General features: G+C 69.7%; 95 protein-coding genes, 1 tRNA gene and 3 pseudogenes (2 of these 99 cut by a window edge). 29 read left to right on the top strand and 70 right to left on the bottom strand.

Annotated elements, in window-relative coordinates; all coding sequences use genetic code 11:
- From ACW5DW_RS09420 to ACW5DW_RS09395, 6 genes are all read right to left on the bottom strand, one after another.
- Nucleotides 1-59: the 5' portion of an SIMPL domain-containing protein gene (locus tag ACW5DW_RS09420; protein ID WP_457018579.1), read on the bottom strand. It extends 736 nt beyond the left edge of the window; the window shows 59 of its 795 coding nt (coding positions 1-59); the start codon lies at nt 57-59; its stop codon lies off the left edge, out of view.
- A gap of 36 nt (nt 60-95) precedes the next feature.
- Nucleotides 96-1571 (bottom strand): anthranilate synthase component I, encoded by a 1476-nt coding sequence (gene trpE, locus ACW5DW_RS09415; RefSeq protein ID WP_457018578.1) that lies wholly within the window; start codon nt 1569-1571, stop codon nt 96-98.
- A 108-nt stretch (nt 1572-1679) separates the two neighbouring features.
- On the bottom strand, nt 1680-2651 hold the full coding sequence (gene yegS / locus ACW5DW_RS09410; protein WP_457018576.1) for a lipid kinase YegS: 972 nt from the start codon (nt 2649-2651) through the stop codon (nt 1680-1682).
- Nucleotides 2652-2912: 261 nt separating this feature from the next.
- The gene (rraA, locus tag ACW5DW_RS09405; RefSeq protein WP_457018574.1) at nt 2913-3386 is read right to left on the bottom strand and encodes a ribonuclease E activity regulator RraA; all 474 of its coding nucleotides are present in this window, start codon (nt 3384-3386) and stop codon (nt 2913-2915) included.
- The gene (gene rpe / locus ACW5DW_RS09400) at nt 3383-4057 is read right to left on the bottom strand and encodes a ribulose-phosphate 3-epimerase (RefSeq protein WP_457018572.1); all 675 of its coding nucleotides are present in this window, start codon (nt 4055-4057) and stop codon (nt 3383-3385) included. Before rpe ends, rraA begins: the two co-directional genes overlap by 4 nt.
- A gap of 70 nt (nt 4058-4127) precedes the next feature.
- A complete protein-coding gene (locus ACW5DW_RS09395) occupies nt 4128-4460 on the bottom strand; it encodes a DnaJ domain-containing protein (RefSeq protein WP_457018570.1) in 333 nt (110 codons plus the stop codon).
- Nucleotides 4461-4538: 78 nt separating this feature from the next.
- On the opposite strand from ACW5DW_RS09395, the gene ACW5DW_RS09390 reads away from it, so the two are divergent.
- Complete coding sequence (locus ACW5DW_RS09390) at nt 4539-5435, top strand: phosphoribosylaminoimidazolesuccinocarboxamide synthase (protein ID WP_457018569.1); 897 nt, start codon at nt 4539-4541, stop codon at nt 5433-5435.
- Nucleotides 5436-5450: 15 nt separating this feature from the next.
- On the opposite strand, the gene ACW5DW_RS09385 is transcribed toward ACW5DW_RS09390, so the two are convergent.
- The 8 genes from ACW5DW_RS09385 to ACW5DW_RS09350 all read right to left on the bottom strand — a co-directional run bounded on the left by ACW5DW_RS09385 (nt 5451) and on the right by ACW5DW_RS09350 (nt 11632).
- Nucleotides 5451-7574: a peptidase domain-containing ABC transporter gene (locus tag ACW5DW_RS09385; protein WP_457018568.1), complete on the bottom strand. Its 2124-nt coding sequence runs from the start codon at nt 7572-7574 to the stop codon at nt 5451-5453.
- Nucleotides 7575-8034: 460 nt separating this feature from the next.
- Nucleotides 8035-8205, bottom strand: coding sequence for a hypothetical protein (locus tag ACW5DW_RS09380; protein WP_457018567.1), 171 nt, complete (start codon nt 8203-8205; stop codon nt 8035-8037).
- A 19-nt stretch (nt 8206-8224) separates the two neighbouring features.
- The gene (locus ACW5DW_RS09375) at nt 8225-8380 is read right to left on the bottom strand and encodes a class IIb bacteriocin, lactobin A/cerein 7B family (protein ID WP_457018566.1); all 156 of its coding nucleotides are present in this window, start codon (nt 8378-8380) and stop codon (nt 8225-8227) included.
- Nucleotides 8381-8457: 77 nt separating this feature from the next.
- Entirely contained in the window at nt 8458-8637 is a 180-nt protein-coding gene (locus ACW5DW_RS09370; RefSeq protein WP_457018565.1) for a hypothetical protein, read from the bottom strand.
- Nucleotides 8638-8654: 17 nt separating this feature from the next.
- Nucleotides 8655-8864 (bottom strand): hypothetical protein, encoded by a 210-nt coding sequence (locus ACW5DW_RS09365; protein ID WP_457018564.1) that lies wholly within the window; start codon nt 8862-8864, stop codon nt 8655-8657.
- Between the two features lies 1 nt (nt 8865).
- Nucleotides 8866-9999 (bottom strand): MvdC/MvdD family ATP grasp protein, encoded by a 1134-nt coding sequence (locus ACW5DW_RS09360; protein WP_457018563.1) that lies wholly within the window; start codon nt 9997-9999, stop codon nt 8866-8868.
- A 141-nt stretch (nt 10000-10140) separates the two neighbouring features.
- The gene (locus tag ACW5DW_RS09355) at nt 10141-10302 is read right to left on the bottom strand and encodes a hypothetical protein (protein WP_457018562.1); all 162 of its coding nucleotides are present in this window, start codon (nt 10300-10302) and stop codon (nt 10141-10143) included.
- A 67-nt stretch (nt 10303-10369) separates the two neighbouring features.
- Nucleotides 10370-11632 (bottom strand): HlyD family secretion protein, encoded by a 1263-nt coding sequence (locus tag ACW5DW_RS09350; protein WP_457018561.1) that lies wholly within the window; start codon nt 11630-11632, stop codon nt 10370-10372.
- A gap of 382 nt (nt 11633-12014) precedes the next feature.
- Here ACW5DW_RS09350 and ACW5DW_RS09345 point away from each other — a divergent pair, with 382 nt between their 5' ends.
- The 3 genes from ACW5DW_RS09345 to ACW5DW_RS09335 all read left to right on the top strand — a co-directional run bounded on the left by ACW5DW_RS09345 (nt 12015) and on the right by ACW5DW_RS09335 (nt 13887).
- Nucleotides 12015-12383, top strand: coding sequence for a helix-turn-helix transcriptional regulator (locus ACW5DW_RS09345; RefSeq protein ID WP_457018560.1), 369 nt, complete (start codon nt 12015-12017; stop codon nt 12381-12383).
- Nucleotides 12384-12473: 90 nt separating this feature from the next.
- Nucleotides 12474-12971: an Mpo1 family 2-hydroxy fatty acid dioxygenase gene (locus tag ACW5DW_RS09340; RefSeq protein ID WP_457018559.1), complete on the top strand. Its 498-nt coding sequence runs from the start codon at nt 12474-12476 to the stop codon at nt 12969-12971.
- 4 nt (nt 12972-12975) lie between these two features.
- On the top strand, nt 12976-13887 hold the full coding sequence (locus ACW5DW_RS09335; protein WP_457018558.1) for a DMT family transporter: 912 nt from the start codon (nt 12976-12978) through the stop codon (nt 13885-13887).
- Here the strand turns inward: ACW5DW_RS09335 and ACW5DW_RS09330 are convergent.
- Entirely contained in the window at nt 13871-14788 is a 918-nt protein-coding gene (locus ACW5DW_RS09330; RefSeq protein WP_457018557.1) for an NAD-dependent epimerase/dehydratase family protein, read from the bottom strand. The two genes, ACW5DW_RS09335 and ACW5DW_RS09330, sit on opposite strands and share 17 nt — an antisense overlap.
- A 203-nt stretch (nt 14789-14991) precedes the next feature.
- On the opposite strand from ACW5DW_RS09330, the gene ACW5DW_RS09325 reads away from it, so the two are divergent.
- The 6 genes from ACW5DW_RS09325 to mnhG are packed head-to-tail and all read left to right on the top strand — an operon-like array spanning nt 14992 to nt 20877.
- Complete coding sequence (locus tag ACW5DW_RS09325) at nt 14992-17775, top strand: monovalent cation/H+ antiporter subunit A (protein ID WP_457018556.1); 2784 nt, start codon at nt 14992-14994, stop codon at nt 17773-17775.
- Nucleotides 17775-18164 carry a Na+/H+ antiporter subunit C gene (locus ACW5DW_RS09320; protein WP_457018555.1) on the top strand — a complete coding sequence of 130 codons (390 nt, stop codon included), beginning with the start codon at nt 17775-17777 and terminating at the stop codon, nt 18162-18164. The genes ACW5DW_RS09325 and ACW5DW_RS09320 overlap by 1 nt, the downstream gene beginning before the upstream one ends.
- A complete protein-coding gene (locus ACW5DW_RS09315; RefSeq protein WP_457018554.1) occupies nt 18164-19699 on the top strand; it encodes a monovalent cation/H+ antiporter subunit D in 1536 nt (511 codons plus the stop codon). Before ACW5DW_RS09320 ends, ACW5DW_RS09315 begins: the two co-directional genes overlap by 1 nt.
- A gap of 10 nt (nt 19700-19709) precedes the next feature.
- The gene (locus ACW5DW_RS09310; RefSeq protein ID WP_457018553.1) at nt 19710-20198 is read left to right on the top strand and encodes a Na+/H+ antiporter subunit E; all 489 of its coding nucleotides are present in this window, start codon (nt 19710-19712) and stop codon (nt 20196-20198) included.
- On the top strand, nt 20195-20473 hold the full coding sequence (locus tag ACW5DW_RS09305; RefSeq protein ID WP_457018552.1) for a K+/H+ antiporter subunit F: 279 nt from the start codon (nt 20195-20197) through the stop codon (nt 20471-20473). Before ACW5DW_RS09310 ends, ACW5DW_RS09305 begins: the two co-directional genes overlap by 4 nt.
- On the top strand, nt 20470-20877 hold the full coding sequence (gene mnhG / locus ACW5DW_RS09300; protein WP_457018551.1) for a monovalent cation/H(+) antiporter subunit G: 408 nt from the start codon (nt 20470-20472) through the stop codon (nt 20875-20877). The genes ACW5DW_RS09305 and mnhG overlap by 4 nt, the downstream gene beginning before the upstream one ends.
- 245 nt (nt 20878-21122) lie before the next feature.
- Here mnhG and ACW5DW_RS09295 read toward each other — a convergent pair whose 3' ends face one another.
- The 4 genes from ACW5DW_RS09295 to hppD form a co-directional block, all read right to left on the bottom strand.
- Nucleotides 21123-22067 carry a sodium:calcium antiporter gene (locus tag ACW5DW_RS09295; protein WP_457018855.1) on the bottom strand — a complete coding sequence of 315 codons (945 nt, stop codon included), beginning with the start codon at nt 22065-22067 and terminating at the stop codon, nt 21123-21125.
- A 54-nt stretch (nt 22068-22121) separates the two neighbouring features.
- A complete protein-coding gene (locus ACW5DW_RS09290) occupies nt 22122-22781 on the bottom strand; it encodes a hypothetical protein (RefSeq protein ID WP_457018550.1) in 660 nt (219 codons plus the stop codon).
- Nucleotides 22782-22871: 90 nt separating this feature from the next.
- Entirely contained in the window at nt 22872-24149 is a 1278-nt protein-coding gene (gene hmgA, locus ACW5DW_RS09285) for a homogentisate 1,2-dioxygenase (protein WP_457018854.1), read from the bottom strand.
- 180 nt (nt 24150-24329) lie between these two features.
- Nucleotides 24330-25442: a 4-hydroxyphenylpyruvate dioxygenase gene (hppD, locus tag ACW5DW_RS09280; RefSeq protein ID WP_457018549.1), complete on the bottom strand. Its 1113-nt coding sequence runs from the start codon at nt 25440-25442 to the stop codon at nt 24330-24332.
- 95 nt (nt 25443-25537) lie between these two features.
- On the opposite strand from hppD, the gene ACW5DW_RS09275 reads away from it, so the two are divergent.
- Nucleotides 25538-26017, top strand: coding sequence for a MarR family winged helix-turn-helix transcriptional regulator (locus tag ACW5DW_RS09275; RefSeq protein ID WP_457018548.1), 480 nt, complete (start codon nt 25538-25540; stop codon nt 26015-26017).
- Between the two features lie 40 nt (nt 26018-26057).
- On the opposite strand, the gene ACW5DW_RS09270 is transcribed toward ACW5DW_RS09275, so the two are convergent.
- From ACW5DW_RS09270 to ACW5DW_RS09255, 4 genes are all read right to left on the bottom strand, one after another.
- Nucleotides 26058-27635, bottom strand: coding sequence for a peptide MFS transporter (locus tag ACW5DW_RS09270; protein ID WP_457018547.1), 1578 nt, complete (start codon nt 27633-27635; stop codon nt 26058-26060).
- Nucleotides 27636-27939: 304 nt separating this feature from the next.
- Nucleotides 27940-29529, bottom strand: coding sequence for an AbgT family transporter (locus tag ACW5DW_RS09265; RefSeq protein WP_457018546.1), 1590 nt, complete (start codon nt 29527-29529; stop codon nt 27940-27942).
- A gap of 76 nt (nt 29530-29605) precedes the next feature.
- Nucleotides 29606-30259, bottom strand: coding sequence for an energy-coupling factor ABC transporter permease (locus tag ACW5DW_RS09260; RefSeq protein WP_457018545.1), 654 nt, complete (start codon nt 30257-30259; stop codon nt 29606-29608).
- Between the two features lie 12 nt (nt 30260-30271).
- Entirely contained in the window at nt 30272-31132 is an 861-nt protein-coding gene (locus tag ACW5DW_RS09255; RefSeq protein WP_457018544.1) for a tryptophan 2,3-dioxygenase, read from the bottom strand.
- A gap of 124 nt (nt 31133-31256) precedes the next feature.
- Here ACW5DW_RS09255 and ACW5DW_RS09250 point away from each other — a divergent pair, with 124 nt between their 5' ends.
- The 6 genes from ACW5DW_RS09250 (at nt 31257) to ACW5DW_RS09225 (ending at nt 39623) form a co-directional block, all read left to right on the top strand.
- A complete protein-coding gene (locus ACW5DW_RS09250; protein WP_457018543.1) occupies nt 31257-34829 on the top strand; it encodes a Calx-beta domain-containing protein in 3573 nt (1190 codons plus the stop codon).
- 227 nt (nt 34830-35056) lie between these two features.
- Entirely contained in the window at nt 35057-36136 is a 1080-nt protein-coding gene (gene pdhA, locus ACW5DW_RS09245; RefSeq protein WP_457018542.1) for a pyruvate dehydrogenase (acetyl-transferring) E1 component subunit alpha, read from the top strand.
- Entirely contained in the window at nt 36133-37164 is a 1032-nt protein-coding gene (locus ACW5DW_RS09240; RefSeq protein ID WP_457018541.1) for an alpha-ketoacid dehydrogenase subunit beta, read from the top strand. Before pdhA ends, ACW5DW_RS09240 begins: the two co-directional genes overlap by 4 nt.
- A 105-nt stretch (nt 37165-37269) precedes the next feature.
- Nucleotides 37270-38775, top strand: a complete 1506-nt coding sequence (locus ACW5DW_RS09235; RefSeq protein WP_457018540.1) for a dihydrolipoamide acetyltransferase family protein — start codon at nt 37270-37272, stop codon at nt 38773-38775.
- A gap of 49 nt (nt 38776-38824) precedes the next feature.
- Complete coding sequence (locus ACW5DW_RS09230) at nt 38825-39208, top strand: VOC family protein (RefSeq protein ID WP_457018539.1); 384 nt, start codon at nt 38825-38827, stop codon at nt 39206-39208.
- A gap of 31 nt (nt 39209-39239) precedes the next feature.
- Entirely contained in the window at nt 39240-39623 is a 384-nt protein-coding gene (locus ACW5DW_RS09225) for a VOC family protein (RefSeq protein ID WP_457018538.1), read from the top strand.
- Between the two features lie 18 nt (nt 39624-39641).
- Here the strand turns inward: ACW5DW_RS09225 and ACW5DW_RS09220 are convergent, their stop codons facing one another.
- Genes ACW5DW_RS09220 through ACW5DW_RS09205 form a run of 4 tightly spaced genes read right to left on the bottom strand, consistent with a single transcriptional unit; the run spans nt 39642 to nt 43934 of the window.
- Nucleotides 39642-41306: a M28 family metallopeptidase gene (locus tag ACW5DW_RS09220; protein WP_457018537.1), complete on the bottom strand. Its 1665-nt coding sequence runs from the start codon at nt 41304-41306 to the stop codon at nt 39642-39644.
- Between the two features lie 26 nt (nt 41307-41332).
- Entirely contained in the window at nt 41333-42277 is a 945-nt protein-coding gene (locus ACW5DW_RS09215) for an MBL fold metallo-hydrolase (protein ID WP_457018536.1), read from the bottom strand.
- Between the two features lie 11 nt (nt 42278-42288).
- Nucleotides 42289-42600 (bottom strand): hypothetical protein, encoded by a 312-nt coding sequence (locus ACW5DW_RS09210; RefSeq protein ID WP_457018535.1) that lies wholly within the window; start codon nt 42598-42600, stop codon nt 42289-42291.
- On the bottom strand, nt 42597-43934 hold the full coding sequence (locus ACW5DW_RS09205) for a tryptophan--tRNA ligase (RefSeq protein WP_457018534.1): 1338 nt from the start codon (nt 43932-43934) through the stop codon (nt 42597-42599). Before ACW5DW_RS09205 ends, ACW5DW_RS09210 begins: the two co-directional genes overlap by 4 nt.
- Before the next feature lie 120 nt (nt 43935-44054).
- Between ACW5DW_RS09205 and ACW5DW_RS09200 the strand changes: the two genes are divergently transcribed.
- Nucleotides 44055-44837, top strand: a complete 783-nt coding sequence (locus tag ACW5DW_RS09200) for a hypothetical protein (protein ID WP_457018533.1) — start codon at nt 44055-44057, stop codon at nt 44835-44837.
- Between the two features lie 226 nt (nt 44838-45063).
- Here the strand turns inward: ACW5DW_RS09200 and ACW5DW_RS09195 are convergent, their stop codons facing one another.
- From ACW5DW_RS09195 to birA, 7 genes are all read right to left on the bottom strand, one after another.
- Nucleotides 45064-45264: a CsbD family protein gene (locus ACW5DW_RS09195; protein ID WP_457018532.1), complete on the bottom strand. Its 201-nt coding sequence runs from the start codon at nt 45262-45264 to the stop codon at nt 45064-45066.
- A gap of 201 nt (nt 45265-45465) precedes the next feature.
- On the bottom strand, nt 45466-45621 hold the full coding sequence (locus ACW5DW_RS09190; protein WP_457018531.1) for an entericidin A/B family lipoprotein: 156 nt from the start codon (nt 45619-45621) through the stop codon (nt 45466-45468).
- Between the two features lie 145 nt (nt 45622-45766).
- Nucleotides 45767-46690, bottom strand: a complete 924-nt coding sequence (gene rocF, locus ACW5DW_RS09185; RefSeq protein WP_457018530.1) for an arginase — start codon at nt 46688-46690, stop codon at nt 45767-45769.
- 198 nt (nt 46691-46888) lie between these two features.
- Nucleotides 46889-46964: transfer RNA gene (locus ACW5DW_RS09180), tRNA-Thr, on the bottom strand.
- Nucleotides 46965-47004: 40 nt separating this feature from the next.
- Complete coding sequence (locus ACW5DW_RS09175) at nt 47005-47727, bottom strand: SPOR domain-containing protein (protein ID WP_457018529.1); 723 nt, start codon at nt 47725-47727, stop codon at nt 47005-47007.
- A 9-nt stretch (nt 47728-47736) separates the two neighbouring features.
- Entirely contained in the window at nt 47737-48477 is a 741-nt protein-coding gene (locus tag ACW5DW_RS09170) for a type III pantothenate kinase (protein ID WP_457018528.1), read from the bottom strand.
- Nucleotides 48474-49466, bottom strand: a complete 993-nt coding sequence (birA, locus tag ACW5DW_RS09165; RefSeq protein WP_457018527.1) for a bifunctional biotin--[acetyl-CoA-carboxylase] ligase/biotin operon repressor BirA — start codon at nt 49464-49466, stop codon at nt 48474-48476. Before birA ends, ACW5DW_RS09170 begins: the two co-directional genes overlap by 4 nt.
- A gap of 175 nt (nt 49467-49641) precedes the next feature.
- Between birA and ACW5DW_RS09160 the strand changes: the two genes are divergently transcribed.
- Nucleotides 49642-49911, top strand: a complete 270-nt coding sequence (locus ACW5DW_RS09160; protein ID WP_457018526.1) for a hypothetical protein — start codon at nt 49642-49644, stop codon at nt 49909-49911.
- Nucleotides 49912-49936: 25 nt separating this feature from the next.
- The gene (locus tag ACW5DW_RS09155) at nt 49937-50677 is read left to right on the top strand and encodes a M90 family metallopeptidase (RefSeq protein WP_457018853.1); all 741 of its coding nucleotides are present in this window, start codon (nt 49937-49939) and stop codon (nt 50675-50677) included.
- A gap of 112 nt (nt 50678-50789) precedes the next feature.
- On the opposite strand, the gene ACW5DW_RS09150 is transcribed toward ACW5DW_RS09155, so the two are convergent.
- The 5 genes from ACW5DW_RS09150 to dusA all read right to left on the bottom strand — a co-directional run bounded on the left by ACW5DW_RS09150 (nt 50790) and on the right by dusA (nt 55491).
- The gene (locus ACW5DW_RS09150; RefSeq protein ID WP_457018525.1) at nt 50790-52211 is read right to left on the bottom strand and encodes an ATP-binding protein; all 1422 of its coding nucleotides are present in this window, start codon (nt 52209-52211) and stop codon (nt 50790-50792) included.
- A gap of 103 nt (nt 52212-52314) precedes the next feature.
- The gene (locus ACW5DW_RS09145; protein WP_298579641.1) at nt 52315-53001 is read right to left on the bottom strand and encodes a response regulator transcription factor; all 687 of its coding nucleotides are present in this window, start codon (nt 52999-53001) and stop codon (nt 52315-52317) included.
- A gap of 65 nt (nt 53002-53066) precedes the next feature.
- The gene (locus tag ACW5DW_RS09140) at nt 53067-53366 is read right to left on the bottom strand and encodes a hypothetical protein (RefSeq protein WP_457018524.1); all 300 of its coding nucleotides are present in this window, start codon (nt 53364-53366) and stop codon (nt 53067-53069) included.
- 176 nt (nt 53367-53542) lie between these two features.
- Complete coding sequence (locus ACW5DW_RS09135; protein WP_457018523.1) at nt 53543-54481, bottom strand: arginine deiminase-related protein; 939 nt, start codon at nt 54479-54481, stop codon at nt 53543-53545.
- Nucleotides 54478-55491, bottom strand: coding sequence for a tRNA dihydrouridine(20/20a) synthase DusA (gene dusA / locus ACW5DW_RS09130; RefSeq protein ID WP_457018522.1), 1014 nt, complete (start codon nt 55489-55491; stop codon nt 54478-54480). Before dusA ends, ACW5DW_RS09135 begins: the two co-directional genes overlap by 4 nt.
- A 200-nt stretch (nt 55492-55691) precedes the next feature.
- Between dusA and ACW5DW_RS09125 the strand changes: the two genes are divergently transcribed.
- The 3 genes from ACW5DW_RS09125 to ACW5DW_RS09115 all read left to right on the top strand — a co-directional run bounded on the left by ACW5DW_RS09125 (nt 55692) and on the right by ACW5DW_RS09115 (nt 58250).
- Nucleotides 55692-55985 (top strand): type II toxin-antitoxin system RelE/ParE family toxin, encoded by a 294-nt coding sequence (locus ACW5DW_RS09125; protein ID WP_457018852.1) that lies wholly within the window; start codon nt 55692-55694, stop codon nt 55983-55985.
- Nucleotides 55986-55987: 2 nt separating this feature from the next.
- Entirely contained in the window at nt 55988-56275 is a 288-nt protein-coding gene (locus ACW5DW_RS09120; RefSeq protein ID WP_457018521.1) for a helix-turn-helix domain-containing protein, read from the top strand.
- 289 nt (nt 56276-56564) lie between these two features.
- Nucleotides 56565-58250, top strand: coding sequence for an MFS transporter (locus tag ACW5DW_RS09115; RefSeq protein WP_457018520.1), 1686 nt, complete (start codon nt 56565-56567; stop codon nt 58248-58250).
- Nucleotides 58251-58273: 23 nt separating this feature from the next.
- On the opposite strand, the pseudogene ACW5DW_RS09110 reads toward ACW5DW_RS09115, so the two are convergent.
- Nucleotides 58274-58521: pseudogene (locus tag ACW5DW_RS09110) on the bottom strand (ComF family protein); the annotation flags it as partial.
- 189 nt (nt 58522-58710) lie between these two features.
- Between ACW5DW_RS09110 and ACW5DW_RS09105 the strand changes: the two are divergent.
- Nucleotides 58711-59924, top strand: a pseudogene (locus ACW5DW_RS09105) (IS4 family transposase).
- A 180-nt stretch (nt 59925-60104) separates the two neighbouring features.
- Here ACW5DW_RS09105 and ACW5DW_RS09100 read toward each other — a convergent pair.
- Together ACW5DW_RS09100 and ACW5DW_RS09095 are read right to left on the bottom strand one after the other, a co-directional pair.
- Nucleotides 60105-61064 carry an acetyl-CoA carboxylase carboxyltransferase subunit alpha gene (locus ACW5DW_RS09100; RefSeq protein ID WP_457018519.1) on the bottom strand — a complete coding sequence of 320 codons (960 nt, stop codon included), beginning with the start codon at nt 61062-61064 and terminating at the stop codon, nt 60105-60107.
- Nucleotides 61065-61094: 30 nt separating this feature from the next.
- Nucleotides 61095-62498: pseudogene (locus ACW5DW_RS09095) on the bottom strand (helix-hairpin-helix domain-containing protein); the annotation flags it as partial.
- Nucleotides 62499-62558: 60 nt separating this feature from the next.
- On the opposite strand from ACW5DW_RS09095, the gene ACW5DW_RS09090 reads away from it, so the two are divergent.
- Nucleotides 62559-63281, top strand: a complete 723-nt coding sequence (locus ACW5DW_RS09090; RefSeq protein WP_457018518.1) for an MBL fold metallo-hydrolase — start codon at nt 62559-62561, stop codon at nt 63279-63281.
- A complete protein-coding gene (locus tag ACW5DW_RS09085) occupies nt 63278-64498 on the top strand; it encodes an MFS transporter (RefSeq protein WP_457018517.1) in 1221 nt (406 codons plus the stop codon). Before ACW5DW_RS09090 ends, ACW5DW_RS09085 begins: the two co-directional genes overlap by 4 nt.
- 111 nt (nt 64499-64609) lie before the next feature.
- Here ACW5DW_RS09085 and ACW5DW_RS09080 read toward each other — a convergent pair whose 3' ends face one another.
- Entirely contained in the window at nt 64610-67225 is a 2616-nt protein-coding gene (locus ACW5DW_RS09080; RefSeq protein WP_457018516.1) for an outer membrane protein assembly factor BamB family protein, read from the bottom strand.
- A gap of 167 nt (nt 67226-67392) precedes the next feature.
- Complete coding sequence (locus ACW5DW_RS09075) at nt 67393-68142, bottom strand: SIMPL domain-containing protein (RefSeq protein WP_457018515.1); 750 nt, start codon at nt 68140-68142, stop codon at nt 67393-67395.
- 49 nt (nt 68143-68191) lie between these two features.
- On the opposite strand from ACW5DW_RS09075, the gene ACW5DW_RS09070 reads away from it, so the two are divergent.
- The 3 genes from ACW5DW_RS09070 to ACW5DW_RS09060 all read left to right on the top strand — a co-directional run bounded on the left by ACW5DW_RS09070 (nt 68192) and on the right by ACW5DW_RS09060 (nt 70390).
- A complete protein-coding gene (locus ACW5DW_RS09070; protein ID WP_457018514.1) occupies nt 68192-68731 on the top strand; it encodes an SDR family oxidoreductase in 540 nt (179 codons plus the stop codon).
- A gap of 94 nt (nt 68732-68825) precedes the next feature.
- On the top strand, nt 68826-69773 hold the full coding sequence (locus ACW5DW_RS09065) for an aldo/keto reductase (protein WP_457018513.1): 948 nt from the start codon (nt 68826-68828) through the stop codon (nt 69771-69773).
- 86 nt (nt 69774-69859) lie between these two features.
- The gene (locus ACW5DW_RS09060; RefSeq protein ID WP_457018512.1) at nt 69860-70390 is read left to right on the top strand and encodes a cytochrome b; all 531 of its coding nucleotides are present in this window, start codon (nt 69860-69862) and stop codon (nt 70388-70390) included.
- A 254-nt stretch (nt 70391-70644) separates the two neighbouring features.
- Here the strand turns inward: ACW5DW_RS09060 and tssA are convergent, their stop codons facing one another.
- The 26 genes from tssA to tssC all read right to left on the bottom strand — a co-directional run.
- On the bottom strand, nt 70645-71685 hold the full coding sequence (tssA, locus tag ACW5DW_RS09055; protein WP_457018511.1) for a type VI secretion system protein TssA: 1041 nt from the start codon (nt 71683-71685) through the stop codon (nt 70645-70647).
- A 37-nt stretch (nt 71686-71722) separates the two neighbouring features.
- Nucleotides 71723-80647, bottom strand: a complete 8925-nt coding sequence (locus ACW5DW_RS09050; protein WP_457018510.1) for a two-partner secretion domain-containing protein — start codon at nt 80645-80647, stop codon at nt 71723-71725.
- A gap of 10 nt (nt 80648-80657) precedes the next feature.
- Nucleotides 80658-82409: a ShlB/FhaC/HecB family hemolysin secretion/activation protein gene (locus ACW5DW_RS09045; protein ID WP_457018851.1), complete on the bottom strand. Its 1752-nt coding sequence runs from the start codon at nt 82407-82409 to the stop codon at nt 80658-80660.
- 34 nt (nt 82410-82443) lie between these two features.
- Nucleotides 82444-82770 (bottom strand): hypothetical protein, encoded by a 327-nt coding sequence (locus ACW5DW_RS09040; RefSeq protein WP_457018509.1) that lies wholly within the window; start codon nt 82768-82770, stop codon nt 82444-82446.
- Nucleotides 82767-86345: a protein kinase domain-containing protein gene (locus ACW5DW_RS09035; protein WP_457018508.1), complete on the bottom strand. Its 3579-nt coding sequence runs from the start codon at nt 86343-86345 to the stop codon at nt 82767-82769. The genes ACW5DW_RS09040 and ACW5DW_RS09035 overlap by 4 nt, the downstream gene beginning before the upstream one ends.
- Nucleotides 86342-87073: a PP2C family protein-serine/threonine phosphatase gene (locus tag ACW5DW_RS09030; RefSeq protein WP_457018507.1), complete on the bottom strand. Its 732-nt coding sequence runs from the start codon at nt 87071-87073 to the stop codon at nt 86342-86344. The genes ACW5DW_RS09035 and ACW5DW_RS09030 overlap by 4 nt, the downstream gene beginning before the upstream one ends.
- Nucleotides 87073-87765, bottom strand: coding sequence for a type VI secretion system-associated protein TagF (gene tagF, locus ACW5DW_RS09025; protein WP_457018506.1), 693 nt, complete (start codon nt 87763-87765; stop codon nt 87073-87075). Before tagF ends, ACW5DW_RS09030 begins: the two co-directional genes overlap by 1 nt.
- Nucleotides 87762-91283 (bottom strand): type VI secretion system membrane subunit TssM, encoded by a 3522-nt coding sequence (gene tssM / locus ACW5DW_RS09020; RefSeq protein WP_457018505.1) that lies wholly within the window; start codon nt 91281-91283, stop codon nt 87762-87764. Before tssM ends, tagF begins: the two co-directional genes overlap by 4 nt.
- A gap of 3 nt (nt 91284-91286) precedes the next feature.
- Nucleotides 91287-92582, bottom strand: coding sequence for a type IVB secretion system protein IcmH/DotU (gene icmH, locus ACW5DW_RS09015; protein WP_457018504.1), 1296 nt, complete (start codon nt 92580-92582; stop codon nt 91287-91289).
- Between the two features lie 4 nt (nt 92583-92586).
- Nucleotides 92587-93924, bottom strand: a complete 1338-nt coding sequence (tssK, locus tag ACW5DW_RS09010) for a type VI secretion system baseplate subunit TssK (RefSeq protein WP_457018503.1) — start codon at nt 93922-93924, stop codon at nt 92587-92589.
- 150 nt (nt 93925-94074) lie between these two features.
- Complete coding sequence (gene tagH / locus ACW5DW_RS09005) at nt 94075-95421, bottom strand: type VI secretion system-associated FHA domain protein TagH (RefSeq protein WP_457018502.1); 1347 nt, start codon at nt 95419-95421, stop codon at nt 94075-94077.
- The gene (locus tag ACW5DW_RS09000) at nt 95418-95993 is read right to left on the bottom strand and encodes a DUF6931 family protein (RefSeq protein ID WP_457018501.1); all 576 of its coding nucleotides are present in this window, start codon (nt 95991-95993) and stop codon (nt 95418-95420) included. Before ACW5DW_RS09000 ends, tagH begins: the two co-directional genes overlap by 4 nt.
- Nucleotides 95994-96000: 7 nt before the next feature.
- Nucleotides 96001-98040: a type VI secretion system Vgr family protein gene (locus ACW5DW_RS08995; RefSeq protein WP_457018499.1), complete on the bottom strand. Its 2040-nt coding sequence runs from the start codon at nt 98038-98040 to the stop codon at nt 96001-96003.
- Nucleotides 98041-98212: 172 nt separating this feature from the next.
- On the bottom strand, nt 98213-99580 hold the full coding sequence (locus tag ACW5DW_RS08990; protein WP_457018498.1) for a tetratricopeptide repeat protein: 1368 nt from the start codon (nt 99578-99580) through the stop codon (nt 98213-98215).
- Nucleotides 99580-99867 (bottom strand): PAAR domain-containing protein, encoded by a 288-nt coding sequence (locus ACW5DW_RS08985; protein WP_457018497.1) that lies wholly within the window; start codon nt 99865-99867, stop codon nt 99580-99582. The genes ACW5DW_RS08990 and ACW5DW_RS08985 overlap by 1 nt, the downstream gene beginning before the upstream one ends.
- Before the next feature lie 94 nt (nt 99868-99961).
- The gene (locus tag ACW5DW_RS08980; protein WP_457018496.1) at nt 99962-100558 is read right to left on the bottom strand and encodes an ECF-type sigma factor; all 597 of its coding nucleotides are present in this window, start codon (nt 100556-100558) and stop codon (nt 99962-99964) included.
- A gap of 67 nt (nt 100559-100625) precedes the next feature.
- The gene (locus ACW5DW_RS08975) at nt 100626-103439 is read right to left on the bottom strand and encodes a protein kinase domain-containing protein (protein ID WP_457018495.1); all 2814 of its coding nucleotides are present in this window, start codon (nt 103437-103439) and stop codon (nt 100626-100628) included.
- Nucleotides 103440-103957: 518 nt separating this feature from the next.
- Entirely contained in the window at nt 103958-105040 is a 1083-nt protein-coding gene (locus ACW5DW_RS08970) for a hypothetical protein (RefSeq protein ID WP_457018494.1), read from the bottom strand.
- 245 nt (nt 105041-105285) lie between these two features.
- Nucleotides 105286-106347: a hypothetical protein gene (locus ACW5DW_RS08965; RefSeq protein WP_457018493.1), complete on the bottom strand. Its 1062-nt coding sequence runs from the start codon at nt 106345-106347 to the stop codon at nt 105286-105288.
- Nucleotides 106348-106448: 101 nt separating this feature from the next.
- The gene (tssH, locus tag ACW5DW_RS08960; protein WP_457018492.1) at nt 106449-109193 is read right to left on the bottom strand and encodes a type VI secretion system ATPase TssH; all 2745 of its coding nucleotides are present in this window, start codon (nt 109191-109193) and stop codon (nt 106449-106451) included.
- A gap of 12 nt (nt 109194-109205) precedes the next feature.
- Nucleotides 109206-110273, bottom strand: coding sequence for a type VI secretion system baseplate subunit TssG (gene tssG, locus ACW5DW_RS08955; RefSeq protein WP_457018491.1), 1068 nt, complete (start codon nt 110271-110273; stop codon nt 109206-109208).
- Nucleotides 110237-112120, bottom strand: coding sequence for a type VI secretion system baseplate subunit TssF (gene tssF, locus ACW5DW_RS08950; protein ID WP_457018490.1), 1884 nt, complete (start codon nt 112118-112120; stop codon nt 110237-110239). Before tssF ends, tssG begins: the two co-directional genes overlap by 37 nt.
- Nucleotides 112121-112123: 3 nt before the next feature.
- Nucleotides 112124-112627 carry a type VI secretion system baseplate subunit TssE gene (gene tssE / locus ACW5DW_RS08945; protein ID WP_457018489.1) on the bottom strand — a complete coding sequence of 168 codons (504 nt, stop codon included), beginning with the start codon at nt 112625-112627 and terminating at the stop codon, nt 112124-112126.
- An 8-nt stretch (nt 112628-112635) separates the two neighbouring features.
- Nucleotides 112636-113472: a type VI secretion system accessory protein TagJ gene (locus tag ACW5DW_RS08940; protein WP_457018488.1), complete on the bottom strand. Its 837-nt coding sequence runs from the start codon at nt 113470-113472 to the stop codon at nt 112636-112638.
- Between the two features lie 9 nt (nt 113473-113481).
- Nucleotides 113482-113982, bottom strand: a complete 501-nt coding sequence (locus ACW5DW_RS08935) for an Hcp family type VI secretion system effector (RefSeq protein ID WP_457018487.1) — start codon at nt 113980-113982, stop codon at nt 113482-113484.
- A 97-nt stretch (nt 113983-114079) separates the two neighbouring features.
- Nucleotides 114080-115343: the 3' portion of a type VI secretion system contractile sheath large subunit gene (tssC, locus tag ACW5DW_RS08930; protein WP_457018486.1), read on the bottom strand. It continues 236 nt past the right edge of the window; only the last 1264 of its 1500 coding nucleotides appear in the window; its start codon lies off the right edge, out of view; the stop codon is at nt 114080-114082.

Below are 115343 nucleotides of genomic sequence, written 5' to 3'. Positions count from 1 at the left end.
GCCCACGCCGGTTGCGCCAGCAGCAGGAGGACGAGGAAGGCGATGCGCATGGCTATCATGTCGAGATTCTTCCGGTGGATGTTCGTGCCGCGCGGCTACAGCCCTTTCGCCGCCTGCGCCACCGCGCGGAACAGCGCGCGGCCCTTGCTCATGGTTTCGTCCCACTCCTTCTGCGGATCGGAATCGAACACGATGCCTGCGCCAGCCTGCACGTGCAGGCGGCCGTCCTGGATGACCGCGGTGCGGATGGCGATGGCGGTGTCGGCGTCGCCGTGCCAGCCGATGTAGCCGATCGCGCCGGCGTAGACGTTGCGCTTGACCGGCTCGAGCTCGCGGATGATCTCCAGCGCGCGGACCTTGGGCGCGCCGCTGACGGTCCCGGCGGGGAACGTGGCGCGCAGCACGTCGGCGTAGCTCAAGCCCTCCTTCAGCCGGCCGGTGACCTCGCTGACGATGTGCATCACGTGGCTGTAGCGTTCGATCACGAAGCGCTCGCCGACCTCGACGCTGCCGGGCGTGGACACGTGGCCGACGTCGTTGCGGCCCAGGTCGATCAGCATCAGGTGCTCGGCGCGCTCCTTGGGGTCGGCCAGCAGCTCGGCTTCCAGCGCCAGGTCCTCCTCGTGCGTTGCGCCGCGCGGACGCGTGCCGGCGATCGGACGCACGGTCACCTCGCCGGCCTGCAGGCGCACCAGGATCTCCGGCGACGAGCCCACCACCTGGGTGTCGCCGACGTCGAGGAAGTACATGTACGGCGAGGGGTTCATCGCCCGCAGCGCACGGTACACATCCACCGGGCGGGCGTTGAAGGGCACGCTCATGCGCTGCGACAGCACCACCTGGAAGGCGTCCCCGGCGGCGATGTAGTCCTTGGCCCGCGCAACCGCGTCGAGGAAGCCCTCGCGGGTGAAGCCGGACTCGAAGTGGGCTTCGTCCAGCGCTTCCGGGCGCAGCGTTTCCGGATAGCCGGCGCCACCGTGGCGCAGCCGGTGCGCCAGCGCGTCGAGCCGGCGGCTGGCGCGCGCAAAGGCCTGCGGCGCGCGCGGATCGGCATGCACCACCAGGTACAGCCGCCCCTTGAGGTTGTCGAACACCGCCACTTCCTCGCTCAGCATCAGCAGGATGTCGGGCGTGTCGAGCTCGTCGGGGTTCGGGTTGGCGCGCAGGCGCGGCTCGATGTATTCGATGCACTCGAAGCCGAACCAGCCGACCAGCCCGCCGCTGAAACCGGGCAGGCCCGGCAGCCGCGGCACGGAGTGTTCGGCGCGCAGGCGCTCGACCTCGGCGAACGGATCTTCGACCTCGCGCGTTTCGACCGCTTCGCCGTGCTCGCTGACGGTCAGCGTGTGGCCGCGGAAGCTGAACACGCGCGTGGCCGGCAGCCCGATGATCGAATAGCGGCCAAAGCGTTCGCCGCCCTCGACCGATTCGAACAGGTAGGTGTACGGGCCGTCGGCAAGCTTGAGGTAGACCGACAGCGGCGTGTCGAGGTCGGACAGGACCTCGCGCACGACGGGGATGCGGGTATGGCCTTCAGCGGCCGATTGCTGGAATTCTTCTTGCGAGGTCACGCGACATTTCCCAGGGATGCGGGCGGGCGGTTGCGACGGCGGCAGGCCACCATCGCCAGCCTTCGCCGGCAGCAAGGAAATGTGGGAATGCGGTCGCGCCCATGGCGGTCAATGTAGCGGCTTTGCGGCCGTTTTCACAGACGGCGCAGCTGGTTGCGATCGCAACGGACTGTCCGGCGGCAGGTGCATGCGCACCCGGCCCGGCACGCAGTCGATGCGGAAGCAGGTGGACTCGACCGGCTCGCCGTCGAGGTTGAGCGCCAGCGGCGCCTCGGCGACGATTTCGATCCACGGCAGGCGCGCGCGCGTGGCCACGCGTTCCAGCGCCGCGACCTTGCCCTCGCTGATCACCGCGCCCAGCGTCGCGGCGATCTCGCCGGACAGTTCCGGTATCACGGTGAGGTCCAGCAATCCGTCGTCGACCACCGCATCCGGGCACAGTGCCTGGCCGCCGCCCGCCTGGCGTCCGTTGCCCACGCCCACTGCGATGAACTCGCCTTCCCACGCGAAGCCCGGCCCGCGCAGCGTCGCCCGGCTGGGCTCGATCCGGCCGAGCTTCGACAGCCCGGTCAGCAGGTAGGCCAGGCCACCCAGCAGTTTCTTCATGCCTTCCGGCGTTTCCACGGTGACCTGCGTTCCAAAGCCGCCGCTGACCATGTTGGCTGCCCAGTGCACCACGCCGCCCGCGTCCAGGCGCAGCAGGTCGACGGGCCGCGCCAGCTGCGCCGAGATCAGTTCGAGTGCCGGCAGCGGTTGGTCCGGAATGCCGCCGGCCGTGGCGAAATCGTTGGCAGTGCCCATCGGCACCAGGCCCAGCGACGGCAGCGCGTCGGCAGCCACGTCGCCATGGGCAAGCGCGGTCGCGACCTCGCTCAGGGTGCCGTCGCCGCCTGCCGCGACGATCGTGGAGGCACCGTCCTCGGTCGCCTCGGCGACATGGCGCGCGGCATCGCCATCCTCCCAGGTCACGCGCACGTCAATGTGCGTGCCGCGTTCGCGCATCGCCTGCACGGCGGCGCGCAATGGGTCGTCGCCGGCGGATTTGCCGTTGATGATCAGGCACCAGCGAGGAGTGGTCATGGACGGTGGGACAGGTCGGGGACGCTGGTGTAGCACGCGCACGTGCGCAGCGCTTCACGCGACCGCGACGCAGCGCGGGGACATGCCGGCGCGGTGGAGTCACGCTGCACTTGTCATCTTCGCGTCATGCACGACGCGCAGCATCGGAGGCCATAGCAGGGAAGGCGGGCGGGGGCTGGATTGCCCTCATGTCTCCGGCGACGGACCTGCCGCAGACAGGCGGGTCCGTCGCCAGGAAGGCCGCGGACCCGGTTGCCGCGATCAGCCCGGTGCCGAATCCATCAGCACCACGCCGTCCTCGTCCGCAGCCAGCCACTGCCCCGGCGCGATCACCAGTCCGCCGAACGCCACCAGCACGTCGCGCAATCCCTGGCCAAGCTTGTCGGTCTTGCGCGGGCACGTCGCCAGGGCCTTGACCCCGAGATCGAGCACGCCGATCGCCGCGCTGTCGCGGATCGCGCCATGCACCAGCACCCCGCTCCAGCCGCTGGCCACCGCCTTTTCCGCCAGCATGTCGCCCAGCATCGCCCGGCGCAGCGAGCCGCCGCCGTCGATCACCAGTACGCGCCCATCGCCGGGTTCGGCCACCGCCTTGCGCACCAGCGAGTTGTCCTCCAGCGCCTTGACCGTGCTGACCAGCCCGGCGAACGCGGTGCGGCCGCCGTAGTCGCGCAGCGGCAACTCCAGCACGCGGGCCCGGTCTTCGTACTGGTCGCACAGGTCGCAGGTGTTCATGCGGTGGCCCTGTCGATCTCCGAACGCATCTGCGCGATCACCGCTGCATAGTCGGGCTTGCCGAAGATCGCGCTGCCGGCGACGAAGGTGTCCGCGCCGGCGGCGGCGATCTGGCCGATGTTGTCGGGCTTCACGCCGCCGTCGATTTCCAGCCGGATCGGCCTGCCCGTGGCGTCGATGCGCTCGCGCACCCTGCGCAGCTTCTCCAGCGTCGAGGGAATGAAGGCCTGGCCGCCGAAGCCCGGGTTGACCGACATCAGCAGCACCAGGTCGAGCTCCTCAAGCACGTAGTCGAGCACGTCCACCGGCGTGCCTGGATTGAGCACGATCCCGGCCTGGCAACCTTCGGCCCTGATCAGCTGGATGGTGCGGTGCACGTGCCTGGAGGCCTCCGGATGGAAGCTGATCAGGCTGGCGCCGGCCTTCGCGAAATCCGGCACGAGGCGGTCGACTGGCTCGACCATCAGGTGCACGTCGATCGGCGCGGTCACGCCGTGGCTGCGCAGCGCCTCGCACACCAGCGGGCCGATGGTGAGGTTGGGCACGTAGTGGTTGTCCATCACGTCGAAGTGCACCCAGTCGGCGCCCGCGGCGAGGACCTTGTCGACCTCCTCGCCAAGCTTGGCGAAATTGGCCGAGAGGATGGACGGAGCGATCACGGGTGCTTGCATCGATGTCATTCCGTACGAAGTGAGGAATCTGCTGTCTTGCCCCGGGCGATTCCCAGCCGCGGAGGGCCAGCTAACGGCGGCGCTGCGCCATGATGCGGTCGTAGGCGGCGTTGATCTCGCGCGCCTTCTTCTCGGCCTGCTCGCGCAGCTCCGGCGCGGCGCCTGCCACCTTGTCGGGGTGGTATTGCGACATCAGGCGACGGTAGGCCTGGTCGATTTCAGCCTCGGTGGCCTCGCTCGACAGGCCCAGGGCGCGGTACGCCGTGCCGCCTCCGCCACCCGACGCGATCCAGCCCGCATCGAAGGCATGGCCGATCAGCAATCCGATCAGGCCGCCGCCGGGATGGCGCAGCAGCAGCCAGCCGGCGATGAAGCCCAGCAGTTTTCCGTACCAGCGGTTCATGGGGGCAGTGTAGCGTCCGCCGTGCACCCCCGGCGGAAATCGCACTACACTTGCCGGCCCGCCCGAAGGCTGCTCTCCTTGGCGACGACCCTGCTGCAAAGCGAACTGCCCGGTCTTGGCCTGCGCCACCGCGGCAAGGTGCGCGACGTGTTCGACCTGGGCGACGACCGGCTGCTGATCGTGGCCACCGACCGCCTCAGCGCGTTCGACGTGGTCCTGCCCGACCCGATTCCCGGCAAGGGCGAGATGCTCTGCCAGATCAGCAATTTCTGGTTCGAACAGACCGCGGCGCTCGTGCCCAACCACCTCACCGGCATCGACGTGGCCACGGTGCTGCCCGATGGGGTGGATCCGGCGCTGTACGCACGGCGTGCGGTGGTGACCAAGAAACTGCGGCCGGTGCCGATCGAAGCAATCGCGCGTGGCTACATCATCGGCAGCGGCTGGAAGGACTACCAGCGCACTGGCCGCGTGAGCGGCATCCGCCTCCCCGACGGCCTGCGCCAGGCCGAAAAACTCTCAGAGCCGATCTTCACCCCGTCGACCAAGGCCGCGGTCGGCGACCACGACGAGAACATCGACTTCGACACCGCGGTCAAGCTGGCCGGCGCCGATCTGGCCGAACAGGTGCGCGACGCCACCCTGCGCCTGTACCGCCACGCCTGCGAATACGCTGCCCAGCGCGGCATCCTGCTGGCCGACACCAAGTTCGAGTTCGGCACCGACGCCGACGGCCGCCTGTACGTGATGGACGAGATGCTCACCCCGGACTCGTCACGCTACTGGCCCGCCGACGAGTACGAAGTCGGCTCCAGCCCGCCCAGCTACGACAAGCAGATCGTGCGCGACTACCTGGAAACGCTGGACTGGGACAAGACCGCCCCGGGACCGAGGCTGCCACCCGAAGTGATCGAGCGCACCCGCGCCAGGTACGCCGAAGCACTGCAGAAGCTGGCGGGGATTTCGGTCGACTGAGGGCCAGCCACGGCCTCAGCCAGCCTCCACGTCCTCGGGGGCCTGCGCCGCGCTTTGCGCCTGCGCAACCTCCTGCGCCCGCATTTCGTGGACGATGCGGCCACCCTGCACCACCAGCACGCGGTCCACGCTGGCGATGGTTTCCGGGCGATGGGCCACGATCACCTTGGTGAGCGACAGCTGCTTCACCGCTTCGTTCACCGCGCGCTCGTTCGTCACGTCCAGGTGGCTGGTGGCTTCGTCCAGGAACAGCAGCTTGGGATTGCGGTAGAGCGCCCGCGCCAGGATCACCCGCTGCTTCTGCCCGCCCGAAAGCGAGCTGCCCATGTCGCCGATCAGGCTGTGGTAGCCCATCGGCATGGCGGCGATCTCCTCGTGTACCGCCGCCAGCCGCGCAGCAGCCTCGATCCGGGCCTGGTCATGGTCGGGATCGAAAAACGAGATGTTGTCGGCGACGCTGCCGGCAAACAGCTGGTCGTCCTGCATCACCGCGCCGACGATGGTCCGCACGTTGCGCGGCCCGGTCTTGCGCAGGTCCTGGCCACCGATCCTGATCGTCCCCGAGGTCGGCGCCAGCAGGCCGAGCATCAGCTTGACCAGGGTGGTCTTGCCGCAGCCCGAGCTGCCCACCAGCGCCACGGATTCCCCGGGCTCGACGCTGAAGCTGCAGTCTTTCAGCACCCAGGGCTCGCCGTCGGCGTAGCGGAACGACAGGTTCTCCACCTCGATGCGGGTGTCGGTTGGCGGCAGCGATTCGACGGGCCCATCCACTTCGTCGGGCGGCGTCAACACGATGTCGGACAGGCGCTCGCCGTGCAGCCGGAGCATCCTGAACTCGACCCACTTGTCGATCAGGGCCGACATGCGTCCGGCAAACTGGTCCTTGTAGGCCAGGTAGGCGATCAGCATGCCAACCGAGAATACGTTCTGCAGCGCCAGCACGGCGCCGATCCAGATCACCGCGATCCGCTCGATCCCGAACACGAACTGGCTGGCGCTGTTGAATCCGAGTCCCATTTGCGCCAACCGCACTTCCTGGTTGACCGTGTCGACCATCAGGTTGTCGTAGGTCGAGCGCCGACCGGCTTCCTCTCCCGCGACCTTCAGGCTCTGCATTCCGCGCAGCGACTCGAGCAGATGCGTCTGCTGCTTTGCAGCGGCGACCAGCTGCCGCTCGGTCCCGTCGCGGACGGGGCGATAGGCGAGCCAGCGGATCCCGAGGTAGAGCGCGACCGCCAGCAGCGTGACCAGGGCAAGCTTCCAGCTGTAGACCAGCATCAGCGCGAGGGTGACCACGGCCATCAGGCCGTCAATGATGGCCTCGACAAAGCTGGTGGTGAGGGTGCGCTGGATCGCCTGCACGGACGACATGCGCGAGGTCACGTCGCCCAGGTGCCGCTTCTCGAAGAAATCCAATGGCAGCCGAAGAAGATGGGCGAACACGTTGCCCATCCACTGCAGGCCGAGCCGCGAGGACAGGTAGACCACCGACCAGCCGCGCAGCAACCCGATCGCAACCTGCAGCAACAGCGCCAGCCCGAACCCCAGGCCGAGCACAGCCAACAGGTCGCGGTCGGCGGAGACCAGCACCTGGTCCACCACCCACTGCATGTAGAACGGTGCCAGCACCACGAAGATCTGCAGCGCCACCGACAGCAGCAGGATCTGCCCCAGCGCGCGCCAGAGTCCGCGCACCGGGCCGGTCAGCTGCCGGATCGACACCGCGGGCGCGGCCTTCTGCGGCCGGAACTCGTGACCCGGCGTGAGTTCGAGCGCCACCCCGGTGAAGTGGTCGGACACCTCGGACAGCGGCAGCCGCCGCTCCCCCGAAGCCGGATCGAGGATCGTCACGCCCGAGCGCCCGACCTTGGCCAGCACCACGAAGTGATTGAGGTCCCAGTGCAGGATGCAGGGCAGCTTGAGCTTGCCCAGGTCCTCCATGTCCAACCGCAGAGGACGCGTCTGGAATCCCAGCTGCTGCGCGATATGGATCAGCTGGCTGAGCTTGGCGCCTTTGAGCGAGAGCGAGAAGCGGCGTCGCAGCTCGGGGAGACCGATATGCAGGTCATGCGCGTCGGCGACCATCGCAAGGGAGGCAAGCCCGCATTCTGCGGCTTCTGATTGCAGGATCGACTTCAAGAAACCCTCTTCTGACTCTGATCAATCAACAACCATGGGTCGCGTCATGCGCAACCCATCTGCCGCGCAATATCAGGCCAAAGGACACGAGATCCTCCCGTATCGAAAGACTCTCGACAGGGGAACGGTGACCGAACCAAGAGAATCATTCTCACCCTCGGCAGCCTTGAACCACGCCACACTGACAGCCCATGGCGCCCAACCTACGCAGGTCTTCTCTTGGCCAGATGGAAGAGGCAGGCGCCTATGATCGCCATTGCGATAGGCTTGATGATGGTTGCCAAAGACACGACCTGCCCTTTCCAGAAGGACTCATATGCTGCGTCGAAGGCGAAATACGACGCCAGCAAGATGAACCCCAGTGCCAGAACACGATAAGCACCCGATGATTTCACGCCTACCCCCAAGGTGATAGCGCCCTTGGCGGACCAAGGGCGCTCGCTGTCTCTTGACGAAAAGGTCAATAGGCCAGCTGGTACGCCCACGTCTGAGGCGGAGATGTCAGGAAGTTCCAGGCAGATTCCACTGCGTTGGCTGCTTCAGCGACAGCAGACCCCACTGCATTGCCGACATCGTGGGCCAAAGATCCACCGTCAACGAGTTCGATTTCGTTCAATTCAAGAGTTCTCATCATCTTCTCCTTGGCGATCCTAGTTGCGCGCTTCGCTGTAGCCTTCGGCAAAGCCTTGGCCGAACTCATATGCGATGTTCGCCGCCTCGTAGAGCAGCACGGCAGCCGCAAGAATTGCCAAAGGGCCCGCTCCGCCCTGAACGGATTCGATCTCGTTACGTTGCAGATCACGCATACATTTCTCCATTTTATGAGTGCCATCCCGGCACCCTTGGGATCCGGGAATCCTCCCGGAAAACTGGTCGTTCCCTGTCAGATCAACCCACTTGCGACACGGAAATCATCATTTCCGATACAGCCGGTGCCTGCGTCAGCCTGGGGGCTTGTCTGGCCGTCATCGCCCGGACTCGTCACGGCACCGCTGACGATTTCTGTCTCCTCTACGGCCAGGGTGCGTCCGAGCACGCGTTCGCCATTCTTCTCTTCTGCCATCTCTCGATCCCCTGCGGTCACGGAATCTCCACACTCTGAAAGGGCCGCTGCCCCGGCGCCCTGTCGTCATAGATCAACAGGCCCGAGAACTGGCCGTTGTCCAGATCCCAGGAGCTGACCGGGTTGTGGTAGTTGTCCCAGCCACCGGTGACCTTGTCCTGCTCGGCCACCGCGAGCGACCTGCCCAGGATCCGCTGCTGCGGACCTGCCTCATTGCGCTTTTCCAATTCACACCTCATGTGTTGATGGGTTGGACGTCTTTTCCACTACCGACCGACGGCCGATATCGCCCCTGTCATAGAGCGACACGTCGTCGGCCATCACGACCTGGAATTCTTCCGAGGCCAGGACATCGGCCAGGGCGGCATTGCGACCACCCCCGGCAGATCTGAATCGCGGATCGCGCGACTCGAGAAAGTCGCAGAACAGGGACATCACCGGGAGGTCCGGACACCACAATTCGAGGAAGGCGAACTGGCCGACGGGGTTCACCTCGAGGAAGATCCAGTGACCGGCTTCATCGACGATGAAATCGAAGGCGCCTGCCACGATCCCCAGCTCGCGCATCATCGCCAGGCACAGGTCCGACACGCTCGCAGGCAGGTCGATGCGTTCGGCGTTCGGACTGCACGTGGTCTGGTGGCGGCGCCAGTCGTACTCGCCGTACTCCATCGCGTTCGAGTCGATCTTCACTGCGATACAGGTGTCGCCGAAGAACTGCGCACGCACCTCGAAGCTCTTCTTCACCAGCGCCTGGTAGATGCCCGGGCAGGCGCGCAGCAGCTCGTCGGACGGCAGATCCTCCGGCGACACGGGCGTGGTGTACGTGCCGTGCACCTTGCCTTCGACCAGCCAGGACGCGCCCCGCATCGGCTTGTAGACGACGCGGTGACCGGCCACGAAGTCCCGCACATCGGACGGCACGTTGGAGATCAGCGTCGCCGGGATCGTCAGCCCCAGCGTCCTTGCCAGGCGCAACTGCAGGACCTTGTTGCTCGCGGTGTCCTGCGAAGCGATCGGGTTCACCCAGAACGCATCGCGCGGCGCAAATGCGAAGCCCCGATAGAGCTCGCTGCACTCGTTGTATGCATATTCCCGGTCGGAGTCGTGCACCAGCGACGGCACGCGGATCGGGCGCGGCCTCCGGTACCACACGGCGGTCACCTCAGCGACATCGACCACCCCGTCCTGCCGTGCCCACCGCAGGGACGTTTCACCCTCCATGCCGGCGCGGAACGAGATCGTTTCCCGCTCGGGGAACGCCATGCCGATGCAGCGCGCAACGGCGTGTCCACGCGCACGCAGCATGCAGGCCGCCGCGATGGCATGAAGGTCGCATGGCTCGGTATGGATCAGGATCATCGGAGACTGTCTGGTCAAGGAAACATGGATGCCGAGGCTGCGCTTGCAGGTCCGTCGCGCAAAGTCGCCGCGCCGCAGGGCGCCACCGCAGGGGCAATGCCGGCGGCAGCCACCGGCATTGCAATCAGAGCCGGCCACCGGTCAGCGTTGCAGAATCCGGCCTTCACGTTCGAGCATGTCGCGCAGTTGCTCGATCATTCGCTCCGTCTCGCTGCTCGGCCATGACGGAATAGAGCCCGGCGGCAACGATGGCATCACGCCGCCGCTGACGGCTTCCATTTCCATGCTGTTCAACTCACGCATCTGTTTCTCCTTTGCCTGCCGCCGTGCGGCGTCTTGTTCCGGAACCTTGCCTGCCCCGGCTCGCCGGTCAGGCGCCCACTCGGCCCTTGAGCGAATACAGGGGTTCGAAGATCCATTCGATCAGGCGGCGCCGCTCACCCATGATGTCGGCGTCGACCAACATGCCCGGCTTCAACGCCTCGTCATTGCCGTATGCAGTCACGGCCTGCCGCGCCAGCGTGACCGTGATGCGGTAGAGCGGCTCGCTGGCCTGCGCGTTGCCCAGCAGCGCACCGAGTTCGCCCGAGTTCAAGGCGCTGCGACTGATCCGCGCGACTTCACCTTCGTGATGCCCGAACTTCTGGTACGGATAGGCCTGGTAGCGCAGCAGCACGCGGTCTCCCGGCTCGATGAAACCGATCGCCCGGCTCGGGACAAGCAGCTCGGCCTCGAGACCCTCGTCGCCCGGTAGCACGCTGAGCAGGCTCTGGCCGGCCTGCACCGCCTGCCCCTGCTTGACCAGCTGCGACGAGACCACGCCATCGACGGGCGCGGTCACCGCCAGCGCGCCGCGTGTCTGCGTCTCGAGCTGCTCCTGCTCAAGCAGAGCGAGGTCGCGCACATGGCCGGCCTCGTTCGCGCGTGTCTGGCCGGGCAGCTCGCGCAGCGCATGCTGCAGCTGGGCGATGGTGCGGCGCGCACTGATGGCTTGCCGCTCGAGGCCTTGCATCTCGCCGCGCCACGACAGCGCGTTCGATTCCTGCTGGTTGATCTGCAGCAGGCTCACGTAGCGCTCGTCCTCGAGCTGCCGCAGGCGCTGCAGGGTCTCGTCGGCGATGCGGATCTGTTCGCGGCGCGTGTCGATCTCGGCCTCGATCTGTGTCAACTCACTGCGTGCCACCGCAAGTTGCGCGCGGAACCCGGATGCCTGCACGCCAAGCAGTTCGCGCTGCGCGTCCTGCCCGTCGGCCAGGCCTTCGAGACGACGCTCAAGGCGCTGTTCGAGCGCCGCGAGGGTGTCGCCGCCGGCGACGGTCGCACGCGGCACGGTGACGACCGCCAGCCGCTGACCCTCGCGCACCCTGGTGCCCTCTGCCACGTCCAGTGTCGATACGACGCCGGTCGACGGCGCGAGCACGCTTGCAAGTCCCTTGGCCGACACCAGCTGGCCCGTCACCGTCGAGCGGCGCGTGTACGTGCCAAGCGTCAGGAACAGCGCAACCACCAGGCCGGATACGACCGCAGCGAGAGTCAGCATCCACAGCCGTGTCGGCTGCGCCAGCGAAATTCCCCCGAGCCAACCTGCGCGCTTGGCATCAAGCGCTTCCTTCCGGAACAAGTCCCCCGACATCCAAGCCCATCCCCCTATGACTGAGCCAACAGTCGCCGCCGGGTATGACGAAGGCAAGCACCGGCACAGGCGCGTCGATGTCAGCATCGCTGACGCAGGAGGGTTGCGATGCGCGATTGCGCGGATGCTGCGCAAGGCTGTCAGCGCAACGCGGCAACTTGCGTCAATTTCGATGACCCGTCAGACGTGGTGGCGGCCTTCACACGAAAGACGAAGCAACGGAGCAAGGGGCGAACCGACACTCGCCAGCGACGGCTGCGAGCGCAACCAGGTTCGAGCGGTTGCGCCAGTATTGGTGAACAGTCAACATTGATGACGTTCGGCGGAGAGTCGAGCGTTCTTCAGGGAACTGTTATGGACACGACAGGGGAGTTGCCGCGGGATGAGGCTGTGCACCAGGATCCGGACCGCGCGACGTCGCGCCACTCTTTCACAGGCCGAACTGGCCAACAGCCTGGGCGTTAGCCGGACGGCGGTCGCCAACTGGGAGAGCGACAAGGTGCGCTCCTGTCCCTCGGGCGAGCGGATCGCGGAGATCGCGGTGCTGGCCGGCGTGTCGTGGGAATGGCTGGCCACCGGCCGCGGCCCTGCGGCGGTGTCGACGGAGGCGGTGCCCGCGGTGGACGCGGATTTCGTCGACTGTCCGATCGAGCGGACGCTGCTGGCCGGGTTCCGCGCCGGCAACGAACCGATCCGGCGTGCGCTGTTGACCATCGCCGAGGCCCAGCTGCCATCCCGCGGCAGGCCATAGGACCACCGGCAGCTGCCCGGGGGTCTGCGTGAACCAGGTGCCCGCGCTATGCTGGGCGACACTGCCGACAAGCCTCGCAAGGGAGCGTTCATGAGCGCGATCAACGGTGAATCCGACCGCCCCATCGACCGCTGGTTCGACAGCTATTCGGGCGACCACCGCAACCACGCCAACCAGTGGATCCACGTGTTCGCGGTGCCGCTGATCCTGTGGAGCGTGATCGCGCTGCTGTGGTGCATCCCGGTGCCGGCCGAAAGCGGGTTCCGCTCCGGGCTGTGGGCAGGGCTGGCCTGCTTCGCTGCCTGGATGTTCTATTTCCGCGCCTCGCGCCCGATCGGCTTCGGCATGCTCGCGGTGTTCGTGGCGATGCTGTGGCTGAGCTTCTGGATCGAGCGCATGCAGGGCACCCGCTTTCTGCTGTGGCTGGCGGTGGGCGTGTTCGTGGTGGCGTGGATCGCGCAGTTCGTCGGCCACAGCAAGCTGCTGGAAGGCAGGAAGCCGAGCTTCTTCACCGACCTGCGCTACCTGCTGATCGGCCCGGCCTGGGTGCTGTCGAAGCTGTATCGCCGGCTCGGCCTGCGCTGGTGACCCCATGACCGCCGGCGCCGGTCTGCGCGGGCGCGACCTGGCGCTGGCGCTGCTGATCTGCCTGTGCTGGGCGTTCAATTTCCTGACCTCGGCGCACGCGCTGCAGGAGATTCCGCCATTCCTGTTCACCGCGCTGCGCATGGCCATCGTGGTGCTGTTGCTGGGCGCGTTCATGCGTCCGCCGCCGCGCTCGCAGTGGCCGCGGCTGGCCGGGATCGCGCTGTTCACAGGCGTACTGCACTTCGGTACCAGCTTCCTGGCGCTCAAGCTGGCCGGCAACCTGTCATCGCCCGCCATCGTCACCCAGACCTATGTGCCGATGGCGATGCTGCTGGCGTGGTGGTGGCTGGGGGAGCGTTTCGCCTGGCGCACGGCGCTGGGCATCACCCTGAGTTTTGCCGGGGTGCTGGTGCTGGGCTTCGATCCGATGGTGCTCGACCAGCCGCTGGCGCTGGTGGTGATGCTGTTCTCGTCGCTGATGGTGGCGATCGGCACGGTGCTGATGCGGCGACTGAGCGGCGTGGGCGTGGTCGACCAGCAGGGCTGGACCGCGGCGCTGAGCCTGCTGCCGCTGCTGGCGATCAGCGCGGTGTTCGAGCCGGACGGGTTCGCGGCGCTGCGCGAGGCCACGTGGGTGGGCTGGGGTGGCGCGCTGTACGCGGCGGTGTTTGCGTCCGTGCTCGGGCACGGGCTGTTTTTCTGGCTGGTGCAGCGCCATCCGGTGGCGCAGGTGACGCCCTACCTGCTGCTCACCCCGGTGTTCGCGGTGCTGCTGGGCATCGTGTTCTGGGGCGATCGGCCGGGGCCTGCGCTGTGGATCGGCGGGGCGATGGTGCTGGGCGGGGTATTGGTGATCGCCATCCGCACCCTGCAAAAGGCGCGGCCGCCGGTGGCCGAAGTCACGCCGGAGGTGTGAACATCGCGGCGGTCGGGGCGAAGGCGCGCGGCGCGTAGCCGAAGTCGCGCCGTGCCGGGCCGTCATCGAAGGCCAGGTCCTCGCGCATCCGCGCCAGCGCCGCATCGCCGAAGCCCGACGCCATCCCGGCCAGCCGCGCCGGCGCCAGCAGCATGCGGAACAGCGGCGGCGGCAGGGTCCACAGGCGCGGCCGCTCCGGCAGCGAGGCCAGCACCCGCGCCACCATGTCGCGATAGGCCATGGTTTCGCCGCCGGGCAGGGCGTAGGCGTGGCCGTGCGTGGTCGCGACGTCGAGGCAGGCGATGGCGGCGGCGGCAAGATCGTCCACGTGCACCGGCTGGCGCAGCCCGCAGGCATCGCGCGGCAGGGCGAAGCCGTGCAGGCGGCGGGCGAGCGCGGCGATCCGGGTGAGGGTGGCATCGCGGCCGGCGCCGTAGACCAGGGTCGGGCGCAGCACGGTGGCGTGCGCGTCGCGGGCCGCGGCGGCCGCGAACAGGGTCTCCTCCGCCGCACGCAGCCGTGCCGCCACGTCGCGTTCGGCGGCGTCGGCCGAGTCGCGCTTGACCTCGACGCTGGTGGAACCGAATGCGATCACGCGCCTGCAGTCGGGCGCGACCCGCGCCAACCACTGTGCAAAACCATCGAGCGGTCCGCAGCTGAGGATCACGTCGACCGCCGGCGGCAGCGGGCCCGTTGCCGCCAGCTCGCCCACCTGCCAGCGCACGCCGGGAAGCGCGGGTTGCGCCTCCCGCGACAGTGCCAGCACCACCCAGCCTGCTTCTGACAATCGCCTCAGCAGCGGCCGGCCGATCTGGCCGCTGCCGCCGAAGACCAGCGCCACCGGCGGGCGCGCGGCGCCGGCTTCCGGGAATTGCGATGCATGCGGGGCATGGTCGGCCATGCGGGAAGGATACGGCCCGAATGCAGCGGAGGTCGGCAACGCGACCCCGGCCGCAGCAGCGGTCACGGCCGGATGTACGCTCGCCGCCGCCGCGGCGCCCGCGCGCGCCGGTCAGCGGCCGACGGCCGCGAACCGTCGGTTAAACTCGGCGGCCGACCCGCGGCGCCAGGCCGTGCGGTCCTCCCGCTTTCACCGGACCCTGGATGCTGCTGTTCCTCCTCGCCCTGCCTTTTGCGGCGGCGCTGGCCATTGCCCTGGCCCGCGGCGCCTCGCGCCGGACCGTCGCCTGGCTGGCGGCGGCCGCACCGCTGCTGGGCCTGGGCGTGCTGGCCTGGCTGACGCCGACGGTGATGGATGGTGCGCCCCTGCAGTCGAGTCTGGGCTGGCTGCCGGAGGGCGGGCTGGCGCTGTCGCTGCACCTGGACGGCCTGGCCTGGATGTTCGCCGGCCTGGTGCTGGGCATTGGCGCGCTGATCGTGCTGTACGCGCACTACTACCTGGCCGAGGAGGACAGCGCCTCGCGCTTCTTCGGTTACCTGATGCTGTTCATGGGCGCCATGCTGGGCGTGGTGCTGGCGCACAACATGCTGCTGCTGGTGGTGTTCTGGGAGCTGACCAGCATCAGCTCGTTCCTGCTGATCGGCTTCTGGACCGGCCGCCAGGATGCCCGCCAGGGCGCGCGCATGGCGCTGACCATCACCGGCATGGGCGGGCTCGCGCTGCTGGGCGGCGTGCTGCTGATCGGCCGGGTCACCGGCAGCTACGAGCTGGACGTGGTGCTGGCCTCGGGCGATGCGATCCGCGCCAGCACGCTGTACCCGGCGATCCTGGCGCTGGTGCTGGCCGGCGTGTTCACCAAGAGCGCGCAGTTCCCGCTGCACTTCTGGCTGCCGCAGGCGATGGCGGCGCCGACGCCGGTGTCGGCCTACCTGCACTCGGCGACGATGGTGAAGGCCGGCGTGTTCCTGCTGGCACGGCTGCATCCGGCGCTGGCCGGCACCGACCTGTTCTTCTACGTGGTCTCGAGCGTCGGCGCGATCACCCTGCTGGTCGGCGCCTGGTACGCGATCTTCCAGCATGACCTCAAGGGCCTGCTGGCGTATTCCACCATCTCGCACCTGGGCCTGATCACCCTGCTGTTCGGCCTGTCCACGCCGATGGCGGTGGTGGCCGGCGTGTTCCACATCATCAACCACGCCACGTTCAAGGCCTCGCTGTTCATGGCCGCGGGCATCATCGACCACGAATGCGGCACCCGCGACCTGCGCCGGCTGGGCAACCTGCGCAGGTACATGCCGTATACCGCGGCCCTTGCGATCGTGGCCTCGCTGGCGATGGCGGGCATCCCGCTGCTCAACGGCTTCCTGTCCAAGGAGATGTTCTTCGCCGAGGCATTGCAGGCCGGCGAGCGCAATATCTTCCGCATCGCGATCAGCATCGCCGCACTGCTGTACGGCGTGTTCGGCGTGGCCTACAGCCTGCGCTTCGTGCACGACGCCTTCTTCGGGCGCGGCCCGCGTGCGCTGCCGCTGGAGCCCCACGAACCGCCGGTGTGGATGCAGGTGCCAGTCGCGATCCTGGTGGCGCTGTGCCTGGCGGTCGGCATCCTGCCCGCGCTGGTGATCGGACCGGTGTTGAAGACCGCCGTGGCCGGCACGCTCGGCACGGCCGCGCCGGAGTTCTCGCTGGCGGTGTGGCACGGCTGGAACCTGCCGCTGGCGATGAGCATCGCCGGTGTACTGGGCGGCCTGCTGTTCTACTTCGCGCTGCGCCGGCTGTTCACGGTGCACGACGCACTGCTGCGCACCTGGGGGCGGCACCTGTACCACGTCAATGTCGAGAAGCTGTTCAACGCCGCCTGGCGCTTCACCGGGCGGGTGGCGGCCGGCGGCATCCGCCGCAGCCTGTTCTGGATGATCGTGGTGGTGCTGGTGGTCGGCGCGACGCCCTTCGTCGGCAAGGAGGCCGCGCTGTTGGTCGACCTGCCCGGGCCGCAGCCGATGCCGTTGCTGGGCTGGATCCTGTGGGCGGTGCTGGTGGTTTCGACCCTGGCCATCGTGTCCTGGCACGGCAAGCGCCTGACCGCGCTGATCGTGATCGGCGCGGTCGGCCTGATGGTCAGCGTCGCCTTCGCGATGCTGTCGGCGCCCGATCTGGCACTCACCCAGCTGCTGGTGGAGATGGTGACCGTCGGGCTGATGATGATGGCGCTCAACTACCTGCCCAAGCAGTCGAAGCAGGCGCGCACGCCGTTCCGGCGCTGGCGCGATGCGCTGATCTCGGCGGTGGCCGGCATCGGCTGCGCGGGGCTGGCCTACGCGATGCTGGTCCGCGATCCGGGCGACACGGTCTCGGCCGAGATGCTGGCCCGCGCGCTGCCGGAAGCCTACGGCTCCAACGTGGTCAACGTGATCCTGGTCGACTTCCGCGGCTTCGATACCTTCGGCGAGATCACCGTGTTCGCGGTGGCCGCGCTGGTGGTGCACGCGATGCTGCGCTGGGCGCGACTGCGGCCGGACGAAATCATGCCCGGCCCGCCGGTGCAGCTGCCGATCCCGGCCGATCTCACCCAGCTGCTGTTCCCGCTGGCGCTCACCGTGTCGATCTATCTGTTCCTGCGCGGCCACAACGCGCCCGGCGGCGGCTTCATCGCCGGCCTGGCGATCGCGGTGCCGGTGCTGATCAAGTACGTGCTGCAGGGCGCGCGCGCGGTCGAGTCGACCTTCGGCTTCGACTACGTGCGCGGCATCTCGCTGGGCCTGCTGCTGGCCGCGGCCGGGGGGCTGGGCTCGCTGCTGTTCGGGCTGCCGTTCCTGACCAGCGGCCACATCGAACCGGTGCTGCCGCTGATCGGCAAGCTGCCGCTGGCCAGCGCGCTGGTGTTCGACACCGGCGTGTACGTGGTGGTGTTTGCCGGCGCGCTGCTGATCCTTTCGACGATGGGCACGGTGCGGCGGCGCACCCTGGCGGCCGAGGAGGCAGGCTGATGGAATTCGCGATGGCCAGCGCTATCGGCGTGCTGGTCGCGTCCGGGGTGTACCTGCTGCTGCGGGCCCGCACCTTCGACGTGATCCTGGGGCTGACCCTGCTGTCGTATGCCACCAACCTGCTGATCTTCTCGGCCGGGCGGCTGGTGACCGGCAAGCCGCCGGTGCTGCGGGCGGCGGTCGAGGCGATCCCCGAGTACTACACCGACCCGCTGCCGCAGGCGCTGGTGCTGACCGCGATCGTGATTGCCTTCGCGATGACCGCGGTGGTGGTGGTGGTGGCGATGCGCAACCACGCCGACCTGCGCAGCGACCACGTCGACGGACGCGAGCCGGAACAGGCGCCGCCTCCGGGCGATGCCGACGGCGAGCGGAGCCGCCGCGCATGATGCAGCACCTGGTCCTGGCGCCGATCCTGCTGCCGCTGGTCTCGGGCGCGATCCTGCTGCTGTTCGAGCGCCGCCACGACGTGCGCGTGCTGCGCACCGGCGCGTGGGTCGGCATGGCGCTGCTGCTGGCGGCGTCGCTGGCGCTGCTGGCGCAGGCCGACGAAGGCCGCATCCAGGTCTACCTGATGGGCGACTGGCCCGCGCGGCTGGGCATCGTGCTGATGCTCGACCGGCTCAGCGCGCTGATGGTGCTCACCACCACGCTGCTGGCAATCCCGGCGCTGATGTACGCCTGCGCCGGCTGGGACCGGCGCGCCCTGCACTTCCACGCGCTGTTCCAGATCCAGCTGGCCGGGCTCAACGGCGCGTTCCTGACCGGCGACATCTTCAACCTGTTCGTGTTCTTCGAGGTGATGCTGATCGCCTCCTACGGTCTGCTGCTGTCGGGCGCGCGCGGCGAGCGCATTGCCGCGGGCATGCACTACGCGGTGTTCAACATCGCCGCATCGACCCTGTTCCTGATCGCGCTGGGCCTGATCTACGGCCTGCTGGGTACGCTCAACATGGCCGAGCTGGCGGTGCGCGTGGCTGAAGTCGCGCCCGAGGACGCGGCGCTGGTGCGGGTCGCGCTGGGCCTGCTGCTGGTGGTGTTCTGCGCCAAGGCCGCACTGCTGCCGATGTACCTGTGGCTGCCCGACGCCTACGCGCGCGCGCCGGCGGCGGTGGCCGCGCTGTTCGTGATCATGACCAAGGTCGGCCTGTACGCGCTGCTGCGCGTGAGCTCGCTGATGTTCGGCGAGGGCACCGGCCCGCTGGCCGGGTTCGGGCAGGAACCACTGCTGGTGCTGGGCATGGCGACGATGCTGCTCGGCAGCCTTGGCGTGGTCGGCGCGCTGCGCCTGCGCATCGGCGCTGCCTACCTGGTGCTGATGTCGTCGGGCACGCTGTTCGTGGCGTTCTCGCTGGCGCAACCGGGCACGATCGCAGCCGGCCTGTACTACCTGCCGCACAGCTGCTTCGCGGCGGCGGCGATGTTCCTGATCGCGCACATCGTGCAGCGCGAGCGCGGCCGCGCAGGCGATCGCGTGCTGCCCACCGCGCCGCCGATGCCGCGCCTGACCGGATTGCTGTACATGGTGGCCGCACTGTCGCTGATCGGCCTGCCGCCGCTGTCGGGCTTCATCGGCAAGTTCATGATGCTGGGCGCGGTGCCGGCCGACGAGACGGGCTGGGTCTACACGACGGTGCTGGGCAGCAGCCTGCTGGCGCTGATCGGGCTCAGCCGCACCGGCACGCGCCTGTTCTGGCGCACCGGCGAGGACGAGCCCGCGCGCCCCGCCGCGCCGTCCGACATGCCCAAGGTGGGCGCGCTGGAGATCGGTGCGACCGTGCTGCTGCTGGGCTATGGCGTGGTGATGGGGCTGGCGCCGGCGCCGGTCATGCGCTACACCACGGCCGCGGCCGAGCAGCTGCTGTCGCCGGCCGACTACGTGCGCGAAGTGCGCGCCACCACGCCGCAGGTGCGCGCGCCATGAGGAGCCGGAGATGCTGAGCCGCATATTCCCGTCGATCCCGCAGAGCGTCACCGTGTTCGCGTTCTGGTGGCTGATGGCCGAGCGCACCAGCGCGGGCACGCTGCTGATGGCGGCCATCCTGGCGTGGCTGATGCCGCAGATCGCCGCGCGCCTGGAGCGCGAGTTCGCACGCATGGGCGAGGCCTGGATCCTGATCCCGCTTGGCCTGCAGCTGCTGTGGGACGTGCTGGTGGCCAACGTCACGGTGGCCCGACAGGTGTTGGGGCCGGAGGCGCGGCTGAAGCCGGGCTTCATCTGGATCCCGCTGGAGCTGACCAACATCCACGGCATCTCCGCCCTGACTAGCGTGATCACGCTGACGCCGGGCACGCTGACCGCCGCACTCTCCAACGACCGCAAGCACCTGCTGGTGCACTGCCTGCACGTGGAGGACCCGCAGCAGATGATCGACGAGATCAAGCAACGCTACGAAGCGCCACTGCGCCGGATCTTCCCATGATCGACCTGATGAACATGGTGATCGGCGGCGGCATGGTCGTGGTGGGCCTGGCGATGCTGCTGGCGCTGTGGCGGCTGGTGCGCGGGCCGACCGCGCCCGACCGCATCCTCGCGCTGGACACGCTGTACGTGGCCACCATCGCCGAGGTGGTGCTGCTGGGCATGCTCGACGAGACCGAGGTCTACTTCGAGATCGCGTTGATCATCGCGATGCTCGGCTTCTTCGGCACCGTGGTGCTGAGCAAGTACGTGATCCGCCGGGACATCGTCGAATGAGGCTCACGATCGACATCCTGACCCTGGTGCTGCTGGGCGTGGGCTGCTTCTTCGTGTTCCTGGGCAGCTTCGCCCTGGTCAAGCTGACCAGCTTCTTCCACCGCATCCACGGCCCGACCAAGGCCAGCACCCTGGGCGTGGGCTGCATCCTGGCCGCCTCGGTGCTGCATCGTTCGATACACGGCACCGGCCTGCATCCACGCGAACTGCTGATCACGGTGTTCCTGTTCCTGACCGCGCCGGTGGCCGCGCACCTGATGTCGCGCGCGGCGCTGTCGCTGATGGACAAGCGCCCCGAGGCGCCGTCGACCAGCACCGAGCCCGAGGGCCACATCCGCGACGATGCCGACGAACGCGCCGAGCAGAAGGCGCGCGAGCTGGAGGAAGGCCGCGACGACGGCTGAGGGCGTACCGGCCCGGTAACGCAGGTCACGCGTGTCTCCGGCCGCCTCGTCCCTGCCTGTCATTTCGACCGCAGGGAGAAATCTGTTTTCCACCCGGGACGTCAGGCAGTGCTCGTGCTGCCAGATCGCCATGCAACCGCCCGAGATTGACCGGCTTCGCCGTTGTAAAGCGCCTCTCCCTTCGGTCGAAATGACAAAAGTAGCGGTCGACGACGACGCGTGCTTCAGGCGCCCAGCCCAGCGCCTCAGGTCATCGCCAGTTCGAACCCCACCCACGCCGCGAACGCCAGCAGCAACACCGCGCCCTCGGCGCGGCTGACCTGCAGGGTGCCGCGCAGCATGGGCAGCAGCAGCGCGGCGAACACCAGCGCCGCCGGCAGCTCGAAACGCAGGAACGAGGCCGGCACGGGCACGTCGCGCACCAGGGCCATACCGCCGACCACGAGCAGCAGGTTGACCAGGCTCGAGCCGATCACGTGGCCGGCGACGAGGTCGCCCTGGCCGCGTCGCGCCGCCGCGATCGCGGCAGCCACTTCGGGCAGCGCCGTGCCGATCGCGACCGGCAGCAGGCCGACCAGCAGCGAGTCCATGCCCAGCAGCGGACGCATGTCCAGCGCGCCCTGCACCACCCACTTCGCGCCGAACCACAGCAGGGCGATCGCGATCACCAGGCGCACCAGGTTGAACGCAGGCGGCGTGCGCGTTTCGGCGAAGCCGGCGAATTCGGCGCGCAGCTCGGGCTGGCGCCGGCCGAAGTACCAGGCAAAACCCAGCACCGCCACGAACGCGGCGACCAGCACCGCCCCATCCAGGCGCGTGAGGTAGCCGTCCTGGCCCAGCAGGATCGTCGCCAGGGTTGCCACCACCAGGCACACCAGCGGCGAGGGCAGCGCCTTCCAGCGGATCACCAGCGGCGCGCACAGCGCGGCCGCGCCCAGGGTCAATCCGAAGTTGACGATGTTGCTGCCGATCGCATTGCCCAGCGCGAGCGCGTGGTCGCCAATGGCCATCGCGCGCAGGTTGACCGCGAGCTCCGGCACCGAAGTCGCGAAGGCCACCAGCAGCAGCCCCGTGGTGAACGGCGAGATGCCCGTGCGCCGCGCCAGGCCGAGCGAGGCCTTGACCAGCGAATCGCCACCCAGCGCCAGCAGGGCGATGCCTGCCGCGAAGTAGAACAGCGCACCGGCCATCGTCACGTCCCCCGCCTGCGAAGTGCCGCGATTATGCCGGAGCCGCGGTTACGGTCACGAACAGCCTTCGACATAGTCCACCTGCGGCGGCACGCCTACGCGCCACTCGTCCACGCGACCGGCGGCATCGAGTTCCAGCACGAGCACGCCGTCGCCGCCGTCGGGCGCGGACACGCGCAGCACCTTGCCCTCGGGGTCGTACTTGTGGGGCTGCTCCTCCACGCGCCCCTCGTACAGCGCGCGCACCTCGTCGCCGCTCATGCCGAGCTTGGCGCCACCGGGCGCGGTGACGCCGGCGTCGCGCACGTCCACGCGCACGAAGCGGTCGCCCTCGATCATGAAGGCGGTACGGTAACCCTCGCTGCCGAGCGGCTGCGGGATCAGGTAGTGGCAGCCGCCGGGCTCGGCCGGTTGCGCATCGCCAAGGTCGCCGCCCCAGGCCTGGCGCACGGCTTCGGCGCTGGCGCCGAACTGCGCCGGGCCGAAGCCGGCGAATCCGATCGTGCCTTCGGCCGGTGCGTCGACGCGCAGCGAGCCGGAGGCCTGGCCGCCTGCGGATGCGGGCAAGCCGCTCGACGCGTCAGCGGGCGCCGACGGCGCAGGTGCCGGTATGGCGTCGACGGTGGGCGGAGCGGTGTCGGCATCGTCGCGCTGGCTGCCGCAGGCGACAAGTGCCGCCACGGCAAGAGCCAGCAAGGGGGCCTGCAGGCGCATGGAACCTCCGGGATCGGTGCGGAGGCGCGAGCATGTCATGGGGGGCGTGAGCGCGACGGTGACGAGGCTCGACAGTGCGCGCCGAGCCCCTCAGCCCGGCGGCGAGAAGTGCTTGCCCAGCCCCGCCCAGCAGGCCTGGTAATCGCGCTGCCGGTGCGCCGCGCCGCTCGCCTGGCGGGTGGGCTTGAGCACGCCGCGCGTCTCGAACATGAAGGCCATCGTGCCTTCGATCACGTCCGGCTTCGACAGGTCCGCGGTCGAGGCCTTGTCGAAGGTGGCCGCGTCCGGTCCGTGCCCGGTCATGCAGTTGTGCAGCGAGCAGCCGCCCGGCGCGAAGCCCTCGGCCTTGGCGTCGTACACGCCATGGATCAGGCCCATGAACTCGCTGGCCACGTTGCGGTGGAACCATGGCGGGCGGAACGTGTCCTGCTGCACCAGCCAGCGCGGCGGGAAGATCGCGAAGTCCAGGTTGCCCACGCCAGGCGTGTCGGTCGGCGCGGTCAGCACCAGGAAGATGCTCGGATCGGGATGGTCAAAGCTGATCGAGCCGATCGCGTTGAAGCGCCGCAGGTCGTACTTGTAGGGCGCGTAGTTGCCGTGCCAGCCGACCACGTCCAGCGGCGAATGGCCGATCGGCGCGTGCCACAGGTGGCCGTTGAACTTGGCGATCAGCTCGAAGCCGCCCTCGAGGTCCTCCCAGGCCGCCACCGGCGTCAGGAAGTCGCGCGGGTTGGCCAGGCCATTGGAACCGATCGGCCCCAGGTCCGGCAGGCGCAACAGGGCGCCGAAATTCTCGCAGACATAGCCGCGCGAGGGCCCGTCAGGCAGCTCGACGCGGAAGCGCACGCCGCGCGGGACCACCGCGATCTCCTGTGGCTCCAGGTCGATCACGCCCAGCTCGGTGATGATGTGCAGCCGGCCCTGCTGCGGCACGATCACCAGCTCTCCATCGGCGCTGTAGAAGTAGCGTCCGCGCATCGCGGTGTTGGCCGCGTACAGGTGGATACCGACGCCCGCGTGCGCATCGCTGCCGCCGTTGCCGGCGACGGTGTACAGGCCTTCGACGAAATCGGTCGGCGCCTCGGGCATCGGCAGCGGGTTCCAGCGCATCTGGTCCGGCGACACCGGTGCCTCGCCGAAGCGGTCGTGGAAACGCGGCTGCGCGAACGGCTCGAAGCGCCCGTGCATCGCCGCCGGCCGGATCCGGTACAGCCAGCTGCGCCGGTTGCTGCCGCGCGGCGCGGTGAACGCGCTGCCGGTCAGCTGCTCGGCATACAGCCCGTGCGCCACCTTCTGCGGCGAATTGCGCCCCACCGGCAGGGTGCCCGCGATCGCCTCGGTCGCGAATTCGTTGCCAAAGCCCGACATGTATCCGTCCACGGTGTCTCCCGGAAACACAGAACGCGTCACTCGGCCGCGAGTTGAACCTGATGATGCGGCCAGAAAAATCCTTTTGCCTCGGATTCACGCGGATGACGCGGATCGGGCAAGGATCGCCGTGAACAGCCTGCCCTATCCGTGTGAATCCGCGTCATCCGCGGCAAAGCCCTACAGCACCCCGCGCTTCATCTGGTCGCGCTCGATGCTCTCGAACAGCGCCTGGAAGTTGCCCTCGCCGAAGCCTTCGTTGCCCTTGCGCTGGATGATCTCGAAGAAGATCGGGCCCAGTGCGTTGGTGGTGAAGATCTGCAGCAGCTTGCGCTGTTTGGTTTCCGGGTCGGCATCGATCAGGATCGCGTTGCGACGCAGCCGCGCCACGTCCTCGCCGTGCTCGGGAATGCGCTGGTCGATCACATCGAAATAGCTGTCCGGCGTATCGAGGAACTCGACGCCCTGCGCACGCATCCGCTCCACCGTCTCGTAGATGTCGTCGGTGAAGCAGGCGATGTGCTGGATGCCCTCGCCCTGGTAGGTGTCGAGGTATTCGTTGATCTGGCTCTTGGGATCGCTCGACTCGTTGAGCGGGATGCGCACCATGCCATCGGGTGCGGTCATCGCCTTGGACAACAGACCGGTCTTGGCGCCCTTGATGTCGAAATAGCGGATCTCGCGGAAGTTGAACAGCCGCTCGTAGTAGTCCGACCACTTCGCCATGTTCCCCTGGTAGAGGTTGTGGGTGAGGTGGTCGATGAAGGTCAGGCCGAAGCCCTCGGGCATCAGTTCCGCGTCGGGCAGGATCTCGTAGTCCGGGTCGTGGATGGTGCCGCGCTCATCGTAGCGGTCGACCAGGTACAGCATGCAGCCGCCGATGCCCTTGATCACCGGCGCGGCCACGGCCTTGCTGATCTCGTCGGCGGCATCGAACTCCTCGGCGCCGTTCTTCAGCGCCTGCACGCGCACCCACTCGGCGAGCTTGCTGAAGCGGATCGCGAAGCCGCAGGCGCTGGGGCCGTGCTTCGCGGCAAAGCGCGCGGCGAAGGAATCGGGATCCTCGTTGATCAGGAAGGTGCAGTTGCCCTGCCGGTAGGTGGTGATCGGGCGGGTACGGTGGCGCGCGACCTGGACGAAGCCGAGCTTGCGGAAGTAGTCGTGCAGTTGCCCGGCCTGGCCGGCGGGCGCGGCATACTCGACGAACTCGAAGCCATCAATGCCCATCGGGTTCTCGAACGTGGTCACCTGCATGCCCGGCTGGACCGGGGCGGTTTGTGACTGCGTTGTCATTGTGATAATCCTCTCTGGGGGGAGGGCACTGGGCCTGTGTGTCGGTCGCCCATCTTACAGTTTCAGGCGCAACCAACAGCAAGGTGCAGTGCATCATGTCCGACGCAGCAATCTCACAGGAACATGCGATCCTCGATCTGGAGCGCTTCCTGCCCTACCGTCTCAGCGTGCTGTCCAACCGGGTCAGCAACGCGATCTCCAGCGAATACCACCGCCGCTTCGGCCTAGCGATCACCGAATGGCGGGTCATGGCCGTGCTTGGCCGCTACCCCGGGCTGTCCGCACGCGAGGTGACCGAGCGCACCGCGATGGACAAGGTCGCGGTCAGCCGCGCGGTCGCGCGCCTGCTCGAGCGCGAACTGCTCAAGCGCGACATCCACGGCGACGACCGCCGCCGCTCGGTGCTGACGCTCTCGGAGGCCGGCTATTCGGTGTACGACGAGGTCGCGCCGATGACCCTGACCTGCGAGCGCCACCTGCTCGAGCCGCTGTCGGAAGACGAGCGCGCGACGCTGTCGCGGCTGATCGACAAGCTCGCCGGCGACGGCATGGACGAGATGCTGCGCCACATCTGAGCGCAGTCCGGGCGGCGCGCCTGAGCGCGCCACCCCGTCCTCAGGGCCGGGTTTCCTTGCCGATGTCCACGCCCGCGGCCGCCGGTTCGGCGAGTTCCGCCTGCCCGGCCAGTTCGCTGTCGTCGCACAGGGTGTCCAGGTGCATCAGCCTGCGGATCAGCGGCGCGATGAACAGCATGGCCACGCCCACTCCGACCGCCAGCCAGCCGACGTTGGAGTAGACCTCCAGCACCTTCTCCGGGCCCGCGCCCTCGCCGCCAGTGGCGGCCGAGATCAGGCCCGCGGCGAAGTTGCCGGTGGCCGAGGCGAAGAACCAGGTGCCCATGATCAGGCTGGCCATGTGCGCCGGCGTCAGCCGGTTCATCGCCGACAGGCCGACCGGCGACAGGCACAGCTCGCCGAGGGTGTGGATCAGGTAGATCACGAAGATGAAGATCACCGGGGTCGCGCCCACGGTCGACGCATTGGCGCCGGCGACCAGGGCCAGGAAGCCCGCGCCCACCAGCACCACGCCGATGGCGAACTTGGCCGGCGTGGACGGCTCGAGGCCACGCCTGGCCAATGCCAGCCACATCATCGCGAACAGCGGCGCGAGGCAGACGATGTAGATCGAGTTGAGCGACTGGAACATCGAGGCCGGGACTTCCCAGCCGAGGATGTTGCGGTCGACCGAGCGGTCGGTGAACAGGTTCAGCGACGCGCCGGCCTGCTCGAACAGCGCCCAGAACAGGATCGAGCCGATGATCAGGTACATCGCGGCGAAGATCCGGTTGCGCTCCTCGCGCTGCATCGAGAACACCGCCTTGTAGAGCACGTAGCAGACCAGGATCAGGCCGGCGCCACCCAGCAGGAAGCCGACCAGCTTCTGGTGCTGGATCATCCACCACACCAGGCCCACGGTCAGGAAGCTGAGGACGTAGAGCAGCCACTCGAAGCGGATGCCGAACAGCGGCGCCGCAAGCCGCTGCGGATCACGCGGCTCGCCGCGCCCCATCAGCATCGGCTTGCCAATGATGAACACCACCAGGCCCAGCAGCATGCCGACGCCGGCGGCGCCGAAGCCGTACTTCCAGCCGTAGGTCTGGCCCAGGTAGCCGGCGATCAGCGAACCGAGCATCGCGCCCAGGTTGATGCCCATGTAGAAGATCGTGTACGCCGGGTCGCGCCGGATGTCGGTGCGCGGGTACAGCTGGCCGACCATCACCGAGATGTTGGCCTTGAGGAAGCCCGAGCCGACGATGATGAACGACAGCGCCAGCCAGAAGATGTTGATCTCGGCCGCGCCCTGGCCACCGGTGCCTTCGAACGCCATCAGGAAATGGCCGAAGGTCAGCAGCACCGCACCGAACAGCACCGCCTTGCGTTGCCCCAGGTAGCGGTCGGCGAGATAACCGCCCACCACCGGCGCGATATACACCAGCGCGGTATAGGCACCGTAGATCACCGAGGCCTCGCCGTCGGAGAACATCCAGTGCTGGACGAGGTAGAAGATCAGCAGCGCGCGCATGCCGTAGTAGGAAAAGCGCTCCCACATCTCGGCGAAGAACAGGACGAACAGGCCTCGCGGGTGGCCGAGGATGGTCTTGCCCGCCTCGACGGCATGCGGATTGGTGGACACGGAAGGCGACTCCTGGGAAGGAAGGACCACGGCGCCTGGCGGCGGCCGCGAGGCGCGTAACTTAGCCCGCCGGGCCCTGCGATGGAAAGCCGCGGGCGGCGACCATTCCATTTGAAGTCCGGATCACCCGAGTCCGGAACTGCGCCGATCTGGAGCCGATCTCCGGCCATCCGACCCTGCACAGACGCGTTCGGGCGCGATCCCCGCGCAATCCGGGGGCGACGCACACGCCGGGCGCCAAGCGGCCGCAGCGGCGGCGGCGCGCCCGCAGCGGCCAGCCATCGACGGCGCCTGATGCGACGGGTCAGCCGGCCGGATACCCGTAGCTGGCACCGATCCCCAGCGGCACGCCCAGGCCCCAGAACGCCAGCAGCAGGGCCGTCCACAGCACCGACAGCGCCAGCGAGTACGGCAGCATCAGCGAGGCCAGGGTGCCGATGCCGGCCGAGGTCACGTAGCGCTGGCAGAACACCACGATCAGCGGGAAGTACGGCATCAGCGGGGTGATGATCGTGGTCATCGAGTCGCCGACGCGGTACGCGGCCTGGGTGAGGTCGGGCGAGACCCCCAGCTGCATCATCAGCGGCACCATGATCGGCGCCAGCAGCGCCCACTTGGCCGAGGCCGAACCGATGAACAGGTTGACCACGCCGGTCATCACGATCAGGCCGATGATCGTCGCCCACATCGGCAGGCCCATCGACTCGAGCAGTTCGGCGCCCTCCACCGCCATCAGCGTGCCCAGGCCCGACCCGTTGAAACCGGCCAGGAACTGCGCGATGAAGAAGGCGATGACGATGTAGTACGCCATGCCGGCCATGGACTTGCTCATCGCCGCGATGATGTCGCGGTGGCTCTTGACGGTGCCGGCGACGTAGCCGTAGACGACGCCGGGCAGCAGGAACAGGATGAAGATCAGCGCCACGATCGACTGCATCACCGGCGCCTGCGCGACCAGCAGCGCGTTGCCGCCAGCGGCCACCGCGGGCGTGTCGGCCGGCGCGCGCCAGGGCGAGGTTTCGGGCCACAGGCTCAGCGCGAACAGCGCCAGCGCGGCCAGCATCGCCAGCGTCGCCCACAGCAGCCCGCGGCGCTCGGCGTCGGTGAGCGGCGCCATCGTCGGCAGCTCCTTCGTGTCGCCGTCGACTGGGGTGCGCGCCAGCCGCGGTTCGATGACGCGGTCGGTGACGAACCAGCCGATGGCGATGATCAGCGCGCTCGAGACAGTGGTGAAAATCCAGTTGTTGAGCGGGTTCACGATCAGCGCCGGGTCGATGATGCGCCCGGCCTCCTGGGTGAAGCTCGCCAGCAGCGGATCCAGCGACGAGGGCACCAGCAGCGTCGCCGAAAACCCGCCCGATACGCCGCAGAACGCGGCTGCGATGCCGGCCAGCGGATGCCGCCCGGCGGCGTAGAAGATCACCCCGCCCAGCGGGATCACCAGCACGTAGCCCGCATCGACCGCGACGTGGCTCAGCACCGCCACCGCCACCAGGGCCGGGGTCAACAGCGCCTTGGGCGTGATCGACAGCATCCGCCGCAGCGCGGCGTTGATGTAGCCGGTGTGCTCGGCCACGCCAAGGCCCAGCATCGCGGTCAGCACCACGCCCAGCGGCGCGAAGGCCATGAACACGCGGTAGAGGTTGGCCATGAACGCGACCAGCGAATCGCCCGACAGCAGGTTGACGATGCGGATCGGCTCACCGGTCGCCGGATGCAGCGCGCTGAACTCCACGCCCGACAGCAGCCACGACAGCGCCCACACCAGCAGCATCAGGATCAGGAACAGCGCGGCCGGGTCGGGAAGCCGGTTGCCGACGCGCTCGACGCTGTCGAGGATGCGCGATGAGATGCCGCGGCTGGGCGGGGCGGGTTCGGGGCGCTGATCACTCATCAGGCGGGATCCAGTGGCAGGCGAGGCGGCAGATGCTAGTGCATCCGGCCGGCGCGCGCGCCCGCGCCCGGGCCAGCTACATCCGCTGCTCCGGCCACAGGTAGGCGCGATCGTCGAAGCTGCGGCACCAGTGCGGGCGATAGACCACCACCAGCACCATCACCCCGCCGGCGAAGAAGGCTTCGGCGAACATCAGCATCGGCGTGGCCACCAGGTAGGCCTCCAGCGCACGACCGCCCAGCCACGCGGTGACCGCCGTCTTGGCCAGCATCGAAGCGGCCATCGCCACCGCCGCGCCGGCGAACGCGTTGAGCATCACGTAGGTGAAGACGTTGCGCGGCAGCCAGGTGCGCGCCGCCCACGACACGACCGCGCTCACCGCCACCGGCAGCGCCCCGGTGGCCAAGAAATCCATCGCCCATCCGTGCCAGGCCGCGCCCATCAGCAGTCCCGCCAGGCTCACCAGCGCCATCACCCAGCAGGCGGTGCCAGCCCCGAACAGCAGCGTGGCGATGGTCGCGCCGAGGAAGTGCAGCATCACGCCCTGCAGCGCGGCGGTGTTGAACCAGCGCATCGCCGCGAGCGCGAGCGTTGCGGCGATCAGGATCCGGCGCGCCTTCTCATCGGCGTCGGCGAGATGCCGGCGCAGCCCCGGGGTGGTGCGCGCCAGCACCAGTGCAGCGACCAGCCACGCCGGCCACAGCGCCCAGCCTGACAGCGTGGCGTCCATGGGCTTGCGCGCTCAGCGCCCCGGCCCGATGTGCGTGCGCACGTCGAACAGCTCAGGGAAGAAGGTCAGGTCCAGCGCCTGCTTCAGGAAGCCCACGCCCGACGAGCCACCGGTGCCGCGCTTGAAGCCGATGATCCGCATCACCGTGCGCATGTGGCGGAAGCGCCACAGCTGGAACTGCGTCTCAAGATCCACCAGGTCCTCGCACAGCGCGTACTCGCGCCAGTAGCGGCCGGTGCCTTCGTAGATCGCCTCGAACACCGGCAGCAGCGCCTCGTCGCGCACGTGCGGGCGCGACCAGTCGCGCTGCAGGTGCTGCGCCGGCACCGCGTGTCCCCAACGGGCGAGGTACATCAGGAACTCGTCGTACAGCCCGGGCGCATCGAGCGCCTCGCGCAACCGCGCCTGCCCGGCCGGATCGTGGGCGAACACCTTGAGCATCGCCGTGTTCTTGTTGCCCAGCAGGAACTCGACCATGCGGTACTGCAGCGACTGGAAGCCCGACGACGGGCCCAGCACGTCGCGGAACTCCATGTATTCCGAAGGCGTGAGCGTCTCCAGCACCGACCACTGCTCGGTCAGCTGGCGCAGCACCTGCTTGCAGCGCGCGATCACCTTCTGGCATTGCCAGACCTGGTCGCGGCGCAGGAACGCGATCGCCGCGCCCAGCTCGTGGATGATCAGCTTCAGCCACAGCTCCGAGACCTGGTGCTGGACGATGAACAGCATCTCGTCGTGGTGCGCCGGGTCGCTCAGCGGCTGCTGCGCGTCCAGCAGCCGGTCGAGCCGGAGGTAGCCTGCGTAGGTGATCCTGCCGTCGAGATCGGTGTGGATGCCGTCCTCGAGCGGACGTTCGTTATGTTCGATGGCCATCGCGCGAGGGTAGCGCACGGCGCTGCGCGGCGTCATGCAGACGACATCCGCAGGGTGCACAATCGCGCCTGCCAGGGGGGCCGGCCACCCGTTCCGCGAGGAACGGATTCGAAGGAGCGTACCCGTGGTCAATCGGCTCATTTCCCGGCTGCTGCCGGCGCTGGTCCTGTGCGGCGTGCTGTGCGCCGCGCCGCTGCAGGCGCAGGTCGTGGTCAGCCAGGTCTATGGCGGCGGCGGCAACAGCGGCGCGCCCTACAGCAGCGATTTCGTCGAACTGTTCAACCGCGGCAGCGAGGCAGTGCCGCTGTCGGGCCTGTCGCTGCAGTACGCCAGCGCTACCGGCACCGGCAACCTCGGCGCGGGCAGTGGCCAGATCGTGGTCCTGCCCGCGGTCACGCTGCAGCCCGGGCGCTACTTCCTGGTCGGCCTCGCCGGTGGCGCAAACGGTGGCCCGCTGCCGGCGCCGGACGCGACCGGCACCATCAACATGTCCGGCAGCGCGGGCAAGGTCGCGCTGGTCGATTCGCCATCTTCGCTGGGCTGCAACGGGGGAAGCACGCCGTGCACGCCGGCGCAGCTGGCGCTGATCCTGGACCTGGTCGGCTTCGGCGGCGCCAACTTCTTCGAAGGCGCCGGCACGGCGCCAGCGCTCAACAACGCCAGCGCCGCGTTTCGCGCCGACAACGGCTGCGTCGACAGCAACCACAACGCCGCCGACTTCGGCAGCGCCGCGCCCGCACCCCGCAACGGCGCCACCCCGCCCGCGCCCTGTGGCGGCGGCGGCACGCCTTTCGCCAGCATCAGCGACACCAGCGCCGCCGAGGGCGATGCCGGCACCACGCCGTTCTTCTTCACCATCAGCCTCAACCAGCCGGCCGGCACGGGCGGCGTGAGCGTGGACTACAACACCGCCGACGGCACCGCGACCACGGCCGACAACGACTACAGCGCCGCCAGCGGCACCGTGGGCATCGCCGAGGGCGCAAGCTCGGTGACGATCAGCGTCGCGGTGATCGGCGACACCGCCAACGAGCCGGACGAGAGCTTCAGCGTCGAGTTGTCCAATCCCGTCGGCGCCGAGCTCGCCGACGCCCAGGGCATCGGCACCATCCTCAACGATGACGTCACCACGGTCGCGATCTCCGCCATCCAGGGCGACGGCCAGCACTCGCCCTACAACGGCATGGCGGTGGCCACCACCGGTATCGTCACCGGCCGCAAGAACAACGGCTTCTTCCTGCAGACGCCCGACGGCGAGGACGACGGCAATCCGGCGACCTCCGAGGGCATCTTCGTGTTCACCTCGACCACGCCGTCCGAAGCGGCTGCGGTCGGCAACCGCGTGCTGGTGCAGGGCACGGTGGACGAGTTCATCCCGGCGGCAGACCCGCACCAGCTGCCGCTGACCGAGATCGTCAACGCCAGCGTGACCGCGCTCTCGGCCGGCCACGCCCTGCCCGCGCCGGTGGCGCTGACGCTCGGCCTACCCAATGCCGATGACGGGCTCGCCCAGCTCGAACACCTTGAAGCCATGCGCGTGGTGGTGCCCAGCGCCACCGTGGTCGCGCCCACCGGCGGCAACGTCAACGAGGCCCAGGCCACTGCCACCAGCAACGGCCGCTTCGCGGTGGTGGTGACCGGCACGCCGCGCCCGTTCCGCGAGCCGGGCATTCCGGTGCCCAACCCCGATCCGCTCGGCAGCAGCGCCACGGATATTCCGCGCTGGGACTTCAATCCCGAGCTGATCGCAGTCAACAGCACCACCATCGGCGCGCCGGCGGCCAACGTGGCGACGGGCTGCCTGATCACCGACGGTTCGCTGGTCGGTCCGCTCGACTACACCTTCCGCCGCTACACCATCCACCCCGAAGGCGCGCTCATCATCGACTGCAGCGGCACCGGGCTGCCGCGGCCATCGCGCCTGCCGACAGCAGACGACGCGAGCTTCGCCACCTGGAACATCGAGCGCTTCTTCGACGACAGCAATGACCCGGCGATCGGCGAGCCGGTACTCACCGCCGCGGCCTTCGAACGGCGCCTGGCCAAGGCCTCGCTGGCGATCCGCGGCTACCTGCACACGCCAGACGTGCTGGGCCTGACCGAAGTCGAGAACCTCACCACGCTGCAGGCGCTGGCATCCCGCATCAACGCCGATGCGATCACGGACGGTGATCCGGACCCGGGCTACAGCGCGCACCTGCTGGAAGGCAACGACGTCGGCGGCATCGACGTGGGCTTCCTGGTGAAAGCATCGGACGTCGCGGCCGGCACGGCGCGCGTCGAGGTGCTGGGCCTGGCCCAGCACGGCCCCGGCGAGCTGCTGGCCAATCCCGACGGCAGCACCAGCCTGCTCAACGACCGGCCGCCGCTGTCGCTCGACGGTATCGTCCATTTCGGCGACGGCCGCAGCTGGCCGTTCACCGCGATCGTCGTGCACCAGCGCTCGCTCAACGACGTCGACAGCGACGAAGCCGGCAGCAACGGCTGGCTCACCCTCGGCCAGCGCGTGCGCGCCAAGCGCCAGGCGCAGGCCGATTCGCTGGCCGCGATCGTGCAGGGCATGCAGGGCGCCGATGCCGCGCGCAACATCGTGGTGATGGGCGATTTCAATGCCTTCGAGTTCAACGACGGCCTTGTCGACGCGCTCGGCACGATCACGGGCCTGCCCGCGCCGGACGCGACGACTGCGGTCGACGGCGACGGCGTCGACCTGGTCGAGCCGGACCTGTACAACCTCACCCTGCTCGCGGAACCGGCCGACCGCTACTCGTTCGTGTTCGACTACCAGGCGCAGTCGCTCGACCATGTGCTGGTCAACGATGCGCTGGTGGAATCGTCGCTGGTCGCCGGGCTGGAGCTCAGCCACGCGCGCATCAGCGCCGACTTCCCCGAACTCGCGCGCAACGAGGACGGCACGCCGGCGCGGCTGTCCGACCACGACCCCACCGTGCTGCTGGTGCGTCTGGCGGCGCTGCGTTTCGCCGACCTGTCGATCGAGGCCGAGTCACTTGCCCCGACCGTTGCCGCCGGGGCGCTGGCGGAGTTCTCGGCGGTGGTCGCAAACGCCGGGCCCGACACCGCTGATTTCCCGGGCGCAGGCTTCGTGTTCGACGCGGCCCTGCCCGACCTGGTGGTCGCCGCGCCCGCAGGCTGGAGCTGCGACGCACCGGAGATCGCCGGCACCACCACCACGGTGGCGTGCAATGCCCCATCACTGGAGGCCGATGCCGAGGCGGTGTTCGCACTCGCCGCGACCGCGCCGGAGGCGCTGCAGGGTGCGCAGCTGACGCTGGCGGCTGCGGCCACCGCACAGACCGAGGATCCGGAGCCGGGCAACAACGACGCCAGCGCCGCAGTGCTCGTGGTCGACCCTTACGCGGGCGTGCCGGTGCTGGAGAACGGCGTCCCGGTGGGTGGACAGGCCGGCGCGGCTGGCGACGAGCTCGTCTACCGCATCGAAGTGCCGGTCGGCGCACGCAGCCTGCGCGTGCTCAGCTACGGCGGCAGCGGCGACGTGAGCCTGTACCTGGCCCACGAGCGCATTCCCACCGGCGCTGATTTCGACGGACGCTCACAGCGGCCCGGCAACAACGAAACCGTGGCGATCACGGCGCCCGCGCCCGGAACCTGGTTCGTGAAGCTGGTGGGCGTGCGCGCGTTCACGAATGTGTCGCTGCGCGCATCGTTCACGGATTGACGGCAGGAACGGGAATTCCAAGGCGCTTCGCGGCCCGGCCCCCACCCCAGCCCTCCCCCGCAAGCGGAGGAGGGCTGGGGTGGGGGCCGCCGCCGCAACGCGATCCAGCGCAGCGCCATCCTGCGTCGGCACACACCGCATTCGCCCGCGCATTGCCGCATTGCGCAACGGTTTCCTACGAAAGGACCCTTATCATTCGCCGTCCAATACTCACCGGATGGACGTGAATGACCGTTGCCGCACGCTTCGAGATCGAGTACCTGCAGTACCTCGACCCGGACGGACAGCTGGTCGCCGAACTGCCGCGGGATCTGCCGCCGAAGGATGAGCTGCTGGCGCTGTTCAGGCAGATGCTGTTCCTCCGCACCTTCGACGGCAAGGCCGTCGCGCTGCAGCGCACCGGCAAGCTGGGCACCTACGCGCCCGCGCTGGGCCACGAGGCCACCCAGATCGGGATCGGCGCGGCGATGCGCCCGGAGGATGTGCTGGCGCCGAGCTACCGCGAGTACGGCGCGCAGATCATGCGCGGCGTGCAGCTGCGCGAGATCCTGCTGTACTGGGGCGGCGACGAGCGCGGCAACGATTACGCCAACGAGCCCGCGCGCCACGACTTCCCCTGGTGCGTGCCGATCGCCACCCAGTGCCTGCACGCCGCCGGCGCGGCGCTGGCGTTCAAGCTGCGCGGCGAGAAGCGCGTGGCCGTGACCTGCTGCGGCGACGGCGGCAGCTCCAAGACCGATACCTACGCCGCGATCAATTCCGCCGGTGCCTACACCCTGCCCTTCGTCCAGTGCATCATCAACAACGGCTGGGCGATCTCGGTGCCGCGCAGCGCGCAGACCGGCGCGCAGACGCTGGCGCAGAAGGGCCTGGCCGGCGGCCTGCACTGCCTGCAGGTGGACGGCAACGACCTGTTCGCCGTGCTCGAGGGCATGCGCCGTGCCATGGAGCGTGCGCGCAATGGCGAAGGCGGAACCGTGATCGAGTTCCTCACCTACCGCCTGCACGACCACACCACCGCCGACGACGCGCGCCGCTATCGCGACGAAGCCGAGGTCAAGGACGCCTGGACGCGCGATCCGATGACGCGGCTGCGCACCTGGCTCAGCGCCCAGGGCCTGTGGGACGAGGCGCAGGAAAAGGACTGGATCGCCGAATGCACGCGTCTGATCGACGTGGAAATCAACGCCTACCTCGAAACGAAGACGCAGCCGCCGGAAGTGATGTTCGACTACCTCTACGCCGACCCGCCGCCCGACATCCTCGAACAGCGCGCGCAGCTGCTGGCGCTGGAGGGACGGGCATGAAGGCCGAGGCCAACCCGGTCGGCGGAGACGCCAGCGGCGCCGCGACCGCCAAGCCGATCACCCTGATCGAAGCCGTCACCCAGGCGCTTGCCTGGGAGATGCGCCACGACGAATCGGTGGTGGTGCTGGGCGAGGACGTGGGCGTGAACGGCGGCGTGTTCCGCGCGACCGCCGGCCTGCAGCAGCAGTTTGGCGAGATGCGCGTGCTCGACACGCCGCTGGACGAAACCACCATTGCCGGCCTCACCGTCGGCATGGCCGCGATGGGCATGAAGCCGGTGGCCGAGGCCCAGTTCGACGGCTTCGTCTATCCGATGCTCGACCACATCATCTGCCACGCCGCGCGCTTCCGGTACCGCACCCGCGGTCGCATCACCTGCCCGATGGTGCTGCGCGTGCCCTGGGGCGGCGGCATCCGCGCGCCCGAGCACCACAGCGAGGCCAACGAGGCGTTGTTCACCAACGTGCCCGGCCTGCGCGTGGTGCTGCCGTCGTCGCCGGCACGCGCCTACGGCCTGCTGCTGGCGGCGATCCGCGAGCCGGACCCGGTGATCTACTACGAGCCCAAGCGCATCTATCGCCAGTACAAGGAAGTGGTGCCCGACGACGGCGAGGCGCTGCCGCTGGACGTGTGCTACGTGCTGCGCGACGGCAGCGACGTCACCCTGGTGACCTGGGGCGCGCAGGTCAAGGAAGCGCTGGAAGCCGCCGAGCAACTCGAGGCCGAAGGCATCAGCGCCGAGGTCATCGACGTGGCCACGCTCAAGCCGCTGGACTTCGCCACCATCGCCGAATCGGTGGCCAAGACCGGCCGCTGCGTGATCGTGCACGAGGCCCCGCGCACCGCCGGCTTCGGCGCCGAGATCGCCGCGCGCCTGGCCGAGCACTCGATGTACGACCTGGTCGCGCCGGTCGAACGCGTCACCGGCTACGACACGCACATGCCGCTGTTCCGCCTGGAGATGAAGTACATGCCGTCCACCGCACGCGTGGTCGAGGCGGCGAAGCGCACGCTGGCCGCGGGCTGAGCCGCGTTCGACATGCGACGGCCGCTGGCGGCGCGCAGCGCGCCGTTGGCGACAAGACCCTGAACCGCGAGCGCCGGTTGGCTTTCCACTGATACGCAGGCCCCCATGACCCAGACCAAGAGCTTCCTCCTCCCCGACCTCGGCGAAGGCTTGCCCGACGCGACCATCGTCGAGTGGTACGTCAAGGAGGGCGACACGATCCGTCTCGACGACAACCTGGTGTCGATGGAAACCGCCAAGGCGCTGGTCGACGTGCCCTCGCCGGTGTCGGGCAAGGTGCTGAAGCTTGCTGGCGCGGCGGGCGACGTCATCACCACCGGGGCGATGCTTGCGCAGTTCGAGCTCGACCCTTCGCAGCCGCAGCGCGCGGAGGGTCAGGACACCGGCCACCATCACGCCGCGGCCGCTCCGGCGAAGGGCGTGGGCGCCTCCGATCCGGCCCCGGACGATCGCGTCGTGGCCTCGACCGAAGGCGGCGCGATCGAAAGCGGCGCCGCTGAGCCGCCCGAAGACAAGTCGGAGCCAGGCGGGGAACGCGCCGACAGCGGCACCGTGGTCGGCGCGATGCAGGCCTCCGACGCCGTGCATGCGGAGTCTGCGGTCTCGGTCGGCGGCATCAAGGCGATGCCCGCGGTGCGCGCGATGGCACGCAAGCTCAAGGTCGAGCTGTCGCGCGTGCGCGGCAGCGGCGCCGAGGGCGTGGTGACGATGGCGGACGTGAAGCGGGCGGCTGCGGAGGGATCTGCGGCGGCTGCCGGCCCCCACCCCAACCCTCCCCCGCAGGCGGGGGAGGGAGCAATGCCTCGCGGATCGGCTGCGACGCGCGATCGACTCCCTCCCCCGCTCGCGCGGGAGGGCCGGGGTGGGGGCAGCTCCGCCGCCGCGCCTGCACCGCAGCGCGCACAGGGCCAGCGCACCCCGCTGTCCGCCTCCGGCAAGCCCATGCGCACCCAGCCGCCCTCGGTCGCCGCCACCGGCCAGCCCGAGCAGCTCAAGGGCGTGCGCCGCAACATGGCGCGGGTGATGGCCGACGCGCACGCCAAGGTCGTGCCGACCACGCTGGTGGACGATGCCGACATCCAGGCCTGGCAGCCCGGCAACGACATGACTGTGCGCCTGATCCGCGCGATCTGCGCCGCAGCCGCTGCCGTGCCCGCGCTCAACGCCTGGTTCGACGGCGACAACCTCAGTCGCACCCTGCATCCGCAGGTCGACATCGGCATCGCGGTCGACACGCCGGAAGGCCTGTTCGTACCCGCGCTGCGCAATGCCGACCTGCTCGACGCCGCCGGCATCCGCGACGGCATCGACCGCCTGCGCGCGCAGGTGCAGGACCGCAGCATCCCCGCCTCGGAGCTGTCCGGCTACACCATCTCGCTGTCCAACTTCGGCATGTTCGCCGGCCGCTACGCCACGCCCGTGGTGGTGCCGCCGTGCGTGGCCATCGTCGGCGCTGGCCGTGGCCGCCACGAAATGGTGCCGGTGGTCGGCGGCTTCGAAGCGCGGCGGATCCTGCCGCTGTCGCTGACCTTCGACCACCGCGCCTGCACCGGCGGCGAAGCCGCACGCTTCCTCAAGGCGTTGCTGGACGATCTCGCCCTGCCCGACTGACCCGGGCGTCCGCGCCCTTCGAATCTCCCGCCGAAGCGAGGTTCACGCCATGCATCGCAGTCGCCTTGCCGGTTTCATGATCGACTGCGGGCAAGGCACGCTCGCCGATGCCGCCACATTCTGGAGCCGCGCGCTCGACCTGCCGCTTGCGGAGCCGGACGAAGGCGGTCGCGGGCGCTACGCCGTCCTCGACGCCGGCCCCGGCGGCCTGCACGTGGAGGTGCAGAAGGTCGACCAGCCCTCGCGCGTGCACCTGGACATCGAAGCGGACGACATCGAGGCCGAAGTCGTCCGGCTGGAAGCGCTGGGCGCGCGCCGGATCGAATTCGTACGCGAACGCTGGTGGGTGATGGAGGCGCCCACCGGCCATCGCTTCTGCGTGGTGCCGCTGCGCGATCCGGATCGACGCGCCCCGCCCAGCACCTGGGAATAAGCGACCGCCGCCCCTCCACAGGATCACCGCCATGCCGCACCACAGCCGCCTGAGCACTTTTGTCCTCGACTGCGAGGTCGACGACCTCGCCCCGCACGTGGAATTCTGGAGCCGCGCGCTGGGCAAGCGCGTCGATACCCGCGACGAGGACGGCGACGGCAAGTACGCGCGCCTGCATACGGAAACCGACGAGCCGGTGCTGCTGCTGCAGAAGGTCGCGCACCCCTCGCGCATTCATCTGGACATCGAAACCGACGACGTCGATGCGGAAGTCGAGCGCCTGGTCGCCCTGGGCGCGCGCAAGCTCGAAGCCGTGCACAGCTGGGTCGTCATGGAGGCGCCCAGCGGACACCGCTTCTGTGTCGTGCGCCCGCAGCGCAAGCCGCTGGGTCCGCACCTCAACCGCTGGGACTGAAGTCGCGCGGCGCCTGCGCTAGTCCTTCGCCGCTCCGGCGCGCGCGGGGTCGCTGCGTGCGCGCACCGCCTTGAACTCCGAGCCGTCCTGCCAGCCGGGCCAGCCGTCGCCATCGGCGATGCCCCGCCCCAGCGTGTAGAGCAGGTCGACATCCTGCACCTGTCCGCTGACGTCCCAGTCCGCCGACCAGTTGTCGCAGGGCCGGTGGTAGCAGTCGGCGAAGTAGCGCTCGCGCAGCGCCTGGCCGCTGGCCACGCCGCCGTCGATGCGGTCGAGCCCGGCGCCAACGGTGATCGCCGGCACGCCCGCGCGCGCGAACGCGAAATGGTCGGCGCGGTAGAAGTAGCCCGCCTCCAGGTTGGGATCGGGCGAATAGACGCGGCCTGCGGCTTCGGCGACGCGGCGCAGGTCCTGCTCCAGCGACACGCGGCCGTTGCCCCAGGATGCGATGTCGCGGGTCGGGCCATCCGGGCTGAGCATCTCGATGTTGAGCACCGCCGCCGTCGTCTCCAGTGGCGCCAGCGGATTGGCCACGTAGTAGCTCGCGCCCTGCAGGCCCTTTTCCTCAGCGGTCAGCGCCATGAATTGCAGGCTGCGCGCTGGACGCGGCCCCCGCGCGAACAGCCGCGCGAGTTCGAGTACGGCGGCCACGCCGGTCGCGTTGTCGACCGCGCCGTGGCGGATGCCGTCGCCGCTGGCGTCGGGCTCGCCGATACCATAGGCATCCCAGTGCGCGGAATAGATCACGGTCTCGTCGGGGCGCGTCGCGCCCTCGAGACGGCCGATGACGTTGCGCGTGACCACTTCGTCGCGCACCACGTCGAACGAGGCCGAGAGCGTCGCATCGCCCAGCGCCACTGGGGTGAATGCCGTGGTCTGCGCCCTCGCCTTCTCGCGTTCGAACTCCAGCCCGGCCTGCGCGAACAGCGATACCGCCAAGTCGCGATGCACCCAGCCGCGCAGCAGGGTGTGGTGGCTGGCCGCGTCATCGCGCGGAATGTCGAACAGCGGCGACAGCCCCGAACTGCGCACGGTGTCCCAGCCATAGGCGGCCGGCGCGGTCTCGTGCACGATCAGCGCACCCAGTGCGCCGCGGCGCGCGAGCTCCTCGTACTTGTAGGTCCAGCGACCGTGGTAGGTGACGGCGCGGCCGTCGAAGGCGCCCGGCGTCGGCGTCTCGAAATCCGGATCGTTGACCAGCACCACCGCCACCTTGCCGGCCAGGTCCACGCCCTTGTAGTCGTCCCAGCCGCGCTCCGGCGCAGTGATGCCGTAGCCGACGAACACCAGCGGCGCATCACGCACGTCGACCCGGTCGACCGGGCTGAGCGTCTGCAGGGTCAGGTCGTCGCCATTGGCCAGCGCGCGCGTTTGCCCGCCGACGCGCAGCGTTGCTCGCACCGGCCCTTCCACCCGCGCCCGCAGCAGCGGCACCGCCTGGGTCCAGCCGCCGTCCTCGCCGCCGGGCTGCACGCCGGCCTTGGCGAACTCGTCGACCAGGTAGGCGATGGTCTTCTCCTCGCCCGCCGTTGCCGGCGCCCGACCTTCGAATGCATCCGAGGCCAGCACCTGCACGTGGCGCATCAGCGACTCGCCGCTGGCGCCGCCGACGGTCGGTTCGGACGCGATGGCCGCCGCCGGCAGCAGGCAGGCCAGCAGGCAGTACAGGGGAAACTGGTGCATGACGTTCCTCCGGGCAAGGCCCGCATTCATGACTGTCGCGACTTCGCGACGCGGTCGAGCCACACGCCCAGGCCTTGCGCGTTGATCGCGATGTCGCCGCCCAGCACCTCGGCCACGGTCTGCGCGGCGGCGCCGACACCGTGGCGTTCGGCATGTTCGACATACAGCGCGGTCAGCGCGTCGACAAGCCGCGCGTGGCGATCGGGCGAGTCGGTCAGGGCGCGTGCCAGCGACGCCATCGCATCGACCAGGCCGACCAGGTCGGTTCCGATCCGCGTGCATTCGGTGAGCGTGCCGTAGTGGGCGATGTGGATGCAGTCCGGCTGCTGCGCGACGAGGCGCTGGATCGATGCCTTCATCTGCCCCGGATCGAACTGCACCGGCGACGTGGTGGGAATGGCGAACGCACCGTTGCCATTGTCGAACTCGCGGTACGACAGGCCGAACGCGTCACCGGCGAACCAGCCGCGCGTGGCCGCGTCCCAGACACTGTAGTGGTGCAGCGCGTGGCCGGGCGTGTCCACGCACAGCAGCGGCCGCCCGGCGAGCGGCACGACGTGGCCGTCGTCGGCCACCACCACCCGCGCCGCATCGACCGGCAGCATGCCGGCGTGGTCGCGCTCGAACATTGCGTCGCCATAGACCACGCGCGCGCCGGCGATCAACTTCGCCGGATCGATCATGTGCTGCGCGCCGCGCGGATGCACCACCAGCCGCGCATTGGGCAGCGCGCGCATCAGCGGGCCGGCGCCGCCGGCATGGTCGAGATGGACGTGGGTCACCAGCAGCCAGTCGACCGCCTCGCGCGCCACCCCGGCCGCGTCGATGGCATCCAGCACGCGCTGCGCGCAGGTCGCGGTGCCACAGTCCACCAGCGCCGCGCGCCCGTCCTCGCCGTGCACCAGCCAGGCCGCGCACAGGCTTGGCCGGATATAGCCGGTATCGATCAGGGTGATGCCGTCCAGGTGCATTCCGCGGTCCTTCATCGCCGGCGCTTGAACAACAGGTGGCGCACTATGAATGCGGCACCGAGCGCGGCGAGGAACACGCCATAGCCCAGCGCCGTGGCCAGGATCTGCGGCCACAGCTTGCCGTGGCTGGTGTCGGCGTTATCGATCGACCAGTACACGCTCCACAGGAATACCGCGACCGACAGCAGCAGCGTCACGATGTCGTAGAGCACGCGCGCCACGTTGCGCGGCTGCCGCGGGAAGAGCCAGTACAGCGTGGCGAGGATCGCGAACCAGGGCAGGAACAGGATCAGGGTGAGGTTGACTTCGACCAGCGGGTTCACGCGTCCACTCCCTTCATCGCCACCTTTTCAGCATCCGCGGCCGCAAGCGTATCGAGCGCGGCCTGCACCGCCGCCAGCCCGACGCCTTCGCCCGGTGTCGCCGGCGCATCGACCAGCGCGGTGTCGCCACGCCTCAGCGCGGCAATCGCCTGCCCCGCCTCGCGCGGCGCGTCGAAGGCGTGGCTCTGCAGCAACACGCGGTCGCCTTCGACCAGCTTGAAGTAGAACCGGCCGTCAGCCTCGCGGTATTGCTTGAACGCCGCGAGCGGGGGTTTCTCCACAGCGGCGTCCACTTCCATCGCGCCCAGCTGCACGCTCGACAGGTCGCGCAGGCCCACGGCCTCGCGCAGCTGCGCCAGCAGCGGCGTCGCATGGCGTTCGCGCAGCCGCCTGGCGCCATCGCGCAGCGTGTCCTCGATGTCACCGGGCCGCGCGATGAGCGCGAGATAGCGCTCGCGCAGCGGCGCGATCTCGCGTTCGACAAGATCGAACAGCTGCTGCTTGGCCTCGCCCCAGCCGATGCCGTCGGCATAGGCCTGCGCGAAGGCGCGCGTCTCGTCGCCGCTGGCGAAGGCCTGGTAGAGCTGGAACAGCGCCGAGCCCGCGCTGTCCTTGGCCTCGCCCGGTGCGCGCGAGTCGGTGACGATCGAGAACACCAGCTTCTTCAACTCCACCGGCGGCACGAACAGCGGGATCGTGTTGCCATAGCTCTTGCTCATCTTGCGCCCGTCCAGGCCGGGCAGCGTCGCCACGTGCTCCTCGACCGCGGCCTCGGGCAGGGTGAAATATTCGCGCCCGTAGACATGGTTGAAGCGCTGGCCGAAATCGCGCGCCATCTCGATGTGCTGCACCTGGTCGCGGCCAACCGGAACGCGCTGGGCGTTGAAGATCAGGATGTCGGCCGCCATCAGCACCGGGTACATGAACAGGCCCGCGCTGACGCCTGCATCCTCGTCCTCACCCTCGGCGCGGTTGCGGTCGACCGCGGCCTTGTAGGCGTGCGCGCGGTTGAGGATGCCTTTGCCGGCGACGCAGGTCAGGTACCAGGTCAGCTCGGTGATCTCGGGCACGTCGCTCTGGCGATAGAACCAGACCTTCGCCGGATCCAGCCCGCAGGCCAGCCACGCGGCGGCGATCTCCAGGGTCGAACGCTGGGTGCGCGCGGGGTCCTGGGACTTGATCAGGCTGTGCAGGTCGGCCAGGAAGTAGAAGCTTTCCACGTCGGCCGAACGGCTGGCGGCGACCGCCGGGCGGATCGCGCCGACGTAGTTGCCGAGGTGCGGCGTACCGGAGGTGGTGATGCCGGTCAGGACGCGGACGGGAGCTGGCGACATTGCGGAATGCACGGCGGAAAACGGAACCCGAGTTTAACCGTTGCCCGTCCCTGGCAGCGCCGCGTAACCCCGCGGCGGCCCCGGGCGCGTTGATTCCCACGGCACCCAAGGAGATACGCCATGATCCGCACCCTCGCAATGTCGCTGGCCGCGCTCGCCGGCCTGTCCTGCGCCGCCGCCTCGGCCCAGCCTCTGGTCCGCATGGAGATCGTCGATCGCGACAGCGGCCGCTGGCTGGAGCAGCACAGCCAGCGCCGCGACACCTGGATCGCCGGCATGCCCGGGCATCGCTACGCGGTGCGCCTGACCAACACCAGCGGCGAGCGCGTGCTGGTGGTGCTGTCGGTCGACGGGGTCAACGCGGTGACCGGCCAGACCGCGGATCCCTCGCAGGCCGGCTACGTGCTCGCGCCCTGGCAGAGCACCGAGATCACCGGCTGGCGCAGGTCGCACCACGACGTGGCGCAGTTCGTGTTCACCGCCCTGACCGACAGCTACGCCGCGCGCACCGGGCGTCCGGACAACGTGGGCACGATCGGGATTGCGGCGTTCCGTGAACGCGGCGGGTGGACGCCGCCCTCGCGGCCTTCGCCGCCGATCGCGCGCGACTCCGCGCCGGCGAAATCGCGCAGCGCCGCGCCAGTCGCGGAAGCCTCCGATGCGCTGGCGACGATGCCGCAACGCATCGGCACCGGACATGGCGAGCGCGAGTGGTCGCCGGCCGGCCAGACTTCGTTCCAGCGCACCTCACGCCCCGACCAGGTCACACAGCTGCGCTATGACTCACCCGGCGCGCTCGCTGCGCGCGGCATCGTGCCGCAGGAGCAGCCGTGGAGCAGGCGCGGTGGCCCGCAGGCGTTTCCGGGGGGGTTTGTGGCGGATCCGCCGCGAGGGTGGAGATAGGCGTTCGGGAATGGATAGGCGGGCAGCCCCGCCGACGGATTGGAAGCGCTGGCATGACGGGCACGCGCAGTATTCAGGGTGCGGTCGCGGCTGAAGCCGCTCCTACAAACGCCCTACAAGGCTGCGGCGCGTGCGGTGAGCGCGCATAGGGAAAGGGCCGGCATTGCCGGCCCTTTCCTGTTGTTTGCACGCCAGCGATGCCGCCCGGCGTCGTGGAGCGGCGCGATCAGGAGAGAGTTTTCTCGAAGTCACGCACTTCCTGCTCGGCGCGATCGCGCTCCCAGCCGTAGCGCTCCTGCAGCTTGCCGGCCAGGTACTTGCTGTCGCCCGCGGCCACATCGAACACGTCGTCGGTCAGGTCGCCCCACTTGGCCTGCGCCTGGCCCTTGAGCTGGGTCCACTTGCCGGAAATGATGTCCTTGTTCATTGCTTGATCCTTCTTCGAGGGAGGGATCGACGCCGTTGTTCGCGTCGATGGATCCAGCATGCCGTCGCACTGATCACGACCGGATCAAGGTTCCGTAAACCTTCGTTCACAACGATGAGCGATGTGCGTGAATTGATTCAGCAACACTCCCGAAAACAAGAAAGCCGGCGTTTCCGCCGGCTTTCCTGATCGCATCACGGATCAGCGTGGATCGGTCCCGCCCGTATCGTCGGCCTTGTCCTGCACCTTGTCACCAACCTTCTCGACGTCCTTGCCCACACCCTTCATCGTGTTGCACGCGCTGAGCGTGCCGACGGAAAACATGGCGAGCAGCATCAGGGCCATCAAACGCTTCATCTGTAATCTCCAGGTAGTGCGGCGCGGCCTTCCGCGCTCGTCCCGGACATCTGACCGCCAACCGCGTGAAAGACGCGTTTGATTGGCGATGGCAGGACGCGTCGCCCGCAGCGGTGTTCAGCGTTGTCAACGGCGCGTCAAGGCCTCAGTCGCGCATCAACGTCGACTTCCCGAACAGGCTTTCCACCAGGTCGACAGCCAGTTCGGCGGTGCTGTTGCGCGCGTCAAGCGCCGGATTGACCTCGACCACGTCCAGCGACCCCAGGCAGCCGGTGTCGGCGATCATCTCCATGATCAGCTGCGCCTCGCGATAGTTGACCCCGCCGGGGATCGGCGTGCCGGTGCCGGGGGCAATGGTCGGGTCGAGGATGTCGACATCGAAGCTCACGTGCAGGTGCGTGTTCTCGTCCAAGCCGTACAGCGCCTGCTGCATCGTCTGCCGCATGCCCACCTCGTCGATGTAGCGCATGTCGTAGATGTCCAGCCCATGCTCCTTGACCAGGCGCTTTTCGTCCTGGTCGACCGAGCGGATGCCGATCTGGCGGACCTGCGCCGCCACCAGCGCCGGCACGTGCCCGCCCATGCGCACCAGCGGGTCCGGTCCGATCCCGCACAGGCAGGCCACGGGCATGCCGTGGATGTTGCCCGAGGGCGTGATCGCGCTGGTGTTGAAGTCGGTGTGCGCATCGAGCCACAGCACCCGCAGGGTCTTGCCGCTGCGGCGGCAGTGGTCTGCAACGGCTGCGATCGAGCCGACGGCCAGCGAGTGGTCGCCGCCGAGCATCAGCGGCAGCCGTCCGGAGGCGAGGATCGCCGAGGATGCGTCGAACACCGCCTGGGTCCAGGCCACGACCTGGTCGAGGTGGCGATAGCCGTCGACCGCCTGCTGCCAGGGATTGCGGGGGCCGACCACGTCGCCGCGATCCACCACGTCCACGCCGCGCGCCGCCAGCGCCTCGCCCAGCCCCGCCACGCGCAAGGCCTCGGGGCCCATCGATGCACCACGGGCACCGGCCCCGATGTCGGTGGGCACGCCGAAGATCGAAACCGGGGGGTAGCGTCGGGACATGGACGGTTGCTCCTGCAAGGGATTGCCGCCGAGTCTACGGCCACCTGCAACGGCGCGGCGGCGTGCAGTGCTGGACGCGCTCCTGCGATTGCGCGGATGACACGGGGCAGCAGGGACCCGGATCGATGCGCCCGCGCACGGCGGGTGGATCGCACGGCGCAGTCAGGCGTCGACCGAGAGTCCCGCGCCTGCGCGGGGTGGTGCCGCTTGTCCGAATCGAACGGACGACCTACGGTTTACAAGACCGTTGCTCTACCAACTGAGCTAAAGCGGCGAAGATGACCGCGCCGGCGCTGGCGCCGCGCGGCCGCATTCTAGCGCGGCAGGGTTGCGCACTCGACCGCCTCGCTGCGCGCGGCACCGCTGGCGCGCTGCAGGGCGGCCAGGTCGGCCCCCACGGGCGCCGCCACATCGATCCAGTGCCGCGCCGTGGCGGGATCACCGAGCGGCTCGGCGATCGCCCCGAACCCCGCCGCGACCAGCGCCTGCTGGTGGCGCCGGGCTGCCGGCTCGCTGCCGAAGCGGCCCAGCGCGATGTCGACCCAGCCGTCGGCATCGGCCGGCATCAGGTAATGATCGCGGAAGCCGGCCGCGGCCAGCCGGGTCGCCGTGGCCGCGGCCGCGGCGCGGTCGGGCAGCGCACGCATCCGCACCTGCCAGCCGCGCGCCGTGGGCTGCACCTGGCGGGTCGCGAGCGACTGCACCAGGGGGCGAAGCCGCGCCTGGGCCTGCTGCGCGGCGGTAGCCTCGTCGAACGGGCCAAAGCTGCGGCAGACCGTCGCAACGGCGGCATCGGCGTCAACGTCAACGACAGAGGGAACCGCAGCCGCGGGGGCAGGCGCCGGGGTCGGCACCGGCGCCACCATCGGCACGGCGGCGATCGCGGGTGAGGCGGCCTCGTCCAGCAGCCGCAGCGGCTCGGCACCCTCGGGCAGGGCCACCACCGGCGCCGGCTGCGTGTCCACGCGCGTGATCCACCACAGCGTGACGCCAAGGTTGAGGATCAGCAGCAGGACGATCAGGGCACGGCTGGGCATTGCGGGATTCTAGCCGTGGCCGGCGTCGACCCGGGCCCAGCGCGCAAGACCCTCCAGCACCAGCGCCGGCTCGCACACGGCATCGCCCAGGTGTGGCAGCAGTTCCGCGGCGCCGCCGCCGTGCAGCAGCAGCGACACCGGCCCGCCGCAGGCCCGTGCGGCCGCCTCGCGGCTCTGCTCGACCAGGGCCAGCGCCGCGCCCAGGCAGCCGGACGCCAGCGCGTCGAGCGTCCCGCTGGCGAAGACGCGATAGTCGCCACCTGCTGCCGGCAGCTGCGCCGCGCGCGCCTGCAGGGACTGGCGCATCAGCGTCGGCGCCGGCGCGATGCGCCCGCCGTGGTGGCGGCCTTCGGCATCGACCAGGTCGATGGTCAGCGCCGTACCAACCCCCACCACGAGCCACGCGCCGCCGCGCCCGTGCGCAGCCAGCAGGGTCAGGAACCGGTCCACGCCCAGCCGCGCCGGCTCGTCGTAGGCGATGCGCAGGCCCTGCCATGTCTTTCGTGTCGTCGCCACGCTGATGCGGCCGCAGCGCGCGGCCAGCGCGTCGAGCAGGGCCACGCGCAGCGCCGGCGAGGCCACGCTCGCCACGTACGCGGCCTCGATCCGGGGCGGCAGGTCCGCTGCCCAGCCCGGCGCGAGCGCCCCGTCCTGATGGGGGAAGGCCCGGACCTCGCCCGGACGCCCGTCCCCGCCCAGCGGCGCGCACTTGAGCCGCGAGTTGCCGACGTCGAACAACCACGCGCTCACGCATCCGCTCCCGGGCGCAAGCTGACTTCGCCTGCATGGAAGCTGCGTTCGCCATCGTCCATGCGGACCCGCAGCGCGCCATCGGCCCCCAGGCCCAGCGCAATGCCGTGTTGCTCGATATCGCCCGACTGCATCCGCACCGCCTGCCCAACCAGCGCGTCGTGCCTGGCGTAGGCCGGCAGGAACGGCGCCAGCCCGGCCTCGTCGAAGCGCGCCAGCGCCGGCAGCAGCCGCGCCAGCAGGGTTGCGGCGATGTGGTCGCGCGGCGGCGGCTCGCACAGCGCCTGCAGGTCGATCCAGGGCTGGTCGATGTCGGCGCCGGCGGTCGCCGGCATGCGCACGTTGAGCCCGATGCCGATCACCGCCCGCGCCGGGCCCGCGTATTCGCCGCCGCCTTCGACCAGGATGCCGCCGAGCTTGCGCAGCCGCCCGCCCTCGGCCACGACCACGTCGTTGGGCCACTTCAGCCGGGCCGCGGCCACGCCCAGCGCGTGCAGGGTCTCGACGACCGCGATTCCCGCGACCAGGCTCAGCCCGCCCAGCCGCGCCAGGCCCGCATCGAAGCGGCGCCCCACCGACAGGTACAGGTTGGCGGCCAGCGGCGAGGCCCAGGGCCGGCCGCGGCGGCCGCGCCCGCCGGTCTGGCGTTCGGCCAGCAGCACCTGCACGCCGTCGCCCGCATCGCCGCGGCGCAGCAGCTCGGAGCTGGTCGAATCCAGTGACCACGCGACCTCGAGGGTGCCGATGCCGCTCCGCAGTTCATCCGGCAGCGCGGCAGCGATGCGCCCGGCGTCCAGCAGGTCCACCGGCGCGGCCAGCGCGTAGCCGAGGCCGGCACGGGCCTCGACCCGGACCCCGGCCGCGCGCAGCGCCTCGATGCGTTTCCAGACGGCGGCGCGGCTCAGCCCGGCCTCGCGTGCCAGCACGTCGCCCGAGACCGGGCCCTCGCCCAGGCGGCATAGCAGGGCGCGGTCGGCGGCGGCGGTCACGGCTGGTCCAGGCAGGGCATGCCGCTGATTATCCGGGATTGCGGGCCTGTGCGGCCTGTGTCCGCGCCCTGCCCGGCCCGTGCGGGAGCCGCCCTGCAACCATCGGCGTCCAGCGCGCATCCGGGGTATAGTGCCTCGTTGCCGCTGCAACGACTCTGGTCGAAGGATGGTTGCCATGGCTCCCCGATTCCTGTTCTGCCTGCTCCTGGCCTGCGCCGCGCTGCCCGTGGCTGCCCGCCAGCCCGCGATGATGGACGCCAACGGCGCCAGCGCCGGCTGCGATGCCACTGCGGAAGGCGAGTCCGAGACTGAAGTGCTGCGTCCCGGCGACAAGCGCGCGGTCGTGCCCAACCGCACCCGCGCCACGACGCCGCGCCGCGGCGAATCCGAACCGGCGGCGCGTCCGCCGCGCTGGCACAGCTTCCTGCCGGGCATGATCCGCTGAGGGATCCGGATTGGCCGCAGGCCTGATCCGCCGGCTGCTGGGCCGCGCACCCGATCCGATCAACGACGCGACCTGGGCGCAGGTCCACGCCAGGGTGCGCTGGATCGCCGCGCTTGATCCCCTCCGCGCCGCGCGCCTGCGTGCGCTGGCCACGCTGTTCCTGCAGCGCAAGACCATCACCCCGATCGATCCACTGCGGCTCGACGACACCCAGCGCGCGCTGCTGGCGGCGCTGTGCTGCCTGCCGCTGCTCGAGTTCGGCGAACAGGGCCTGCACGGCTGGTCGCAACTGATCGTCTATCCGGATGCGTTCCGGGTGAACCGCAGCCACGTCGACGCCGCCGGCGTGCTGCACGAATGGGACGACGAACTGATCGGCGAAGCATGGGACGGTGGCCCGCTGATCCTGTCGTGGGCCGACGTCGAGACCGACCTGGACGATCCGCACGCCGGCTTCTGCGTGGCCGTGCACGAGATGGCGCACAAGCTCGATGCGCTCGACGGCGCGCTCGACGGCACACCGCCGCTGCCGCGCGACTGGCAGCGCAGCTGGGCGCGGGATTTCCAGCAGGCCTACGACGCGCTGGTGGCCGAAGTGGACGGCGGCGGCGAGGTCGGCATCGACCCCTACGCGGCCGAGGCGCCGGAGGAATTCTTCGCCGTGTGCAGCGAATACCATTTCAGCGATCCGGCATTGCTGCGCGACATGTTTCCGCAGGTGGCGGCGCACTTCGAACGGTTCTACGGACCTTCGCCTTCGGCGTGAGTGCCTGCTTCGGCGTGTCGGCGGCGATGGCGCGAAAGAGGATCCCTACATCGCGCCGGCGGGTTTGGCCGCTTCTCCGCCGTGAAGCGCCACGCCGCGATGACCGGGTGCGTCAGAGCCCCGGCGGCAGCCGCACTTCGAAACGGGCGCCGCCCAGTTCGGTCGAGCGGCCCACGTGCAGTTCGCCGCGGTAGCTGCGGATGATGTCCTGCACGATCGACAGGCCGATCCCGTGTCCATGCACGCGCTCGTCGCCGCGCACGCCGCGCTGGAGCACCAACGGGATCCGCTCGTCCGGAATGCCGGGGCCGTCGTCGTCGACCGCCAGCAGCAGGCCCGGCCGGCGGTTGGGCGCGGTCTCACCGGTCTTGACCGTCAGCAGCACGCGCGCGCCGGCCCACTTGAACGCGTTCTCGATCAGGTTGCCCAGCAGTTCCTGCAGGTCGCCCGGCTCGCCGTGGAAGCGCGCGGCGGGATCGATGTCGAACTCGCACAGCACGCCCTTGCCGGCGTAGATCTTCTCCAGGCTCTGCACCAGGGTCTCGGCGCAGGGCTCGACCTCCACCGGCGCGGCAAACAGCTTGTGCCCGGTGGAAGCCGCGCGGCCAAGCTGGTAGCTGACCAGGTCACTCATGCGCTGCAGCTGGGTCGCGACGTCCTCGCGCAGCTCCTGCTCGTCCACGTCCGATTCGAGGCGCGCGCGCAGCACCGCCAGCGGCGTCTTCAGGCTGTGTGCCAGGTCGGACATGGTATTGCGCTGCTGCTCGAGGTTCTCGCGCTCGCTTTCGATCAGTGCGTTGATGCTGTCGGTCAGCGGCTCGAGTTCGCGCGGATGGCGCTCGCCCATTCGATGCGCCTGGCCGCGCTGCACGCGCTTGAGTTCGTCCACCACCTTGTGCAGCGGCCACAGGCTCCAGCGCAGCACCAGGGTCTGCAGCAGCAGCAGGATCAGGCCGGAAATACCGAGGTAGCCCCACAGCGCGGCACGGAACACGCGCACCTGGCGGGGTACGGTGCCGGCGTCCTCCATCACGTAGATCGTGTAGGGGAACTCGGCCGCGGGCGCGCCCTCCTGCGCCCAGACCATGCCCAGGCCGTAACGGTAGACATGGCCCGGCGAACCGTCGCTGCGGACCATGGGCAGCGGACCTTCGAACTTCTCCTCGCCGCCGGCCAGCGGGAGCGCCTCTGGCAGCTGCGGGCCCGACGCCGAGCGCGATGTCCAGCTGGCGCTGGGCAACACGACTTCGGCATAGAGCCCGCTGCCCGGACGGTCGAAGCGATCGTCGGGGCCATTGTCGGGGACGTAGATGTCGCCGCTGCGCAGGAACTCCACGTCGCCCGCATAGGCGAACATGTAGTTGCGCAGCCGATCGCGCTGGCCCTCGCTGGCCACGTCGAGGAAGGCGCGGTCGAGCGCATAGCCGGCCAGCGCCAGGAACGCGATCAGGCCGAGGCTGGCCGCCATCAGCTGCCGCGCCTGCAGCGAGCGCGGACGCCAGGGCAGGACGCGGGCGGACTTGCCGGTGCTCATCGGGTCAGGAACGGATCATGCTGCGCAGGCCGACGCGCGGGACGGCGCCCACGATAGCCGATGCCGCGATGCCGCGGCCCGCGGAGGGCGCGGGCCGTTGCGCTCAGCCTTCGCCGTTACGCGGGATGGCGAAGCGGTAGCCGCGACCACGTACCGTCTCGATCGGCTTGAGCGTGCCTTCCGGATCGAGCTTCTTGCGCAGGCGGCCGATGAAGACCTCGAGCACGTTGGAATCGCGGTCGAAGTCCTGCTGGTAGATGTGCTCGGTGAGGTCGGCCTTCGAGACCAGTTCGCCGGCGTGCATCATCAGGTACTCGAGCACCTTGTACTCGTAGCTGGTGAGGTCGACGTTCTGGCCGTGCACGGTCACCGTCTGCGCGGCGAGGTCGAGCACCACCGCGCCGCATTCGAGCGTGGGCTTGCTCCAGCCGGCCGCGCGGCGCACCAGCGCGTTGATGCGCGCCAGCAGTTCCTCGACGTGGAAGGGCTTGACCAGGTAGTCGTCGGCGCCCTGCTTGAGGCCGTCGACCTTGTCCTGCCAGCTCGAACGCGCGGTCAGGATCAACACCGGGAACTGCTTGCCCTCGTCGCGCAACGCCTTGATCAGCTCCATGCCCGACATCTTGGGCAGGCCGAGGTCGATGATGCCGACGTCGAATGGCACCTCGCGACCCATGTACAGGCCTTCCTCGCCGTCCTGCGCAGCATCGACGGCGAAGCCTTCGCGCTTCAGGCGCGCGGCCAGCGTTTCACGCAGCGGAGCTTCGTCTTCGACCAGCAGGATGCGCATGGATGACTCCGTTCAGAATTGTGAGGCGACCAGTCTGGCCGTACTTTCCTGAACAGAGTGCAGCGTCAGTCGTGGTCGTCGCGTGTAGATTGCCGCCGCGGCTGCGGCGGGGGCTGGCGACGCGGGTCATCGACGTAGACGCGGACCCGGCCGCGGTCGTCCATGGCCTTGATCCGGTTGACGTCGCGACCGTCGGCCTGGATGCGCTCGGCGCTGAGCACGCGGCTGCCGCGGTTGCTGCGCTCGAACTGGCGCACCGAATCAGACAGCTCATCGCGATTGCGCAGTCGCTGCTCCTGGCTGCGCTCGCCGCGTTCGGCATCGCGGCGTTCGCGCGGCTCCTCCTGTGCCCAGGCCGCGGACATGAGGACGCCTCCCGCGAGCGCGGCAACCAGGACGACCTTCATGCGGAACTGCACAGGGGGCATGTCGAAAACCGCGGCGGACCTTTCGGATCGGACCGGCATTCTTGAAAGAACGCGGTGAATCCCCCCTTAACTTTTCCTTCACCAGTGCGCAGGGGTTCATCGCGGTGAACGGATCAGAACAATTCCGCAACGCAACATCGCAGAGAACCGCCGGCCGCCTCGATCGCGCCCAGCTCGACGCTCCCAACCGCCAGCCCTGCCTCCTGCAGCGTCCTCCGCGTCCCGGAAGCGAGCGCCGCAGCGGCCGTGGCGCTCATCCAGACGGCGTCCCCGCCCAGGCAGATGGCGTTGCCCGCGAACGCGGCGCGCTCCGCCGGCGCGAGCCGCGCGGCGTGCGGATACAGCGCGGCGATGGCCTCGGACACGCCGGGATCGGCGAAGCCATCCGCGCAGGCCAGCAGCACGCGCCCGGCGAGCACCGCGAGCACGACGTTGGTGTGGTATTCGCCCGCGGCCAGGTCGAACATCAGGGTCGCGCGCAGGCCGAAGGCGTCGTGCATCAGCGCCGCGCCGCGCTGGTCGCAACGCTCGGACAGGCCGCAGTAGCCCAGGCCCCGCGCGCGATCGATCACCAGCGCGCCGGTGAGTTCGCAAGGATGCGGCTGGGTCGACAGGTCGATCTCGGCATAGCCGAGCACGTCGCCGAACCAGGCGCGGATATCGCTGCGCCGCGCCTCGCGCTGGCGCACCGGATGCCGCATCCGGCCGACAATCAAGCGCGGCACGAACGCATTCGGCGCGGCGGCGTCCGCGCGTGCGGTGGCGAAGACGTTGTTGGGGAACAGGCCGTCGGGCGCGCTGGCATCGCCGGCAAAGCAGATCGTCGGCAGCTGCGTCGACAGCGCCTGGTGCAGCGCACGGTGCTCGTGCAGGGCGCGGACCGCGTCGAATGCGCCGGCATCGGCCATGTAGCGGTTGTCCGCCGCCGAATCCGCCGCGCGTGCAAAGCCATCGGGCGAGACCAGGAAGGCGGCGCGCGCGGTCGCCGGACCGAAGTCCGGCTGGCTGCTGCGGGCGAAGGCGGCAAACGCCGCGATATCGCGCGTGATCACGCCACGACCGCGCCGCGCATGGTGGCCGCGAGCGCGCGTTCCACCAGGTCCCAGCCGGCACCGGGCAGGTGCGTGCCTTCGCTCAGCACCTGGCGATACGCGCGGCCGCCCGGCTGGCCGTGGAACAGACCCAGGATGTGCCGGCTGATGTGCCGCAGCGGCACGCCGCTTGCCAGCTGTGCGACGGCGTAGGGCTGCAGCGCGCGCAGCAGGTCCGCACGCGGCCGCGGATCGACGTCGCGCAGCGCCGCATCGACCAGGTGCAGCGTGTAGGGATCGTGGTAGGCGGCGCGACCGAGCATGGCGCCATCGACGTGGTCCAGGTGCGCCAGCGTTTCCGCCAGTGAGGCGATGCCGCCGTTGACCACCACCTGCAGCGCCGGCCGCTCGCGCTTGAGCCGGTACGCCCAGTCATAGCGCAGCGGCGGCACTTCGCGGTTCTCCTTCGGGCTCAGCCCCTTGAGCCAGGCGTTACGCGCGTGCACCACGAACATGCGGCAGCCGGCGGCGGCCACGGTATCGATGAAGTCCATGAAGCGGTCGAAATCGTGGTCGTCGTCCACGCCAAGCCGGCACTTCACCGTCACCGGCACGGGCCGCGCCGACGACGCCACCGCCGCGATCATCGCCGCCACGCCGTCGGCCACCAGCGCCGGCTCGCGCATCAGGCAGGCACCGAAGCGCCCCGCCTGCACGCGGTCGGAGGGGCAGCCGCAGTTGAGGTTGATCTCGTCGAAACCGTGCTCGGCTCCGATCCGCGCGGCCTGCGCCAGCAGCGCCGGCTCGCTGCCGCCCAGCTGCAGTGCCACCGGATGCTCCACCGGATCCATCGCCAGCAGCCTGGCGCGGTCGCCGTGGATCACCGCGTTGGCGTGCACCATCTCGCTGTACAGCCGCGCCGACGGCGCCAGCAGGCGATGGAAGACCCGGCAGTGGCTGTCGGTCCAGTCCATCATCGGGGCCACCGAAAGACGCATCAGTTCGGGCAGGATGTTGGGCGAGGCGATCATCGGCTCACATTGTACGAACGAGCGCGCTCTTGCGGCTGGAAGTAGCGCAGCACACCCTTCTCGGGCCTTGGACGACCTTGAAGCGGCACACCCACCTCCGACCTGAGTGGCGAAAAGCTCGCCGTGAAGATCCAGCCTGCATCCGTTTGCCATTTATATCAATACGGATATATTAATGCCCGCCAAGCCAATCGCGTTCTCTGGACCGCCTCCGGGAGTTCACCGATGACGCGAAGCGAGACGCCGGCTACCAGTTGGACCGCGTGCAGCACGGATTGCAGCCGGACGACTTCAAACCCATGCCCACGATCGGCAAGGGCGTCGAGGAAATCCGGGTGCGGGACGACACGGGCGCCTACCGCCGCGTCCTGTACACCGCCCGGTTGGCCGATGCCGTCTATGTGCTTCATGCCTTCCAGAAGAAGACGCAAGCCACGTCGAAGCGGGATGTCGAACTCGCGAAGCAGCGCTTCGCCCTGTTGAGCAGGAAGTGACCATGAACAAGTCCAAGGCCGAACGATATGCCAGCGTCTGGGATGCGCTTGCCGACACCGCCGAGGAAGCCGCCAACCTCAAGGTCCGTGCGGAACTGATGCGAAAGATCGCCTCGCTCATCCAGGAAAGCGGCTGGACGCAGGCCGCGGCGGCCGAGCATTGCGGCATCACCCAGCCACGCATCAACGACCTGCTCCGCGGCCGCATCTCGCGCTTCTCGCTGGATGCGCTGGTGAACATCGCGGCATCGCTGGGCCAACAAGTCCGCATCGCACTGGAAGCCGCCTAGCGCTGATTCGGCGACTTCAAAGGGCCACTACTCATCAAGAGCCGGACCTGACGTTGAAACTGAACCTGACCCCGATATCCGGTCGACCGCCTACAACACCTGGTACGCGATGGTCGACCGCGACGACGACGTCAAGGTGGGCTCGAAGTCGACCGCGGTCCTGTGGGGATGGCGGTGTTCGCGGGCATCGCCGCAGACTTCGCGCTGAGCGGCACGTGAGATCGACCCTAACGGGGCGGAGGCAGCCGATCTGGCTTAATCGCCAACGTTCCCTCCGGCCAGGTTGCTGATGGCTCCTATCCCGCTGACTCCACCAGATCCCGCGCAGCGCCCTACTGCGCTGTCGGCAATGCGCTACCCGATCTTCCGCAAGGTCTGGCTGGCGAGCGCCTCCTCCAATTTCGGCGGCATGATCCAGTCGGTCGGCGCGTCCTGGCTGATGATCTCGATTGCGCAGTCGGAGCGCATGGTGGCGCTGGTGCAGGGGTCGATCGCGCTGCCGGTCATGCTGTTTTCGCTGGTGGCCGGCGCGATGGCGGACAATTTCGACCGGCGCAAGATCATGCTCGGCGCGCAGCTGTTCATGCTGCTCGTGTCGGTCGCGCTGTCGGTGTGCGCCTGGTCCGCGTTGATCACGCCGTGGTTGCTGCTGCTGTTCACGTTCCTGATCGGCTGCGGTGCGGCGTTCAACGCGCCGGCGTGGCAGGCATCCGTCGGCGACATGGTGCCGCGCGCGGAGTTGCCGGGCGCGGTGGCCTTCAACAGCATGGGCTTCAACATCGCCCGCAGCGTCGGGCCCGCGATTGGCGGCGCCATTGTCGCGGCCGCCGGCGCCGCTGCGGCGTTCGCGGTGAATGCCGTCAGCTACATCGCGTTGATCGTCGTGCTGGCGCGTTGGCGCCCGCCGCGGGATCCGCGGGTGCTGCCGCCGGAAACGCTCGGGGTCGCGATCGCCGCAGGCATCCGCTATGTCGCGATGTCACCCGCCATTCGCAGCGTCCTGGTCCGCAGCGCCGTTTTCGGTGTCGGCGCGAGTGCGGTCATGGCGCTCATGCCCCTGGTGGCCAAGGATCTGATCGCCGGCGGGCCGCTGAGCTATGGCCTGCTGCTCGGCGCATTCGGCGTGGGTGCGATAGGCGGCGCGATGGGCAGTGCGTACTTGCGCGACGTGCTGTCGACCGAGGGTCTCGTGTGTTGCGCCTGCATCGCCTTTGCCGTTGCCGCGGCGCTCGCTGCCGTGAGCGCACAGCTGTTGCTGACGATGGCAGCGCTCATGCTCGGCGGCGCCGCGTGGGTGCTGGCGTTGTCGACATTCAACGTCACGGTGCAGCTGTCCACCCCGCGCTGGGTGGTGGCGCGCGCGCTGTCGCTGTACCAGATGGCCGCGTTCGGCGGCATAGCGACAGGCAGCTGGCTGTGGGGATTCGTTGCGGAGCGCGGCGACGTGCGGACGGCGCTGCTCTCAGCAGCGGGGGTCATGATCGTCTGCGCGGCGCTTGGCCGCTGGCTGCCATTGGCGAAACTGACGGAGCTCAATCTCGATCCGCTGCGCCGCTGGCAGGAGCCGGCCACCGCCGTCCCGGTCCAGTCGCGGACGGGTCCGGTGGTGGTCACCGTCGAGTACGTCATCCGCGAAGAGGACGTCCTCGAGTTCCTTGAAGCGATGGCGGAGCGGCGGCGCATCCGTCGCCGCGACGGGGCACGCAACTGGAGGGTGCTGCGCGATCTCGCCGATCCGCAGGTCTGGATCGAGCGCTACGAGACGCCGACGTGGCTGGATTACATCCGCCACAACAGCCGCCTGACCCACGACGACGCGACCATTCCGGAACATCTGCGCGCGCTGCACCAGGGGCCCGGCGCGCCGCAGGTCCGGCGGATGATCGAACGCCAGACCAGCGCCCTTCACACGGTTGCCGTCGCCGGGCCGTCGGCGCTGAGCGAACCGCTGATCGATCCCAACCGGTCGGCCTAGCCACGACCGCTGGCGCGCGACATTCAGGGCACCCGCGCCGCGACCCATGCATCGACCCAGGCCACGCCGGCGCGCCGCAGCGCCGTTGCCGCGGCATGCAGGGTGGCGCCGGTGGTCATGACGTCATCGACCAGAGCCACGTGCCGCGGCACCGCGGCAACGACAGGGCGCGCGCCAGCGGCCGCGCGAGCTCCAGCGCCTGGTCGTAGCCGCGTTCGCGCAGGCGCGCGCGGTGCAGCGGGATCGGCAACAGCGCGTCGGGCCGCGGCAGCGGAGCGAATGCGCTGGCGAAGAACGGGGCACTCCAGGTTCAATTACATCCTCCCCAAAAGTGAACCCGACCCTGAGGTTTCCCCGCGTTTTCTCCCGCGAGATCAGAAGCTTGCGCTGATTTCGGTGGAAACAAGTGCGCGCATGGCGCAGCCTTCGAGGTGACTAAGCCAGAGAAGGACTGACGACCATGCGCGCCAGCCAAGTATTGCAGAAGTGTCTGCCTCGCTCACTTTCCGGCATGCATGCGCTCCGCGAGCGCGCTTTGCTGCGTGCAGTCGAGGCACTGTTGCAAGGCCGGCGGCTGACGCTGATGGATGTTGCGCGTGCATGGCCCGATGCAACACGCATTCGGGCGCCGCTCAAGGCGTTCGATCGATTGCTCAGCAACAGACACCTGCATGCCGAGCGGGCTGCAATCGATCACGAGATGGCGCGCTGGCTGTTGCGTGGTCCGCAGCCGGTGATCGTTATCGACTGGTCCGACCTGAAGCCGGACAAAAGCTGGTGTCTGCTGCGCGCTGTAGTCCCGGTCGGCGGGCGCACGTTGACGCTGCTCGACATGGTCGTACCGGGCCGCGAGCAAGGCGCACCGGGGCCGGAGAAGCGATTCCTGCAGCAGTTGCGCGCCATCGTGCCCGAGGGCGTGACGCCCATCTTGGTGACCGATGCTGGCTTCCGCACACCGTGGTTTCGCGCGGTCTCGGCGATCGGTTGGCATTGGGTCGGTCGATTGCGTGGGCGTACACAGGTCAAGCCGCAGGACGCGCCCGACAGCCTCGATTAATGGGTCGATAGCCGCCAGTTACATGTGCTGGCTTCGACGAGGCCGCACGAATTGCCGACAATGCTGGCGAACCGGAGCGATCCGATCCAGTGTCGCCTGTGGTCTACGCCAAAGCGCGACAAGGACGGACGAATCCGAATCGACGCACGCGAATCAAAACATCACGCTCGATGGCAAGCCTGAAAGCGTCTGCCCGAGAGCGGGAACCCTGGCTGATCATCGCCTCGTCCGAACTCCGCGCCCCCAGCGCCCGTCAACTCGTGAATCTCTATGCGCGGCGCATGCAGATCGAACTCGCGTTTCGCGATCTCAAATCACATCGCTACGGACAAGGCATGGAAGACAGCCTGACCCGACACGGCGCACGTCTACAGATGCTGCTGCTCGTGAGCACACTGGCCAGCTTCGTCAGCTGGCTCGCAGGTCTGGGCTGCGAGGCGACCGGTATCGCGCACTGGCTCTCGCCCATCCGAAGCACGCGCAAGCTCTACTCGACCTTACGCATTGGACGCGAAGCGCTGGTCAGGCGATGGCCACTGGAACCGGTATCCAAGTGGCTGGATCGCGTGCGATCTCTGCCCCGAGCGGTGCTGGATCAGATGGCCTTGGCCGCATGAAAACGTGGGGAAACCTTAGAACCTGACCCCGTTCTTGCCGGCGATCAGGCCGATCGCGGCGGCGATGATGCCCATGATCTTGCCGGCGGAAAGTACGTCGATGCGCTTGATGACCATTCGAACCCCTCCCCAGGGTCGCGCCGGCGGCTTACCGGCACCCCGAGTCTAGCCCGGCCCGGCTCAGGCCGCCTCGTAGGCTCCGTAGGCCCGCAGGCGCTCGTAGCGGCGCTGCAGCAGGCCGTCGAGGGGCAGCTGCTCGAGCGCGTTGAGCTCGTTCATCAGCACGGCCTTGAGCCGCTTGGCCATCTGCATCGGGTTGCGGTGGGCGCCGCCGATGGGCTCGCGTATGACCTTGTCGACCAGGCCCAGGCCCTTGAGCCGCTTCGCGGTCAGGCCCAACTGCTCGGCGGCGTCCTTGGCCTTGGCCGCGGTCTTCCACAGGATTGAGGCGCAGCCTTCCGGGGTAATCACCGAGTAGGTGCTGTATTCGAGCATCAGGGTGCGGTCGCCGACACCGATCGCCAGCGCGCCGCCGGAGCCGCCTTCGCCGATCACCGTGCAGATGATCGGAGTGCGCAGCTCGGCCATTTCCATCAGGTTGCGGGCGATCGCCTCGGACTGGCCCCGCTCCTCGGCGCCGATGCCCGGATAGGCACCCATGGTGTCGATGAAGGTCAGCAACGGCAATTGGAAGCGCTCGGCCAGCTTCATCAGCCGCAGCGCCTTGCGGTAGCCCTCGGGGCGCGGCATGCCGAAGTTGCGCTTGAGCTTGGCTTTGGTGTCGCGGCCTTTCTCGTGGCCGATCACCACCATCGGGCGCCCGTCGATCCGGGCCAGGCCACCGACGATGGCGGCGTCGTCGGCGTAGGCGCGATCGCCCGCCAGCTCCTGGAACTCGTCGCAGATCACCCGCAGGTAGTCCAGCGTGTAAGGCCGGGCCGGATGGCGCGAGAGCTGCGAGACCTGCCACGGGGTCAGGTCGCGGAAGATGTGGGCGGTGCGCTGGCGCAGCTTGTTCTGCAGCGTGTGTACCTCGGCGTCGACATTGACCGCCGGCCCATGGCTGGCATGTCGCAGTTCCTGGATCTTGGCTTTCAGGTCGGCGATGGGCTGCTCGAAATCGAGGTAGTTCGGGTTCATGCCACCAGTTTAGCCGAGCATGGCTCGGCGCTACGACGCCCACGGCTTGTTCAGGTGCAGGCGGACCCCGCGCACCCCCGGCAGGCCCCGCAGCAGCCCGGGCAGGGCGGCATCGGCACGCACGCCCTGGCCGCCGTTGATGCTGAGCCGGCCGATGGCCTCGTCGGTGATCGCCTCGATCAGCAGCGGGGTGGCTCCGGCGTGGCCCTGCAGGGCCTGGTTGAAGCCGCCCACGGCCGCCGCTTCGCGCAGGTCGAGCTTTACCGACAGGCGCTGCGCGTGCTGCCGGCAGATCTCGGTGTAATCCCAGCAGCGTCGCGCGCGCAGCGCGAAGCCGCCGCTGAACTCGTCCGCACGCAGGCCGCCCTCGATCACCAGGATGCGGTCGCGGGTCAGCAACTGCGCATGGTCCTGCCAGGCCTCGGCGAAGAACGCGCATTCGACCCGGCCGTGGCCGTCGTCGAGCTGGACGAAGGCCTGCGAGTCGCCGCGCTTGCGCATCGCCACGACCTGACCAGCCACGACCGTGGTCGCTTACTGGCGCCAGCCGCGGCGTTCTTCCTGCGGGCGGTCGTTCCAGATCCGGTCCAGGTCGCCCAGGTCGTGGCCAACCAGGCCGCGCAGCTCGTCGCGATAGGGATCCAGCGGATGGCCGCTGAGGTAATGGCCCAGGGTTTCGCGTTCGCCCTGCAGGCGCTGCAGCAGCGGCCATTCCGGCGCCTGTGGCAGTTCCAGCGCCAGCGACGGTCCGCTGGCAGCATCATCGCCGCCGCCGAACAACGACACCTGGCCCGCGTCGCGCTCGCGCGCCAGTTGCTCGGTCGCCTTCAGCACTTCGGGCAATTGCAGCATCAGCGAAGCGCGATTCGGGCCCAGGGCATCCAGCGCACCGGCGTTGACCAGCGCTTCAAGCGCACGCTTGTTGAGCTTGGTCGAATCCACCCGCTGGCAGAAATCCAGCAGGTCGGCGAACGCGCCGCCGCGCGCGCGCTCGTCGACGATCGCCTCGCAGGCGCCGCGGCCGACGCCCTTCACCGCGCCCAGGCCGTAGCGCACCGTTCGCACGTCGATCGCTTCGAACATGTAGCCCGATGCATTCGCATCCGGCGCCTGCACGTCCAGGCCCATCACCCGCGCCTCGTCGAGGAAGCCGACCACCTTGTCGGTGTTGTCCATGTCGCTGGACAGCACCGCGGCCATGAACTCGGCCGGATAGTGGGTCTTCAGCCACGCGGTCTGGTAGGACACCAGTGCGTAGGCCGCGGCGTGCGACTTGTTGAAGCCGTAGCCGGCGAATTTTTCCAGCAGGTCGAAGATCGGGCCCGCTTCGCGTGGCTGGATGCCACGGCTCTCAAGCGCACCGGCCTCGAACTTGGCGCGCTCCTTGGCCATCTCCTCGACTTTCTTCTTGCCCATCGCCCGGCGCAGCAGGTCGCGCCGCTGCCGGGCTTCATCGAGGCGTTCGCCGGCACCAGCATCTACTCGGCGGACGACATGCCGCGGATCGATGTCCTGCTGATCACGCACGATCATTTCGATCATCTGGACTATCCGACGATCCTGGCACTTGAGCCCGTGGTGGACCGGGTGGTCACCGGGCTCGGCGTCGGCGCGCATTTCGAGTCGTGGGGTTACGACGCCACGCGGATAGACGAGCTCGACTGGAACGACACGCTTGCGCTCACGGAAGACCTGGCGCTTCATGCCACGCCCGCCCGCCATTACTCCGGGCGCACGTTCACCCGCAACAAATCGCTGTGGGTCGGCTTCGCCATGGAGACGCCGCAGCGGCGGATATTCTTCAGCGGTGACTCCGGCTATGGCGACCATTTCGCCGCGATCGGGCAGCGCTACGGCCCGTTCGACTGGGTGGCACTCGACACCGGCCAGTACGACCCGCGCTGGGCCAACCTGCACATGAATCCGGAACAGGCGGCCCAGGCCGCGGTGGATCTCGGGGCGCGGGTGCTGACGCCGCAACACGTGGGGCGTTTCACCCTCGCGCGGCATGACTGGAACGACCCGTTCGACCGTCTTGTCGAGGCCAGCAAGGGGCGCGACTACGTCCTGTGGACGCCGACGATCGGCCAGCCGGTGCACTTCGATGACCGACCGCAGGTGTTCACGGCGTGGTGGATGTCCACCACCAATCATGACGCGACCGCAGGCACGCATCCCGCACCCGCGACCGCTCCGGCACGAGGACGCACGCCATGACATCTCCGGATCCCCGCACCGCCACAAGCGACACGCCTGCCGTCCAGCAGGCCGGGGCGCAACCCGCTTACTGGAGCGGCGTGTTCGCGATGACGATGTGCGTGTTCGCGCTCATCGCCTCGGAGTTCATGCCCGTCAGCCTGCTGACGCCCATCGCCGCGGATCTGCGGATCAGCGAAGGCTGGGCGGGTTACGGGATCGCCATCTCGGGCGCCTTCGCGGTGCTGACCAGCCTGTCCATCTCGACCCTCGCCGGCACGATGAACCGCAAGACCCTGCTGCTGGCGATGACGGCGCTCATGTGCGCGTCGGGCCTCATCGTCGGGCTGGCGCCCGACTATCTGACCTACATGATCGGCCGTGCGCTGATCGGTGTGGTCGTGGGCGGGTTCTGGTCGCTGTCGGCAGCGGTGGCGATGCGGCTGGTGCCGACCGATCAGGTGCCCAGGGCGCTGGCCATCTTCAATGGCGGCAACGCGCTGGCGGTGGTGGTGGCCGCGCCACTGGGTGCGTGGCTTGGCGGCGTCATCGGTTGGCGCGGTGCATTCCTGTGCCTGGTGCCGGTCGCGCTGATCGCGCTTGTCTGGCAATGGATCAGCCTGCCGTCGATGCCGGCCGGCCCGCGCACGGCGGGCTCCGGCAACGTCTTTCGCCTGTTCAAGCGCCGCGTGGTGACGCTTGGCATGCTGGCGGTCGGCGCCTTCTTCATGGGGCAGTTCGTGCTGTTCACCTACGTGCGGCCGTTCCTCGAGATGGTGACGCTGGTGGACGTGGCCACGCTGTCCTTCATCCTGCTGATCATCGGCGTCGCCGGCCTCATCGGCACTGCGGTCATCGGCATCGCCCTGAAGATGGATTTCTACCGCACGCTGGTCGCGATCCCGCTGCTGATGGCGGTGATCGCGGTGGCGCTGGTCGCGTTCGGCGGCTGGCTTGCCGGCGTGGCGGTGCTGTTCGGTCTCTGGGGCCTGCTGGCCACGGCCGCGCCCGTGGGCTGGTGGTCGTGGGTGGCCAGGACACTGCCGGACGACGCCGAGGCCGGCGGCGGGCTGATGGTGGCGGTCATCCAGTTGTCCATCGCGCTGGGCTCGACGGTCGGCGGCGTGCTGTTCGACACGAGTGGCTATGCGACCACGTTCGTGGTGAGCGCCGCCGTATTGGTGGCCGCCGCATTGCTGGCGTTGCTCGCGGCGCGCGCCGACAAGACCCCAGCCTGAAGCCTTGAATTCCCGCATCCGAAAATCCCCACACAGGGATCTCGCAATGACCACGAAGGCCTGCGGCATGGTCCCAGGAGCGGCGGCTTCCATCCCCACGGCAAGCCACCGTCAGTTGGGCGCGCCACCGGTCCGATCCTGCGGCAGCGCATAGGCGATGACGTAATCGCCGCGGTCGGGCGACACGCGCGCGCCGCCGGGGGTGACCACCACGTACTGGCGGCCGGTGCGCGGCGAGACATAGGTCATCGGGCCGGCCTGGCTGCCGACCGGCAGGCGGCCCTTCCACAAAGTCTCGCCGGTGCGGCCGTCGAGCGCGCGCAGGTAGTAGTCCTGGGTGCCGGCGAAGAACACCAGCCCCGACTGTGTCGATAGTGGCCCGCCCAACGTCGGCATGCCGATCGGGATCGGCAGCAGCATCTTGATTCCGAGTGGGCCTGTATCCTGCACGGTGCCCAGTGGCACCTGCCAGAGGATCCGGCGGTTGGCCAGGTCGATCGCGGTCATGGTGCCGAACGGCGGCTTCTGGCACGGGATCCCGAGCTGGGACAGGAAGCGCTCGCGCATGGCGCCGTAGGGCGTTCCTTCCATGGGCACGATGCCCATCTCGATGCCGCTGGCATCGGTGGGCACGTCCTCGCGCCTGACCATGTAGTTGGCCAGGCCCAGGCGCATGTCGTTGACGTACAGGGTGTGGGTGGTCGGGTCGACCGCCGCGCCGCCCCAGTTCATCCCGCCCAGCGAGCCCGGCATCTGCAGCGAGCGGTCCAGCCCCGGCGGGGTGTAGACGCCCTCGTGGCGCATGGACTTGAACTGGATGCGGCACAGCAGCTGGTCCAGCGGCGTGGCGCCCCACATGTCGGACTCGACCAGGGTCTGGTTGCCGATCGAAGGCATGCCGACCGAGTACGGTTGGGTCGGCGCATAGCGCTCGCCGGGCAGGTCGCCCTGCGGTACGGGCTTTTCGGCCACTTCGGTGATCGGTGCGCCGGTGCGGCGGTCGAGCACGAAGATCTCGCCCTGCTTGGTGATCTGCACCAGCGCCGGCACGCTGCCACCGCTGCCGTCGGGCAGGTCGTACAGCAGCGGCTGGGCCGGGATGTCGAAGTCCCACAGATCTCGGTGGGTCATCTGGTAGTGCCAGCGCGGCCGGCCGGTGGCGACGTCCAGCGCGACCACGGCCGAGGAATAGCGCTCGTCCAGTTCGCTGCGATGGCCGGACCAGAAATCCGGCGTGGCGTTGCCGGTCGGCGCGTAGACCAGCCCGAGCGCTGCGTCGTAGGACATCGCGGCCCAGACGTTGGGGGTGCCGCGGGTGTAGGTTTCACCCTCCGGCGGCAAGCCGGTGATGGCCGGATTGCCCGGATCCCAGGCCCAGGCGAGTTCGCCGCTGATCGCATCGAAGGCGCGGACCACGCCCGGCGGTTCGTCGACCGAGAAGTTGTCGGCCACGCGGCCGCCGACCACCACCACGTTGCCGGCCACCAGCGGGTTCGAGGTCTGCTGGTAGTAGCCGGGCAGGATCTCGCCCATGCCGACGCCCAGGTCGACCGTGCCGCCGTCGCCAAACCCGGCGCAGGGCAGGCCCGTATCGGCGTCGAGCGCGATCAGGCGGGCGTCGAGGGTCGGCAGGAACAGTCGGCGGCGGCAGCCGCGCGACGTGGGCATGGCGTTGACGTTGACGCCCTCGGCGGCTTCGGAGGCGGCCCGGGGTTCGACTTCGGGGCCTGCCTCGGCGGCCTGCTCCGTCGCCGCGTCATCGTCGATGGCTGCGACGGGAGGCGTGGCGTTGCGGCTCGTCGGGTCGCGGCTCATGGTGCCGCCGTCCGCGCTGCGGGGATCCGCCGTCCTGGCCGGCGGCTGCGCCGGAGCGCCGGGGTCGGCCGTGTGTTGCGACCCGACCGGCAGCCCGGCGCCGCCCTGCTCGTGGTAGCCGAGCCCGCGGCAACGCTGCCAGTTGGGCGCGGTGGCCTGCGGATCGAAGCGCCACTTCTCTTCGCCGGTGTCGACATCGAGCGCCAGCACGGTGCCGTAGGCGGTGCAGACAAACAGGTCGGTGCCGATCTGCAGCGGCGTGTTCTGGTCTTCCGCGCCGGAGCCGGTGCTCTCGGGAATGTCGCCGGTGCGGGCGGTCCAGGCCACTTCCAGCGCGCCGACGTTGTCGCGGTCGATCTGGTCGAGTGCGGCGAAGCGGGTGCCCGCGGTGTCCTGTCCCCAATGCCGCCACTCGCTCTGGCGTTCGCCCGCGACGACGGGTGTCACCGCGGCGCCGGCGCCATCGGCCTCCACCAGCACCTGCGGCGTGAACATCGCCACCACGCCCACGGCCAGGCAGGCGCCAAGCGCCACTGCAACACCCCACGCGCCGCGATGCCGGCCAGGATGGCCATCGCGCCGCGCCAACGACGGATACGCCAGGGCGACCAGCAGGCCGATCACGCCGAGTGCGAACAGCCGCGAGATCAGCGGCCAAGCCTCCAGTCCCACCTCCCGCAGCGCCCAGGGCACCGTGGCCAGCAAGACCGCCGCATACAGCCAGGCGCCCGTCCGCCGTCCCATGAACATCAACGCCGCCGAAGCGGTCATGCCGAGGCCTGCAAGCAGGAAGTACCAGCTGCCGCCGCGGCTCACGAGAACGCCGCCGCCGATGGCCATGAACAGGCCGAACAGCAGGACCGGCACTGCGGCCACGTACGTCGGCCAGACGCGGGATGAGGCGGTTTTCATTGGGCTGTCCATTGTTCAATTCCACCAGAGCTGGAGATGCAGATCCGCCGAGCGGTCGATTCCATCGGGCGCCGTCACATCACTCCAGAGCGCGACCATGGTCTACCAGAAGATAGACCACCGCACAGCTCAGCATGTGCAGCAGTCCCGGCGACGTCGGGTTGGTGCTATTCCGCCAGCTCGTACACCACATCCAATGCCAGGCTCAAGGTGTTTTCGCCGGGAGCGATAGGGACGTTCGCACTCGCATCAGTCGCCGCCTGCTCGACGACCGTGCCACGCGCGTATGCGACTCCGATGGGAGCGCGCCCGCGGGTCTCATCCACGCTGACGACACGCGTCACGCGTAGTCCAAGATGTTCCGCATAGAGGTCCGCACGCTTGCGTGCCTTGACCAGCGCCATGCCGCGTGCCTCATCCAGCACTGCGTCCTTGTCGGCGATGTCGAACATCGGGCCATTGACCTGGTTTGCCCCGACAGCGATCAGCGCATCGAGGATCGTACCGAGTGCGGAGATCTCGCGGACGGTGATGTTCACCGTATTGGAGGCGTAGTAGCCATTGATGCGAGGGGGGCGGTTGGCGACATAGGCATAGTCCGGATTGATGCTCACGCCACTAGTCTGCATGTCTTTCAACTCGATTCCGGCTGCCGTGACGGCGTTGACGACAGAGGCCATCTCCTTGCTGTTCAGTGCGATCGCCGCCTTGGCATCCGCCCCTCGACTCACGACACCCGTCGTGAGTACTGCCAGGTCAGGAGTGCGTTTGATCTCCGCGCTGGCGGATACGGCAACGAGGGTTGTGTCGCTGCTGCTGTCTGCGATGCCCTGTGGCCCGCAGGCGGCCAACAGGGATACCGAAGCAAGAGCTATAAGGAAAAAGGGCGCGGGCGAGTTCTGATCAAGACGTGGCATTCGGGTTCCAAGTTTTGGAGGCCCCATCGAGAACGCACGCCCACGGCGCATGGGGTTAAAGGCGGCTACCTATACCAGCGCCAGCTTCTGCCTTCCGATCGTCGGTACGGGGCTTGTTCCGCAACAGTGCGGCCTACCTCCAGTGCAGCTTCTTTGCTACACGTGCCGCCTCCACATCGTGAAGTCATTGACCGCAAAGGAAATTGTATGGAGATCGATCCAGCCCATCATCGGCGCGACGGTCAACAACCTCGGCATCCATGGCGCGCACGGGTTTTTCGACATCGACGACGCGCTCCGGGACGAGTTCTGGCAGGTCAACGTCATGAGCGGCGTGCGCCTGGGCCGCCATTACGCGAAGGGCATGCGCGCGCGCGGCTGGGGGCGGATCCAGTTCGTGTCCAGCGAGGATGCCTCGCAGATGGAGGCGCGGTTCCTGGCCGAGAACCGGCCGTCGACGCTGTTGCGTCGCTTTGCCGATCCGGAAGAGGTCGCCGCCATGTGCGTGTATATCGCATCGCCGCAGGCGAGCGCGACGACGGGTGCGGCGCTGCGGGTGGAAGGCGGCATCGTGGAAAGCATTGCCTGAGGCCAGGGAGTCGGCTTGGCCCATCCCCCGCTTCGCGGGTACTTTCCCCGCAGGCGGGGGAAGATGAAACACAGAAAACCACAGGAGAACCAGGATGCAGATGCGAGAACTTGGCCGTTCCGGCCTCCAGATCGCCCCGCTCGTGTTTGGCGGCAACGTCTTCGGCTGGACCGCCGACCAGGCGCGCTCGTTCGCGCTGCTCGACCGCTTTTTCGAGCGTGGCTTCAACGCCATCGACACCGCGGACGCCTACTCCGCGTGGGCGCCCGGGCTGTCGGGCGGCGAATCAGAAACCGTGATCGGCAACTGGCTGACCAGGCGCGGCCGTCGCGACGACGTGGTGCTGATGACCAAGGTCGCCAAGTGGGCGCCGCGCAAGGGCCTGTCGGCGGCGAACATCGAGGCGGCGGCCGCGGACTCGCTGCGGCGCCTGCGCACCGACCACATCGACGTCTACTTCGCCCACGAGGACGACGACCAGGTGCCGCTGGAGGAAACGCTGACTGCGTTTTCGAAACTGGTCGAAGCCGGCAAGGTGCGCGCGATCGGCGCCTCCAACTACAGTGCCGCGCGCCTGCGCGAAGCGCTGGCGCTATCGGCCGAGCGCGGGCTGCCGCGCTACGGGGTGGTGCAGCCCGGCTACAACCTGCATGACCGCGCCGGCTATGAGTCCGATCTGGCTGGCGTGGCTGCAGAGCACGATCTTGGGGTGCTGAGCTATTTCTCGCTCGCCAGCGGCTTCCTGACCGGCAAGTACAACAACGCCAGCGATCTCGAAGGCACGGCGCGCGAGGCGTTCCTGAAGGGCTACTTCGACGCGCGCGGCATGAAGCTGCTCGACGTGCTGAGCGCGGTCGCCGCCGATCTGTCGGCCACCCCGGCGCAGGTCGCGCTGGCATGGTTGATGACGCGGCCGCAGGTCACGCCGATCGCCAGTGCCACCAGCCTCGCGCAGCTGGACGACATCATGGGCGCGGCCGCACTGGTATTGCCTGCGTCCGCACTGGAGGTGCTCGACCGCGCCAGCAGGCCGCACGCCTGAGCCGCGCGATTGCCCGGCGTCGCGTATGGTCGGCTGCGACGACCATGTGCGTGGCGACGGACAATCCACGAAACAAGGAGCCAACCATGAGCCGTGACACCCGGGAACGCTACGGAACTGTCTCCCGCTTCTTCCACTGGGCCGTGGCCCTGCTGGTCGCGTGGCAGGCGCTGAAGATCTTCGACCGCATCGACGACGGCGAACACTGGATCGGCCAGACCCTGGTGCCGTGGCACATCTCGGTCGGCGTGCTGGTGCTCGTGCTGGTGGTGCCGCGGATTTTCTGGGCGCTGCGCAACCATGGCAACCGCCCGCCCGCACCGCCGCCGGCGGCACTTGGCTTGCTGGCCAAGGCGGGGCACGTGGCGCTGTACGCCGCGCTGGTGCTGATGCCGGTGACGGGCCTCAGCATCATGCTCGGCAACGGCTACGGTCTGAGCGTGTTCGGCATCGAGCTGGTCGCCAAGGGCGCGAAGATCCCCTGGCTCGCCGCGTTTGGCGGCACCCTGCATTCGCCGTTGGCATGGCTACTGATCTTGATGGTCGTCGGCCACGCGGGGATGGCGCTGGTCCATCACTTCATCAGGAAGGATGGCGTGCTGCGGCGGATGCTGTAGGGCCGCACGCCGGGGGGCGCCGTGGTGCCGTGGCACACGGCCAGGGGCTCGTTTCGGACGGGTGCCCAAGCCGGGGAAGGCCCGTCTTTGCGAAGGCGGAGCGGACTTGGATCCGGACGTGTCGTGCAGCCTTCCTTGCTGCGAACTTCGCGGCAGCCGTTGCTGTCGGCGGGCGTTGGTCGTGGGTCGGTCTCGATCGCGGCTGAAGCCGCTCCTGCAGACGTCATGTCGTTTCCCTCGATCGGGGAAGACCCTTATTCCTGCGCCGCCCCCGCCACGTTCTGCAGTTCGCCCAGCCCTGCCGGAGCGAGGTTGCGCAGCAGGTCCTCGAAGCCGAGGCCGACCAGGCGCTGCGCGCGACGCAGCAGGATCGGGACAGGACTGGAGGGCTCCTGGCGCGCGTAGTAGTCGCAGATTTCGTCGATGCGCCGGACCACGTCCGACGGGCCCGCGATCCTGCCCGGCGCGCCGGCAGCGGGCGCGCCCGCACCCTCGTCGCCGGCCACCGCCTCGCCGGCTTCCTCGCTCGCGCCCACCGTGCCGGTGCGGGCGGACCATTGCGCCTGCAGGAAGCGGTCGAGTTCGTACAGGTCCGACAGCAGCGGCTTGAACTCCGGCGCGCTGGTCGAAAGCCGTTCGGTCAGCAGCGCGTCGATGGCGCGGGCGTGCGCCAGCGCCGCATGCACCGCTTCGGCGTTGCGGCCAAGCAGGTCTTCGGGGCAGTCCAGGCAGCAGGCTTCGATTTCGGTGGTCGAAGCCTGAGCGTCGCTGTCACCGGCGGCCGGCTTGAGGCTGCCGCTGGCGATGCGCAGGTCGCGCAGGGCGAATGCGCCCAGCCGCGCCGACTGCACGAACGGGGTGTTGCGCAGGTACCCCAGCGGGCCCTGCGGATCAGCCAGCGGCATCAGCGCATTGACGCGCGCGGTGGGGTCGTTGTCGTCCTCCGCATCCAGCTGCGGGTGCACGCCGTCCCAGTGCTGCTCCAGCAGCGCCAGCACCAGCGCCAGGCCATCGCGCCAACCGGGCAGGCCGTGCATGCGCAGCCATGCGGTGGCGAGGATCACCGCCACGCGCAGGTCGCGGGTGCGCTCGAGCAGGGCCAGCGCCGATGCAGCCAAGCGGTCCCAGTCGGGTTCGTCGGCTTCGCCATCGTCGCCCCCGACCACACGCTCTCCACGCGGCGCAACCGCCCGCTCCAGGGCCATGAAACCGGCGTCGTACTCCAGGTCGGGACCGGACGGCGCATCGCCCTCGAGCGGCGCGGCCAGCGCCATGATGTCTACTCCCGTGCTCATGCCGTGATCCCCCGTCGCACGTGCCTGTCGATGATGCTCATTGCAGTGCCTCGCATTCCGGGCTCGGGAAATCGGGGTCGCATTCGGGCTGCTGGTCGGCGGGCAGGCGCACGCCCGGCTCGACCAGGCCGTAACCCCGGTAGTTGGAGGCATCCGCGCCCACGTCCACGTAGGCCACCTGGCGGTTGCTGGAGGTCTGCGCGCGCCCTGCCCACACCGAGGTCGGCACGTTGACTGCATCGCCGACGATCGGCAGCAGCGAGCCATCGGGCCGCACCGCATAGAAATACGCGGGCGGCGCGCCCAGGGTCGCGACCTGCGACTCCAGCCCCATGACGTAGATCGGCGACGCCGGCAGGCCGATGCCGCCGCTCGCCAGCCAGGTGCCGCGCCCGTTGTAGAGCCAGTCGGTACCGTCCTGGTGCAGGTCGCCGTCGACTTCGATGTGGAAGTCCGCGGTGCCGGCATCGATGGTGAAGTTGCTGCCGTTGAGCGAGGCCAGGGTGAGCGAACGGCCGTTGGTCATGCTGAAACCGCTGCGCGCGGTGAAGTCGCCGATCCGTTCGACCTGGTTGTCGACAAAGCGCGTCGCGTCGCCGAGATTCACCGCGCCACCGGCGCGGCCGCTGAGGGTGCGCGCAAGCAGTTGGCCGTCCGCGCCCTGGGCGATGCCGCCGGCGACCTCGAGCCGGATGTCGGCCGCGGACATGCGGCCGTCGATCGCGAGGTCGCCTTCGGACAGCGTCACCAGCAGCGCGCCGGTGCGCGCATCCACCGGGCCGGTGACGGCGAGCGGGCCGGCATTGGCGAGGTGGATCCGGCTGGCCGAGAACGCGCCCAACTGTTCGATGCGGTTGGCTCCGGCCAGCCTGGCCTCGCCCGCTGCGCTGCCGGTCAGCAGGGCGGCACCGACTCGACCGCTGCTCTGCACCAGGTCACCGCCACTTTCCAGATGCAGGCTGCCGCTTGCCAGGACGTCATTGTTGAGCATCACGCCGGTCGCGCCCTGCAGCGTGATATCACCACCGCCCAATGCGGCGCGCGTGGTCAGCGTGCCGCCCTGGGCCGCCAGATGCAGGTTTCCGGTTCCGGTGTCGATGGCCTGTACCGGCAGGGTCAGCGCACCGGCGGCCACCACCTGCACGTTGGCGTCCTGGCCCGAGCGCAGATGCGACAGCGTCAGGTCGTTGCGGTCGCGCAACGTGATGGCGCCGCCGGCCAAGCCGACCGGACCGCCAAAATCGTTGCTGGCGTTGTCCAGTGCGATGTCGCCGCTTCCGGCATCGAAGTGTGCGCTGCCGCCAACCTGGAATGCGCCCGACTGCGCGATCCCGCCGCTGCGCACCGCGAGCGACAGGTCCCCGCCCACGTCCAGCGTCGAGGCCGCAGTGAAGCTGCCCGCATCCACCGCCAGTGCGCCCACCGCGACCGTGTCGGCAAAGCCGACGTGTCTGTCCGCGTCGACCGACAGGGCATGCGCGCCGCCAACCGTCGAGCCAAACGCGACGTTGCCACCTGCTTCCAGCGCCACGTCGTTGGCCAATGCGAGCGCGCCGTCGTAGACCTGGTCACCGACGGTGGCGATGTTCTGCCGCAGGACGATGGCATTCGCCGACGCCTGCAGGCTGGCCGCATCCACCGCGCCCAGGGACAGCGTGTTGCGATCATGGATCGAGACCGCACCGCCGACCAGCGAGACCTCGCCGACGAAGTCGTTGCCGGCGTTGGCCAGCACGATCGCACCATTGCCTGCATTCAGCGCGCTGGTGCCATCGACGTGCAAGGCCCCGGATTGCGTGATCGCACCGCCATCGCTGCTCGCGGCCAGATTGCCCGCGATCGTGCCGGCGCCGAGGTCGAGCGCGCCGTGGCTGGTGGCCGCCAGCGAGCCGATATCGAGCGCGCCCAGCGTCAGCGCGTTGGCGTCGTTGATCAACACTGCGCCGCCGCCCAGCGAGACCTCGCCGACGAAATCGTTGCCGGCGTTGATCAGGGTGATCGATCCGCGCTCCGCATCGAGCGTGGCCGGTGCGCCCACCGTCAGCGCGCCGGACTGCGTGATCGCACCGCCACCGCTGCCCGCGGTGAGCGCACCGGCAATGCCGCCGCTGCCCAGGCCGAGGGCGCCCTGGTTGGTGGCCGTCAGCGAGTCGACGTCGAGCGTCGCCAGGGTCAAGGCATTGCGGTCGCGGATCGACGCGGCAGCGCCACTCAGCGACACCTCGCCAGCGAAATCATTGCCGGCGTTGGCCAGGATGATTGCCCCCGCGCCCGCATCGATCGTACTTGCACCACCGATGTGCAGCGCCCCCGATTGCGTGACTGCGCCGCCATGGCTTTCGGCAGACAGATCGCCGGAAATCGTCCCGTTGCCGAGGCCGAGCGCGCCCTGGCTGCTTGCCGACAAGGCGTCGACATCCAGCGCGGACAGGACCAGCGCGTTGCTGTCGCGGATCGTGGCCGCGCCACCGCTCAAGGCCACGGCCCCCACGAAATCGTTGCCGGCATGGTCGAGCGTGATCGCACCGCTGCCGGCATTGATCGTGCTGGCGCCTGCCACCTGCAGGGCCCCCGACTGCGTGATCGCGCCGCCCTGGCTGCTGGCCACCAGCGGGCCGGCGATCGTGCCGGTGCCGAGGCCCAGCGCGCCGTTGCTGCCCGCACTCAGCGCGCCGACATCCAGCGTGCCCAGCGCCAGTTCGTTGACGTCACTGATCGCCACTGCGCCGCCGGCCAGCGACACCGTCCCTGCAAAATCGTTGCCGCCGTTGGCCAGGGTGATCGCACCCGCGCCCGCATCGATCGTACTTGCGCCATCCACGCGCAGCGCACCCGCTTGGGTGATCGCGCCGCCGTGGCTGTCGGCGACCAGGTCGCCGGCAATCGTGCCGCTGCCCAGGCCGAGTGCGCCCAGGCTGCTTGCCGACAGGGCCTCGACGTCCAGCGCGCCCAGGACCAGTGCGTTGCCGTCGCGGATCGCGGCCACTCCACCGGTCAGGCTCACGGCGCCGACGAAGTCGTTGCCGGCATCGGCCAGCGTGATGGCTCCGCCGCCCGCATCGATCGTGCTTGCGCCTCCCACATGCAGGACGCCCGACTGCGTGACCCCGCCACCTTGGCTGCTGGCAGACAGGTTGCCGCCGACCACGCCCTGGCCCAGGCCAAGCGCGTCCCGGCTGTTCGCGGACAGGGTATCGACGGCAAGCGCGCCCAGGGTCAGCGCATTGCTGTCCCGGATCGCGGCGTCGCCGCCGCTCAGGTCCACCGCACCGGCGAAGTCATTGCCGGCATTGGTCAGGCTGATGTTGCCCGCGCCCGCATCGAAGCTTGCGCTGCCGCCAACCGTGAACGCGCCCGACTGCGCGATGCCACCCGCCTGCACCGCGATCGACAGGTCGCCGTCCACGGCGATCGTTGCGACCGCGCTGAAGCTGCCGGCGTCGACGTCCAGTGCCGCCAGCGCCGTGTCGCCGCCGACCGCGGCCCCAAACGTGACCGCGCCGTCGGCATCCACCAACAGGCGATGCGCGCCGTCGAGCGTCGAGCCGAAGCCCACATCGCCACCGGCGGTCAAGGCCAGGTCCGCAGCCAGGTCCAACGTGCCGTCGTACTGCTGGTCGCCGCTGGTGGTCACGTCGCCGGACAGGCCGATCGTCGCTGCAGTCGCATGCAGGCTCGCCACGTTGATCTGGCCCAGCGTCAGCGCGTTGGCGTCGGCGATCGCCACCGCGCCACCGGTCAGCGAGACGGCGCCGGTGAAGTCGTTGCCCGAATTGTCCAGCGTGATGGCACCGGTGCCTGCGTCGAAGTTCGACAGCCCGCCAACCGTGAACGCGCCCGACTGCGCGATGCCGCCCGTCTGCACCGCGATCGACAGATCGCCGTCCACCTCGATCGTCGAAGCCGCGCTGAAGCTGCCGGCGTCCACGTCCAGTGCCGCCAGCGCCGTTCCGCTGCCGACCGCGGCGCCGAACGCGACCGCGCCAGCGGCGTCCACCGACAGGCGGTGCGCGCCGTCGATCGTCGAGCCGAAGCCCACGTTGCCGCCGGAAGTCAAGGCCACGTCCGCACCCAGGCGCAGCGAGCCGTCGTACTGCTGGCCGCCGCTGGTGGTCACGTCGCCGGACAGGCCGATCGTCGCTGCAGTCGCGTGCAGGCTCGCCACGTCGACCTGGCCCAGCGTCAGCGCGTTGGCATCGGCGATCGCGACCGCACCACCGCGCAGGTCCACCGCACCGATGAAATCATTGCCGGCGTTGGTCAGGCTGATGTTGCCCGCGCCCGCATCGAAGCTGGCGCTGCCGCCAACCGTGAACGCGCCCGACTGCGCGATGCCACCCGTCTGCACCGCGATCGACAAGTCCCCGCCCACGTCGATCGTCGAGGCCGCGCTGAAGCTGCCGGCGTCCACGTCCAGTGCCACCAGCGCCGTACCGCCACCAACCGCGGCCCCGAACGCGACTGCGCCATCGGCGTCCACCGACAGGCGGTGCGCGCCGTCGATCGTCGAGCCGAAGCCCACGTTGCCGCCGGAGGTCAAGGCCAGGTCCGCACCCAGGCCCAGCGCGCCGTCGTACTGCTGGTCGCCGCTGGTGCTCACGTCGCCGGACAGGCCGATCGTGACTGCAGTCGCGTGCAGGCTCGTCGCATCGACCTGGCCCAGCGTCAGCACGTTGGCATCAGTGATCGCCACCGCACCGCCGCGCAGGTCCACCGCGCCGACGAAATCATTGCGGGCGTCGGTCAGGGTGATGTCGCCCGCGCCCGCATCGATCGTGCTCGTCCCGCCCACCGCCAGCTCGATGAGCTGGCTGATGTTGCCGCCGCCGCTGGTCGCGACGAGATTTCCGGAAATCCCGCCGTAGCCCAGCGACAATTCGCCGGCACTGGCCGCAGTCAGGCTGTCAGCGTCGATGAACCCCAGGCGCAACGTGTTCGCATCACGCACGCTGATCGCGCCACCCATGAGATTGGTCGTGCCGACGAAGTCGTTGCCGGCATTGGACAGCGTGATCGAGCCGGTACTTGCGAAGATAATGCTGTCGCCGCCCACGTGCAGTGCGCCGGTCTGGGTGATGTTGCCGCCGCCACTGTTGGCGTCGAGGGTACCGGCGACTGCACCAGCCCCCAGCGACAGCGCGCCGGCACTGCCCACATCCAGGCTGCCGACGTCGAGCGTGCCCAGGCTCAACGCGTTCGTATCGTTCACGAGGACCATGGCGCCGCGGAGATCCACTGGTCCGACGAAGTCGTTGCCGATGTTGGTCAGGGTGATGTTGCCCGTGCCCGCATCGAAGCTGGCGCTGCCCCCCACCTGGAACACCGCCGACTGCAGGATGTCGCCCGTCTGTACCGCGATCGACAGGTCACCCACGTTGATCGTCGAAGCCGCGCTGAAACTGCCGGCGTCCACGTCCAGCCCGGCGAGCGCGGTACCGCCACCCACCGCGCCTACGAACATCACCTCGCCATCGGCGTCCACCCGCAGCCGATGCGCGCCATTGAGCGTCGAGCCGAAGAACACGTGGCCGCCGGCGGCCAGGACAGCGTCCGCGCCGAGCAGCACCGCGCCGGCGTAGGCCTGGTCGCCACTGGTCGTCACGTCGCCGCCGAGGCCGATCGTCGTCGCCATCGCCTGCAGGCTGTTGGCGTCCACCTCATCCAACTGCAGGAGGTTGGCGTCACGGATGGCCACGGTCCCGCCACGCAGCTGCACCGCACCGGTGAAATCGTTGCCACTATTGGCCAGGTTGATGCCGCCCGCGCCGGCATCGATCGTGCTCGTCCCACCCACCCTCAGCGCGCCGCTCTGGCTGATCCCGCCGCCGCCGCTGGTCGCGACGAGATTCCCGGTAATCGTGCCGATCCCCAGCGACAGTGCACCGACACTGCCCGCGGTCAGGCTGGCAGCGTTGACGCTGCCCAGACCCAACACGTTCGCATCGTGCACGCTGACCGCAGCACCCTGGAAACTCACGTTCCCGGTGAAATCGTTGTCGCCATTGTCCAGGGTGATGTCGCCCGCACCGGCAAGGATCGTGGTCACCGCACCCACCGACAGTGCGCCGGTCTGGGTGATGTGGCCACCCTGGCTGATTGCGGTGAGGTTACCGGCGACAGCACCCTCCCCCAACGACAGCGCGCCGGTAGTGACCGCCTGCAGGCTGCTGACGTCGAGGGTACCCAGGCTCAGTGAGTTTGCATCGCGCACGCTGACCGGGCCACCGCGGAGGCTCACTGCTCCGACGAAGTCGTTGTTGATGTTGGTCAAGGTGATGTTGCCCGTACCGACATCGAAAATGGCATCGCCGCCAACGCTGAATTCGCCCCACAACGCGACCGACTGCGTGATGCCACCCGTCTGCACCGCGATCGACAGGTCGCCGGTCACCCTGATCATCGAGTCCGTGCTGAAGCTGCCGGCATCCACGTCCAGCCCGGCCAGCGTCGTGACGCCGCCGACGGCGCCGCCGAACGCGACCGCGCCATCGGCATCCACCGACAGGCGATGCGCGCCATCGAGTGTCGACGCAAAATCCACGTTGCCGCCGGCGGCCAGGGCCGCGTTTGCGGCGAGCACTACCGCGCCGTCGTAGTCCTGGTTGCCACTGGTGGTCACGTCGCCGGACAGGCGGATCGTGTTCGCGTCCGCGGTCAGGCTCGCCGCATCGACCTGGCCCAGCGTCAGTGCGTTGGCATCGGTGATCGCCACTGCGCCGCCGCGCAGGTTCACCGTGCCGGCGAAGTCGTTGCCGGCATTGGCCAGGGTCACGGCGCTGGCGCCCGCGTCGATCGAGCTTGCGCCCGCGACCAGGAGCGCGCCGGTCTGGGTGATGCCGCCGCTGGTGGTGGTGGCGGTGAGATTCCCGCCGATCGCGCCACTACCCAGCGAGAGCGCGCCGCCACTGGTCACGGCCAGGCTGGTCACGTTGAGCGCGCCCAGACCCAGTGCGTTCATATCGCGCAGCACGGCCACGCCGCCGGCGAGGTTCACCAGGTTGCGGAAGTCGTTGCCTGCATTGGACAGCGTGATCGCGCCGCTGCCCGCGTTGATGGTGCTGACGCCGTCCACGCGCAGTGCACCGGCCTGGGTGATGCTGCCACCGTTGCTGTTTGCAATGAGGCTCCCGCCGATCACGCCCTCGCCCAGCGACAGCGCGCCGGCGCTGGTCACCTGCAGGCTGCTGGCGTCGAGCGTGCCCAGGCGCAGCGCGTTCGCATCGCGCACGCTGACCGGGCCACCGCTGAGGCTGACTGTTCCTTCGAACTCGTTGGCGAAGGCCATCAGGTTGATGCCGCCGGTGCCGGCATCGATGGTGGCATTCCCGCCCACCGCCAGCACGTTGGTCTGGACGATCTGCCCGCCGGAGCTGGTTGCGGTGAGATCTCCGGCGATGACGCCAGTCCCCAGGTTCAGGGAACCGGTGCTGGCCACGTCCAGGCTGTCAGCGCTGACAAGGTAGAGCGTCAATGCGTTCGCATCGCGCAGGTTGACCACGCCACCGCTGAACTCCACGGACCCGGTGAAGTCGTTGGCGACGTGGTCCAGTGTGATATTGCCGGTGTCGGCATTGATCAAGACCCACCCGTCCACCGACAACCCGCCGCTCTGGGTGATGTTGCCGCCGGTGCTGATTGCGTCGAGACCCCCGCTGATCACGCCAGTGCCCAGCGACAGCGCGCCGGCACTGACCGCCTCCAGGTAGCCTACATCGAGCGTTCCCAGGCGCAGCGCGTTCGCATCGCGCACGACGCCCGAGGAAGCGCTAAGGTCCAGTGTTCCTTCGAAATCGTTGGCCGCGCGGTTCAGCTGCGCCGTTCCCGAGGTGACCACGCTGCTCGCGCCGGATGCGTGTACTTGACCACCCGTCTGCAGCAGCCTCGCCGCGGAGACATCGAACGCGCCGGTAGTGAGCGCAGCAGAGAGATTGATATTGCCCGACGCCTGCAGGTCGACCTGGCCCGCACCGGCATCGATGTTGCCGCCCACCGTCAGGTCTCCGCTGGCGCCGCCGGCCAGCAGCGAGATGGTGCCGTCGGGGCCGAGTCCGATGCTGCCGGCGGCGAGGGTGCCGGTGTTCATCACGGCCGTCGACAGACCGGGCGCGAGCTCGCCTTGCAGCCGGATCGCTCCACCGTGCGCGGAGATCGTCCCCGCGTTCAGCACGCTTGCGCTCATGCCCACAGGCAAACCGGCGACCGGGCCGGTGATCTGCACGACCGTCCCCCCCGGCACCAGCTCGACCTGCGCCTGTCCGCCCCCCAGCAGCGCCGCCAGGCCGGTGCCCACGTCGATGCTGGCGCCCGCCATGTTCTGCGCTGCGCCCCCGAGCAGGACCACGCTGCCATCGGCGGCGGTGATGGTGATGGTGCCGCGGTTGATCACCGTCCCCGCAGTGCCGCCTTCGCGCCAGACGAAGCTGTCGACGCCCATGTCGAGGAACTCATCGGGGTCGTCGGGCATCAGGGTCGAAGCCACCAGTCCGCCGACGCTGATCGTCGCGTCCTCGCCGAACACGATGCCGTTCGGATTGATCAGGAAGATCGTGCCGTCGGCGCTGAGGTTGCCCAGGATCTGGCTGGCGTTCACGTCCAGGATCTGGTTGAGCGCCACCTGGCCCGCGACCTGCTCGAACTCCACCAGCGCCATGGTGCCGATGTCGAAGGTGTCCCAGCGGATCAGGGCCCGGTCGTCGATCTGGGTGATGCTCAGGGTGGTGTCGTCCGGAGTGATGTTGCCGATGCCGCCCACTGCGTCCCAGCCAGTCGGCAGCTGCCCCGGCGCGACCTGCGCCAGCGCGCCGCCGGAAGCGAGGACCAGCGCGATCGCCAGCACGCTCCGCCGCCCTGGGCGCGACCCGCAGCGGGATGCGCCGCCGGCGCCACGACCCGATGCAAGCTCCGAGGCCACCTGCACCAGTCCCAGCGCGCGATTGAACACAATGCGATAGATGTGGTTCATGTCAGGGTCCTCAGAACGTCATGCCGAGCCGGAGCCAGGTGCGGAAGTCGTCGCCATCGGAGGCGTCGGTGCCGCCCACCGGCACTGCGGCCGCGAGCCGCAGCTCGAGGCCGTGGAAATGCGGCAGGCGGAACTGCAGCCCCGCGCCCGCACCGTGGTAGCTGCGCGCCTGCGCCGGCGACAGCCCGCCGTCCGAGGCCATGACGCGGCCATGGTCGACGAACACTTCGAACTGCAGCAGCTCGCGCCAGGGGCGCCCGCCGAAGGGCGAGGCGACGTCGCCGAAACCGGGCGCGTCGACCTGGTATTCAAGCGTGGCCTGGTAGCCCAGGTCGCCGAGCGCATCGGACACCGGCAGCGAGCGGATGCTGTCCGGGCCGCCAAGCGCGATCTGCTCCATCGGCACCAGCACGTCGCTGGTGTACTGCCCGTACAGACGGCCGAACAGCCGCTGCGACGGGGTCAGGTACTGCATCCGCGCCAGCGACACGCGCAGCAGGGTCCAGTCGCTGTCGCGCGCGGGCGTGACCAGGTCGGGATCGAGCGAGCGGTCTGCCAGTGCGTGGCGAACGTTGGCCTGCACCAGGTTGACGCCGCGGCTGCGGCGGGCGACGTGGCGCAGCACGAAGCCGACGTCGAGTACATCGAACTCCTGGTCGGACAGGGTGAAGCCCAGTGCCTGCAGCTGCGAATGCTCGCGCACCAGGCGCAGCGTTCCGTGCATCTGCAGCAATGGCCGGTTGTGGAACTTCCAGTCCACGCCCAGCTGGGCGTTGGTGGTGGGGCCGGTCAGTCCGAGCGCGGCGAACGGGCCGCTGGCGACCTCCATCTCGCTGCGCGAATACGAGGCCGCCAGCGAGAGGCCATCGACCGCGTGGACCGGCACCGTCCAGCCCAGGTAGGCGGAGGTGCTCTGTTCGGGCGAGAAGCCGTGCACATAGCCGGCGCTGATGACATCGCCCAGGCCCAGCGCGTTGCGGTAGGTCAGGCCGACCTGGCCGCGGTAGCGGCCGGTGAGTTCGGTGCCATGGTTGCTGGCGCCGAGCGTGACCGAGTACGGCCGCGCCTCCTCGGTCGCGGTGATCACCATGTCGGTCTCGCCCTGCGCCAGGCCCGGCTGCAGCACCGCCGAGGTGCCGACGCCGGGCAGGTCGCGCATGGTCAGCAGCGCGGTGTCGACCTCGTCGCGGTGCAGGCTGCGCCCTTCCAGGCGCCGCGCGGGCGCGGCGATCGCGCTGCTGCGCACGCGCCGGTTGCCCTCGACCAGCACCCGGCCCAGGCGGCCTTCCAGCACGTCCAGCGCGACCACGCCATCGGCGCCGACGGTCTGCACCGGGATGTACGCGGTCGCGACAACGAACCCGGCCTTGCGGTAGGCGGCGGTGACTTCCGTCGCCACGTCCTGCAGCTGGTCGAAGTCCAGCGTGATCTCCGCCGCGCCGCCGGCCAGCGTCCTGAACCTCTCATCGAGCAGGGCCTGCATCGAGGCGGGCGTGATTCCGCGCCGCGGATGCGCGCCGACGCCGCTGATGCGGAAGCCGCGCGTGGGCACGGTGGCCTGCGTGGCCGTGGCGCGATCGCGCAGCGCCGGCACTTCCACCGCGGGCGCATCGAGCGTAGGCGGGGCCTCGGTTTCACGCAGCGCCTGCTGCGGATCGGCCGGCTGCCAGCCGGCGGCCGGCGGCGGGTCCTGCTGCGCCCATGCGGGGGCCAACGCGGCCAGCGCGCATGCACAGGCGATGGCCAGCAGCGACCGCGGCATGCGTCCCCCCCGGCACCCGACGATCGCAACGACTTCAGACATCACCCAACTCCGTCTTCATCTTCAGAATCCAGTGCGCCGCGGCAGCGCCTGCGATGGCCACCCCCACGGCGACGGCAATCAGCAACGCCAGCCAGCGTCGCGGCACCGGCTCCCCATGCAGGTTGGCGCGGTCGAAAGCGGGCGCGTCGCGCCGACCGGCATGGATCGGCTTGCGTTCGGTGACGTCCAGGCGCTCGCGCATGGCGGCAAGCACCCGGCGGCGACGTTCGCGGTAGGTGGCGCGGCTGATGCCGCCCTGCTGGTAGCTGTCGCCCAGGGCGCGCAGCGCCGCGTTCGCATCGTGTTCCCAGCTGCTCATTTCAGCTCCCGCAGGACACGGAAGCCGACATCGGCCTGCGCGGCGCCCGAATCCACGCGACGCGCTTCGACGGTGCACTCCGACCACAGGCTGGCGTAGCTGCCGCCCTGCACCGCGAGGCTGCCCCTGCTGTCGGTCCACTCCCAGACGTTGCCGCTCATGTTGATCAGCCCCCAGGGATTGGCCGCGCGCCCGCGCGCGGACACCGGCGCGCCGCCGCTGCCGGCGTCGGCGGTCGGCGGCACGCAGTTGCTGTCGGGCGCCTGCCGCCAGCCGGCGGCGGCCTGCGCGGCGTGCCGCCATTCGGCCTCGGTGGGCAGGCGATGGCGCCAGCCACCGGTGGCATGCACCAGCCAGCGCGCATAGCCGCGCGCCTGCTCCACGGGGACACCGGTCGCCGGCAAGGTGGCGGCGGCACCGCTGGCGGCCGCCAACGGCCGGCAGCGCCCGGTGGTGGTGCAGTACACGTTGAACTCGCCGACCGTCACCTCGGCGCGAGCGAGCGCATAGGGCTTGCCGCCCGAAACACCCGGCACCACCACGAAGGTCGGCCCGCGACCTTCGCCGATCGCGTCGTAGCAGAAGCGGCCGCGGCCCTCGAGGCCTGGGCGGCCGCAGGGATCCGGCCCGTCGGGGACCGGTGGCAGCACATCGTCCGGGTCAATCGCCGCGGCGGTCGCCGCCTGGGTCGAAGGCGGCACGCCTGCAGGTCGATCGGCGCGACGACGGCCCGGTGTCGCGGCCTCGCCTGCCCCATCGGTCGCCGCCGCAGGCGCCAGCGCGCGCAGCCTGGCGCGCAGGCTGCCCTCCGGCAGGCGGCCGCGTTCGCGCAGCTGCGCCTCGAGCATTTCGAGCCCGGCGCGATCGCTGCGTACGATTTCGTCCAGTTGCGCCACCAGCGCCGCATGTTCGCGAACACCGGGTGGCGACTCCCCTGCGACCCCTATCGCCATGACCAGAGCATAGCGGGCCTGGGCACGGCGCAGGCCCTCGCGGTCGCCGAGCAGGGTGCTGGCTTCGCCAAGCAGTGCCAAGGCCCGGCCCATGTCGCCCGCCGCTGCGGCGCCGGACGCTGCGCCGAGCCAGGCGTCGGCGGCAAGCTGTGGCGCTCCCGTGGTGGTGAACGCATCGTCGGGCGCGAGCGCGCGCAGGCGCAGCAGGGAGTCGCGGATCTTGTCGAGGTCGCCGGCCGCGCTGGCATGGCGCAGCGAAGCGGCGCGCGCCTGCACCTCGGCGCTGGTGGCTTCCCCGGCCAGTCGCGCATCCAGCGCTGCCCGCAGGCTGGCCAACCTGTCCTGCTCGGCCAGCAGCGCGGGCGCCTGCGGTACCTGTTCCAGGCCAAACGCAACCAGGGCCGATGCAGACGCCAGCTGCAGGGGCTCGCGTGCGCCCGCGGCCTGGTGGGCGATTGCCCGCGCCAGCGCATCGAGCAGCGCCTGGTCTTCCGTCTCCAGGCCAAGCCCACGCAGTGCCGCCAGCGCCGCGGCGACATCGGTGCGCCATGCCGGCTCGCCGGACGGCTGCGCGATCCGCGCCGCCAGCAGGGTCCGCGCCGATTCGGCATCGCGCGGCGCGGCGTCGGCGGGCCGGCTGCGGCTCGCCTCCTGCGCGACGGCGGCTTCGAGGTCGGCGGCGGCCAGTTCCAGGCGCAACGACTGCGGGAAATGCGTCCGCGCTTCCTGCAGGCGCGTCGATGCCAGCTCGAGCCTGCCGCCGGCGGTGGCGCCTGCGACCGCATCGGCGAGCGCCAGCTCCAGCCCGGGATGGCGCAGCAGCACGCTGTCGGGATCGATCGCGCGGATGTCGGCCAGCGTGTCGGCGGCATCGTCATCGCCGGCGACGTCGAAGATCGCGCCCGATTCGATCTGCGCGGTGAGTTCGCTGTCCAGTGCGTTGAGCACGTCGGGCATCTCCGCGGCCATGCGCTGCGCGCGCGTGTCGAGCGTCGGCGAGAACAGCCGCAGGTGGTTGCGCAGCGCGAACACCCCCTGCGCCAGCACGTAGTTGTAGCGGCCCTGCGCCGGGTTCCACAGCGCGTCCAGCCGGCGCAGCAGGAACGATTCGATGCGCTGGTTCTCGCCCAGCACCAGCGCATCGCGATCCTCCGGCGACAGCGCCGACAGCGCCGCCATGGCCGCGCCTTCGTCGGGGAAACCGCCCGCCCCGTCGGCAGTGAAGCCCGCGACCACCGCCGCCAGCTGGCGCTGGTGCAGCCAGTGCGAGACGCCCCAGCCGGCGCCGCCGGCGGCCAGCACCAGCGCCGTCCCGTAGCCGACCAGCGGCAGCAGCCGTTCGCGCGCGGGCACGTGGCGCAGGCCTTCGAGCAGTTCGGCCACCGAGGACAGCCGATCGCTGGCGCGCAGCGCGACGGCCTGCCGCAGCGCGCGCGCCTGGCGCCGCGTCACGCCCTTGACCTTCGGCGGCAGGCGTCCCTCGCGCAACGCCACCTCCGCACTGACCTTGTCGAAGGGATGCCGGCCGGTCAGCAGTTCGTGGCAGACGCAACCGAGCGCGTAGACGTCGTCGGACGGCGAGGGATCGGCGCCTTCGATCATCTCCAGGCTGGCGTAGGCCGGGGTCAGCGCGCCCAGGGTCGAGGCATCGAAGACCGTGACTTCGCCGCTGCCGCCGGCGCCGTGCTTGCCGGCCCGGGCGATGCCGAAGTCGAAGACCTTGACCAGGCCGTCGGCCGTGACCATCACGTTGCCGGGCTTGAAGTCGGAATGGACGATGCCGGCTGCATGCGCGCGCGCGAGTGCGCGCCCCATGCCCTCGATCAGCGGGTGCGCCTGCGCCAGCGGCATGCCGTTGAAGGCACGCTCGCGGATCAGGGTGCGCAGGTCGGAACCGTCGATGTACTCCATCGTCATGAAGACGATGGTCCCGGCCTTGTCGAAGTCGTAGACGCGCACGATGTTGTCGTGCGCGAGCTGCTGCGAGCGCCGCGACTCGCGCTGAAGCGCCACCAGCGAATCGGGATGGCGGCGAAACTCGTCGTTGAGCACCTTCACCGCGAGGTAGGGATCGCGGTCGTGGGCCTCGACCTTGCGCTCGTCGCGGGCCAGGTACACCACGCCCATCCCGCCGCGGCCGAGTTCGCGCTCGAGCAGGAACCTGCCCTTGAGCAGCATGCCGACGCCGGCAACCTCGCCCGCCGCGGCATCGGCGATGCGTGCCCACTCGGCGCTGGCGACGCTGGCGGACGTGCTGGCCCCGGTGTCGCCGCCGGTGCGCCCGGTGCCAGGTTCGCGCGGCGGCGGCAGCGGTGCGCGCGGCAAGACCCGGGTGGCCTCGTCCTCGACGGCGGCTGCAGGCGCGCGCCCGGCCACCGGCATCACCACGGTGGCATCGTCGCTGGCGGCGGCGCGCAGCGCCTCCATCCGCGTGCGCAGCGTGGTCATCGTGTCCTCGTCGAGCTCGGCGCGAAAGCGCAGCAGCGTCACCACGCCGGCGCTGTACTCGGCCTCCGGCAGCACCCCGCGCGCGGACAGCGCATCCAGCACCCCGCCCAGGTCGATCTCTCCGCGGCTCAGCGCGGTCACCAGTTCCACCACGTCCGCTTCGCTCCTGCTCATTGCCCGGTCTCCTCGAAGCACACCGCGATCGCCGACACGTTGTCGCGCGCGGCGCGCTCGAGCGCGAGTTCGAACAGCCGCCGCACCAGTCCTTCCGGATCGCGTGCGCGGCCGCATTCGAGATCGAGTTCCTCGTCGCCGACCTCCTTGTTGATGCCGTCCGAACACAGCACGAAGGTGGTATCGCGGCCGCTGGCGGCGATGGTCCAGTCGACGAACAGCTCCGGCTGGGCGCCGACCGCGCGGGTCAGCGCACCCGGTGGCGGCTGGTCGACCGGGGCCACGCCGCCGAAGCGGGTGACGTCCTCCCTCTGCCCGTGCACGTGGTCGACGGTGATCTGGCGCAGGCGCCGCCGGTCGAAGCAGTAGCCGCGGCTGTCGCCGACCCAGCCGCACAACGCTACGTCGCGATCGTGCACCAGCACCACCACGGTCGATCCGATCAGGTCGAAGCCGCGCTGCCCGGCGATGCGGATCAGTTCGGCGTTGACCGCTTCGAGCGTGTCTTCGATCGCGTCGATGAAATCGCAAAGGTCGTCAGGCCGGTCCAGCGCCGCCAGTCGCTCGACGATCAGGCTGCTGGCCAGGTCGCCAGCGGTGTGGCCGCCAAGGCCATCGGCCACCGCCCAGATGCCGGCCTCGTCGCGAACCAGGATCGCGTCCTCGTTGCAGCGCCGCACCTTGCCGGTGTCGGTGCGGCCGCAGGAGCGGGCGAGCGTCGCGCGCATCAGGCCACCTCCGCCTGCGCACCGGCGTGCAGCAAACCGACGAAGGTGCTGGCATCGGGCAGCCCGCTGCCCACGCGCAGGGCGCCGCTGCCGCCGAAGTCGCCCGGATGCCACCACAGCGAGCAGCCGTTCGCGCCCAGATGCCCCCACAGCGCCGCCGGCAGGCGCGCTGCGCCCTCGGGCCACGGCAGCCAGTAGTCGCGCCGGCGGCGATCGATGCCAGTGGGCAGTGCCGGCAGGGTCGGCTCGTCTTCGATCTCGGGCAGGCCGAGCGCGGCGATCGCGGCGTCGAAGCGCGCGGCATCGATGGCCGGATCGGCCTGCGCCGCCCATGCCACCGCCGAGACCGCGTCATACCAGCGCCCGCCGTCGGCCAGCACGCCCGGCTGCGCAAGGCCGCCGGCCAGGCGCGCGGCAACCACCATCGGGAAACAGCGGCCGACGCGGTCGCTGGCCGGCAGCAACACGCCGCACCACGCATCGCGGCCTGCAATGCCCGGCGAGAGCAGGAAGCGCCACGCAGGAGCGGCGCGGTAGGCCTCGCTCCAGCGCGCGCCGAGGCGGTCGCGAGCGCCGGCCACGGCATGCGAGAACGCGCGGTCCCAGGCATCGATGAAGTCCGGCGGCAGCCGGCGCTGCACGAAATCCCCGGCCCCGGGCAGCTTGCCGAAATAGCCCGGCGACGCGCTCATGCGCGCGCCCCGCAGCGAAACGCCTGCAGCGCGTCATCGAGGAACGGATTGCGCAGGCTGCCGGCCTGCAGCGGCAGCGCGACGGTGCCCCCGGCAATGGTGAAGCGGGCCACGAAATCGACATCGGACACGCGCGACAGCGCCTGCGCGCCCAGCAGCCGGAACATCGCCCACTCGCCCTGGTGGACGATCCGGCCAATCTGCACGCCTTCTGCGTTGAACGCGGTGAGCGAGGCCTGGCTTGGCGTCGGGCCGGGCCACTGCATCGGTGCGACGCGCTCGCTGCCCTGCGCGGTATCGAAGGCCTGGCCGTCGATGTCGACCAGCACCCGCGCGATCGGCGCGGACATGATCGCGGGGCGCAGGGTGAAGCGCACTTCCGGCAGCGGCCCGGCGCGGAAGTAGGCGCGCCGGATGCGGTCGGCGGCCTGCATCCGCGCCGGCAGCCCGGCCGGGCCGCCGGTCATGCCCGGCCCCTCGCGCCAGCGCCAGGGGTCGCGGCTGCTGTCGATCAGGCGCGCCAGCGATTCGCGGTGCAGACGGTCGAAGCGCCCGCCCTGGGCGAACAGTTCGCCGAAGTCCTGCAGCGGGATCTCGGCCTCCGCCGCCGGATCGAACGGGTAGCGGCCGCGCACGTAGTCGGCGCAGTCACTGCCGATCGCCTCGCGCGCCTGCTCGGCCAGCGCATCGCGCGCACCGCTGGCCACCAGCGACTCGCTGTCGCCGGTCAGCGCTGCCAGCCAGCCGGCGACCGGCTGCGGCAGCTGCGAGACCATCTGCCGGGCCGACAGCAGCTGCGGGTTGGGCTGGCCGGCATCGAAGCCGGTCATGGTCAGCAGCGCCTTGCCCAGTTCGTCGACCGCGGCCAGGGTGCGGTCCAGCGGCGTCGCTCCGGCCGCGCCCTCGGTAAGTTGGTTGAGCGCTGCGAAATGCGCCTCGATCGACTGCCCGGGTTCGGCCGGTGGCGGCTCGGCGCTGCCCAGCACGGCCTGCAGCGCCTGGTTGCGGGCGGCTGCCTGCCCGGCTGCGGCCGTGGCCGCGGCGGCGGCCTGTGCGCTCAGCGCTGCCGCCGCGCCATCGGCCTCGGGCAGCTGCCGCATCTGCGTGGTGTGGCTGCGCAGCAGCTGCAGCAGCAGCCGCAGCGGCGAGCCCGGGCCCGAGACCTTGGCCGCCACCAGGCTGGCCTGCTGCAGGTCGACGGCCGGCTGCAGGCGCAGGTCGGCCAGCAGCCCGTCCCAGGCGCGGATGTAGTCCTGTTCGTACAGGGCCTGCACCTGCTGCACGGTGCGCGCACGGCCCAGCGCATCGCGCCGCGAGGCGCCCAGCACCCGGTCGTCGGCCAGGAAGCGCTCGACCTCGGCCTCGATGCCACCGTTGACCTGCGCGGCGAACACCGGCTGGGTGTAGATCGCCGGCCAGGGCTCGGACAGCGGCTTGCCGCTGTCGCGCAGGAACACGTCGCCGAGCAGGCCCAGGGCCTTGTCCAGCCGCGCCTCGTCCGCCACCTGGTCCTGCAGCGACAGCCGCAGGCTGCTGTAGACCAGGCTGGACAGGTCGGCCGAACCCAGCGTGTTGCGCGCCTGCTCGACGCGCGCCTGGTCGATCGGCAGCGCGCGCAGTGCGTCGGGTTCCGCCAGCAGCGCCTGCAGGTGCGAGGCCAGCGCCGCCTGCAGCACCGGATCGCGCGGGAACAGCCCGCGCCATTCGATCGCGGCCAACGCCGACAGCTCTTCGGCGTCGGCGTGGCGCGGCTGGCCCAGCATCAGATAGGCCTTGAGGTAGTAGTACAGCGCCTGCAGGTCGCCGGCATTGCCGGCCAGGCCGCGCCGGAACTGCGCCCCCAGCGCCGGAACCAGGCTGGCGTTGAGTTCGCGCAGGTAGGCATCGCGCAGCTGGCCGCCGGCCGCGGCGCCCTGGTAGAGGCCGGCGCGCATCGTCCACGGCACGTCGCCGCGATGGCGATCGGCAACCTCGACCACCGGCCGCAGCGCCTCCAGCCTCTGTAGGGTGAGTGCGAAGTACTGCTGCGGCGTGGCCGCCGACTCCAGCGCGGCGACCTCGGGACGCGCGTCGAGCGCGGCGCGCACGTCGGCCAGGTAGCGCACGTTGCGCGTGTAGCTGGTGGCCATCGCCGCCAGCATCGCGATGCTGCCCAATCCAATGCAGGCCACCACCGCGGCCATCGCCAGCCGGCGGCGGCGGTCGCCCGCGGGATTGCTGCCCACGAACCCCGCCTCGGCGAACACGACCTGGCGCAGCAACCGTTCGACGAAGAACGTCCGTCGCTGCACGCCGGGCGCCTGCACGCGCGCGGCGTCGACGCCGAAGGTGCGCGCGACCGCGCTCATCATGCGGTCGATCGGCGTGCCTTCCTGGGTTCCCGAGGTCATGTAGACGCCGCGCAGCAGCGGCGCAGGGCCATAGGCGTGCCCGGCGAACACGCTCTCGACGAACTCGCGCGCGGTGTCGCCGAAGGAGGCGAACTGTTGCGGGAACGACAGGATGGCCGCGCGCCGGTTGCGGTCGCGCTCGTGGTGCAGGCGATCGACCAGGCGTGCGTTGAGGCGGTCGAGCAGTTCGTTGAAACCGGCCGCGAAGCCGCGGGCGGCGCTGCCGTCGACGGTCCTGGCCACCGGGAAGGTCACGCCCCAGACCTGCGCACGCTGCTCCGGGTTGAGGTCGTCGAAGAACTCACTGAAGCCGGCCACCAGGTCGCATTTGGTGAACACCAGGTACACCGGCACCTGCACCTTGAGGTGTTCGGCCAGTTCGTCCAGGCGCTGGCGCACCGCCTGCACGTGCGCGTCGCGCTCGCGCTCGTCGAGCAGCAGCAGGTCGGACATGCTCATCGTCACCAGCACGCCGTCGATCGGACGCTCGCGGCGGAACCTGCGCAGCAGGCGCAGGAAGCCGCCCCAGCCCTCGGCGTCGGCGCGGGCGTCGGAATCCTGGGTGGTGTAGCGGCCGGCGGTGTCGAGGAACACCGCCTCGCCGGTGAACCACCAGTCGCAGTTGCGGGTGCCGCCGACGCCGCGCAGGGCCTCCTTGCCGAACTGGCCGGCCAGCGGGAACTCCAGGCCCGAGTTGCGGACCAGGGTGCTCTTGCCCGAACCCGGCGGGCCGATGACGACGTACCAGGGCAACGCGTAGAGGCTGCGGCGGCCACCGCGCCGGCGCAGCAGCTTCACCGCATCGCGGAAGCGCGATTCGAGCTGCGCCCGCTCGGCCTCGGATGCCGCGTCGCGATCGTCGCCGATGGCCGGCCTGGCGGCGGCGTCCAGTGCCTGCCCCATGCGCCGCGCGCGGGCGCGTTGGCGCAGGGCCAGCACCAGCACCACCACCGCCCAGGCCAGCAGCAGGCCGAGCATCGTCGCCAGTCGCGCGGTGGCCGTCGCCAGCGGCACATGGCCGGCGACCGCAATCCACGGCGCCGCGACCCACACCAGTGCGCACAGCACCAGCACCGCGAGCAGCGACAGGCACCAGCCCGACTTCAACACCTCCAACACCCTGCGCATGGCTCAGTCCCCCGGCTGGTACAGGATCTCGACGCGACGGTTGCGCGCCCGGTTTTCCGCCAGCGCGACCGGCGTGGCCAGCGGCTGCGAAGCGCCCGCGCCGACCACGTCGATGCGGCCCGCGTCGCTGAGCGACGCGGTCAGCACGTCGGCCACGGCGCGCGCACGTGCGGTGGACAGCTCGTAGTTGTCCTTGAAGCGCAGCGAGCGCAGCGGCTGGTCGTCGGTATGGCCAACCACGAGGACACGCCCCGGCAGTTGCTCCAGCGCTTTGGCGACGCGCGCCACCAGCACGCGCGCGTCATCGCCCAGGGCGTCGCCGCCCGAGGCGAACATCGTGGCGGCCGCCAGGCGCACGCGGGCCTGGCCATCGTCGCGTTCCTCGACCTCGAGCAGGCCGGCCTGCGATTCGTTCGACAGCAACTGCGCCAGGCCCAGGCGCGGCACCGTGCGCGGCAGATCGCCCGGCGGCGGCACCGTGGCCAGCCCGATGCGCGCGGCCTCCGCGCCGATCGGCGCGGCCTGCTCGTTCAAACGGGAATGGAACCAGGTGAACGCCGCCAGCAGCGCGCAGGCCGCCACGCCGCCCGCGATCCACGGCACGAAGCGATGCAGCAGCCGGCTGCGGCGCGCCACGATGCCGCGCCACTGCGGCGACAGCGCCTCGTCGGGTTGTCCGCGATGGGCGCGGATGCGCCGGTACAGGTCGTCCTGGATATCGGCCAGCCGCGCGCGACCGCCGGCCTCGATCTGGTAGCGCCCGGAAAACCCCAGCGCCAGGCAGGCGTACATCAGCTCCAGCAGTTCGATGTGGCGCGGCACGTCCTGCAGCAGGCGCTCGAGCAGCTGGAAGAACTTGGCGCCGCCGTAGGACTCGCCGTGGAAGGTGACCAGCAGGGTGCGGCTCGACCAGCCGCTGTGCTCGCCCCACGGCGAGTTCAGCACCGCCTCGTCGACCATCGCGCAGATCACGTAGCGCGCGGCCGTCGCCGCCTGCGTGCCGACGCCCAGCTCGGTCAGGCGGCCCTCGAACCTGCGCACCTGCGCCTCCACCTGCGCACGCAGCGCCTCGGGGTCGCCGGCGGCGGTGCTGTGCCGCAGCTGCACGGCCAGCAGCAGCAGCGGACTGGCCGCCTGCACCATCGGGTTGAGCCCGCGGCCGAGGAAGGCGCTGATCTCCTCCCCCGCCGGCGCTGGCACCGCGGAGGCTGCCGGCGGCGCCGCGGCGCTGGCGCCGGCCGGCTGCCGGGGGCGGACGATGGTCGCGTCGTCCAGCGGATCGTAGCCATGCGTGCTCATGCGCTCATCCCCTGATCGCCCACAGCTGCAGGTCCAGGCCGGGGTAGTCGTTGCCGAAGTGCAGGGCGATGCCGCCCGCAGTCTTCAGCTCGCGCCACATCGCGGCCTGGCGATCGAGTTCGAAATAGACGAATCCGGCGTGGTACGGGATCTGCCGCGGCGCCACCGGCATCGGCGACAGCCCGACGCCGGGAAGCTGCAGGTTGACCAGGTCGCGGATCTTCTCGACCGGCCCGATCTTGGCCAGCGCCGGCAACTGCCGGCGCAGTTCTTCCGATGGCTGGTCGGCGCGCGCGGCCAGCACGAACGCGGCGTTGTCGAACAGCGATGGATCGGCCGCCACCGCGACCCAGACGCCGTACTTGCGCTGCTGCACGGGGATCGCCAGCGCGTTCTGCTCCAGCACCGCGCTGAGGCTGCCGCGCAGCGCTGCGACGACGGGCTCGAAGCTGGCTTGCAGCGTCTCGTGGCGATACGGCGGCAGCGCGGGCGGCCGCTTGCCGGGCGCGGTGAAGGTGGCCAGTTCGCCGGCCATCGCCACCAGCGCGGCGTACAGCGCTTCGGGATGCGGGGTGGAGGCGTCGGCCCAGTGCGCGACCAGCGGCTGCCAGCGGTTGACCGCCTGCAGCAGCAGGAAGTCGGCAATCTCCGCCGCGCCGCCGCGGTCTGTCAGCGCCACCCGCCCGGCCAGCGCTTCGCCGCGCTGGTGCAGCAGGCCGAGCAGTTCGGTCAGGAAGGTCGCCAGCCGCGGCGCGGCGCGACAGTCCAGCGCGGTCGGGATGAAGCCCTCGTCCAGCACCACGCGGTTGTCGGCGCGGCACTCCACCACCCGCGCCAGCGGAATCCTGGCCAGGCCTTCGGGCGACCGCGACCCGGGCAGCAGCCGGGTGGCGAGCCCGCCGACTTCCAGCAGCACGCCGCCCTCCACGCTGCCCGACGCGTCGACGGCCTCGGTTTCGCGCACGCGGTAGCGGACCAGGCGCTCGGCCGGTGCGTCGGGCCATGCGCTGTCCGGCTGCGCCGGCGAACGCAGCGGCAGGGTCAGGTAGACGATCTCGTTGCGGCAGCCCGGCTCGACCTCCAGCGCCATCGGCAGCGGATCGTCGTCGGGCATCGAGAACGGGGTGCCGTCGGGAAACACGCCGCGCGCGCGGCGCAGGCCGAAGCGGCCGACGGCGAGCAGGTCCGGTTCCAGCTCCAGCTCGGTGAACCCCCACGACTGGGCGCGCAGGCTGCCGGCACGCAGCTCGATGCGGCGCTCGAGGTAGCGCTCCTGCTGCTGCATGTGCTGCGGCCGCAGGAACAGCCCCTCGCTCCAGACGATCTTGTTGTTCTGCGTCATCCGCTGCCCGCCCGTCGCGTCGGCCGCGCACATGCCGGACGGACGGACGTCCCCAGGGCGGACCGCTGCGGTGAGATCGTGGCGCGCCGACGGCACGCCTTGCCGCTTGGATTCTCGCGATCGGGCGCGGGCGCAGCCCGACAATTCGTCTCAGCGCGGATCGCGGCGCCGGGCCGACTTGAGCCGCGCCAGCTGCGCCTCGTAGGCGCGCGCGAACTCGTCGCCAAACAGCGTGCGGAAGCACTCGTCGGGGTCGCGCGCGGTGCGCTCGAAGTCGTCCCGGTAGCGTTCCCAGTAGCGGCCCTTGCCGGAGAACGCGCGGCGTCCACCGCTGTCGACCTCGCGCTCCAGTCGGTCCGGGTTGAAGTGCGCGAGCAGCGATTCGAACGCTGCGCGCATGCCCGCGAGCATCGCCATCTGGTGGCAGCGGATGTCGTCGAACGCATCCTCGAAGGCGGTGGCGCCGCTGAGGAAGGCGCCATCGGGCTGCAGCAGGCGGCGCATCGCCTCGTCGGGCGTGGCCGCGAACTTGAGCGGGTTGTTCTCGCTGCGCTGGATGATGGTGACCGGCAGGCGGAAGGTGTTCTTGATCTCGGCGCGCGCGCGCAGCACCTCCATCACGCCGTCGACGACGATGCCGAGGATCGCCTCGGTGTCTGGCGGCACGGGTGCAGCCGCCGGCGCTGCAGCAAGCGCTGGCGCGACCGGCGCAACCATCGCCGGCGCCGGTCCGGGCTGCGTGGCCGGCGCCGCCGCAGAGGCGAAGTCGCCGCGGGTGAGGTCCCACTCCTCGGGCAGCAGCGGCTTGTGCGCCGCGGCCTGCGGGGGCCGGAAATGATCGGCGCTGCCGGGGCTGTGGTTCCAGTCGCCGGTGGCAGCCGGCGGCCGGGGCGGCGGCGGCGCATCGAACAGGCGCAGCGGATCGAGTTCGGCGGCCACGCCCAGCCCCGCCAGCGGATCGGCGTCGGCGCCATCCGGCACGACGCGTGACGCCGGCATGGGCGGCAGCAGCAGGTCCCAGGGATCGGCGCCGCCCGCGTGCGGGGACGGCGCGGGCGCCAATGCCGGTTCCGGGGACGGCGCGGCCGGTTGCGGTGCCCGCGGCCTGGCCGGCACCGCGATGGTCGCGTCGCTGTCGAGCGGATCGGCCGCCGGCGTCGCGGCTGCCGCTTCGGCCGTGCGTGCCAGCGCCACCGCCACCTCGAACGTGTCCATCTGCAGGCGATCGCCATCGTCCAGTGTCACCGGCTCGCCGCGGGACAGCGGCGCGCCGTTGCGCAGCATCCCGTTGGTGCTGCGGTCTTCGAGGAAGTACAGGCCGTGCACGTAGCGCACCACCGCATGCGTGCGCGAGATACCCGGCGCGGCCAGCATCCAGTCGCTGTCGTCGGAGCGGCCGATGCTGCCGCCGCACTGGTGGAACTCGTAGCTGCTGCGCAGGCCGGGCGGCAGCCGCGTGCCGAGCACGGTCAGGGTCAGGGTGTGTGCTCCGCTCACTGCGGCATCCTCCTGGATTGTTCGATGGTGGCGGCGGCACGCGGCGCCTCCGACAGCAGCGTCAGCGCGCGCATCGCGAACGCAGTGCGGCGCTGGTCGAAGCGATCGGGTTCGATCGCCGCAAGCAGGTTGATGGCGGCGGTGGCCGCGCGTGCGGTCAGCAGCGCGGGCGGCGGCACCGGCGTGTCCTGGCTGGCCGGCGCCAGGCTGCCGCCGGACCAGCCCGCCGCCGCCGCGATCCAGCCCCCGAGCGTCTGGTAGCCATCCGCAGTGGCGAACTCGTAGGCGGTGCGGCGATTGTGCTCGGCCGGATCGCGCACCCACTGCTCGGCAAGGACGGCGCCGGCGCGGTCCTCGTCGCCAAGCGCTTCGCCGCGCGCGCACTGGCACAGCCAGGCGACGACGTAGCGCTTGGGCAGCAGCGCGGCCAGCAGCTGCAGCGCCGACTGCACGCGGCCGGCGTCCAGCAGCGTCCGCACCGCGTCCTGCGGCAGCGCGCCGCGCGGCAGCAGCGTGCGCGACTCCGCCTCGATGCCCATCTGCGTACAAGCGTCCAGCACCACGTCGGTCATCGCCGCCTCACCCGATCAGGATCAACGGTGCCGACATCTTCGCCAGCCCCTGTCCCTGCAGCGTCAGCATCGGTGCCTTGACCGTCGCCATCGCGCCCCCCTCGACCGTCAGCATGGCGTCGGACTTGACCGTCATGGTCGCGCCGGCCTTGACGTCCATCGTCGCGCCTGCCTTCACGCCGACCTGCACCCCGCCCTCGATCTTGACCGACTGCTGGCCCTTGATCGTGATGTTGAGCCCCTTGATCTGGATCTCGCCCGAACTCTTCATGACGATGCTCGACTGCCCGGTCACCAGTTCGATCTCGGTGCCGGCGTCGAGCTTGAACTTGCGGCCGATGGTGGTGGTTCCGTTCGCTTTCACGTCCAGCGTGTCGTCGTTGCCGACCTCGTGGCTGCGGTCGTTGCCGACCTTGCCGGCCTGGTCGTTCTTCACCTCGCTGATCTCGTCATGCTCGACCAGCAGGTGGTGGTCGTTCTCCACCTCTTCGCGCAGGTCCTTCTGCGCGTGCACGAACAGCTCCTCGCTGCCCTTCTTGTCCTCGAAGCGGATCTCGTTGAAGTCCTCCGCGCCGCCGCCGTCGCTGCGGCTGCGGATCCCGCTGCGGGTCTTCTCGGCCGGCAGCGGATACGGCGTGGCGTGGTTGCCGTTGTAGACGCTGCCGACGATCAGCGGCCGGTCGGGATCGCCCTCGAGGAAGCTGACCACGACCTCCTGCCCGACCCGCGGGATATGCACCATGCCCCATTGTTTGCCGGCCCAGGGCGTGGCCACGCGCACCGGGCAGGAGTGGGACTGGTCACGCCCCTGCGCGCTGGACGACCAGTGGAACAGCACGTGCACGCGGCCGTGTTGGTCGACCGCGATCTCCTCGTCGTCGCCACCGCCGCTCGCATCGCAGACGGTGGCGGTCTGCAGCCCCGCGATCAGCGGACGCGGCGCGGTAGGCCGGCTGCGATACGGCAGGCGGCTGTCGATGGCCTCGAAGCGGCAGCGCCACGGCTGCTCGTCCACATCGCCGGCCTCGCTCGAGGCCAGCCCGGCCTCGCGCAGCATCAGCTCGCAGCCGCTCACCAGGTATTCGCGATCCCATTGCCCGCCCGGCGAGCCATCCAGCTTGAACAGCGCGCCCGCCGCCAGGCCGTAGGCCCCGGTGTTGCCGGAGAAGCCGGCGCGCGCCGCGTTGCAGGCCTCAACCAGCACCTGTGCGCGGCGACTGTGTTGGTCGGCGCTGGTTTCGCCGCCGGGAAAGTCGAACGCCTCCAGTCCGTCGACGCCGTGCAGCGGCGCGCCCTGGCCGGCGTCGCCCTTGCCTTCGAGCGAAGCCCGCGGCTTGAGCGGATCGTAGTCGGTGAGCCGCGCGATGGTGGTATGCACGGCGCTGGAAGGCCGCCAGTCGCCAACGCCGACGGTCGCGCGCGCGCGGTGGTCGCCGGCGGACAGCCACGGCAGCTGCGCGGCGCCGGGCGCCATCTCGTGCGCGCCGATGCCATCGGCCAGCACCATCAGGTGGCGGCGGTCCTGGTGGACGAAGTAGTAGTACACGCCTTCCTGCTCCATCAGCCGACTGATGAAACTGAAGTCGTCCTCGCGATACTGCACGCAGGTCTCGCGCACCGGATAGCTTGCCGACAGCTGCAGGCGCACGTCGGTGTAGCCGACGCCGGCCAGCACCTCGCGCACGATCGATGCCACGTCGCGATTGGCGAACACGCGGCTGTGCCGGCGCTGGGTCAGCAGCCACGGCATCGGCGCGAGCGTGATCGCGTAGACCGCGTGCCGCAGGTCGTCGACCACCTGGAAGCCGGTTTGCGCAGCCTCGATGGCGATGCCGTGGAACCAGCGCTCGAAGCCATCGGGCATGCGCATGTGCACGGCCATCGGCTTGCCCAGCATCGCGACCAGGTCCAGCTTCGGGTCCTGCGACACCGCGCGGATGCGGAATTCGAACAGTCCGCCCAGCCGTTCGCTGCCGTCCATGCCGGCGAAACGCAGCGCGTCGCCGAGGTCGGATTGCAGGGTGAAGTTGCGCTGGTTGCGCGACATGGTGCTCCTGTGCGTCGGGCCTGCCGCGGCCGGGGGCGGGTTCCGCGCAGGCATGCCGCTGCGGCCCTGCACCCCTTCGGGCTCGCACTCGATGCTCACATGCAGGCCCGCGGGCGGCGCGACAATTCGTCTCATGGGCCGGCTTGCGCGCCACCCGCAAGCGGCAGTGCGGTCAGGCCGTTTGTCCCAGGCGCCCCATCACCACCCAGCCGTGCACCGGGCGCCCGACTTCCTTGCGCAGTTCCCGCGCCTGGACCTGGACCTGTCCGAACCCGGCGCGGCCGAGCGCCGACTCCACGTGTTCGCGCGCATGCCGGTAACGCCCGCTCGGACCGAGCTCGACGCCATCGCCGGACGCGTCCGCCCCCTCGATCGCCTCGACCGAGAAGACCAGCCAGCCGCCGGGCCGCAGCGCATGCGCAGCCGCCGCCACCACGCGGTGCAGGTCGCCGAAATACACCAACGTGTCGGCGGAGGCCACCACGTCGAAGGCCTTCGACCGCGCGTCCATGTGCGCGGTGAGTTCGGCTTCGACCAGCGCGTCGTAACCGCCGCGCTGGCGCGCGCGCACCAGCATCGCCGGCGACAGGTCCACGCCTTCCAGACGCCGCGCCCAGCGCCGCAGCAGCGGCGCGCACAGGCCGGTGCCGCAGCCGGCGTCGAGGATGTCGAGGTGCCCGCGCCCGTCCAGTACCGGCTGCAGCGCATCGGCCAGCAGCTGCGGCGCCCGGTAGTCGAGGTTGTGCAGCAGTTGCTCGTCGAAGCTGGATGCAAAGCCGTCGAACAGTTCGCGGACATAGGTATCGTCGGCCCGCTCCGGCGCCCGCGCGCCGCCGCAGGCGGCCAGCATGTGCAGCGCCAGCGGATCGTCGGGCACCCGCTGCAGCCAGTCGCGGTAGACCTGGATCGCGGCCTCGCTCTCGCCCATGGAATACAGCACGACGCCAAGCAAGCGCAGCGCGCGCATGTTGCGCGGGTCGATCTTCCATGCCTTGCGCAGGCAGGCCACCGACTGGCGCAGGTGCACGGCCTCGGCGGCGTGGTTGCACAGGAACAGGCCGAGCAGGTAGTAGCCGCGCGCATACCCGGGCGCGGCGCGCAGCAGCAGGCCGTAGGCGTTGAAGGCATCGTCCAGCCGGCCCTGCACTTCCAGCACCACGGCCAGGTTGCCGATGGCGTCGATGTGCGCCGGTTTCAGCGCGATCGCATGCCGGTAGCAGGCCTCGGCGGCGACCGGGCAGCCGCGTTCCTTGTGGACGTTGCCGAGGTTGTTGTGGATGTCGGCGTGCCGTGGCAACTGCTCGAGCGCACGTTCGATCAGCGCGATCGCCGCCTCGCTGTCGCCCTGCTGATGGCGCAGGACGCCGAGGAAGTGCAGCGCGTCGGGCTGCTCCGGCGCGCGCGCGAGCACCTGGCCGTACAGCGCCTGGGCCGCGTCCAGCGCGCCATCGGCGTGGCGGGCCACCGCGCGTTGGAGCAGTGCGCCGATGCTGTCGTCCCGCACATGCGTGGACGCCGCGCCTGCCGTTGCCGCGTCCATCAGGCGATCAGCACGGTGAAGGCGCCCATGACGATGGCGCCGCCGTGCGCGCTGGTGTCGCCGATCCGGGCCGCGGGCTGGCCCTTGATCAGGACCGTGGGCGCGCCGGTCACGATCGTGTCCGGCGGCCCCACGCACACCGCCATGTCGCCCAGGCGCGCGGCCGGCAGGCTGCAGATCAGCACCGTGGGCGCGCAGGGCGGGCCGATCGGGCCGCCGACATGCGGCACCACGCCCGTCACCATCGGACAGGCATGCATGTCGGTCAGGCGCGCGGCAGGCCTCATGATTCGCAGGTCCCAAGGGTTCGCCGCGATCATCGCGCGCCGCGCCACGCCGGCCCCGACGATTCGTCTCAGCCGCGCGCGACCGCGGGCGTGCTCAGGCCAGCTCGCGCCGCAGCCAGGCCCGCGCGATCCGCCATTCGCGCTGCACCGTCGACACCGACAGCCCCAGCACCGATGCGATCTCCTCCTCGGTCAGGCCGATGAAGAAGCGCATCTCCACGATCCGCGCCTGGCGCGGGTCGATCGCTTCGAGGTCGTCGATCGCCTGGCCCAGGGCCTCGGGTTCGGCGCCGCCGGCCAGCGAATCGACGATTTCGGTCAGCGCGATGCGGTCCTCGGCGGCCGGGCGCTTGGCCGCACTGCGCCGGCGTGCGGCGTCGATCAGCACCTGCCGCATCGCCTTGGCCGCCATGCCGAGCAGGTGGCGACGGTCCTCGACGCGTGGCATCGCGTCGCCGCCGAACAGGCGCAGGAAGCTCTCGTTGACCAGCTCGGTGGCGCCGAGCGTGCGCTGCTGGTATTCGCCTGCCAGCTGCTGGCGCGCGATCTGCCGCAGGGCCGCGTACATCTGCCGCATCACCCGGTCCATCGCCCCGGCCTCGCCGGCCAGCGCATCCTTGAGCCAGACGGTCACCTCGCCGGCATCGGGCATGCCCGCCTGCCATGGATGCGGTGCCTCCCGGACCTTCATCTGTGTCGCCCTCCCTTTCGTATCGGCGGCCGCATTCGTCCGCCGTGTTGCGCACTCTTCCCGCGTGCTAGTCCGGGAGCCCCTCGATCGCCAGCAGGGCGGAGTCGCGGATGCTGAGCATGGCGGCATTGAGCGTCGACGGCTCCAGCGCGATCACCGGCTCCAGGTAGCGGGTCCGGAGATCCTCCATCGACTTGCGGTCATCGAGCTCGAACAGCGCCACGTACAGCCGCGACGCGCTCTCGACCGTGTGCGCATCCAACAGCCCGCCTTGCTCGGTGCGCAGCGCGAGCGCCTGGTGGTGCGCGTCGCGCGCCGCCTGCAGGTTGCCGGCACCGAACTCCGCGCGGCCGATCACGTCCCAGGTCGCCGAAATCCAGCGATGCCCGGGTACGACGCGCTCGTAGCGCTGCAGCGCCAGCCGCGCATTGCGGACCGCCTCGTCGCGCATGCCGCCGGCGTTTGCCTGCAGGCTGGCCAGGCCGCCCAGTGCGACGATCGAGTCCAGGTGCGACTCGCCCAGCGTGCGCTGGCGCGCCAGCATCACCTGTCGCTGCAGCGCGATCGCCTGCCCGACCTTCGCCGGCTGGTCCTGCTTGGCAAGCAGGCGCACCAGCTCGGACATGCTCGCCAGCCGTTGGGGATGGTCGCGGCCCAGGATCCGCTGCTGCCGCTGCAGCAGGTCGCGCATCACGATCTCGACCTCGGCGAACGCGGGCTCCGCCTGCGCCAGGCGCACGCGGTTCGCGCCCACCAGCGCCAGCGCCTGCAGCGTGTCCGGATGATCATGCCCGAGCGAACGCTCGCGCTCGCCCGCGACCGCCCGGGCTTCGCGCAGCGACACCTCGTAGTCGTTGAGCATGTTGGTGAGGTTGGCGAAGGTCAGCCGCGCCGCCAGGGTGGCCGGCGCGTTCTCGCCGAAGCTCCGTTCGTAAACCGGCAGCAGCGCCTGCATCCGGGTTCGCGCCTCGGGCCGGCGACCCAGCTGCATCAACGTGTGGACCTCGTCGCGGCGCAGCTCGAGCAGAGCCGGGTCCTCCGCGGGCAGCGCGCCGGACCAGCGTTCGAGCAGCGCCCGTTGGGCTGCGAGCGCCTCGCCTTGCTGGCCGCGCGCGGCCAGCAGTCGGGCGTTGCCGCTCTCGATCGCCAGCCGCAGCGGGTCGTCGAGCAGGAGCCGGTCGCGCCGGGTCATCGCCTCGGCGTAGCTGCGCGCCGCGGCATCCATGTCGCCACGACGGTAGTGGGCCTGTCCGAGGTCGACCAGGACCGCGGCGATCCGCGGATCGGCGTCGGGCAGCGATTCGCGCCGTTTCCTGAGCACCTGCTGCAGCTCGGCCACGGCCGAACCGTACTGGCCGATCCCCATCAGCACGCGCGCCATCGATTGGCGCAGGTCGGCCGCCAGCAGCGGCGCATCGGCGAAATCGTGCTGCACCCGCTCGAGCGCATGCGAGACCACGTAGCGGTCGAGCGCCTCGCGGGCGATGTCGGTCGCCGGCACCAGGGCGAACGCCGCATCGAGACGGGCCGCAGGATCGTCCTGCTCGGGCGCATCGCGCAGCGCGGCTTGCACCGCCACGCGCTGCGCCTCGGCAAGCGCATAGCCCATCGCGTCGATGTCGACGCTTTCCAGCACCCCGCGCTGGAACGCGGTGATGCGTTCGAGCTGGCCCTGCCGCTGCTCGGCCAGCCGCTGCTGCACGCGCGCCTGGCCCAGCGACGACAGCGACACGGCGATGCCGACGGTGAGCGTTGCGACGATCGCGGTGCCGGCCATGATCGGCCAGCGGTTGCGCTGGACGAAACGGCGGGCGCGATAGCCCATGCGGCTGCGCCGCGCCTCGACCGGCCGCTTGGCCATGAACCGCCGCACGTCGGCGGCCAGCGCCGCCACCGTGGTGTAACGCTCGCCCGCCACCGGCCGCATCGACTTGAGCACAACTGCGTCGATATCGGCCGGGATCCGCTCCATCCCACCGCCGCCTGCCGGCTGTCGGCTTGGCGGGACCACCTCGCCTGCCACGATCGCGCGGGTGACGTCGAACGAAGAGACGTGGTGGGCGAACGGCTGCCGCCCGCAGACCAGCTGGTACAGCACCACGCCCAGCGAATAGATGTCCGTCGCCACCGACAGCGGCGTCTGCTTGATCTGCTCGGGGCTGGCGTAGGCGATCGTCAGCGCCTGCTGGCCGAACTCGGTGGCGTCGGCCGGCGCGCCATCGGCCGCCTCGAGCAGGCGTGCAATACCGAAATCCAGCAGCTTGGTGTGGCCTTGCGCGGTCACCAGGATGTTGCCCGGCTTGAGGTCGCGATGGATCACCAGGTGGCTGTGCGCGAACTCGACCGCCGCGCAGACCTGCAGGAACAACTCCAGGCGCCGGCGCAGGTCCGGCGAATGCTCGCGGCACCAGGCGTCGATGTGCTCACCCTCGACGTACTCGATCGCCAGGAAAGGCTGCCCGTCCGACAGCAGCCCACCGTCGACCAGGCGCGCGATGCCCGGATGCTCCAGGCGCGCGAGCAGCGCGCGTTCGCGCTGGAAGCGCTCCAGCGCCACCCTGCTGTCGCCGCTCGCCCGCCGCAGCAGTTTCAGCGCCACCCGCTGCACGAAACCGTCCTGCTGTCGCTCTGCGAGATAGACCACGCCCATCCCGCCATGGCCGATCCGCCGCAGCACGCGATAGTCGCGCGCGGCATCGGCACAGAGTTGCTCGCCCGCCAGCTCGGGCGGCTCCGCCATCTCCCAGCGCAGTGCATGCAGTGTCGTTTCCGAGGCCGCGGCCTTGCGCATCCACGCGATCTCGGCCAGCAGCGCCCCATCCCCCGCGCATTCGCGCGCGACGAAATCCGCACGCTCTTCCGTCGGAAGTTCGTCGGCCATTTCCACAATGCTTTTGGCCCGCAGATAGCAGGTATGCCGGGCGTTCATGTCACTTTCCCCTGCGTCCCTGTCCCCGCCCAGGCGAAGACATCGAAAGCCACGCCCCACCGCCCCTGTCGATCCTGGCCGGCCACGTACCGGGCACCCCGGCCGCCAGTCCCGTGTCGCGAACGGGCACCGCGGCGGATCCCAATCATATGCGCATGCAGCTGCGGTTGCGCTGCCAACCGGTGACGCTGGTCGGCGGATCGGCCACTCCCGTCACCATGCGGCGGCGCATGTAGTGGTGCCCGTTGCGGGATTGCTGGATCGACACAGGCGCCGCTCCGGATGCGCTGCTCGCATCCGCACCACCCATCCACACCAGATCCGCTCGAGGGAACGGACCTGCTCACCGCTCTGCTTGTGCTCGCGGAACTGCGCCCATCAACATGCGGGCGCGCCCGCAGCGGCGGTCGCCGCGGGCCCGGACCAAAAGTCCGGAGTCTGCCGCCGTCCGCAACCGGCGCGCGCGCGGATCAGGCCGTCAACAGGAAAGGTTCGAGCACGGTCGCGACGTCCGTCAGGTCGACTGATGCCACGACATTCAGTTCGTAGATCGTCTTGCACTTTCCTTCGTCGGCGAAGTCGATCATCACGATGTTGGGCATGAAGGCCTTCAGCACGGGACCGTTCGAATGGACCCGGCCGTTCATCGCGGAGCTCATCCGCTCCTGGATCGACTCGTAGAGTCCGTTCGTCCACATCTTCTTCAGCGATTCCCGCTTGACCTTGGTCCACATCGTGTCGTTGCGCTGGCGGATGCTCTCGAACACGCCGGTCGTGGTCCAGTACATCATCCCCATGACCTCGGGGCCGCAGCCGATGCCCTTGCGCATCAGGCTGCTCTGCTTTTTCACGTTCTGCGAGATCTTGGAGAACGGCTTCAGGATGCTGGTTCCCCCCTTGCCGAAGTACTGCAGTCCATCGAAGTCCTGGTCGAACCCACCGCCGCCCTTGAGGTTCTGGAAGACCAGGATCCCGTGCCTCACGGGGTTGTCCAGACCTGTCGCCGCCTGCCCTGCCTTCGAGAACAGCACAACGACCTTGCCGCGCAGTTCGCGCAAGGTCCTGAGGTTCACATTGCCCCGCGTGCGGAAGATCGTGTCTCCCAGAAGATCGACGCAGGCCTCGGCGATCGCTCCCCAGTTGTCGCACTTGTCGAACTTGAGGATCAGGAACTCGGTGTCGTTCTCCTTCACGAACTTGGCGGCATCCGTCAGGATCTTGCTCAGCGTGAGCCCATAAGTGCCGCCGCTCATGGATTTGACGCTCAGGTCGGTGCGGTTGCCGGTGCGGAGATCGAGCCCCGTCTGCACCTTCTTGCTGCCGGTGCCATGGTAGGCCCGCAGCGCGAGCACCTTGTCGGACTCACCCTTCTTGAGGATGGAGCCCGTAATCCGGATGTCGAACAGCCGCACGCCCGCGCTGGCCTGGCCATGGATGTCCAGGTCCTGCGTCTTCGCATTCCCGCCGCCCTGCGTGATCGCCGCGTCGTGACTCCCAGCGAACACGATCTCGTTGAGCTTCTTGTTCCCGCCAAGCTGGTAGTAGCTGATCATTCGTGGATCTCGTATAGGAAGCGCTGGCTCATCGACTGCTGGACCCACGCGTCTGAGGCGTGCCGCCCAGCGCTCGGCAAGGTCGAATACGTAGTCAAAACCTGGGGCGCAGTCCGAAACGGCCACCTGGAAACGCAGCGCCGGGCCCGGGCACTTCCAACATCCAGCTGCGCACTCCCGACCCGCCCCTTAAGTAAACCTGACCCCGTTACCACCCCGTTACCAACAATCGCACTCCGGCACCGTCACTGGTCAAACAGCCAGCCCACGTCCATCGCCTCATCCGTCGGCGAGGCATCTGGGTAGGAAAATGGCTTGTAGGCGACCCTGTAGTTCTTGGCCATGTCCATGACCTCGTGAAATCGGTGAACGCCTGAAAAACTGGTGAAATAGTCCTGGTTCCAGAAGGCAAAGATACCCCACGCCATCGCCGTTGTTTCGTCAACTGTACCGCCTGCCCAAGAAGACATCTGCATCAACCTTCCCGTTGTGTAGGACGGACCGCAGGACAGCGGCATTTTCTTCTTTCGGGCGGACGAAATGACACCACTTTCTTCGAGCAGCGTGCCGTCGTCGCCACGCCGGAAGCCGAGCGTGGGGCCGAGATTGTTTTGCTGAACGTTGTAATATGTGTGTCCGCCGACATGATTTGGCACCAGGATGCTGCACATGTCCTTGCCCCCCGGGACCACGGTGGCAGCCAAGGGCCCGTGATCCTTGAGCACGTCCATGATGTCGTGCAGAACGGCCACCTTCAGGGTGACGTTGCCATCCGCAGTAGGATTGGCGAGCAGGGTTTCAAAGTTGTAGCTCTTGTATCCGATGGACCAGTAAGCGCCCCGATGCCAGGCCAGATTCGGGCACGGCGACCGCCAGCCGACGGGATTGGCGACTTTCTGGTGGATCTTCTTGATCAATCCGCACAGGTCGCGGTCAATGGAACCATTGGATTTGGCGTCAAGCGCGAGGTCACGCTCCTTGAGGAGGTTGGGCCTCGACTTCGCCTCGCCCACCACCGCCTTGGCGACGCCAAGATAACTGGTGTACGTCTTTGATTCGCACGCCTGACCCGATAAGAGCCGGATAAGAAAATAGTCGCTCGATGCCACCCAATCCTGCAGCACCTGGCGAATGATTTCACTGTGTTTGATCCATTTAGCATGCCACTTTACGGCCATGACGGACGTTGCTGCATTGACAATATTCGTGGAGGCCGCCAGGCCGTCGCCAATATCCTTGTAGGCCTCGTCGGCCGTCTGGTACACCTTCTCTGTGGCAGCCACATTTCCTATGCGAAGCTTCAACATTCCTGAATCTCCTCACCAAAAATAGCCGCAGGTGCAGCAACGTCCGCGGCATCTCACCCGAGTTCAAAAACTAGCGGGGTCAGGTTTACTTCTCGCACACCTCAGCCAAACGCGTACGAGAACCCGCCATCCTTCACGCCCACCTGCACACCGGTCACCGCCATGGCCCCGATCATGCGGTTGAGGAATTCGCGCGAGACGTCCGGAAGCATTGTGTTGGTCAGGATCGCGTCGATCATGCGGCCGCCCGATTCGCTCTCGGTGCAGCGCGAGACCACCAGCTTCACCACCTCGTCGTCGTAGTCGAAGGGGATGCGGTAGCGCGCCTCGACGCGCTTCTTGATGCGGTTGAGCTGCAGGCGCACGATCTGGCCGAGCATCTCGTCGCTGAGCGGGTAGTAGGGAATGGTGACGAGCCGTCCCAGCAGCGCCGGGGGGAAGATCTTCAGCAGCGGATCGCGCAGGGCCTTGGCCATCCCCTCGGGTTCGGGCATGAGTTCGGGGTCGGCGCAAAGGCTGCCGATCAGGTCGGTGCCCGCGTTGGTGGTCAGCAGGATCAGGGTGTTGCGGAAGTCGATCTTGCGGCCCTCGCCGTCCTCCATCCAGCCCTTGTCGAAGACCTGGAAAAACAGTTCGTGCACGTCGCTGTGGGCCTTTTCGACCTCGTCCAGCAGCACGACGGAGTACGGCCGGCGGCGCACGGCTTCGGTCAGCACGCCGCCTTCGCCGTAGCCGACGTAGCCGGGCGGCGCGCCCTTGAGCGAGGAGACGGTATGCGCTTCCTGGTACTCGCTCATGTTGATGGTGATCAGGTTCTGCTCGCCGCCGTACAGGGCCTCGGCCAGGGCCAGTGCGGTTTCGGTCTTGCCCACGCCCGAGGTGCCGGCGAGCATGAACACGCCGATCGGTTTGGAGGGGTTGTCGATGCCGGCGCGACTGGTCTGGATGCGCCTGGCGATCATCTCCATGGCGTGGTCCTGGCCGATCACGCGAAGGCCGAGCAGTTCGGGCAGGCGCAGCACGGTCTCGATCTCGTTGCGCGCCATGCGCCCGACCGGAATGCCGGTCCAGTCGGCGACCACCGAGGCGACCGCCTGGTAGTCGACGGTGGGCAGGATCAGCGGCGATTCGCCCTGCAGTTCGGCCAGCTCCGCCTGCACGATGCGCAGCCGCGCCAGCAGCGCGTCGCGGTCGTCGCCTTCCACGGCGGCGGGCACGTCGGCCGCGTCAGCCACCGCGTCGGCTTCGGCTTCGGCCGCGGCCTCCAGCGGGCTGCCGGTGCCTTCCACCGGCGCCAGGCCTTCGCGCAGCTTGCCGCGCAGCAGCAGCAGTTCGTCGACCAGGGTTCGCTCCGATTCCCAGCGCTGCTCCAGGCCGTCGCGGCGCGCGCACTCGGATACCAGTGCGGCGCGGCACTCTGCCTCGCGCTCGACCACGGGAATGCCGATCGCCTGTTCGCGGGCGATGATCGCCAGTTCGATTTCCAGCGATTCGATCCGGCGGCGGCTGTCGTCGACCTCGGCCGGGGTGGCGTGCAGGCTGACCGCCACGCGCGCGCAGGCGGTGTCGAGCAGGCTCACCGACTTGTCGGGCAGCTGGCGCGCGGGGATGTAGCGGTGGCTGAGCTTGACCGCGGCCTCCAGCGCCTCGTCCAGGATCTGCACCTTGTGGTGCCTCTCCATGGTGCTGGCCACGCCGCGCATCATCAGCACGCCCTTGATCTCGTCGGGCTCTTCCACCTGCACGGTCTGGAACCGGCGGGTCAGCGCGGGGTCCTTCTCGATGTGCTTCTTGTACTCGGCCCAGGTGGTGGCGCCGATGGTGCGCAGCACGCCGCGCGCGAGCGCGGGCTTGAGCAGGTTGGCGGCATCGCCGGTGCCGGCCGCGCCGCCGGCGCCGACCAGGGTGTGGGTCTCGTCGACGAACAGGATGATCGGCGTGGGGCTGGCCTGGACTTCGTCGATCACCGCGCGCAGGCGCTGCTCGAACTCGCCCTTCATGCTGGCGCCGGCCTGCAGCAGGCCGACATCGAGCGCGCGCAGTTCGACATCGCGCAGCGCCGGCGGCACGTCGCCGCGCACGATGCGCTGGGCGAAGCCTTCGACCACCGCGGTCTTGCCCACCCCGGCCTCGCCGACCAGGATCGGGTTGTTCTGGCGCCGGCGCATCAGGATGTCGACCACCTGGCGGATCTCGTCGTCGCGGCCGATGATCGGGTCGAGCGTGCCTTCGCGCGCCTGCGCGGTGAGGTCGGTGGTGAACTTCTTCAGCGCCTCCTGCTTGCCCATCGCCGCCGGCGCGATCGCGCCGCTGGCCTCGCCCGGCGCGGCGCCGCCGAGGTCGAAGCCGTCGCTGGCGCGCATGCCGTTCTCGGGCGAGTCGCCGACGATCGCGTCGAAACCGTCGGTCAGCGCTTCGGGCTTGAGCTTGGCGAACTCAGGCGAGATCGCCTGCAGCGCGTTGCGCAGCTGCGAGGTGCGCAGTGCGCCGACCACCAGATAGCCGCTGCGCACCTGGGCCTCGCCGAACATGAGGGTCGCGAACACCCAGGCGCGCTCGACCGCCTCCTCGATGGCCGAGGACAGATCGGAGATCGCAGTCGCGCCGCGCGGCAGGCGGTCCAGCGCGGCGGTGACGTCGCGCGCGAGCTTCGAGGGATCGAGCGCGAAATGGCGCACGATGCGGTGCAGGTCGGAGTCTTCCAGCTGCAGCAACTGGTGCAGCCAGTGCACCAGCTCCACGTAGGGATTGCCGCGCAGCTTGCAGAACACCGTGGCGCTTTCGATCGCGCGGTAGGTGGTGGGGTTGAGCTTGCCGAACAGGGCGTTGCGGGTGATTTCCGCCATGGCTGTATCTCCTCAGTGTCGTGTCTTTGCGCGCGCGGCGGGCCGCACGACGACGTCGCGGGCGTCGTCCAGGTCCCAGCTGCGGCGGCCGAGCCAGGTGTCGAGGCCGAGCCGGCCGGCCTGCCCCAGCCGCGAGGTCGGCACGTCGCCGGCGCGCAGCACCAGCTGTACGTCCCAGGCCTGTTCGTCGCCGATGTAGGCGCGCACCAGCGCCGCGAGTTCGTCCAGCGTGCGACCACCGGGCAGGAAGGCGCGGAAGGCGGCGCCGTCCAGCGGCCCGAGCCGCAGGCGGAAGCGATGCTGCGCGCCGCGCACGTGTGCGCCCAGGACGGCGGTCGCGCCCAGGGTGGACACCGCCGGCGCGCCGCCCAGCCGCAGCCAGGCCTCGTCCGGCAGCGGCATCCATTCGCCAACGAATTCCTGCACGTCGACCGCCACCGCGAACGCCCGCCGCAGCAGGCAGCGCAGCCCTTCGGCGTTGCGCGCGTGCGAGAGCATCCGCCCGGCGTAATGGCGCGCGCCGGTGGACACCACCGCGTCGCCGGTGCACGGCCCCATGCCGATCAGCGCGCCGACATGGAAGCGAAAGCGGTCCTCTTCCGGACGGTCGCCCTGCACCACCGGCTGCGCATCGGCCCAGGCGCGGTAGAACAGCGCCAGAATGCGATGGTGGAACACGTCGGCGAAGGCGCGCAGGGTGTGGTCGCGTGCGTTCTGCGCGCGCTCGATCGCGTACTCGGTCAGGTGCAGCGGCAGCGGCCCGTTGGGGCCGAACAGTCCGAGCACGTGCGTGTCGAGCGTGGCCGGACCCGCGCCGCTGGCGGGTGCATAGGCGGCGATATCGCCGGGCGCGAACGCCAGCGAAGGCGGCTGCCGCAGGCGCACCGCATCCTCGGAAGGTTTCGTGGACCGGCCCAGCCGCGGGCGCTCGCGATGCACGCGCTCGAGCAGGCGCAGCGCGGCGAACAGCTCGAAGCCGTGCGGGCGCGCGCGCAGCGCGGCATCGTCCGCGGCCGGCGCGGGCGTCGCCAGCGCGACCGGCGTCAGGCGACCTGTCGCGTGCCCAGCCGCGCCGGCCATCGCGCCACCTCGTTGCGTTCCAGGGTGCGCAGCACGGTCTCGGTGAATGCGTTCACCGAGGCGTAGCGCGCGAAGAAGTGCTGCAGCACCGCGCCGATCAGGTAGGCGCCGGTCCCCTCGAAGGCGCTGTCGTCGCAGGTCAGCGCGATCTCCAGGCCGCGACCGAAGGTGATCGGCCCCGGCACCGGCAGGCGGCGCACGATCTGCGCCGAGGACACCGATTTGACACCCTCGATCTGGCGCAGCGCGGCAGCGTCGTTGTGGTCGCAGTACAGCGACAGCATTTCGCGCAGCGCAGCGGCGCCCTGGGCAGGATCGCCTTCGAACAGCGACAGGTAGTCGAACTGCAGGTGGCTCAGCAGCCGCCACGCGGTTTCGCCGCCGGCGACCGCCGGCCGCGGGCGCGTCGGGCCGGCCACGCAGCGGACCTGCTGCACCGGCAGGCCGGCATCGACATGGAAGTCGGTCTTCGACTTGCCCACCGGCATGTGCAGCGGCAGGTCGCGGTTGCTGCACGACAGGCGCATGCCCAGCTGCCGCAGCGGCGTGGCCAGCGGCCGCTCGCCTGCGTCGACCAGGGCGATGAACACCTCGCTGCCGACGTAGCTCGAGCGCGCGCCGCGCCGGCGCTGGCGGCCCGAGAGCAGGCGCGGCTCGCGGCGCAGGGTGTAGTAGGCGCCGTGGCGCTCGTGCCAGGTGCGCGCGTCGCCGCCGTAGAAGGGCTGGAAGCGCAGCTCCGGTTCCTGGCGGTCGCCGAAGCCTTCCACGCGCTCCAGGCCAACCACCTCGAAGTCCATCGGCCGCACGCGATCGGGCACCACGTGGTATTCCACCTGCTCCTGGCGCAGGTGGATGCGGTCGCCCGCGCGCGGGAACAGATTGATCGCCGGGGTGCAGAACAGGCGGAAGTTGCCGGCGCCAACGCCGCGCGCCGCGGCGCCGAGGCTGCGCCGCAGCAGCACCACGATCTCGAACGACTGGCCGCGCAGGCGCTGCAGCGCCTCGCGCAGGCCGGTGAACTCGGCGAACAGGAACCGCTCCGGACAGGCGAAGTATTCCTGCAGCAGCCGATAGCCGCTGAACGAGCGGCCATCGACCGGCAGCAGCGCATCCTCGTCGTCGAAGCCGCGCGCGCGGATCGCATCGCCACGGCGGAACACGGACACCTGCCCATGCGCGCCCTCACCGCGTACCAGGAAGCCTTCGGCCTCCGACAGCAACTGCTCGTAAAGCCGCTTGGGCAGCTCGTCGGCACCGGCCAGGAACACCGGCAGCGCGTCGAGCGCAAGCGTGCCGGCGTCGATGCCGCCGGTGGTGCGGAACGCCAGCCGCAGGCCGGCGCGCACCCGCCCTCCGGGCGGCGGTTCGACCCCGGCGGCGGCCAGCGCCGCGGGCGTGTCGAGGTAGCTCGCATCGGCCAGTTCCAGCGGCCACAGCGTCAGCGCGTGCGCGGTGCGGAACTCGCAGGCGGTGCGCTCGTCGACGCCGGGGAGGCCGCGCAGCGGCGTCTGCCGCGGCACCGGGTGCCCACCCGCCAGCTCGGCCGCCGCCGGGTCCGGGTGGAACTGCACCACCGCCATCGACGGGACCGGCCGCAGGTAGTGCGGGTAGAGCATCTCCAGCAGGTGCTGGGTGAACACCGGGTATTGCGCATCGAGCTTGAGCTGCACGCGCGCGGTGAGGAAGGCGAAGCCCTCGAGCAGGCGCTCGACGTAGGGATCGGCGCACTCGAAGCCGTCCAGGCCGAGGCGGCCGGCGATCTTCGGGTACTCACGCGAGAACTCGGCGCCCATCTCGCGCACGAACTGCAGCTCGCGGTTGTAGTGCGGGATCAGGCGCGGGTCCATGGCTCAGCCCCAGGCCTCGGCCAGGTCCATGCGCCCGGTTTCCAGGTCGACCTCGGTCTTCAGGTACAGGTTGAGCGGCAGCGGCTGCGCCCACATCTCAGACTCGATCTCGAACACCAGCGAGCGCCGGTCCATGCGCACCGCGTCGCGGTGCACGCGGACCTGCAGCGTGTCGGCGATCAGCCGTGGTTCGAAGGCCAGGATCGTCTCGCGCAGGCGACGCTCGACGCGCGCCAGGTCCAGGCCGCTGGCGGCGACGCCGGCGAGGTCGGGAATCCCGTAGTTCAGCACCGATGTCGCGACGTGCGGCGCATCGTCGAGCGGCCGTGTCGCTTCGGCGTGGGTGCAGTTGAGCAGCCACGACAGGTCGCGGATCACGCATTCGCGCAGGCGCTGCGCGCTGATCACGCGCGCGTCGCGACCCTCCTCTCGGCGCGCCGGCTCATCGTCGGTGAGGCGGTCGAGCAGCGAGGGCTGCAGCCGCTCCTGGGCGGTGAGCTCGGCCATCGCCGTCGTCAGCCGTCGTCGCAGTCGAACTCGATCGAGCGCAACTCGAGCAGCGGGTGTTCCCCGCCCTCGCTCGCCAGCATCCGCTGGCCGTGCCCGATCCAGGTGTCCTCGCCCAGCTTCGACCAGTCGCTGGCGCGGCCCAGGCGCAGCGCCACGTCGCTGTGGCTCTCGCTGTGCGGATAGCGCACCGGCACGTAGCCGTGCGCTTCGCCGCCGTTGCGCCAGGTCACCAGCACCGGCGCCCACAGCGTGTCGGACAGGCTGGCCGGCGGCTCGAACTGCAGCGCGGCGATGCGCTCGAACGGCGCCCAGCCATAGCCGCCCTGCAGCACCAGCTCCAGGCACGGCCCGAAGCGGGTGTCGGCATCGGCGATCCACGCGAACGCAACGCCGTCGATGCGGCCCGGCGTTGCTGGCGCCGCATCGAAGGCTTGCACGCGCAGTTCAGCGGCCGCCGCATGCGCACCACGCGCATCCTGGCGCACCGCCTCGAGTAGCGGCGGCAGCCAGGGCGCCGGTTCGCCGATCACCACCGGCAGCCGCTCGCCGGCGAACACCGCCAGGCGCACGTCCTCCGCGTCCAGCAGCGCCGCCCATGCGGCGCCCGGCATCGCGTTGGCCGCATCCAGCCGCACCGCCGCCTCGAGCTGCGTGCGCGCCCGCGCCCACTGCCCGCAGACCGCGAGCAGCTGGAACAGGAACACGCGCGCCGCCGCATCCGCCGGCGCCGCGCGCACCTGCGCGGTCAGGGCCTGCAGCGCCTCGTCCGGGCGTCCCTCGCGCAGCAGCGCCTCGGCCGGCGAGGGCTGCGCGCGGAAGCTGGTCTGCACGGTGGTGGACATCGCGATCGGTCAGGCCGCGGCCGTGGCCTGGATGTCGTAGGTGAATTCCTTGGCCGCGCCGTCCTTCGAACCATCCGGCTTCTGCGGCTGGAACCCGTACTTGAACTTGCCGAAGTGCAGGGTGACGTTCTCGGTGAGGCGATCCTCGCCGCCGGAGCCACCGGTCGAGACCGAGGTCACCATGACGCCGTTGCTCAGGTGCAGCTCGACGTAGTCGGTCTGCTCGCCGGTGGCGTTGGTGACGTACAGCCAGGCTTCCTCGATCCGCGCGCCGGTCGACGCTGCCTGCAGCAGCGCGTGCGAGGACGAGTCGACGAACTTGGTCAACGAGATGTCCTGCACGTGCGCCTTGCCGCCCGCGCCGGTGCTGGCCGAATGCAGGTCGGCGGTATTGGACAGGCCCCAGGACCAGGCCAGGATCGGTACCTCGCCCTTGTGCTTGCCGTGGTCGGACGCGCCCTCGATCGAAACCTTGCCCTTGCCGAACTTGATGTGCATGTCGAACGCCATGGCGATGCTCCCTTCTGTGTGTCGCGGGCGTCGCCCGCATCGTGGTGTGGTGCGCGCGGCGCATCGGCGCCGCGCGCGGGACGGCGTGCGCGGTCTGTCAGGCCGCGGCTTCGGACGGCAGGCGCGAGACCAGCCGCAGGGAGACGGTCAAGCCCTCCAGCTGGTAGTGCGGCTTGAGGTAGAACTTCGAGCTGTAGTAGCCCGGCGCGCCCTCGACTTCCTCGACCACCACCTCGGCCGCCGCAAGCGGCTTGCGCGCCTTGGCCTCCTCGCTGGAGTTGGCCGGGTCGCCGTCGACGTAGTTGAGGATCCAGTTCTGCAGCCAGCTCTGGATCTGGTCGCGACTGCTGAACGAACCGATCTTGTCGCGCACGATGCACTTGAGGTAGTGCGCGAACCGGCAGCAGGCGAACATGTACGGCAGCCGCGCCGCCAGCGCCGCGTTGGCGGTGGCGTCGGGGTCGTCGAACTCCTCGGGCCGGTTCAGCGACTGCGCGCTGATGAAGGCCGCCATGTCCGAGTTCTTGCGGTGGACCAGCGGCATCAGCCCCATCCGGTCGAGCTCGGCCGAACGGCGGTCGGTGATCGCGATCTCGGTCGGGCACTTCATGTCCACGCCGCCGTCGTCGGTCGGGAAGGTGTGCGTGGGCAGGTTCTGCACCGCGCCGCCCGACTCCACGCCACGGATCCGCGAGCACCAGCCGTATTCCTTGAACGAGCGATTGACGTTGACCGCCATCGCGTACGCGGCGTTCTGCCAGGTGTACTTGCTCGAATCGGCGCCAGCGGTGTCCTCCTCGAAGTCGAACTCCTCGACCGGGTCGGTCTTGGCGCCATACGGCAGGCGCGCCAGCGTGCGCGGCATCGCCAGCGCGAGGTAGCGCGAATCGTCCGATTCGCGCAGCGAACGCCAAGCGGCGTAATCGGGCGTGGTGAAGATCTTGGCCAGGTCACGCGGGTTGGACAGCTCGTTCCAGCCCTCCATGCCCATCAGGGTCGGCGCGGCGGCGGAGATGAACGGTGCGTGCGAGGCCGCCGAGACCTGCGCGATACCGCGCAGCAGCTCCACGTCCGGCGGACTGTGGTCGAACTGGTAGTCGCCCACCAGGCAGCCATAGGGCTCGCCGCCGAGCTGGCCGTACTCTTCCTCGTAGATCTTCTTGAACACCGGGCTCTGGTCCCAGGCGGTGCCCTTGTAGCGCTTGAGCACCTTGCCCAGGTCCTTCTTGGAGATGTTCAGCACGCGCAGCTTGAGCTGGGTGTCGGTCTCGGTGTTGTTGACCAGGTAGTGCAGGCCGCGCCAGGCGCTCTCCAGCTGCTGGAACTCGGCGCTGTGCATCACCAGGTTGAGCTGTTCGCTG

This window comes from Luteimonas sp. A482 (genome assembly GCF_054072655.1).
This window is presented reverse-complemented; position numbering and strand designations above follow the sequence as displayed.

Excerpts from the sequence above, each read along its gene's own strand:
- yegS (WP_457018576.1), bottom strand. The coding sequence starts at position 2,651 with ATGACCACTCCTCGCTGGTGCCTGATCATCAACGGCAAATCCGCCGGC.
- rraA (WP_457018574.1), bottom strand. The coding sequence starts at position 3,386 with ATGAACACCTGCGACCTGTGCGACCAGTACGAAGACCGGGCCCGCGTG.
- rpe (WP_457018572.1), bottom strand. The coding sequence starts at position 4,057 with ATGCAAGCACCCGTGATCGCTCCGTCCATCCTCTCGGCCAATTTCGCC.
- ACW5DW_RS09395 (WP_457018570.1), bottom strand. The coding sequence starts at position 4,460 with ATGAACCGCTGGTACGGAAAACTGCTGGGCTTCATCGCCGGCTGGCTG.
- ACW5DW_RS09380 (WP_457018567.1), bottom strand. The coding sequence starts at position 8,205 with ATGAGAACTCTTGAATTGAACGAAATCGAACTCGTTGACGGTGGATCT.
- ACW5DW_RS09375 (WP_457018566.1), bottom strand. The coding sequence starts at position 8,380 with ATGCGTGATCTGCAACGTAACGAGATCGAATCCGTTCAGGGCGGAGCG.
- ACW5DW_RS09370 (WP_457018565.1), bottom strand. The coding sequence starts at position 8,637 with ATGGCAGAAGAGAAGAATGGCGAACGCGTGCTCGGACGCACCCTGGCC.
- ACW5DW_RS09360 (WP_457018563.1), bottom strand. The coding sequence starts at position 9,999 with ATGATCCTGATCCATACCGAGCCATGCGACCTTCATGCCATCGCGGCG.
- ACW5DW_RS09355 (WP_457018562.1), bottom strand. The coding sequence starts at position 10,302 with ATGCGTGAGTTGAACAGCATGGAAATGGAAGCCGTCAGCGGCGGCGTG.
- ACW5DW_RS09350 (WP_457018561.1), bottom strand. The coding sequence starts at position 11,632 with ATGTCGGGGGACTTGTTCCGGAAGGAAGCGCTTGATGCCAAGCGCGCA.
- ACW5DW_RS09345 (WP_457018560.1), top strand. The coding sequence starts at position 12,015 with ATGAGGCTGTGCACCAGGATCCGGACCGCGCGACGTCGCGCCACTCTT.
- ACW5DW_RS09340 (WP_457018559.1), top strand. The coding sequence starts at position 12,474 with ATGAGCGCGATCAACGGTGAATCCGACCGCCCCATCGACCGCTGGTTC.
- ACW5DW_RS09335 (WP_457018558.1), top strand. The coding sequence starts at position 12,976 with ATGACCGCCGGCGCCGGTCTGCGCGGGCGCGACCTGGCGCTGGCGCTG.
- ACW5DW_RS09330 (WP_457018557.1), bottom strand. The coding sequence starts at position 14,788 with ATGGCCGACCATGCCCCGCATGCATCGCAATTCCCGGAAGCCGGCGCC.
- ACW5DW_RS09325 (WP_457018556.1), top strand. The coding sequence starts at position 14,992 with ATGCTGCTGTTCCTCCTCGCCCTGCCTTTTGCGGCGGCGCTGGCCATT.
- ACW5DW_RS09320 (WP_457018555.1), top strand. The coding sequence starts at position 17,775 with ATGGAATTCGCGATGGCCAGCGCTATCGGCGTGCTGGTCGCGTCCGGG.
- ACW5DW_RS09315 (WP_457018554.1), top strand. The coding sequence starts at position 18,164 with ATGCAGCACCTGGTCCTGGCGCCGATCCTGCTGCCGCTGGTCTCGGGC.
- ACW5DW_RS09310 (WP_457018553.1), top strand. The coding sequence starts at position 19,710 with ATGCTGAGCCGCATATTCCCGTCGATCCCGCAGAGCGTCACCGTGTTC.
- ACW5DW_RS09305 (WP_457018552.1), top strand. The coding sequence starts at position 20,195 with ATGATCGACCTGATGAACATGGTGATCGGCGGCGGCATGGTCGTGGTG.
- mnhG (WP_457018551.1), top strand. The coding sequence starts at position 20,470 with ATGAGGCTCACGATCGACATCCTGACCCTGGTGCTGCTGGGCGTGGGC.
- ACW5DW_RS09295 (WP_457018855.1), bottom strand. The coding sequence starts at position 22,067 with ATGGCCGGTGCGCTGTTCTACTTCGCGGCAGGCATCGCCCTGCTGGCG.
- ACW5DW_RS09290 (WP_457018550.1), bottom strand. The coding sequence starts at position 22,781 with ATGCGCCTGCAGGCCCCCTTGCTGGCTCTTGCCGTGGCGGCACTTGTC.
- hmgA (WP_457018854.1), bottom strand. The coding sequence starts at position 24,149 with ATGTCGGGCTTTGGCAACGAATTCGCGACCGAGGCGATCGCGGGCACC.
- hppD (WP_457018549.1), bottom strand. The coding sequence starts at position 25,442 with ATGACAACGCAGTCACAAACCGCCCCGGTCCAGCCGGGCATGCAGGTG.
- ACW5DW_RS09275 (WP_457018548.1), top strand. The coding sequence starts at position 25,538 with ATGTCCGACGCAGCAATCTCACAGGAACATGCGATCCTCGATCTGGAG.
- ACW5DW_RS09265 (WP_457018546.1), bottom strand. The coding sequence starts at position 29,529 with ATGAGTGATCAGCGCCCCGAACCCGCCCCGCCCAGCCGCGGCATCTCA.
- ACW5DW_RS09260 (WP_457018545.1), bottom strand. The coding sequence starts at position 30,259 with ATGGACGCCACGCTGTCAGGCTGGGCGCTGTGGCCGGCGTGGCTGGTC.
- ACW5DW_RS09255 (WP_457018544.1), bottom strand. The coding sequence starts at position 31,132 with ATGGCCATCGAACATAACGAACGTCCGCTCGAGGACGGCATCCACACC.
- pdhA (WP_457018542.1), top strand. The coding sequence starts at position 35,057 with ATGACCGTTGCCGCACGCTTCGAGATCGAGTACCTGCAGTACCTCGAC.
- ACW5DW_RS09240 (WP_457018541.1), top strand. The coding sequence starts at position 36,133 with ATGAAGGCCGAGGCCAACCCGGTCGGCGGAGACGCCAGCGGCGCCGCG.
- ACW5DW_RS09235 (WP_457018540.1), top strand. The coding sequence starts at position 37,270 with ATGACCCAGACCAAGAGCTTCCTCCTCCCCGACCTCGGCGAAGGCTTG.
- ACW5DW_RS09230 (WP_457018539.1), top strand. The coding sequence starts at position 38,825 with ATGCATCGCAGTCGCCTTGCCGGTTTCATGATCGACTGCGGGCAAGGC.
- ACW5DW_RS09225 (WP_457018538.1), top strand. The coding sequence starts at position 39,240 with ATGCCGCACCACAGCCGCCTGAGCACTTTTGTCCTCGACTGCGAGGTC.
- ACW5DW_RS09220 (WP_457018537.1), bottom strand. The coding sequence starts at position 41,306 with ATGCACCAGTTTCCCCTGTACTGCCTGCTGGCCTGCCTGCTGCCGGCG.
- ACW5DW_RS09215 (WP_457018536.1), bottom strand. The coding sequence starts at position 42,277 with ATGCACCTGGACGGCATCACCCTGATCGATACCGGCTATATCCGGCCA.
- ACW5DW_RS09205 (WP_457018534.1), bottom strand. The coding sequence starts at position 43,934 with ATGTCGCCAGCTCCCGTCCGCGTCCTGACCGGCATCACCACCTCCGGT.
- ACW5DW_RS09200 (WP_457018533.1), top strand. The coding sequence starts at position 44,055 with ATGATCCGCACCCTCGCAATGTCGCTGGCCGCGCTCGCCGGCCTGTCC.
- ACW5DW_RS09195 (WP_457018532.1), bottom strand. The coding sequence starts at position 45,264 with ATGAACAAGGACATCATTTCCGGCAAGTGGACCCAGCTCAAGGGCCAG.
- ACW5DW_RS09190 (WP_457018531.1), bottom strand. The coding sequence starts at position 45,621 with ATGAAGCGTTTGATGGCCCTGATGCTGCTCGCCATGTTTTCCGTCGGC.
- rocF (WP_457018530.1), bottom strand. The coding sequence starts at position 46,690 with ATGTCCCGACGCTACCCCCCGGTTTCGATCTTCGGCGTGCCCACCGAC.
- ACW5DW_RS09175 (WP_457018529.1), bottom strand. The coding sequence starts at position 47,727 with ATGCCCAGCCGTGCCCTGATCGTCCTGCTGCTGATCCTCAACCTTGGC.
- ACW5DW_RS09160 (WP_457018526.1), top strand. The coding sequence starts at position 49,642 with ATGGCTCCCCGATTCCTGTTCTGCCTGCTCCTGGCCTGCGCCGCGCTG.
- ACW5DW_RS09150 (WP_457018525.1), bottom strand. The coding sequence starts at position 52,211 with ATGAGCACCGGCAAGTCCGCCCGCGTCCTGCCCTGGCGTCCGCGCTCG.
- ACW5DW_RS09145 (WP_298579641.1), bottom strand. The coding sequence starts at position 53,001 with ATGCGCATCCTGCTGGTCGAAGACGAAGCTCCGCTGCGTGAAACGCTG.
- ACW5DW_RS09140 (WP_457018524.1), bottom strand. The coding sequence starts at position 53,366 with ATGTCCGCGGCCTGGGCACAGGAGGAGCCGCGCGAACGCCGCGATGCC.
- dusA (WP_457018522.1), bottom strand. The coding sequence starts at position 55,491 with ATGATCGCCTCGCCCAACATCCTGCCCGAACTGATGCGTCTTTCGGTG.
- ACW5DW_RS09120 (WP_457018521.1), top strand. The coding sequence starts at position 55,988 with ATGAACAAGTCCAAGGCCGAACGATATGCCAGCGTCTGGGATGCGCTT.
- ACW5DW_RS09115 (WP_457018520.1), top strand. The coding sequence starts at position 56,565 with ATGGCTCCTATCCCGCTGACTCCACCAGATCCCGCGCAGCGCCCTACT.
- ACW5DW_RS09100 (WP_457018519.1), bottom strand. The coding sequence starts at position 61,064 with ATGAACCCGAACTACCTCGATTTCGAGCAGCCCATCGCCGACCTGAAA.
- ACW5DW_RS09090 (WP_457018518.1), top strand. The coding sequence starts at position 62,559 with ATGCCGCGGATCGATGTCCTGCTGATCACGCACGATCATTTCGATCAT.
- ACW5DW_RS09085 (WP_457018517.1), top strand. The coding sequence starts at position 63,278 with ATGACATCTCCGGATCCCCGCACCGCCACAAGCGACACGCCTGCCGTC.
- ACW5DW_RS09080 (WP_457018516.1), bottom strand. The coding sequence starts at position 67,225 with ATGAAAACCGCCTCATCCCGCGTCTGGCCGACGTACGTGGCCGCAGTG.
- ACW5DW_RS09075 (WP_457018515.1), bottom strand. The coding sequence starts at position 68,142 with ATGCCACGTCTTGATCAGAACTCGCCCGCGCCCTTTTTCCTTATAGCT.
- ACW5DW_RS09070 (WP_457018514.1), top strand. The coding sequence starts at position 68,192 with ATGGGGTTAAAGGCGGCTACCTATACCAGCGCCAGCTTCTGCCTTCCG.
- ACW5DW_RS09065 (WP_457018513.1), top strand. The coding sequence starts at position 68,826 with ATGCAGATGCGAGAACTTGGCCGTTCCGGCCTCCAGATCGCCCCGCTC.
- ACW5DW_RS09060 (WP_457018512.1), top strand. The coding sequence starts at position 69,860 with ATGAGCCGTGACACCCGGGAACGCTACGGAACTGTCTCCCGCTTCTTC.
- tssA (WP_457018511.1), bottom strand. The coding sequence starts at position 71,685 with ATGAGCACGGGAGTAGACATCATGGCGCTGGCCGCGCCGCTCGAGGGC.
- ACW5DW_RS09050 (WP_457018510.1), bottom strand. The coding sequence starts at position 80,647 with ATGAACCACATCTATCGCATTGTGTTCAATCGCGCGCTGGGACTGGTG.
- ACW5DW_RS09045 (WP_457018851.1), bottom strand. The coding sequence starts at position 82,409 with ATGCCGCGGTCGCTGCTGGCCATCGCCTGTGCATGCGCGCTGGCCGCG.
- ACW5DW_RS09040 (WP_457018509.1), bottom strand. The coding sequence starts at position 82,770 with ATGAGCAGCTGGGAACACGATGCGAACGCGGCGCTGCGCGCCCTGGGC.
- ACW5DW_RS09035 (WP_457018508.1), bottom strand. The coding sequence starts at position 86,345 with ATGAGCAGGAGCGAAGCGGACGTGGTGGAACTGGTGACCGCGCTGAGC.
- ACW5DW_RS09030 (WP_457018507.1), bottom strand. The coding sequence starts at position 87,073 with ATGCGCGCGACGCTCGCCCGCTCCTGCGGCCGCACCGACACCGGCAAG.
- tagF (WP_457018506.1), bottom strand. The coding sequence starts at position 87,765 with ATGAGCGCGTCGCCGGGCTATTTCGGCAAGCTGCCCGGGGCCGGGGAT.
- tssM (WP_457018505.1), bottom strand. The coding sequence starts at position 91,283 with ATGCGCAGGGTGTTGGAGGTGTTGAAGTCGGGCTGGTGCCTGTCGCTG.
- icmH (WP_457018504.1), bottom strand. The coding sequence starts at position 92,582 with ATGAGCACGCATGGCTACGATCCGCTGGACGACGCGACCATCGTCCGC.
- tssK (WP_457018503.1), bottom strand. The coding sequence starts at position 93,924 with ATGACGCAGAACAACAAGATCGTCTGGAGCGAGGGGCTGTTCCTGCGG.
- ACW5DW_RS09000 (WP_457018501.1), bottom strand. The coding sequence starts at position 95,993 with ATGACCGACGTGGTGCTGGACGCTTGTACGCAGATGGGCATCGAGGCG.
- ACW5DW_RS08995 (WP_457018499.1), bottom strand. The coding sequence starts at position 98,040 with ATGTCGCGCAACCAGCGCAACTTCACCCTGCAATCCGACCTCGGCGAC.
- ACW5DW_RS08990 (WP_457018498.1), bottom strand. The coding sequence starts at position 99,580 with ATGGACGCGGCAACGGCAGGCGCGGCGTCCACGCATGTGCGGGACGAC.
- ACW5DW_RS08985 (WP_457018497.1), bottom strand. The coding sequence starts at position 99,867 with ATGAGGCCTGCCGCGCGCCTGACCGACATGCATGCCTGTCCGATGGTG.
- ACW5DW_RS08980 (WP_457018496.1), bottom strand. The coding sequence starts at position 100,558 with ATGAAGGTCCGGGAGGCACCGCATCCATGGCAGGCGGGCATGCCCGAT.
- ACW5DW_RS08975 (WP_457018495.1), bottom strand. The coding sequence starts at position 103,439 with ATGGCCGACGAACTTCCGACGGAAGAGCGTGCGGATTTCGTCGCGCGC.
- ACW5DW_RS08970 (WP_457018494.1), bottom strand. The coding sequence starts at position 105,040 with ATGATCAGCTACTACCAGCTTGGCGGGAACAAGAAGCTCAACGAGATC.
- ACW5DW_RS08965 (WP_457018493.1), bottom strand. The coding sequence starts at position 106,347 with ATGTTGAAGCTTCGCATAGGAAATGTGGCTGCCACAGAGAAGGTGTAC.
- tssH (WP_457018492.1), bottom strand. The coding sequence starts at position 109,193 with ATGGCGGAAATCACCCGCAACGCCCTGTTCGGCAAGCTCAACCCCACC.
- tssG (WP_457018491.1), bottom strand. The coding sequence starts at position 110,273 with ATGGCCGGCGCGGCTGGGCACGCGACAGGTCGCCTGACGCCGGTCGCG.
- tssF (WP_457018490.1), bottom strand. The coding sequence starts at position 112,120 with ATGGACCCGCGCCTGATCCCGCACTACAACCGCGAGCTGCAGTTCGTG.
- tssE (WP_457018489.1), bottom strand. The coding sequence starts at position 112,627 with ATGGCCGAGCTCACCGCCCAGGAGCGGCTGCAGCCCTCGCTGCTCGAC.
- ACW5DW_RS08940 (WP_457018488.1), bottom strand. The coding sequence starts at position 113,472 with ATGTCCACCACCGTGCAGACCAGCTTCCGCGCGCAGCCCTCGCCGGCC.
- ACW5DW_RS08935 (WP_457018487.1), bottom strand. The coding sequence starts at position 113,982 with ATGGCGTTCGACATGCACATCAAGTTCGGCAAGGGCAAGGTTTCGATC.